This is a genomic window from Thiomonas sp. X19 (assembly GCF_900089495.1).
Lineage (GTDB): Bacteria > Pseudomonadota > Gammaproteobacteria > Burkholderiales > Burkholderiaceae_C > Thiomonas_A.
The window spans coordinates 3,059,494-3,171,061 of the sequence record NZ_LT605203.1 but is presented as its reverse complement, the minus strand read 5'-3'; the positions used below and the strand labels follow the sequence as shown (position 1 = coordinate 3,171,061).

Sequence of the window (111,568 nt, the reverse complement as noted above, 5' to 3'; positions counted from 1 at the left end):
CTTGGGCATCGAGATCGAGGAATCGCCACGAGGCGCCGACGGCATACGCCACGCCAGGGCACGCTTGCCCGATGGTTTTCAACTGGAATTCGACAACGAGAAACTGGCCCGTATCTACCACGCCGCATGGCGGCGTGGTGAAGGTCGCCGTCATAGCAGCAGCCGGATCATCATCGGCATCGCCCTGCCGACGCGCGCGGCCGTGGATCAACGCTACGCCGAACTCACTGCGGCCGGATACGCAAGCCGGCAATGTCCCTTCGATGCCTTCTGGGGCCAGCGTTATGCCATCGTCACCGACCCAGACGGCCATGATGTCGGGTTGATGAGCCCACTGGATGAGACGCGCCGGACCTGGCCGCCGGTCGCATCGCCAGACTCCTGAGCATGGCCCGTCAGCGTGCACGCTGATGGCCCCAATCAAACCCATCCCACAGAGCACAATGCCATGAGCCATGCCTGTCTGAACTTCTACACCAACACGATGCCGCGCGGGCGCATCGTGCGCTGGATGCTCGAAGAGCTTGGCCTTTGTTTTCTGGAGATCGGCGAATGATTTCCCACTGGTTCATCACTGCCGGTGCATTGCTTCAACTTCTTGCCGCTGCACTAGACAAGACCTTCGTGATGCATGAATTCGACCATCCAACGACGGTTGTGATTTCGCCGTGGCATCCCCCTCATCCCCAAATACGAACCTGGGAAGTCAGCCGCGCCATTAGCGTGACGAGCATGGCGGCCCTTCGCCAAGAGATCCATGATGGCGTCCCGTCCGGAGTCAACTATGTTGTCTTGGACATCGAGCGGTGGCCGTTGACGCCTGTGGACGAGCAGTTGCACCCCGCCAAAACCGTGCGCGAAGCCGCGCGCATCGCGCACTCGCACGGTCTACGACTGATTGCCGCTCCCGCCACAGATCTGATCTGGGGTCTGCATCCCGCCGAGGCAAAGCGTGAGGGACAATTCCGAGCGTTCATCCATGCAGGACTTGCTCGCCGAATGGCCCCCTTTGCCGACTGGTATGTCATTCAAGCCGAGCGTGCCGAGGGAAGCCCGGTCATCTATCGCCAGTTCGTGAATGCCGTCAGTCGGCAGGTCCATGAAATCAGTCCGCGTACCGTTGTGCTGGGTGAGGTCGAAACGAACCATGCAGAACATCGGGTCGCTGCATCGCTGCTCCTGCATGACATCGAGGCCACCTGCTCGCGCGTCGACGGCTACTGGCTCGGAATCCCGCAACAGGGGCTCTATTGCACCGATTGCGGCCAGGCCAGGCCCAATGTTGCCTTGTCACTCTTGCGCGGGCTGCCTCGAAGTTGCAATCTGCCGCCATAGGCTGAATGCAAAGTTCAATCGTTCATCAAGAACCGGTTTGCTGCAACATTTGCAGCAAACCCACGGCCACCCCTGGTTGTGGCGTTCCACAATTGGGGCAATACGGACCGTCGGCGGGGATATTGAGCCAGTAGCCGTCGACCACGTTCCGAGTCGCCTGCACATCCGCATACAGCTCTTGTGCCGTGACCTGCTGGCCATTGGGATTGGTACTCAATCCTGCCAGCACCATGACCTTGGGGTTCGCCAGCCGCGCTGCCTGCGCCGCGGCCGTGACAAAGGCGGCGTAGGTGGCCTCATTCATCTCCGAGCCCTGAGCCTGAATCTCGAAAACATCCGCATCCTGCGCCGCGGCTGGAATGCCCAGTGTCAGATAGGACGCATACTTGTCGCTGGATCCGGGACTGAGCACATTGACCAGATCCGTGGCGGGCGTAGCGATCAGTTCCAGTCCGGATTGATGCACCAATGCTGCGGCAGCCGTAGTGCTCGCCACAGGGTTTTGCTGCTCAATGGGCGGCGAGAACGACCAATCCTCCAAATCATAGACGATATCTTTGATCGAAGGGGACAACCCACTGCCCAGTGCCTGACTGATCCCGGCCAGGCTCGTCTCGGTGACGACTTGGTTGACCGTCCAGTTGCTGGCCCAACTGGGCAAGGGTTGGCCGATGATGAAGTTTTGTGGTTGATCGAAGACTTGCGTGGCGAGGGACTGCGCGTCAATCTGCTGCAACTGATCCAAGGCGCCGGTGTTGATCATCCAGACCAGGGGGCCGGACCCACCCGATGGACTTGACGCCCCAAGGGGCGGCGGATTGGGCGTTGCCCCGCCACCGCCACAAGCCGTCAGCAAGGTCGTCAGCCCGAATGCGGCCCAGAATCTCAGTTTGCATCGCAGTCTAGGTTCCATCCGTGTTCTCCGGAGGGGGCGGCATCGCGCTCATGGCTGGCCAATGTGGGAGCTGGCGATAACGCGATATCCGTGGCGTTTGATGACGTCGGTTTCGGGCAAATGTCAGCAAACGTGAATGGTGCGTGTCTGGCTAGACATTTCGAGTTGCACACTTGAATGGACCGTTTCCGAGAAGGATTGAATCGAGAACGCACCCAGAGCGGAGCGTCATCTCGTATCCGTATCCGTATCCAGACTTGATCGTTCAGCCGCTCTCGGCTGAGTTTCAAGAACGCCAGAGGCTGCTCGTGTCACTGGGTCGAGGAAGCCCTCAGGCCTTGCGAGCCGCCAGCATTTCTCGGTGCAGGATGGCATCGATGCGTGCCGTAATCTGTTGTTTGATGGGCCTGTAGAACCGTCCACGCACGACATCGTTCCACTGCGCCGCAGTGAGCACAGGGCTGTCGCTGGTGTCGATCTCGCTGTTGGGCCCGGCTGCCAGCGCCTTGAGCCTGGCATGCTGCGCCGGTCAAGATCGGCAGAGTCTTCAGCGTGTGGCTCACGGTTTTGCGCTTCATCGTGTTGCCTTTCGGTGCGGTCGGCGCGACGTGCCGAGATGGTGCGGATGATCTCAATGGGGTGGCCGTTCTCATCGGCCTTGCGCACGGTGTGCGTCACGCTATATCGTCATGTTGTCACTTTCGAGCACTCAAGCCGGGGACTGGCGGCGTGCGTGGGTGACGGCGAGCATGTCGATGCTGGTGGCCGTCACGCGGTAGAACACGATGTAGGTCGGGTGGACGACCATCTCCCGCGGCTGTGCAAACCAGTCGATGATCTTGTACAGGGGGATGCTCGGGTAGCGCCTCGGTGAGCTGGGTGATGCGCTCCAGCGGCCTTCCGGCAACAATCAGGGCGCACTCGCCGATGTCATCGATGACCTGGTGCAAGTTACAACGCCTCTTGCTCGGTAGAGTCGAACTCGGACACGGACACGATGATCAGACCAACCTACGCCATCGCAGAGACTGAAGGCTCAGCCCCTGGCCCCGGCTTCCAGTCCATGTCGCGCGCGTTGATCGGCTCGGCGCACTGATCACACACCAAAACCGGCTGTGACACCTTGCCGCAGGGCCTGTGCATCAACACCAACGGTGGTCCCTTGTCCTCGTCCAGCCAGCGGTCACCCCAGCGCATGAGCAGCACGATAGCTGGGTACAAGTCGACCCCCTTTTCCGTCAGCCCGTATTCGAAGCGCGGAGGACGCTCCAGATATTGATGCCTCTGTAGCAGGCCGTTGGCGACCAGCTTTTTGAGACGGTCGGTCAGGATGTTGGGCGCGGCCGCCAGGGTGGTCTGGAATTGATCGAAGCGGCGCACGCCAAAAAACGCTTCCCGCAGGATCAGGAAGGTCCAGGCGTCGCCAACCTGCGACAGCACCCGCTCGATCGAATCCACCCGCGGGCGTCGCTGCGCGACCGGGACCTCGGGGCGTGATCCGGTTGATTTCTTTTTATTAACTTGCATTTTGATAGCGTCTGTGTAACTATTCATTCGATTGTGACTGGTTGTGCGCCCAGGTGCAAGCCCGTCGCTGCAACACATCCCGAACTCAAGGAGCAAGCGGATGAGCAACGATCTGATCATTGAACAAAACGGTGACGCCATGCTGCTGACGCTGAACCGTCCACAGCGGCGCAATGCGCTGTCCATGTCCTTGTCCGCTGAACTGGTCGGCGCCTTCGAAAAAGCGCGCGACGCCACCGACATCAACTATCTGATCATCAAAGGCGCGGGGGAGCACTTCTGCGCCGGCGACGACATCACCGAAATGCCCAAATGGGGCAATGCCAATGACGTCATGCGCCGCGTGCGCTACTACCAGCACATGGCGAACACGCTGGAGGAGTTGGACAAGATCACCATCGCAGCGGTCGACGGCATGGCCGTTGGCGGCGGCTTGGAGATCACCATGGCCTGCGATTTCGTCATTGCCACTGAGCGGGCTCTCTGGGGCATGCCGGAAGTGGATGTGGGCATTACCCCGGGCTGGGGTGGCACCACGCGCATGGCGCGCCTGATCGGTCGGCGCATGACCAAGGAGATCAACCTGATCGGCGCCTTGCACGGTGCGCGCCGCGCCGTGGATCTCACCCTGTGGAACCGGATCGTGCCGATCGGCGCGCTCGATGCGGAAGTGAATCATCTGTTGGAGGTATTCCGGGTGAAGAATCACCAGGCCGTGAGACAACTGAAATTCATCATCAATCGGGGAGTGGAGTGCGATTTGTACACCGCGCAGGGCTTCGAGGCGCTGTCGGGCGCGCTCTCCGGCGCGGTCAACGGCGCTTGGCAGGTGCCGGATGCGGATCAGGGCAACGGCGTCGTCGATTTCGCCAGCAAGAAGGGCAAGTGGGATCAACGGCGGCCGCTGGCGCGCAATTTCTGGGTCGACTGACCATCAATGCAAACACACCCACGGGAATAACAATGAGCCATTGGACAACGGCCGACATGCCGGATCTGAAGAACAAGCTGGCGGTTGTCACCGGCGCCAACAGCGGCTTGGGGTTTCACACGGCGCTCGAACTGGCGCGCAACGGGGCGCAGGTGGTGCTGGCTTGCCGGGGACGCGAGAAAGCCGAGTCTGCAATGAACGCGATCAAGGTTGCAGTACCCGGTGCGCAGCTCGAGTTCATGGCGCTCGACCTCGCCAATCTCGATTCCATCGCTGCATTTGCGAAGGCTTTCAAAACCAGGCATCAGAAGCTGGATATTCTGCACAACAATGCCGGCGTGATGGCGTTGCCGCTGGTGCGGACCAAGCAAGGCTTCGAGATGCAGATCGGCACCAATCATCTTGGCCATTTTGCTCTTACCGGCCTGCTGCTGGATGTATTGCTGGTGGCCTCTGCCGCCCGCGTGGTCAGCACAGCGAGCCTTGCACACAACTGGACGCGCAGCATGGACTTCGGTGACCTGAACTGGGAGCGCAAGCGCTACAAGAAGTGGGACGCCTATGGCAAGAGCAAGCTGGCGAACCTGCTGTTTACCTACGAGCTGCAGCGGCGCCTGAGCAAGGCGGGGGCCCGGGCGATCAGCGTTGCCGCGCATCCGGGTTACGCCGCCACCAATTTGCAATTTGCCGGCCCGGCGATGGAGCAATCCGCGCTCGGCCGCTTGTTCATGCAGATCGGCAATGCGCTGCTGGCGCAATCCGCCGAAATGGGTGCGTTGCCCCAGCTCTACGCAGCCAGCATGCCGGATGTGCGCGGCGGCGAATACTACGGTCCGGGCCGCATGGGCGGGAATCGCGGCGACCCCAAGAAGGTGGGCTCCAACCAAGCCTCGCGCAATGAAGACTCCGCGCGCCGCCTATGGGCGCTGTCCGAAAAGCTGACCGGCGTGCGCTATCTGAGCGAGTGATCCTTCAACTTGGGAACTGGTGTCGTCGCCTGTGGTAGATTTGATTGGTCTGCCCCGAGCGGGCAGTCGTCAGCGGCCGGTCGGGGGGTCGGACTGTGTCACTCGGTCCGTATGGGCGCTATCAGGCCGTTGAAATACTGGCGCGTCGCGCCGGGATCGGCGACGATGTCAGGCAACGACGACCATCGGTGAGAGAGAAAGCATGCGAGGAGCCGACGGCACCAACGAGGCGCTGTTCAGCACGGTGAAGTTGGAGGAATTTGTTCCTCAGAGCCATCCGCTGCGCCCGATCCGCAAGTGGATGAACGATGCGCTGTCGAAGATGGGCACGAAGTTCTCGGCGATGGTCGAGGCCGACGTGAAGGAGGGTCGGCCGAGCATCGCGCCGGAGAAGCTGATGCGGGCGATGCTGCTGCAGGTGCTCTACAGCGTGCGTAGCGAGCGGCAACTCGTCGAGCAGATCTCCTACAACCTGCTGTTTCGCTGGTTCGTCGGTCTGTCGATCGAAGACACGGTGTGGAACCACTCGGTGTTCAGCAAGAACCGCGACCGGCTCATCGAGTTCGACGCCGTCACGGATTTGTTCAACACGACGGTGGAGATGGCCCAGCGACGCGGGCTGCTGTCGGGCGAACACTTCAGCGTCGACGGCACGCTCATCCACGCCTGGGCCGGGCAAAAGAGCATTCGGCGCAAGGACCGGCAGCAGCCCACACCCCTTCAAACTGCGCAAGAGTGCGCGCTGCGACCGGAACCCCAGGCCCGAGTAGGATACCGATGTTCGCCACAATGCCGATCCCATCGGGGCAGGCGAGACACGACAGCCTGACACACCCTTGATTGACGCAATTACGGCCACGGGTATCCATACTTGCTGTGATACGTGTCGGCACGGAACAAACTGGAAAATCAATAATGCGACCCATTCGTTTCGCCGTGATCGCTACCGCATGCACCTTCTCCCTTATGCCCTTCGCATATGCACACTCCTTCCCGAAGATCGAGGTGCCGCCAATGAACGGCACAGTGAAGAGCGTACCGACACAAGTTGCAATCACCTTCACTGAGGAACTCAATGCGCATTTCAGTGGAATCAGGGTGGAGAACTCGAAAGGCCAGCGTGTTGATACCGGTGCCGGCCACCTCGCCGCGAATCATCTGCTGTTCACTGTCGCGCTGAAGCCGATCGGGCCTGGCACCTATACGGTGCTGTGGCACGCCCTGTCGGACGACGGACATAAGACACACGGAGAATATCGTTTCACCGTCGCGCCCTAAAAATGACTGAGGGCGAGTTGACTCGCGGCATCGCGCGCGGGCTACATCTGGCAGGTTCTCTTTCGATTTTTGGTGCGGCTCTGTTCCGGGCCGTCATTGCGCCACCCGTCCTGGATCTAGTTGATGCTGCCGCTGTGCGACTCGTGAACCGCGGTATCGCCCGTGTGGTTCGGTCGAGTCTGCTGGTGGCGTTGATCGCCGGCGCGCTCTGGCTGCTGCTGGAGGCCGTTTATATCGGCGGCTCCAGCAATCTCGAGGCCGTGTTCGGCTTCGTCTGGCCCGTCTTACGGGAGACGAATTTCGGACGGCTGTTGGTGCTGCGCTGCGGGCTGATTGTGCTGGCGGTGCTGGTCTTTGGTGATGGTGCGGGGCAGCGCCGGATGGGCATAGCTGCGCTGCTGGCCGGTGCGGCAGCGGCAACTGAATCCGCACTGGATCACGGCGCGGCAATGCCCGGTAGCCTCGGCATATTTCTGTGGGGGAGCACCGCGATCCACATCGTTGCCGCTGGTGCGTGGCTCGGTGCTCTGATGCCGCTCTATTGCGTTGTCGACGCCGTGCCGCCCGCAGCGGCACAGGATGCTTTGCGCCGGTTCTCGCCGCTGGGTGTGCTTTGCGTGTCGGCAATCGCTCTTACCGCGCTGGTGCAGGGCGTCGTGCTGGTCGGCGGGCTCAATGGGCTGTTGTTCACCAACTACGGTCAAGTTGTTTTAGTGAAAATTTTGTTGTTTTGTTTGCTGTTGTGCTTGGCTGGGATCAATCGTTATTGCTTGACGCCACGCCTTACCGGGCCGGACGCAGCGATGACGCAACAGCACCTCCGAATCAGCATCGCGGTCGAAATAGCGACTGGGCTTGCGGTGCTGCTGGCCGCCGGCATCCTGATGAATCTCATGCCGGGAATGGATCGGCAGTCGATGGGGAGTGGTTGATCGGGGTGCCGGCGTCCGCATAGGGGTTCGACGGACCACCAAGCCTGAACGTATCAGGCGCTTCAGGCCGCCCGTGTGGATGTCACACAACTGTCCCAAAGGTAAGCAGGCCAGATCGTTGTGAAGGTGCTTCTGGCCAAACTGAGGCAGGGTATGAAAAACCCGCCGAAGCGGGTTGATTCATCAATATTCATGAGAAAAGTTTGCGTTATCGAAAGATGCGCTCTATCTCAACTTGTTTAGAAACGATAGTTAACACCGATGAGTAGCGTATCCAAACTTGTTCCAAGACCACCTGAATTGGGTACAAATTGGTATTCGGTGCGTATGCTCATCGCCGGTGTCAAGCTATAGGACAACCCCAAACCAAGCAGGGGGTCGGTTCCGCTTGCGTTGTGCCTGCCAGTCGGGCTCTCGGTCCAATGTGCCAGGCCCAATCGCCCAAGGAGATGAATATGGTTTGTAAGTTGATAACGACCGAGGCCACTCACACTCCACATCGTCATTTCATAGCCCATCAATGATTCGTAGCCCGCCTCCAATCCTAACGATTGATTCAAATCATAACCGGCCGTAAACCCGAAATCAGATGAATTTCCATATCCAGAGGTTGTCGTTTTTGCAATGTTTGCCCCGAAATTAAACCCAGTACTTGCGTTGGCCAATGGGGCGGCTAAAATCGTCGCAACAGATATTGCCATCATAACTAACTTCGTCGATTTCATCAATTGCATTCCATTCAGATTGAAGAATATTAATCCCCACGCAAATCCGAAGAACGTTAGCGCGCATGCTCATTTCGCGTGAGATGTTGATTTCAAAGCGTCACGGAAAATAAACTGAAATATTACGCGTTCATTCACGCCATTTCCATGACGCCAAGATGACGATTTCGTCATCTGCGATACTGTTGTTGGCAGCAGAACAGGTATCGCAGCACGTTTGGGTGGCTATCGATCGACATCAAGCGTAGGCATCTTCCTTGGACTGGAGCACAAAAACCGCTTGCGTTTGCGTGCGTAGGTCAGATCCCAGAAAGTCTGGCGTAGCGCCCTCGTTTGAGCCAGCATTTGCGGCTCAAGCGAGGTGCGTTGGCCTGGTTCCCGGATCCACATTTGTGTTTTTGCCTACAGCCCGACATGTTGCTGCGTCAAGCGCGCGAGGCCTGGGCGTTGCGGCCAGTGCCCAACGTTTCGCGAGCACCATTGGCCTAGCTGGCGCACAACGCTGGCTGCGCACCGGATGCCCATGGAAGGCACTGCCCAAGGAGCGCTTTGGCAGTGCCAACGCCGTGCACCAGCGCTTCCTCGATTGGGAGCGTGCAGGGGTCTTTGCATCGTTGTGGAAGGCTGGGCTGGCCGAGTATGACGCGATGGAGGGCATCGCCTGGCGCTGGCAGAGCATCGATGGGGCCATGTTCAAAGCGCCCCTGGCGCAAGAGGCTGTGGGTCCCAACCCCACGGACCGGGGGAAAAAAGGGCAGCAAGCGTCACCTTCTGGTGGACGGGCATGGCGTCCCCTTGTCCCTCATCGTCACCGGGGCCAACGCCCTTGACGTCGCCCAGCTCGATGCCGTGCTGCAGTCCATGATGGTCAAGCGCAAGAGGCCCGCGCGCAGGCGCCACAAGCACCTGTGTGCGGATGCCGGCTATCGCGTCAGACCTGCGCATGCCACCATCATTTCGCATGGCTACATCCCCCACGTGGTGAGTCGCCGCCAGGAGGCCGACACGAAGAAGCGCAGCCCAACCAAGAAGGCACGCCGATGGGTCGTCGAGGTTTGTCATAGCGGGTTCAACCGCTTCCGTAAATTGCTCGTGCGTTACGAAAAACTTGAGCGCAGCTTCCTCGCCCTGAACCATCTCGCTGCTGCCATCATCGCCTTTCGCAAGGTGCCGCTGAAGGTCAATATTATTTACGGATCCCAGGTGGAGCAATCGGGATGGATCAGCACGGCTGGGGGCAGGTTCAGGCTCACGACAAGCTTCAACCCCTGCGCGTCCCAAGCTTGAAGCTGGGTCAGGGCCTGGTGCAATCCATCCCGAAAGAGGCGCACAAGCTCCGTCGCGCCGAATCCGGGCAGGAACTCCGCGGGACTGGCCAGCGTGCCGTCCTCCAGCCGCAGGCGCGCCAGGGCCTCGACCAGATCGGGTTTGCCGCAGCGCAAATCCACCACCGGCTGGTAGTGCAGCTCCAGAGCCCCGCGATACAGGCGATCCCGCAGCGCATGCCGGCGTTCGGCGGAGATCGGCGCGAATCGCTGTTCCCGCGAGGTCTCATGTTGCCGCTCGCTCACCAGCAGGCCCAGGGCCGCCAGAAACGTTCGCGCCGAGGGGGTCTCGAACACGCCGGGGTAGCGGCCAAACAGGATCAGCACGGCGAACACATGGCCCTGCGCATCCTTCAGCGGGACTGCCGCGCTGCTGCGGATGCCGGCGGCCTGGGCGGCGTCATGCAGATCGGCCACGGCGGGGTTGCCGGCATAGCTGGTCGTCGTCTCGATTGTTTCGCTGCGCCAGGCACGCAAGTAGGCGAGTTGCTGGGCGTGCGTGCCAGGATCGGTCACCCGCGGCATCAGGTGGCGCTGGTCGATGGCCTGCAAATAGGGCTCGAACCCCCCGGCGGTGTATTCGAAGACGAACTGTCCACCGCTATCGGGCCGCCCGAGTTCGACATATTTTTACGCAACCTGTTGATTCACCGATGTTTTGGCGATGGAAATTGGCACTACAGGGCGGTGTCGAAGGGTTCTTTGGCCGGGATGTTGAGTTGAAGTTGGTCAAACAAGGCGAGCTGCTCGGAGCTCAGTTCAGTCAGCCCGCTGGCAGCGCCCTGGCCGGCGATGCGGACCTGGTGAAGCTGGATGTGGCGAGCGATCTCGAGCGCGCGCTCCGGGGAGTAAGGGCTGCCGGCGGTCTTGAGTTGCATGCGCAGCACGCGATACAGCACCAGCGCCATGAAGCAGATCAGGGCGTGGGCCCGAATGCGGTCGGGCAGGCGGTGAAACACCGGGGCGATCTCGATCTCGGATTTGAGCACCCGGAACCCCCGCTCGATGTCGGCCAGCGATTTGTAGCGCGCGATCACCTCCGCGGGGTCGAGGTCTCGGGTATTGGTCACCAGCAGCAGCTTGCCGTCATGGAGTTCGGCCCGCGCAAGCGCCGCCTCGTCCACGGTGTAGGCGAACCGATCCGATTGCAGATCCACCTTGATGATCGACCCAAGGTGCGCATCGCTGACGGCGCGAAACAGCCACGCCTTGGCGCCCGAGTCACTCAGACGCCGCCCCTTGAAGGCGGCGCCGGCGTCCTGGGCGTCGAGCTTGCCGGCTCGTTGCTGGGCCTCTTGCACAATGGCCTCGATGGTCTGACGCCGCTTGGCGCTTTGCTGCACCAGCGTCCAGGCCATTGAAGCCGCGCTGGCCCGCAGCGCAACCGCTGTGTGCATTGCGGCAAACCGCATGGGTCGATGGAGCATCTGTGCATTGGACGGCAGGAGTAGGAGCGGGCCCCGGTCGTGGTCTGTGTGCCTTGTGCCTGGTCGTTGCAGGTGGCGGTGTCGCTTGCTCTGGCCAACATTCCCAATGGGACCACGCAGGATGAGTTGGATGAGGTCTATGAGGCCCATCCGCTGTTGGCGGATGGCATCCCATCCGCGGCATCTGCGCTGAGGCTCCTGTTGCGCGGCATGCGGCTGTTTGGCACCGACTGCGGCCTCGCGGCGCTTGCAACAGCGGCCGCAGGACTTGCGCCAGCGGGACTGGCAGGTGTTGGCGCAGGTGTTGGACCCGGCTCTGGGTCTGCTGGAGGCCAGCCCGGCGCGCATCCTGGCCAGCGTGCGCCGGTTGCAGGCGCTGGGCTTGCTGGTGGCGGGAACAAGGGCAGGGTGGCGGTTGACCTGGCGGCTGGATCCGGGGTTGGAGGTGGGGCTGACGGTGCGGCGCTTTCGGCGTCACCACATCATCTTTATGCGGCTGTGGGCTCAGGCGGTGGTGGAGCCACCCTTGCGCGATCCGCTCACGCGTGATTTGCTCAATGGGATGAATGACATCGAGCGCGCGCTGACGGGGGTCTTGCGTAAGCGGCTGGCGAACCCATCTTTTCAATGAGTCGGGGCTGAGTGAAGCTTGGGTTTTTTCGGAGACTCCATGCGAACAGACAAACTCAGTGAGGAGCGGATTCGCGAGATTCTGGCACCTTGTCGATGAACTCAAGGCCAGCGGGTGTGAGCGCCGAGGTTTTTGCCCACAGCCAAGGCATCAGCTACGGTTAGATTCGCGGCTGGCTGTCGCACGCACCGCGCTGGCGAGCCCAACTCGCTGGCCTGGCCCAGCCACCACGGCGCAGCGCCTTCGTGCGTGCCCAATGCAGCCCGCTCCCGGCGGCGGCGGCGGGCGGAAGTCCCCACCCAGGACGCGCCCGCATCACCTGCGAGGTTGCCCAACGCCGCGCCCAGATCGACTGGCCCGTGGCTCATGCGGCTGAGTGCGCGCAGTGGCTGCGTGCCTGGCTGGGGTGAGCCATGCTGCGGATTGAGGCCATCTGGCTGGCCGTGGGCAGCAGTGATCTGCGCGGCGGCATGGACAGCCTGCTGGGGCTGGTCATTGCCCGGTTTGGATCGGCCCAGCCGCACCACGCCTATGTGTTTGCCAACCGCCGCGCCACGCGGCTGAAGGTGCTGGTGTACGACGGGGCGGGGATCTGGCTATGCACGCGCCGACTGCAAGAAGGCCGGTTTGCCTGGCCGCAAGACGACCGGGGTGACCTGCACCTGAGTGAGCAGCAATGGAACTGGCTGGCCGCCGGTCTGCCCTGGCAGCGCATGAGCGCGCACGCCATAGCCGGTGCCATTGCCGTGGTGTAGCCCCCAAGCGCTTGTCGATCGGGACAACTCCCGATTCTCGCGCGTGCGCGCGAGAGAGAGAGAGGAGAGAGAATTGGCCTATGCTCGACGCTCTCGATTGCGACCGACTCCAGGCCCTGGGCGACGATCCGGCCGCGCAGTACGCGCGATCCATCATTGAGCAGTTCAGTGTCGAGATTGCGCATCAGCGTGCCAAGCTCCAATTCCAATCGACCAAGATTGCAGCGCTGAGCTTCGAGTTGGCGCGCCTCAAGCAATGGCGCTTCGGCCAGTCCAGCGAGAGCCTGGGCGCCCCATGCTTCACCGCGCGGCATCATCATCTGCATAAGGATTCCTGCGCATTCCGCTGCCGCGATGATGCCGATGGCCTGCTGTTGCGCAGCAGCGAGGGCCAGCCTTTTCTCTGTCTGAACGGCACACAAGTTCAGTCCGCCGGACTGCAGGCACTCCTTCACGAGGCCCCCGCTTTGCGCCAAGCCGGTGTCGAGCGGATACGGCTCTCCCCTTGCAGCCAGGGGTTTATCGAGGTGATCGAGCACTTCGAAGCCGTTTACAACCAGGGAGCTACGGCCGAAGATGCTCTGGTCAGCTTGCGCGCCCTGAGCTTGCCTGGCAGCCTGATCAATGGTTATGTCCATCATCAGCCCGGCATGTTGTTCGAACCGAACAGCCTTTGAGCCTGGAGCGCGCTGCCAAGTTCAATCTCGCGAAGGAACCCGTGATGACGCCAAGCCCTCGGAGAATCGCAGCGATCCCGGACGCCCCGCCATCTCGCGCATTCTTGTCCTGACTGTGGGCGGCGTCAACTATCCTGGCCGGCGCCACCTCGGGTGTTTGACGTCGAAGCGCTGGTCAGGCCAGGGATGAAGGATACGGGGCCGCGGTAGCCAGTCCGCAGCAAGTTTGGTCATCCGCTCCCAGGTCATCCGTCCTTCTGGCTTCGTCGCCGGAGCGTACGCCGCCATAGGTCTGTGACGTGGTAGCGGAAGGCCCCTATCGCCCGTGAGTTGGTAGGCACTGCGTGGTACGCGAAGTAGCCTTGCACCACCGACCGAAGCCACCTCCCTTGTGAGGGAATGGGGCCGTGCATGCGCCGACGCAACTGCGCTTTGATCTCCTGAAGCGTGGCCCTCATGCGGTCGCCCCGACTCTTGCGCTGGAGCTGGAAAGCTCCGCGCTGGGACTTGCCGCAAATGAAGATGAACCCCAGGAAGGTGAACGTCTCTGGCTTGCCAAGCCCGTGCCGCTCTCGATTCGGTGCCGCAAAGCGGCCGAACTCCAGCAGCCGGGTCTTGTCTCCGTGCAACTCGAGCGCGAACTGCGCGAACCTCTCGCGCATCGCATCCCAGAAGCGCCTCGCATCGGCTTCAAGTTCGAAGCCCGCCACGATGTCGTCGGCATAACGCACGACGATCATCTTGCCGGTGGCCTCTCGCCGGCGCCACTGTGCAGCCCAGAGATCGAAGACATCGTGCAGAAAGACGTTAGCAAGCAGCGGGGATACCACTGCCCCTTGCGGGGTGCCTGTCTCGCTGACGCTCCACGTCCCGTCCTTCATTACGCCCGCCTTGAGCCATTTGCGCACAAGGCGGATGACGCGCGCATCTCCGATGCGATGTTCCAGGAATCGAACCAGCCAAGACGGGTCGATCTTGTCGAAGTCGCTCCGAATGTCGGCATCCAGAATCCAGTTCACACGCGCAGCGCGAATCCCAACTGCCAAGGCATCAAGGGCATCGTGCTGACTGCGGCCGGGCCGGAACCCATACGAGAATCCGAGGAAGTCTTCTTCGTAGATCGCCGTGAGTACCGTGACCACCGCTCGCTGGACGATTTTGTCTTCCATGGCGGTGACCCCCAGTGGTCGCTGCTTGCCATCAGCCTTCGGAATGAACCGTCGCCTGACGGGCTGCGCCCGGTACGTGCCACCATGGACTCGGCGGTGAAGACCTCGAAGGTCATCTCCTCGAGATTGGCCTCGTAGTCCTGCCACGTCGCGCCGTCCACTCCGGGTGCGGCCCAGCGCTTGAGCGCCAGGAATGCATCCGTCAGTAAATCGACTGTGACATGGTGCAGCACCGCCGTGAATCTCTCCTTCTTCCGCTGCTTCGCAGCGCGGCGTACACGGTCCAGTCCCTGTGACACACTACCGCGGCTCTGCGTCCGTCGCGTGTGTGAGTGGCCCGTGTTCCCCTCGGCCCCCGCCCTTGGCTCCGCCCACTCCGCCGCCGGTCGCCCGGCCTTGTTCGCAGGCTTCGTCGCTACTATGGCGAGGTCTGATTTCTCCCATCTGTTCATCATCGGCTTCGGCTCCTCGCCTTCCCGATGCGGGCCGCCGGCTGGTACAGCCGCCGCCGGTCAGACTGGAGATCTCCCGGTTCCCGCGCATGGAGCGTGCGCACATGCCAGGGTCTGCGACAACGCTGGGTCATCCGAGCGCTTGCGATGGCGTGCTCGAATGTATAGCCTTCCGCAACTTGAACAGCGTTGGCACCCGGGATATCAACTCTGTCGTGGCTCAATGGCTGGCCTATGCGTTCCCCTGCCGACGCTTCGCAGGCATCCTCGCGGGTGCCTGCGCACGGCTCGGGGCCGATGTGGTTCGCTATGCCTTCATCGCGGTGGACTTGCACCACTTACTCCATGCCGGTCTCCCGGCGCACTCAAGATAGTTGACGCCGGCCAATTTTGAATAAGGCACTCCAGAATTGAGTAGGCGGTACTGCCACTTCTGTTCGCGGCATGATGCAGTGTCATTTCTTGATCCGGAGCAAGGCAGAAACAGAGACCCCATCTAAACTGGTAAACTAAATACCTACATAGGGTAGTCAGCCCATGACCACTATTGAAGCCACTGGTTGCTCGCTACTTCTCGATGTGCAGCATTCGAAGGTGATGCCCGCGCCGCTATGGCGCAGTGCAAGCGCCAACGCCAAGGCAGCCATCTTCAAAGCAGGAAACATAGCCGAACACATCTCCACGCTCAGCGAGGGCGAGTCGCTGTATAACCGTGGTGAACCCATGGGGGGGCTCTATGTCTTGATGCGCGGGGTCATTCTGGTGTCGCTCAAACAAGATCGCAAAAAAACCAAATCACGCAAGGTTATGGATCTTGCAATGGAAGGCGACGTGCTCGGGGCTGCTGGATATGCAGAAGGGGTGCACACGGCGGACGCGCTTGCAATGCGCAGTTGTACAGCGAGCTTGATCATGCCTCAGGCATGGGCGAGGACAGTAGAACGCGACAGCAGTCTACCGACACTGGCCATGCTGGCAGGCTCTGAGTTAAGCCGCGCTTTGCGCCACAACATGCGTCTGCGGCTAGGCGCTATGGCCCGTTTGGCGGACTTCATCCTGCAGATAGACGAAAAACGGGGGTTGGACGCGCCGGGGGCAGGCCTGTCACTGCCATTGAGCAAAAGAGACTTGGCCAACTATCTGGATTTGTGGCCAGAGACCCTAAGTCGGACTTTCAAAAAAATGGAAGCGTTGGGGTGCTTCCGGCGCGTGGGGCGCACGCATTTGTATGAACTTGACTCGCTGGGTTTGCGTGAAATCCGCGCCACGTCTAGGTGCCGGCAGGCCTAATGACATAGGACGATCACGAGCCGGCATTACGAGCCCGAGTTGCCTCGCCAACAAAGATCCTGAACGCCGTGCGTTTCTACAAGGCAAAGAGCATGGACGGCGTCAATCAGGATGGCCGGCGGACAAGATGATGATTGTCGCGCCCCATAGAGCCGGACAAAAGGCATATTCATTCGGCGCCGCATGCTTTTGATGCCATGCTGGCATTGGCAAATTCGCATTTCTTGCCTGACTGACCTTGTTTGCGGCACGCCCCCAGAAGTGGCTCGCAAATCTGAACAAGTCTTCTCCTGGCGAGCTACGCCTACACGCTGATTATCAACCTACGTCGGCTGGCCCTGCAAGGCACCGAACTGCCGGGCGCTTGCGCCGCCACCATTCGCATCCGCCTGCTCAAGATCGGCGCCGCTGTCGTGCGCAACACGCGTCGCGTGCGCCTGCTGCTGGCCTCCAGCCATCCGCTCAAGCACGTCTTCCTCGGCGCCGCTCGCGCGCTGGCCCCCTGAGTATCCCAAAGTGCTGTCCCCGGCGCGCTGAACTACAACGGGGGCAAGGGGGTGGTGGTGCGCGCACAGTGGCTCATCCACCACCGCCAGCACCTCCAGAGCCGACCCCCGCCCGCATTCACTGGCCTCAGTGCCCAAAGCCGCCCATGCCATGGAATTCATGAAATATTCAGGCTAGCGCCGACGGCCCGAAAGAAACTGTGACGGTAGGCGCAGGTAGGCCTCCCGGGTTCAACAGTTAGCGGCGCACACTACTGTCCGGTTAAAAGTTGAACAGAATCAATTGGTTGGGGTCTGGAGGCAGTTCGGTTCGAGGCCCATCGGGCTGCAAGGCGCATGAAACCTCGGTTTTCTCGAAGATTAAGACCGACAGAATCTGTAGACATGTGTAGAGCGAGGCATTGAGTTGAAGCTCCTTTTTGACGATGGCGATGAGCACGTAGGTGGCGATGGCGCACCACACCTGCGTCTTCACCGCGTTCTCGCTGGTACCCAGAAAATGTTTGATGCGCAGGTGCTGCTTGATCCACTTGAAGAACAGCTCGACCTGCCAGCGGCTCTTGTACAGCGCAGCGATCGTCAAGGCCGGCAGCGCCGTGTTGTTGGTCAGGAAAACCAGCGTCTTGCCCGACTCGGCGTCCTTGAATCGAATGCGTCGCAGATGCTCGGGATACTTCTTGGCCGAGTAGTAGCCGTTGAGCATCACGCGTTGGTCGCAGATCACACTCGTGGCGCGGTCCACGGTCGCCGAGTACACGCGCCGTACATCCATGGGCGACTTGGCGCGCGTGACGAAGAAGGCTCCCGCCTGATGCAGCGTGTACAGCCGAGCGAAGTCCACATAGCCGCGATCCATCACATAGAAGGCCCCGGCCTCCAAGCTGAGCATGTCCAGCACATTCACGTCGTGCAGCTTGCCGTCGCTGATGTGGATAAAGGCGGGGATCGCGCCGCGCAGGTCCAGCAGCGTGTGCAACTTGATGGCGGCCTTGGTGGGACGAAACGGGGCCCAGTCGAACAGGCTCAGGCACAGATCGATGGTGCTGGAGTCCAGCGCATAGACCGTGTTGTCCAAGTCGACCCCGAGCGAATCGTTCGCGTAGAGCTTGCGCGCACGCCGGATCAGCACGGCAGCCAGATCGGCCCAGATGCGCCAGTCGCGCAATTCGTTGGCATCGGCCAGGGTCGAGCGCTTGACTGCCGAGCGAAAGCCCATCGCGTACAGCTTGGCCGCGTTGGCCGACAGGCTGGCCTCGATGTCGCGCAGGCTCTCGCGCCATGTCAGTTGCGCGAAGGCCATCGCACGGAACTGCTCGGCGCACGACAGTGTGCGTGCACCCGCGTTGCCCGAGTAGCGATGCACGATGCGCGCGAAGCTCGTCCAGGGCACAAACTCCATGACCTGGGAGAAAAGGGTCTTGCCTGCGTTCACGCGCACTCCTCGGGGTTGTCAACCCCGGGAAGCTACGTAATTCTTGGAAGTCGAAGTTCAAATCGGCACCAAACAAAATCAGCCTGCAGTCCGCGCCAATGCTTGATCGCAGGTTCGGCACATGTCGTTTAACCGGACAGTAGTGAGCGGCGCAAATGATTGATTTCTCATGTGTGAGGATCGAATCGCTCCACTACAAGAGGGTCAGTTGAGTGTTGAGTGTGGGTTTCTTGATGGTGAGTGCCGACAAGATGTCGGCGTGCTCCTGCTGGATCGTGGACAGGCCCGCGGCGGGTTGCGCGGCACCCAGCGTGACCTGGTGATGTTGAATGCGGCGCAGCTTGTCCAAGGCGCGCTCGGGGGAAAGGCGGGTGGCGCTGGCCTGCAGTCGCGTGCGCATGACGCGGTACAGGATCAGGGCCATGAAGCAGATGGCGGCATGGGCACGAATACGCTCAGGCAAGCGGTGGAACATCGGGCCGATCTCGATCTCCGACTTGAGGGCCCGAAAGCCCCGCTCGATGTCGGCCAGAGACTTGTAGCGCCCGACGACATCGGCGGGGGTCAGATCGGGCACATTCGTCACCAGCAGCAACTTGCCATCCATCAGCCGGGCGTGCTGCAAAGCACGATCATTGATGGCGTAGGTGAACCGTTCGCTCCTGAGGTCGACCTGCACGATGCGCGCCAAATGGGCCTCGCAGACCGCGTGATAGAACCGTGCCCGGGCGCCGCCGTCGGACAACTGCCGACCCCGCTTGCGTGTTCCGGCGTCCTGGGCGTCAAGCTTGCCGGCCCACTGTGCGGCCTGGCGCTCCAGGTCTGCCATGCGCGCATCGCGCTTGGCCGTCGCCTCCAGGGCCGCTTGCGGATCATGCGCCATGACCAGGCGCAGCCCACTCCACGTCACCTCGCCCAGCACCTCGTCCTGCGCCTGAACACACTGCATCGCATGAAACGGCTCCAGCCGTTCGACGAACTCGGCATACCGCCGGCCCGGCACGGCCAGGATGAATTCCAGCTTGCCGCCACTGGGCAAACGCAAGGCTTGCAGCTCGGCGAGGTTGTCGATGGACAGCAGGCCGCGATCGGCCACGGCAATGACGCGCCGGATGGGAAAGCGCGCCAGGACGCGCTCGATGACCGCCTTGAGCGTGGTGACCTCGGCGGTGTTGCCCTCGAACACCTCGTGGTCCAGCGGCAGACCCTCGGCGGTTTGCACCACGCCGAGCATGACCTGACGGGCAACGAGGCCGTCCTTGGACATGCCGAAGTGGCGCACCTCGCCGTCCTGCTGCGACAGCCCCTCGGCCCGGATGGTGGTCATGTCGTAGAACACCACGGCCAGATCCTGGTCCACAAGAGGGCGCAGCAAAGCCGACAGGACGGCATCGACCTCGACCTTGTGATCCATCAGCGCATCCATGGCGCGCAACAGATGGTGGTGATCCACCGCCTGCAGCCGCATGCCTGGCAACGTCACCGTCTGCAGCCAGCGCAGGACGCCGAGCTTGGATTGGGGATCGCACAGCCGGTTGAGCACCATGATGCGGATGAGCGCCTCCACGTCCAGGCTGCCGCGCGTGCGACGAAACACCTGCCGCAAACGATCAAAGCCGAGTGATGTCCACAACTGGCTGAGCGCCCAAACATCGCCGAAGTCGCGTGCGGGCTCGAATTGCAGCGTGGGGATTGAAGGCGCCGCGGCGGGCGCTTCCCCGGTGAGGCGCTGCAGTCCGCTGATCACCGACTGCAGGTCGGTGCCAAGTTGGTCGAGTCGGCCCAGGGTGGCCACTGTGCGCTGCTTGGGGCGGCCGCCCTCGTCGCGGTACGCCTCGACGAGTTGGACGTAGTGGTTGGGGCCTGAGCGGGTGAGTTTGACGAACACGCCATTACTCTAAGCTAAGACATCACCAATGTAAAGGAAAGACGCATGCACGAAATCGTGCCATTACACGAAACCCCAAGAAGTGCACGCTAACTGATTGATCGCATTGAGCGGTCGCCCGCTTTTACGCCCGGAACCGTTGAACTCGGGAGGCCTGCACCTCATGCGTCGACGGGCACACGCGGGTCGAAGTGGCACCAAGTTGTTAAGTTGGCAACCTGACACCTGAATCCGTGACTTCCGATAATCCATCGACTTGAAAGCTGATTGTGACGGCCCGATTTTCCCGATTTCCCGCAGGTTCACGGTTCGAGCGCCGTGTCGAAGGGGGCTGTGGGGCTGTGCGCGAACGATCGGCCCCCTTGATCGGTCATTTCGGGTGGGTTGCGCGCAGCCGTTCCCCCGCTGAGCCCTTGTGGCCAGCGTCTTGGGGTGCTGGGAAAGCTTGGACTGCGTCTTCAGCCGCTGGCGGCGAACTGCGCATGCAGATCGCAAAAGGCACGGGCTGCCTTGTCGTTGGCGCCCAGTCCCAACCACAGCCGCCCGCCATGGTTGATCACGCGTGCTGCGCGGATGACAAGTTCCTGGATCACAGTCTTCAGACGCCGTCGCCTGGCCGCATGGCGCACCGGTGCATGCGGCCCCAGCAGCCCTTGCTGCCCCATGAGGCGCAGCACGTTCATCGTCAGGGCCGCAAGCTGGCAGACAAGATCGTTCGTGTCGAACTTCCCCGAGGGCAGTCGCTCCAGATCCATGTCGGTTTTGAATTCCGCATGGAACTGCTCGTGCGTAGCGTGCCCGGCGTACAGGTCGATGATCGCCTCGGCGCTGATGGCCTTGGGCAAGCTTGTCGTCCAGCCCTCCAAGATGATCTCGGGGACCAAAAACTGCTGGCCACGGGCATCGACGGTGCGCTCCGTGATGCGCACAATGCGGCGCAGGCGATGGGCGATGCCTTCGACCTGCACGGCCACCTCCCAAACCGCCACGCGCTTGCCTGCGCGCGGATGCTGCCACAACAAACCCCCTTCCAGTTCCTGCCGTCGCAAGACCTCCAGAGGATCGGTCTTGCGGGGATTCCACTTGATCAGAACATCGACCCGGGGCAGTCCTGGCCTGTTGCAGCGCTGCATGTCGGCCATCAAGGCGGCCGAGCAAAACCCCGCATCCATGCGCACGAGAATCGGCGCCTTGGGGCCTGCGGTCGACAGGCGCTGCGCCATGGGCACGGCCGTCTCGAGGTTGTAGGTCGTCTCCGAAGCCGAGTGCTGCGCGCCCGGACGTAGGGCGAACTCCAGGCAAAACCCATGCGTGCCCAGGTAGGCCGCCAGCGGGCAGTAGCCATCGACCCCCGCGTAGGTGCGGCTCACCCCATCCTTGGCTGTGCCCGAGTTGTCCATCGCGAAGGTGTCGATGTCCAGCGGCACATGACCGCAAGGCAAAAGACCATAGTCCGGTTGGCTCTTGCGCAGCAGCGCTTCAATCGCCTGGGAGGTGAAGTCAAACCACAGGGCGGCCTGCGCATCCAGGCGCTGGCGCAGGGTGGGCGAGGACGGCACACCCACCAGACCCAGCGCCTCCTGGAAGAAACGATCGCCTCGAAAGCCTTCGATGGCATCGAAGTCGCTCTTGCTCTGCGCGAGCAAGCCAACATAGCTGCGCATCAGTGTGCTGGGCGGCAGTCCGCCGCGGCAAGGCCACTGGGCATCCAGGCGTTTGAACAGAGGATCGAGGCGCTTGAGGTGATGACCGACAAGGGCCAGACCGGCCACCGGCGTCAGGTCATAGTCGAGTTGCTTGACGCGAAATCCAAACCCCATGCCATACCCCGGAACGTTCACCCGCTGGGTGAGAAGACAAAGGGGTCATTTTATCGAATAAACCATTATGCATCAACAACTTATGAAAATTCCGCATGCCCGAGCTCACGGATTTAGGTGACATTTAAAGATTGATCTGTTTCTTGATACGCATCAAGTGTTGACGCGCCGATCGAACATAGCCAAGGATTGGACTGGTATATTGAATGCCTATTCAGCAGCCTGAACAAGACTCGCTTTGAGGTTGACGCTGGTTACTGGTGTTGTCGGATGGGGGATTGTATGCGTCACGGCGTTGGTGCATGCGACGATCGGATCGGAAGCGTGGGAGACAATTGGCACGATATTTCACTAGGCCATGAAATATTGGTGCCGACGCAAAGTTGGAAAACATGATTGGGAGTCATGGATGATCAACCTATATGCAGGCTTGTTAGCAATGGTAGGAATTTGTTCGTTCCGGCACATTTTCACACTTACTACCTTCTTGGGCTGCTGCCGATGTTGATCGGTTATTACTACCACGCGCTCGGCTCTGCCTCGGAAAAATGCGGCATGTGGGGGCTATCGCTGCTGATCGGGGGCAGTTTTTATTTTCTCGCCATGTTCTTCATCGCGGGTTCATTGCAGGTGCCAAGACGATATTCCGATTACAACGCGATTCCACTCAAAACGGTTCGTGCCATCGGCCAAGATACAGCCACTCTTGGGGCCATTTTCGCGGTGCTGATTCTGGTCGCAGTGGGCCTATTCTTGGCAGCTTTCATCCGCAAAGATCGAGCGGCCAACGCATCGGCGCCTCATTAGCGACATCGGATTCATTTTCACGGGTCAACTCCTTTAACAACTTCGTTCATCAAGATGGAAACTACATACACCAAAGATCCTGGCTTCTGGCGAGCGGGCGCGATCAGCGCGACATCGGTGATGCTCGTCATCCTGGCCTTCCTAAGCGTCAACAGCCTCGCCGACATTTCAGCCGGCGGGGGGCATGTTCCCCTATATACCGTGATCAACCACAAAATTTCTTATCAATATGACCCAAGCGTGGATCACGACGTCCCCGTGATCGGCAAGGAGCAGCTTCTGTTTGGTAAACGCTACGACGAGGTGCAGGCGAAAGCTCTGCTCAGGCAAGGAAAATTGGTGATTCAATCACGGGCCTGCATTGATTGCCATACTTTCCTGGGGAATGGCGCCTATTACGGCCCCGACCTCACCAAGGCGTGGCTGGATCCAGCCTGGGAGGCCCAATGGATGCCGATGACCCAAAGCAGCACGAAGCAGGAGGCGATGGTCAAGTTTCTGATGCATCCGGAGCTTTATCCGACCTGGAGTCGCCAAATGCCCAATCTGCAAATCAGTCAAAGCGGTGCCGAGGCAGTTGTTGCCTATCTCAAATGGCTCTCGGCGATCAACACCAATGGATTCCCAGCCAATTTCGGCCATGAACCCCAGCAATGACAGGAACAAACATGTATCTCTCTCAGAAACTGGCCATCAAATACCTCATTGCGGCTTTCACCCTGTTCGGGGTCATGATCGTCGCCGGCCTGCTCGCCGCTGCCTATTATATTCAGCCCTCACTTCTGTTTGACACCCTCAATTTCAACACGGCAAAAATCCTGCATATCGACACCCTCGTCGTCTGGAACCTGATGGGTTTCTTCGGCGCCGTGTACTGGTTTTTGCCGGAGGAAGTCGAACGCGAGGTCGTGGGAATCAAGTTTGCCAACCTCATGTTTTATGTCTTTTTGCTGGCGTTCGCGATCGTTGCCGGTGTTTTCATCTTCGTCCAGTACGGCAAGGGAGATGAATTCAGCCTCTGGTTCATCAACCAGGGCCGAAAATACGTGGAAGCACCTCGCTGGGCGGCCCTGGGAATCTTGGCCATCGTCGCCACATTCATGTTCAACATCATTGCAACGGCGATCAAAGCCCGCAAAATGACGGGAATTCTCGGCGTGTTGATCGTCGACCTGATTCCGCTATTCGTGCTTTATCTCGACGCCTTTCCGGCAACCACCAACATGTCCAAAGACATGTACTGGTGGTGGTGGCTCGTGCATCTCTGGGTGGAGGCGACGTGGGAAGTCCTGATTGCCTGCATCATGGCCTGGGCGTTGATGCGCCTATTGAACACCCCGCGTCGGATCGTCGAAACATGGCTCTACGTGACCATCGCCTTGGTCATGGGCTCGGGCATCCTCGGGCTCGGCCATCACTATTACTGGATCGGCACGCCGAAATACTGGTTCGACCTCGGCGGCTTCTTTTCCGCGCTGGAACCGCTGCCTTTGATCGGGATGGTCGTCCACTCCGTCTATGACGCCGGGGTGCACCGCATGGAGTGCAAGAACCGGCCAGCGCTTTATTGGATGTTTGCTGAAGCGTTTGGTAATTTCTTCGGCGCCGGTGTGTTCGGCTTCATGATGACCTTGCCGCAAATTAATTTGTTTACACATGGCACGCAATGGACCGTATCGCACGGGCATTTCGCATGGTGGGGAGCTTATGTTTGCGGCCTGATTTCGATTTTTTACGTGGTCCTGGCGCAAATGCGCGGAGCAAAGCGGGTGAACGGTCCCCTCTGGAAATGGGCATTCGCCTTGCTGAACATCGGCATGATCGGCATGGTTGGGGGTTTGCTGATTGCTGGCATGGCGCAGGCGTTCTATGAAAGGGCGCTGGGAGGCTCAACGATGCAGGCCTTCATCAACGCGCAGAGTAGTTCATGGTTTGTCGAGGGAATGTACGTGCGCCTAGGTTTCGGCATCCTGTTCGCCATTGGCTATTTGCTTCTGATCTACGATCTGGCGATGGTCGGAAAACGAGCAGACACGGAATCGACCGCTGAGGACGCGGTACCCAACAGATTGGCTAGCGCCGGATCGTGAACGCGGAAACGGTGCTGCCGACCGCCGTTTTACTCGGCCTGTTTGTGATTTTTGCAGGCTTCTATGCGCTGTTTTATGCGGCCGGGAGGATGCGGGGAAATGCACTATTCATAGCGGCCGGCTATCTGTGTTACGCCAGCCAGATCGTCACGGTCGTGCTGTTGTGGTCCAGCACCCCACTGGGCTTTCCATGGAAAATCTTGATGGCAGGAACGGCGGCGGTCTGCAGCTTCATTCCTAAACTATCTTGGCGTTATATCCGATCGCTTCATGAAATTTGAGAGGGATAAAGAGATGCGAGTTTTGTCTAACCTCATCTGTACTGCCATCGGGCTTTGGCTTTCGTATGCTGCGGTGCTCGATATTTCCGGGCTACAGAGTTCGGCCTGGGTCGCTTATGTCGCTGGAGTCGTCGTACTCGGATTGAGTTTCTGGACGCGAACGCGTGATTTCGCGCGCTGGCCCGGAATGACGAATATCGTCGCCGCCATCGTGGCGATCCTCGGTGTTGCACTGTTCCATGGCGGCTTTCTGAATAACACGGTGGCGTTCTGGGCCATCTTCTTCTCGGGCAACGTCATTTCCGTTCTTGCTTTGTGGGCTGCAATTTATCGCGGCGGCGTTGTGTCGCGACCCCACTCTGGCGTGGCAACTCAGGAGATAAAAAGCCTGTAATCCCGTGGAATCTTGCTGTGCTGATGCATCTTCTGTCGTGATCTGAGTAAGTCAGAAGATTGCATTATCCTTGCGTTCAACTCAGTCCTGAATCCGTGAGCTCGGGCATGCGGAATTTTCATAAGTTGTTGATGCATAATGGTTTATTCGATAAAATGATCCCTTTGTCTTCTCACCCAGCGGGTGAACGTTCCGGGGTATGGCATGGGGTTTGGATTTCGCATCAAGCAACTCGACTATGACCTGACGCCGGTGGCCGGTCTGGCCCTTGTCGGTCATCACCTCAAGCGCCTCGATCCTCTGTTCAAACGCCTGGATGCCCAGTGGCCTTGCCGCGGCGGACAGTCGAAGAACACCCAGGCGTGTGCACCCCGCCCCGCGCGCGAAATCTCCAGCGCGACGGGCACACCGAGTTGATCGCACGATTGCGCAAAGGCACAGACGTCCTCGCGCCACTCCGCTTCGTCGAAATCCACCGCCAGGAAGCCACAGGTGCCATCCTCCAGCAGGGGATAGACACCGATGGCGTGTTTGCCCGCCAGGTGGTCGTCGATCACCGCAGCCGACAGCGGCAGCAGCCGACGATGACTGCAGTCGCTGCAGGGGATGCGCGGCTTCTCGCAGACCTTGGCACGCCATTCGTTGGCGCAAGCTGGCGCATAGCCCGTCTTGCCCGAGCGCTTGCTCTCCCGGCGTACCGGGTAGACATCGCTGCGGCCACGGAACCGCCGGCGAAACAGCGCCACCTTCGCGGCCGTGGCCAGTCCCGATGCGTGCGGCTCCGCGCTGGGCGGTGTAGGTGGAGGTGCGGGTGCAGGGGCTGATACAGGCGCAGGTGGAGAGAGTTCGGCGCAGGCGGTGCGCGCCAGGCGATGCCATGCTGCTCCAGCAAGGCCACCAACCGGGCATTCTCCGCCGGCAAGGCCGACGCCGATTGGGGCTCGGGCCCGAGGGTTCGCTCGACGATTGGCGACTCTACTCTACTTCCTGCGACCCCACCTCCAGCAGATCCACCTTCCGGCACTTCACGGACGCTCCGACGGTTTCGCCGCGCGTTCAGCCCGGCGCACGCGCACCGTCCCATCCTCCCCGACCTCCCAAGCCAAGGCATCCCCCGCCTCGACCCCCAGGGCCTTGAGGACCTCGGGCGGAACCACGATCCTGCGGCGCTGGTTCTTCCGCTGCGTCCGCTCCGCCAGGCGCATCACGAACAACAAGCTCCCCAAGGTGCACACAATGGCCACCACCGCAGTGGCATACACCCCCGTCATGAACGACATCATCCGTCTCCCTCAGGTTTGATCCGCAAGTTGGATGTCCGCAAGTTGGACGCCCTGGGGCTGCAGGGCGGGGGATGCGGCCGTGCGGGCGTTGTCGTCCTCTGCCCCGGCCACCTCAGCCACCCCGGCCACTCCAGTCACCTCAGCCGCCCGCAACGCCGCCGCACAAGCCGGGTTGAGCCACAGCACCTCGGTGCGCGCCACCAGCCTGCGCCCCAGGTTGTGCGCCCGCGTCGCCAGCTCCACCCGCTCCCAGTCGGCATACAGGCGGTCATACAAGGGCGAGGCATAGCCCGACAGCAGCACCATGGCCTGCGCCGCATGCAGCCGCTCGGCGAGCCCGGCATGCTCGGCATCGTTCATCTCATCGGCATAGCCCCCCAGCCCCCGGGCTTCACGCACATAAGGCGGGTCAGCGTAGATCAAGGTCTGCGCCCCGTCATGGCGGGCGATGACCTCCAGCGCCTCGCGGTTCTCGATCACCACGCCGGCCAGACGCTGCGTGAACGCCGCAATCTGCAGCGGCCACTGCGCCCAGAGCTGGGCATAGTGCACCCCCGCCTGCGACACCCTGGTGTTCAACGTCGAATAGTGCCGCCGCCCCCCGGTCGCCGTATCCTGCCCCAGGCCGAACCAGGATCGCACCAGCAGCCGCCGGGCGCGTTCCACGGGATCCTGCGCCACGTCGAAGGCCAGCATCAACTCCTCCCGGGCATAGGGCGTCAGCACACAGACCTCCTGCAGCCGTGCGGCCAGCGCCGGGTCGCGCAACACCCGGAACAGGTTCACCACCTCGCTGTGGATGTCGTTGTACACCTCCTGCACCGCGCGCGGCTTGCGCAGCAGGATGGACCCACCGCCCCCATAGGGCTCGACATAGACCCGGTGCGGCGGGCAGTGGCGCAGGATGAAGGGGGCGATGCGCCACTTCGAGCCGAAGAAGCGCAACACCGGCCTGGACAGCGGCCGGGGCGAACGCGAGGGACGTGAGCAACGCGTCATGACGCCACTCCGGAGGCATCCTCCGCCCCGACCCCGTCCTCCGTCCCGACCACGGCATCCGGGCTGAACACCAGGTGGCGGCGCCAGGCGTGCCGGCTATCCACCCGGGCGGCAAACCCCCGTCGCCGCAGAAACTGGATGAAGAAGCTGAAGTCATCCGGCGAGCCGAACACCGCCCCCAGGATGCTAGGTGCGGGCCCACCATGGCCACAGCGTCGGCGCAGCGTGCGGCAGGGCACGCCATAGTCGCCGGCCAGCTCCAGGAATTGCCGGGCGGTGGGGCTCAGGGTTTGGGGATCAACGACCATGGGTCATCCTTGGACAAAGGGGATCGAACAACAGCGTCAACAGCCGTCAAGCCTGCGGCAGGAAGGCCGCGTCGGCGGCGCTGCTGGCGGGACGGGTGGGGCGATGCGCCCACCCAGGAGATTGTGCAGACCCCCGGCCACTGCCGCCCCGGGTCGCCCCTGCTGTCTGAAAACCAGGAACGGGATCCACGTCGCCACCAACATCTCCATCGGGGCCTCCTCGAATGCCCACCGGGGCATCGCCAGAACCATCATCCCGCACCGAAGCGGTTTCGCAAGTCGGCAAGACGGGCTTGCCGACTGTCGATCCGCGTCAGGCGCGGGCCACCCAGAGGGTCTTGCCGCTGACGCGGCAGAGCGGGCGGATGCGCCCCTCGCGTTCGAGCTTGACGCCGAGTGTCGCACTGATGGGCAGACGCTGGTGCGCGGCGATCAAGGTGTAGCGCCGGCCGGCGTGGTGGGACTCTTCGAGCGTCGCGCCTTGGGTGACGAGCTGGACGAGCAGGGGGTAGAGGCGTTCTTCGCGCATGGGAATCTCCTGAAGGCGTTGGACATTGCGGACGCACGAAGGCTGTGCGTGGCTCCAAGCGTGGGACCGCAGGGGGCGGTCGGTTCAGGATCGGCGCGGGTGAGAAGGGCCTTTTAAACGTGAAGATGGACGTGAAGACGCTCGAATCTTACCGGCGTTTGCGGTGTGCGCAAGTCGACGAACACGGTTCAGCATGGATCCTGCCCACCGGGTTGCCACATTGCCGCGTCGGGCAACTCGATTCGCCTGAAATTGTTTCGGATAGTCGGTCAATTAATTTTCAATTGGACGCTGATCAATCTACAATCAGCCGACATGCAAGCCTCCGAATATCATCCCCGTTTTGTCCAGCCCCGCTTGATCGAGGCCTTGCGCGATACGCCTGTTGCTCTCATCCATGGGCCGCGGCAGTGCGGCAAGACCACGCTGGCGCGTGCCGTCGGGGCGCAGCACGGCTATGCCTACATCAGCTTTGACGATGACGTGCAGCGCGCTGCGGCCCAAACCGATCCAGTCGGTTTCGTGGCGGATTTGCCCGACAGGGTCATTCTCGACGAAGTGCAGCGCGTGCCCCTGCTGTTCACCACCCTCAAGGCCGCCGTTGATCGCGATCGCCGCCCCGGGCGATTCATCCTGACCGGCTCGGCGAATGTCCTGCTGTTGCCCAAGCTGGCCGATTCGCTGGCCGGGCGCATGGAGATCCTGCGGCTGCATCCGCTGGCGCAGGCCGAGTTGGCGGCGGTGCCGACGGACTTGCTGGCCGCCTTGTTCAGCGCCAGCTTCCCACCCCGGGCGCACGTCCGACCCCCCACCCAACCCCCCACCCAACCCCATATCCAACCCCACGCCAGGCTGGGCAAGGGGCTGGCCGAACGGGTGGCCGCTGGAGGTTTCCCCGCTGCGCTTGCGCGTGGCACCTCACGGCGTCGCACCGCCTGGTACCGCGACTATGTCGAGACCCTGGTGCAACGCGATGTGCGCGACCTGGCACGCATCGCCGCGCTGGACGCCTTGCCCCGTCTGATGGCCATGGCCGCGGGACAAACGGCGCGTCTGCTCAACGTCACCGACCTCGCCGCGCCGTTCCAGCTCAGCCGCCCGACCATCCGCGAGTATGTGTCCTTGCTGCAGCGCATCTTCCTGTTGGAAGAACTGCCCCCCTGGCACAGCAACCGCCTGAGCCGTCTGATCAAGACTCCCAAACTGCACCTGGGCGACACGGGTCTGGCCTGTGCCCTGCTCGGTGTCGACGCCCAGGGCTTGTGGGACGATCGTCGACTGTTCGGACAATTGCTCGAAACCTTCGTTTACCAGGAGTTGCGCCGCCAGGCCAGTTGGGCCGGGGAGCGCAGCGCCTTCTTTCACTTCCGCGACAAGGACGGCGTCGAAGTCGACATCGTCGTCGAGCAAGGACAGAAGCTCGTCGGTCTCGAGGTCAAGGCCGCATCGACGGTGACGGCAGCCGATTTCAAGGGTTTGCGCAAACTCCAGGACGCCGTTGGCGCACGCTTGATTGCGGGCGTGGTGCTGTATGACGGCGAGGCCGTTCTGCCCTTCGGGCCCGGCCTGCATGCCCTGCCGATCAGCGTCTTGTGGGAGGCGGTAGGGCCCGGTTGACCACCAGGGCCGAAGCCTCTCTGACAGCACGCCCTCACACAAACCCCATGGTTCCAGCTCCCACCCCACCCGGCTTGAAGCCGCATTCCGTTCGCAGCGCGATGACGAAGTCCTGCGCGCTGCGCAGGGGCTGCAATCGATGCCGCCGCGCCACCGTGGCGAAGTCCCCCGGCGTCAGCGACGCCAGCGCCCGAAGGTCTTGCCGCAGCCCTTCTTCCGGCACCCCAAGTCCCAGGGCCGCGCAATGACTGCCCAGCAAAGCCCAGGCCTGCTCCGGCCGCAAGGCCCGGAACTGCAGCTTCAGATCAAAGCGCCGCAGCGCCGCCGGGTCCAGCCCCTCCAGGCGATTCGTCGTGGCGATGAACACGCCGGGGAAGCTCTCCATCTGCGTCAACAGCTCGTTCACCAACGTCACCTCCCAGGCCTGCGCCGCGCCGCGCCGATCCTGCAGCAGTCCATCGAGCTCATCGATCAGCAGCACCGCCCCATCCGCCTGCGCTTGACGAAACGCCCGCGCCACCAGCCGTTCACTCGCCCCCAGCCACTTGGCGAGCAGGTCCGACGCCCGCCAGAGCTGCAGCGGCAGCCCCAGTTGCTCCGCCAGCCAGCGCGCGTACGCTGACTTGCCCGTGCCGGGCAGGCCGTAGAGGCACAGCCTGACGCCCCCGGTGTTGGAGGCGTGGGCGATGCCCCGGGCAATGGCCTGCAAATCCACGTCGGCATGGACCAGCCGCGGATCGTAGGTGCAAGGCAAACGCTGGGGATCGCAGGCCATGACGGCAGTGTGGCCCTGGGCCCGCAGGGTGTGATTGACCAGGGCGAGCAAAGCCGCATCGCGTTGCGCGGGATCCAGCCCTGCGCCGACCTGCCGCACCACATCCGCCGCCCGCGTCAGCACGGCTGGCGCCAGCACCGCGCTGGCCGCCAGGGCCGCCAAGGTCTCGGCCCCCACCAGCGCTCCCACACTGGCCCGGGCGATGGAGTCGCGCACCTGTCGTGGCGGCACCGGCAACTCCAGCACCAGATCGAAACGCCGGATCAGCGCGGCGTCCATCTCCTCCACGGCGTTCGTCACCCAGAAGGTGGGCACCGGGTTGGTCTCCAGCGCCCGGTGGATCCAGCCCTTGCGGTGCTTGCCCGGGTTGGGACTGTGCAGGGCGAACAAGCCCGTGACATCGCCCTCGGTCTGGCTGGTGAACACATCCTCGATCTCGTCGAACAGGATCAGCGCCCGGCGCTGCGCCAGGAAACGCTGCGCCGCCCGCCAGGCCCGCAGCCGCTGCTCCCCGCCGATCGGATCGCCGTCCTCGTCCGCCGTGCTCACCTCCAGCAGCTCGCAATCCAGGGCCGCGGCCAGCGTGCGGCACAGTTCGGTCTTGCCCGTTCCGGGCGAAGCAGTCACATACTGCCCGCGAACAGCTCGTCGAGCTGGCTCGCATCAACTATCCGTTCCATCCCCGGACGGGTCATGAAGTTGAGGTGCTCGGCCGAGTCAGGCATGGAACCGAAGACTTCCTGATTGTCCGTCAGCCCGACGGCACGAGGGCGCATCTACCGCAGTGGATGACACTACCTGCGGCCGGCGATGTGCCCACGCACTGGCCTCCGCGGATGTTGCTGCGCTGCCTGCTTGCGCTGCGAGGCGAACTCGACGCAGTCCTATGTTCATCGACCATTTCCCAGGCACACGGAGGCGTCGATGAAGCCAACCCCGCCGCGAGCGATCCCGCTCGTGCAAGCCGACCTGTTCGACGCCGCAACGGCGCCAGCACCACTGACGCGATTGCAGCAGCGTCACGACGACCTCGTCGAACTGCTGAGCCAACTCCTGTGGCAGGTGGCAAGTCAGTCCGACGTCGTTGAACACATGGAGGATGACGATGAACAAGATCAACCCTGAGCACTTGGCGCGTGGCGCCTACGTGTACGTGCGCCAGTCCACAGCCGATCAGTTGCGCCACAACCATGAGAGTCGCCGGCGCCAATACGCCCTGGCCGATCGGGCACGCGCGCTCGGTTGGACCGAGGTCGTGGTCATCGACGACGACCTCGGTGTGTCCGCCGGCGGCGTCGCACGGCCAGGCTTTGAGCGACTGCTGGCGGCGATCTGCAGCGGCCAGGTCGGCGCCGTGGTGTCCATTGAGGCATCGCGCCTGGCACGCAACGGTCGCGACTGGCACACGCTGCTGGAATTCTGCGCACTGGTGGGCAGCCTCATCGTCGACGAAGACGGCATTTATGATCCACGCAGCGTCAACGACCGGTTGCTGCTGGGCATGAAGGGCACGATGTCGGAGATGGAGTTGTCCCTCCTTCGCCAACGATCCGTCGAAGCCCTCAAGCTCAAGGCGGCGCGGGGTGATCTGCACACGACGGTGGCGATCGGCTATGTGCGCAGCGAGGGCGACCGGATTGAACGCGACGCCGATCTGCGCATCCGCGAAGCGATCGCGGCCGTGTTCCGTCGATTCGCACAGGCCGGCAGCGTGCGCCAGGCGCTGCTGTGGTTCCGACAAGAGCGCATTGATCTGCCCTCGGCGGTCTACGAGAACGGCCGGCGCTGCGTGATCTGGCGTCTGCCGGTCTATAACGCGGTGCTCAAGATTCTCACCAATCCCGTCTATGCCGGCGCCTATGCGTTTGGCCGCACCGAGACACGCGTCCGGATCGAAGCCGGCCGCAAGCGCGTCGTGCACGGCCATCGTCGTGCCCAGGAGCACTGGCAGGTCTTGATCCAGGAGCACCACGAGGGGTACATTGATTGGCCGACCTATGAGCACAACCAGCGCGTGATCGCCGACAACACCAACATGCGCGGCAGCATGGCGCGCGGCGCACCCCGGCGCGGAGAGGCATTGCTGGCCGGGTTGCTGCGATGCGCGCACTGTGGTCGCAAGCTGCACGTCGCCTACAGCGGCAGCGACGGCACCATCGCCCGCTATCACTGCAAGGGGGCCGCGATCAATCATGGCGCGGTGCCTGGATGCATTTCTTTCGGCTCGCTGCGCGTGGACGAGGCCGTCTCCGGCGAAGTGCTGAGCGTGCTGCTGCCGCTTGGGGTGCAGGCCGCACTGCGTGCCATCGAGCACCATGCCAACGATGAGCACGCGACGCGGCGCCAGCTCGAACTCGCGTTGGAGCAGGCGCGCTTTGAGGCGGCGCGTGCGCAGCGGCAGTTCGACGCCGTTGACCCCGGCAATCGACTGGTGGCCGCCGAACTTGAGCGGCGCTGGAACGAGCGCCTNCCCCGGGTTTTGAGGAGGCTCCAACCTTTGAGAAGATGGAGCCATGAACAAGACGAACAAGTTTTCCCCCGAAGTGCGCGAGCGCGCGGTACGCATGGTCCAGGAGCACCGAGGCGAGTACCCCTCGCTGTGGGCCGCAGTCGAATCCATGGCCCCCAAGATTGGCTGCGTGCCACAGACGCTGCTCGAATGGGTCAAGCGCGAGGAAGTCGATACAGGCCAGCGCGACGGCCTGACGAGCAGCGAGCGTGAACGCCTCAAACAACTCGAGCGCGAGAACAAGGAATTGCGCCGGGCCAATGACATCCTCAAAGCGGCGAGTGCTTTTTGACCTTGCCCGCGAAAAACGTATCCCTTGCTGAGTGATTCAATCCAAGCAAGGAGAATATAGAAATGACGAAGACGATAAGGCGGGCGCGGTACACGCTGGAGTTCAAGCAGGAGGCGGTGCGCCTGGTCGAAGGCGGCCAGAGCATCGCGGCGGCGGCGCGCACGCTGGGCGTGGTGGACCAGACGCTGTTCAACTGGGTCAAGGCCCACCGGCAGGGCAAGCTTACCGGTGCCGACAGCAAGGTCGTGAGCGCCGAGCAGATGGAGATCAGCCGGCTGCGGGCCGAGCTGGCGCGCGTGAAGATGGAGCGCGACATCCTGGGAAAAGCGACGGCGTACTTCGCCAAGGCAGCGAAGTGAAGTACGCCTTCATCCAACGTCACCGCCGTGTGTGGCCGATCTCGGTGCAGTGCCGGGTGCTTGGTGTCAGCGTGGCCGGCTACCACGAGCACTTCGCTCGCCGTGCCAACGCTGCCCAGCGTCGCCACCTGAGCGACGATGCGCTGCTGGTGCACATCTTGGCCATTCATGCCGAGACGCGCGGCGGCTACGGCTGGCCACGCACGTGGAAGGAACTGCTGGCCAGGGGCATCCGGGTGGGCAAGCAGCGGGTTCAGAAACTCATGCAACGGCATGGCATACGCGCCAAGGGCAAGCGCCGCTTCAAGGTCACGACAGACAGCAACCATGACCTGCCGATCGCACCCAACCTGCTCGACCGACAATTCAACGTGGCCGAGCCCGACAAGGTCTGGGCGGGCGACATCACGTACATCGCCACCGACGAAGGGTGGCTGTTCCTGGCCGTGGTCATCGACTTGTTCAGTCGTCAAGTCATCGGCTGGAGCCTGCGCCAGGACATGACGCGCGACATCGTCATCGACGCCTTGCGCATGGCGTGGTTCAAGCGCCATCCGAGCAAGCAGGCCGGGCTGATCTTCCATAGCGACCGCGGCAGCCAATACGCTGCCAAGGACTACCGTGATGCGCTGACCGAATACGGCATCACCGCGTCGATGAGCCGTCGCGGCAACTGTTGGGACAACGCCTGCAGCGAGACGCTGTTCGGCTCGTTGAAGGTAGAGCGGCTACACGGGCAACGCTTCAAGACCCGGCGCCAGGCCATGGACGAAGTCGTCGCCTGGATGCTCTGGTACAACCGCACCCGACTGCACTCGACGCTGGCCTATGTCAGCCCGATGCGGTTCGAAGAAAACTGGCTCGCCAACCAACCCCGGCACGCCAGTGCATGAGTCGGCTATGGGATACGGATTCCAGGGGCAAGGTCAGTCTCGGTGGCTTCGGCTGTCTCGGTGGCTTGGGGTGCATCCAGGCTCAGGCCGAAGGCCAGGACCACGTGGTGGTCGTAGCGGCTGGGCAGCCACATCGCCAGCCCCAGCGCTGTGCCCAGCACCCAGATCAGCGCAAGACACCCGTCTGCCGGCCGGTGGGCCAGGATCCAGCCCACACTCCACGCCAGACCCCAAGCCAGTCCCGGCAGCAGCGCCACCGTTGCCCAGGCCCAGCGCCGGGCGCGCTGCCAGTGCCGCAGGGTCTCGCCTCCCAGGGCTTGGGGCTGCAGCCGCGCCAGCGTGGCGTCCAGGGGTAGCGCCTGCAGGTCCTGGCCGCTGACCCGGAAGATGGACTTGAGCCAGGCATCGCCTCGGCCGAGGTGCAGGATGCCGCGGCCGTAGAGCGCGGCCAGGGCGAAGGCCAGCAGCAGGAATGTCTGGCTCATTGCCGCTGAACGGCAAGCCAGGGCGGCACTGCCCAGGGCGGCGGCCAGGATCAGCCAGGGGGCGAACAGGGTGGCAAGCCCCAGCGCGGCGGCCAGACGCAGGCCGGCCATGCGACGTGCGCCCTGGGGGGATTGGCCACGGCGTGCGAAGCGGCGTTGCAGCCCCAGGCGGATGCGGTGGCCGGCCGGCGAATCGGTCCAGAACAGCACGAGCAGGATGTCGCGCAGGGCGGCCAGGCGGCTGCATCGCGGCGATGGGGGTGGGGAGGGGGCTGGGGATGAGGCTTGGGGGGTGGGGTGAGGGGTGGGGCGGGTTGGCATCGTGGGCTCTCCGGGATGGGGATGCCAACCATCTCAGCACAGGACAGAGCGGATGCAAGTCGACGCACGCCGACGTCAGCGGGGGCGGGAAACGGAGTGAGCTTGCCCCCGGAAACCGGATCCCTTGCTGAATGGTTGAGTACAGGCAAGGAGAACGGAAGTGATGAAGGCAACGAGGGCGCGCTACACGCTGGAGTTCAAGCTGGAGGCAGTGCGGTTGGTCAAGGGCGGACAAAGCCTGTCAGCGACGGCAAAGATTCTTGGCATTGCCGAGCAGACGCTGCACAACTGGGTCAAAGCCGATCGTGACGGTCGACTCATCGGAGCTGGCAGCAAGCCCGTGAGCCCGGAGCAGATGGAGATTGCGCGGCTGCGTGCGGAGCTGGCGCGGGTGAAGATGGAGCGCGACATCCTGGGAAAAGCGACGGCGTACTTCGCGAAGGAGCGGGGGTGAAGTACGCCGGGATCGAACGACACCGCCACTGCTGGTCGGTGTCGCTGGCCTGCGAGGTTCTGTGTGTGAGCCCCAGCGGCTACCACGAGCACCGCGTGCGTTCGACACGCCCGCGGCGCGGCATCAGCAATGATGCGCTGCTGGTTCACATACGGGCCATTCACGCCGAGTCCCGCGGCGAGTATGGCTGGCCCAGGATCTGGAAGGAATTGCTGGCACGCGGCATTCGCGTGGGCAAGGAGCGTGTGCGCAAGCTCATGAGCCTGCACGGCATCCGGGCCCGAGGCAAGCGCAAGTTCAAGGCGACGACCGACAGCCATCACAAGTTGCCGGTGGCGCCCAACCTGCTGGATCGATAGTTCCAGCCGCAGGCGCCCAACGCGGTGTGGACCAGCGACATCACGTACGTGGCCACCGACGAAGGCTGGCTGTATCTGGCGGTGGTCCTCGATCTGTTCAGCCGTCAGGTGGTCGGCTGGTCGATGAAGCCGCACATGAAGCGCGACCTGGTGATCGATGCATTGCACATGGCCTGGTTCCGGCGCCGTCCGCAGGCTGGGCTGATCTTCCATTCGGATCGCGGCAACCAGTACTGCAGCGCCGACTTCCAGAAGGCCCTGGGCAGCTATGACATGCTCAGCTCGATGAGCCGCAAAGGCAATTGCTGGGACAATGCTCCGACGGAAAGTCTGTGGGGGTCGCTCAAGGTCGGAAGGCTGCACGGCCAGCGCTTCAAGACCCGACGCGACGCCATGGACGAAATCGTCGACTGGCTGAACTTCTACAACCACCGGCGACTTCACTCATCCCTGGGCTACGTCAGCCCGATGCAGTTCGAAAGGGCTTGGCTTGCCGCCCAGGATAGGCAAGCCGCATAACGGTCTCAGCTATGGGATCCGGAAATCGCGGGCAAGGTCAGCAGACTTGTGCCGCATCACCCCGTGCCACTGGATCCACATCGAAACCCTGCGCCTATTGACAAGAGCGACCATATCAGTGTCCTGAGTTAGAAATTGGTCATCACCGGCAGCGGTGTCTGGACTGGTCAACGGCGGCCGAAATGGGTGGTCAGTGAAGCCGGAATCCGCACCCGCATCGGGTCGGGACGTATTCCTGCCTATGCGAACCGTTTGGCGATGTCCTCTGCAGATTCTCGGTAATAGCGGTTGACCAGAATGCGAATATCCTTATGCCCACTGATGCGAGACAACACCTGCACGGGTACTTTGCGCGACATGTGTGTCAGGGCCGTTGCACGGCTGTCGTGGAAGTCCAGATGCTTGAGCATCAGCCGATCGCGCACTTTTCGGAATAATGCATCACGGTCTGCGTCATCAATGGTGAAGATTCGTTCTTGCACTGCGAAGGGCTTCAGGAGCCGTACGGCAGGCGAGAGCAGGGGTACGCGTCGCGGCTTGCCGGTGTATCGCTGCGTCTTATGCTCGACAACTGCGACGCGCCTCCCAACGTCCAGCGTGCGCGCGCCGAGTTGCAACACTTCACCGCTACGCATTCCAGTACGCAAGGCGACATGAAAGGCGAAGATTGCTTCTTGCGTTGCATTCTGAGGTTTGCGCCCAGGACGGTAGCCAACATTGTCGAACATCGCGCGAATGTTCCGCCAGCCCCATACCGATTCACGCTCAGGGCTGTCGGCTGGGATTTCAAGGCCATCGAACGGTTTGGTGTCAAGCCAGCGCCATTCCAGACGCGCTTTGTTGATTGCCGCGCGCAGCCAGGTGATGTCACGATGCACGGTCCCGCTCTTGACCTCACTTAGACGCTTGTCGCGCCAGACCGCTAAATCCGGTGTATCCAGGTTCTGCAGGAGTTTGTCGGCGAGTTCTGGGAAGTCACGCAAGAACGCGTTGATCCGGTTTGTTTCGGTGCGACTTGTCTCTTTCTTGGGGGTGACCTCGTCGCGGTAGCGCTCCAGGAGATCGCGCAGCGTACGGGTTGAGGCAGGGGTCTTTGGCGGCGCGCGAAACTCAGCCTCGGCCTTGTCCGCCCAGGCCTTGGCTTCGCGCTGCGTTCTGAACACGCGCGTTGCCCGCTTGCCCTTGACGAACACTTGGGCGCGCCATCCATCCCCGTGCTTGCCGATGCTTGCCATGCGTAACTCCGTGCGTAGATTCTGAGTAGCGGAGCGTAGCAAACCTGTGCACAGGGGGCACAAAGTAAAACAGGCCACGGACGGCCTGTTGTTCATAAGCTATTGATTTTTATATAAATGTGCATTGGTTGTCGTACACTGCACATTTACGGTCTATCTATATGGTGCCCAGAAGAGGACTCGAACCTCCACGCCTCGCAGCGCTAGTACCTGAAACTAGTGCGTCTACCAATTCCGCCATCTGGGCAAGCGTCGAATCTTAGCAGGAAATTCAAGGCTGTCCAGTATGCTGCGCAAGCAATGAACATTGTGCAGCGAGCCTCACGGCTCCGGCGCAGCAACAACAAAAGGAATCTGACAGTGATTGTCGAAGGCATTGTTCAAGGCCATCGCGACGGCTATGGCCTCGTGGTTTCGGAGCAGGGTGCGCAGGATGTTTATCTGGCGCCGCAGCAAATGCGCTCGGTCATGCATCTCGACCGGGTGCGGGTGAAGATCGTGCGGCAGGACAAACGCGGCCGGCCCGAAGGGCAGGTGATCGAAATTCTCGAGCGTTCACGTCGGCCGGTGATCGGGCGGCTGTTGCACGAAAACGGCATTTGGCTGTTGGCCCCGGAGGATAAGCGCTATGCGCAAGACATCCTGATTCCGGCCAGCAGCATCGGCGCTGCCAAGGTGGGGCAGGTGGTGAGTGTCGAGATTTCCGAGCCGGCTTCACCCTATAGCCAACCCATGGGCAAGGTGACCGAGGTGCTTGGCGCCTTGCACGATCCCGGCATGGAAATTGAAATCGCGGTGCGCAAGTATGGCGTGCCGCATCGCTTCAGCGCCGAGACGGAGAAGCAGGCCGCGGCCTTGCCCGGGCATGTGCGCGAGAAGGATCGCGAAGGCCGCTACGACCTCACCGACGTGCCGCTGGTGACCATCGATGGCGAGGATGCGCGCGACTTCGACGATGCGGTCTACAGCGAACCGGTCCGCATCGGCCGCGAAGACGGCTTTCGCCTCATCGTCGCCATCGCCGACGTGTCGCACTACGTGAAGCCGGGGGATCCGCTCGATTTCGACGCGCTGGACCGCGCCACCTCCGTGTACTTCCCGCGCCGCGTCATCCCGATGCTGCCGGAGAAACTGTCCAACGGCCTGTGCTCGCTCAACCCCAAGGTCGAGCGGCTGTGCATGGTGAGCGACATGCTCATCAACAGCCAGGGCGAACTCAAGGCTTACCAGTTCTATCCGGCCGTGATGCGCTCGCAGGCGCGCTTCACCTATACCGAAGTGGCGGCGATTCTGGAGAACACGCGCGGGCCGGAGGCCCAGGCGAATGCCGCGCTGGTGCCGCATCTGCTGCACCTGTACGACGTGTATACCGCCTTGCTCAAGGCGCGTCGCCTGCGTGGCGCGATCGACCTCGAAGTGCCGGAAACCCAGATCGTGTGCGATGCCAGCGGGCGCATCGAGAAAATCGCGCTGCGCACCCGCAATGAGGCGCACCGGCTGATCGAAGAGTGCATGTTGGCGGCCAACGTCAGCGCGGCCGATTTTCTGGAGCGCAACAAGCACCCCGGCCTCTACCGCGTGCACGAAGGGCCGACGCCCGAGAAGCTCGCGCTGCTGCGCAGTTTTCTCAAGACCCTGGGCATTGCCGCGCATATCGGCGACGACCCGGAACCCTCCGACTACCAGCAGCTCTCGGATGCCGCACGCGACCGTCCGGATGCCGCGCAGATCAACGCGCTCATGCTGCGCTCCATGCAGCAAGCCATTTACACGCCGCACAACAGCGGGCATTTCGGTCTGGCCTACACCGCCTATGCCCACTTCACCAGTCCCATCCGGCGTTACCCCGACCTGCTCACGCACCGCGCCATCAAGGCCATTCTGGCCGGCGGCAAGTACAAGCTGCAACCGCCCGAAAGCCTGGTGTTGTCGCTGCCCAGCGTGCAGTCCAAATCCAAGGCGGCGCAGGCGAAGCTCAAGGCGGGCGAGGATGTCGTGCCCAAGCGCACCAAGACCTCATCGGCCGACGTCATGGTGTGGGAGGCCGTGGGCCAGCATTGCTCGGCCAACGAGCGTCGGGCCGACGAGGCCACGCGCGACGTGGAGAGCTGGCTCAAGTGCTGGTATATGCGCGACAAGCTCGGCGAGGAATTCGTCGGCGCCATCACCGCGGTCACCAGCTTCGGGATTTTCGTGCAGCTCACCAGCCTGTTCGTCGAGGGGTTGATTCACATTTCCGAGCTCGGCGCCGAGTATTTTCGTTTCGACGAAGCCCGCAACGAGCTGCGCGGCGAGCGTACCGGCAAGCGCTACGGCCTGGGCGACCGCGTGCTGGTGCAGGTCAGCCGCGTCGATCTGGATGGCCGCAAGATCGACTTCCGCATGGTGGCCGATCCCCTGCATCCGGCCGGCGCCCCCAGCACTGCCAACGGTTCGGGCTCACGCCGCCGAGGCCGCCTCGAAGCCATGCTCGCACCGCTGGATACGCCCATGGACGACAGCGACAGCAGCTTGTTCGTGCCCCATGCGGCCATGGAGCTTGCGCCCTCTTCATCCAAGCGCAAGCGCGGCGGCGGGGCGATGCAAAGCCAGTCGGCGCCTGCCGACGAGTCGGCGACGAGGAAAGCACCCAAGGCCAAGTCGGCAGCGGCATCGAAGGGGCAGGGCGCGACAGCCGGCAAGCCAGCGGGCCGCAAGGCTTCTGCGGCAGGAAAGCCATCTCCAGCCAAGAAGCGCAGCCGCACGAACTGAGATCAGCGCACCGTCGAGCGCTGCCGCCAGGGCGCTACGAGCGGTGCCCCGCGCGATCCATGGCGTCGGGCAGGGTTCCGGCGCGCAAGCCCTGGCCTTCTTCCCGGGCGAGGTCGGCACCGGCGCCATGGAGCCATACGGCAGCGCGCGCGGCGGCAATCGCTGCATTCGGGTTCCTGGCGGGTGCGATGCAGGCGGCGAGCGTGCCGGTGAGCACGTCGCCGCTGCCGGCCGTGGCCAGCAGGCCATTGCCGCTGGGGTTGATCCACGTGGCGCCGTCCGGCGTGGTCATCACGCTGCCCGCGCCTTTGAGCACGCAGTGCGCCCGGCTCTGGGCAGCCAGGGTTCGCGCGGCGCTCAGGCGATCGGCCTGCACCCGGGCGGTATCCCACTGCAGCAAACCCGCAGCTTCACGGGGATGCGGGGTCAGCCAGGTTGGGGCGCGGCGTTGTTGCAGCGCCTGCCAAAGCAGTCCGTCACGGGCCTGGCCTGCCAGCAAGTTGAGCCCGTCGGCATCGATGACCAAGGGCTGATCGAGCGCCAGCAACGCTTGCAGGATCGACAAGGCCTCGGCAGACATGCCCGCGCCCGGGCCGAAAACCACGCAGCATCGGCCTTCCCGCGTGGGCGCATTGCGAACCATCTCCAGCAGGGCCTGCGGTTTGCGCAGCATCAGCTCAGGCCGGGCGGCGTCGAACGATGGCGCTTGCGGGTCGAGCAGGGCGGCGAACACGCGCCCCGCACCCAAGGCCAGGGCGGCGCCGGCGGCAAGCAGGGCGGCACCGGCCATGCCTGCCGCGCCGCCGAAGATGTGCACGTCACCGCGCTCGCCTTTGTGCGCCGCCGATCCGGGCTGCGGCAATGCCGCGATGGCATCGGCCGCGCCGAGCAGCATGGCGGTGGCATCGGGTTTAGGGGTGAGAGCCCCCAGGCCGCTGCCTTGCAGCAGCCGCCCCCCGAGGGGGTCAAGAAAACTTGGGGCGGCCCGGCGTTTTCTTGAGATGGCGCTGTCGCCCAGATCGCCCCATGCGTCCAGATCGTCCAGCCAGAGCTCACCACAGGCGTGGGCGTCGGGTCCGGTCAGCAGGCCTGGCTTGAGGCCAAGCAGGGTGAGCGTGACTTCGACGCGAACCATCTCTCCTGGCGCCGTGCCGGTGTCGCTCGCCAAGCCGGAGGGCAGATCCACCGCCAGGACCGGTGCCGGGTGCTGCGCCAATGCGGCCATGGCAGCGGCCATCTCGCCTTCGGGCGCACGGTTGAGACCGATGCCGAGCAAGGCGTCGATGATGAGATCGGCCCCTTGCCATGCCCATGTTGCAGCGTCTTGCGTCCACGGCAACGGTTGCAAGCCTGCGTCGCGAGCCAGTTGCAAGGCCCAGAGCCAGTCGGCCGGCCGTGTCGTACGTTGCCAGTCGGCGGGCGCGCCGCAAGCCACCATCCACACCGAAACCTGCAAGCCATGTCGCGCCAGGGCTGCGGCCGCGACCAGGCCGTCGCCGCCGTTGTTGCCGGGTCCGCACAGCATGGCCACCTGGCGCGCATGGGGGAAGCGGGCGCGCGCGAGGCGGGCAATGGCATCCCCCGCGCGTTGCATCAAGCAGTGCGGCGGCAAACCGGATGCTGCATCGTGTTCGATGCGTCGCAGCGCGGCTGTGTCCCAGACCGGCAGGGAGCCGCACTGTTGCAAACCCGTCATGCGATGCATCATGGTGTTCGGACCTCACATCAAGCCGAGGGCGCCGGCTGCTGCGCCACCGAGCAAAAGCCAGAGTGGGTTGATACGTGTCCATAGATTCAGAGCGACCACCACGGCAACGATGCATCCTTCCAGGAAGGCATGAACGTTTTGCGCCGCCAGCAGCCAGCCCGAAGACAGCAGCAGACCCACGGTGATGGGTGCGAGGCCATCGTGGATCGCCTGGATCCAGCGGTGTTCGGGGTTGCTGCTGCTGTAGCGAAAATAGGCCAGGGTGATGAGCGTGGACGGCAGGATCAGGCCGATGGCGCCAGCCAGCGCACCGATCAGCCCGGCCACATGCCACCCCAGCAGCGCGGCGAACAAAATCATGTTCGGCCCCGGCGAGGCCTGGCCCAGCGCCAGTGCCGCATTGAACTGCCCGTCGGTCACCCAATGCTGCGCGTCCACCAGATAGCGATGCATATCGGGCAGGAGCCCGATGGCCCCGCCGATCGACAGCAGCGACCACAGCATGAAGTGGCCGAACAGCCCGGGTAGGGCAGTCAGATTCAGGGTCGCGAACGTCATGGCGCCCGCCGCCCAAAGCGTGCGAGCAGCACGGCCAACGGTCCCAGCGCCAGCATGACGCCAAGCAACTGCCAGCGCAGCAGCCCCACGCTGACGAATGCCGCGGCAGCCCATAGTGGCGCTGTGCGCGCAAGCCGCAGCACCGGCGCCAGGCGTAGCGCCATGGCAATGACCAGCCCGGCTGTGACCACCTCCATGCCACGCAGCGCGTTGTGCACCAAGGGGACGGTCGCCCAGGTGGAGTAGCCGACGGCGATGAACAGCACGATGGCCAGGGGCGCCGCCAACATGCCTGCCAGCGCCGCAAGCGCTCCGCGCCAGCCGAAGCTGCGTTGGCCCACCATCAGCGCCAGGTTGATGAGATTGGGCCCCGGCAGCACCTGACTGATGGACAGCAGGTTGACGAACTCCTGCCGGCTGAGCCACTGCTTCTCGTCCACCAGCACGCGCTGGGCGAATGGCAGCACACCGCCGAAGCCGGAAAGGGTCAGGCGGTTGAAGGACCAGAACAAATCGCGCAGATCTTGCGGCGCGTGGCGTTCCATGGGCGGTGAGATAGTGGTGTTCATGGGTTCGAGCGGTGATCACAGAACTGAACTTGCCAGGCTTGACGCGCCGCTCAGGCGCATTGAACCGTTGGATTTCAGAATATGCGATTTTGATTTCATTATGCGGAAAGACCATGCTGCGCAGCAAGAGTTTTGTGTTCAGAATCACGAATTGTCATTCCACATCGCAATAAAATGATCGCAAGATATTGATTAATAATGAATAAAAAAATAGTCTTGTATAAGATACAACTCTATGGTGCGGCGCACATGAGATGTAAGCTTGCCGCATCCTTTCTTCCCACTTCCGGAGATCGTCTCATGGCAACGCGCGAGCAGCAAATTCAGCAACTTCAGCAAGACTGGTCCACCAACCCTCGCTGGGCCGGCATCCAGCGTGGGTACTCCGCCGCCGAGGTGGTGAAGCTGCGCGGCTCGGTCATGGTCGATCACACCCTGGCCAAACGCGGTGCCCATCGCCTGTGGAAAGACATGCACGGCGAGCCTTTCGTCAACGCCCTGGGCGCGCTCACCGGCAATCAGGCGATGCAGCAGGTCAAGGCCGGGCTCAAGGCCATTTACCTGTCGGGCTGGCAAGTCGCTGGCGATGCCAACCTCGCCGGCGAGATGTATCCCGACCAGTCGCTTTACCCCGCCAACTCCGTGCCCAGCGTGGTCAAGCGCATCAACAACACCCTCACCCGCGCCGACCAGATTCAGTGGATGGAAGGCAAGAGCCCGGGCGACGAGGGCTTCATCGACTACTTCGCCCCCATCGTGGCCGATGCCGAAGCCGGCTTCGGCGGCGTGCTCAATGCTTTCGAACTGATGAAGTCCATGATCGAAGCCGGCGCCGCGGGCGTGCATTTCGAAGACCAGCTCGCCTCGGTGAAAAAGTGCGGCCACATGGGTGGCAAGGTGCTGGTGCCGACGCGTGAAGCCGTGGCCAAGTTGATTGCCGCGCGCTTGGCCGCGGACGTCATGGGTGTGCCCACGGTGTTGGTGGCCCGCACCGATGCCGAGGCTGCCGACCTCGTCACCGCCGACGTGGACGACAACGACAAGCCGTTCTGCACCGGCGAACGCACCGTGGAGGGCTTCTACCGCACCAAGCCCGGCCTGCAGCAAGCCATTTCGCGCGGCCTGGCCTATGCGCCTTATGCCGATCTGGTGTGGTGCGAAACCGGCAAGCCCGATCTGGCCTACGCCAAGGCTTTCGCTGACGCCATTCACGCCAAGTTCCCCGGCAAGATGCTGGCCTACAACTGTTCGCCCTCGTTCAACTGGAAGAAGAACCTCGACGACGCCACCATCGCCAAGTTTCAGAAAGAACTCGGCGCCATGGGCTACAAGTTCCAGTTCATCACCCTGGCCGGTTTCCACGCGCTGAACTACTCCATGTTCAACCTGGCCTACGGCTACGCCCGCAACCAGATGAGCGCCTTCGTGGAAATGCAGGAGGCCGAATTCGCCGCTGCCGACAAGGGCTTCACCGCCGTGAAGCACCAGCGCGAAGTCGGAACCGGCTACTTCGACGCCGTGACCACCACCATCGAAAACGAATCGTCCACCGCTGCCCTCAAAGGTTCGACCGAGGACGAACAGTTCTTCGACAAGAAAGCGGCTTGAAGCCACGACACAGGAGAGCGGGCTCAGTCCGCCGAGGAGGCAAGGCCACCGCGAGGTGGCCGTTTTTTTGGGCGCCTGAAGCGCGTTGACCATGCTGACCGGGCGCGAATCTCAATCCCGAAACCGCAGCGCCTCGACGATCACACCCAGGGCTCGTGAGGATTGCCGGCGGCTCGCATCGTAGAGGTGGTAGCCGGCGAAGGCCGGGCACCAGCCCTCCAGAACACGTTGCAGTCGGGCCGCCGCGAGATGGTCCAGCGCCAAGTCTTCAGGCAGGTAGGCCAGGCCGCCGGCACCGGTCAGCGCTGCACGCAGCATCGGCGTGCTCCTGTTGAACACCCACTGACCCTGCGGGGTGTGCGGCGCTGGGTGCCGCGCGAAGTGGTCGGGCGTGCCCACCACGGCCATGCGCAGGTCCGGTCCGATGCGCACGGCGATCATGTCCTTCTCCACCAGTTCGCCCAGCCGTACTCGGCATCGAAGCCCTGAGCCACGATGTCGGTTAGGCCGTAGTCCTCCGAGATTTCGATCTGGATGTCCGGATAGTCGGGTAGCACCGTCGACAGCCTGGGCCAGAGCACGGTATTGGCGGCGTGCCCGGCGGCGGTGATGCGGATGGTGCCTGCGGGGGCTTATCGTGCAGTTCGCGCAAGGCCAGCAATTCAGCGTCGATTTCGGCAAATCCCGGCCCCAAGGTCCGCATCAGGCGCTCGCCCGCCTCGGTGGGCGAGACGCTGCGGGTGGTGCGCGTCAGCAGTCGCAGCCCCAGCCGGGTCTCCAGCCCGCGCACCGTATGGCTCAGCGCCGACGGGGAAACCCCGAGTTCGCTGCCGCTCGGATGAAGCTGCGCTCCCGCGCTACGGCGAGGAAGGCCAAAAGAGAATTCAGGTCTTCGCGTGCCATTGATGAACTCCACTCATAAGCTCATGCAGATAGTGCCATCCAGTCGGGTCATTCTTGGCTGTCTACAGTGTCGCTATCGACAAGCGAGGGGCGCATTACTCGTCTCCCATCGGTCGCGGCAGTCCGTTTTTTTCAACCCATTTCAGGAGCACGCACATGCAAAAACGCACACTTGGCAACACGAATCTGGAAGTCTCGGCCCTGGGGCTGGGCTGCATGGGGCTGAGCCATGGCTACGGACCTGCCACCGGCAGGCAGGAGGCGATCGCGCTGATCCGCGCAGCCGTCGAGCGCGGCGTCACGTTGTTCGACACCGCCGAGGTCTATGGCCCGCACACCAACGAGGAACTGGTCGGAGAGGCGCTCGCGCCTCTCCGGGGCCAGGTGGCGATCGCCACCAAATTCGGGATCGCGATCAGTCCCGACAAACAGCAAATCGTCGATAGCCGGCCCGAGCACATCCGGCAAAGCGTCGAGGGTTCGCTCAAGCGCCTCAAGTTCGAGGTCATCGATCTGTACTACCAGCACCGGGTCGATCCGGACGTTCCGATCGAAGACGTTGCCGGCACGGTGAAGGACCTGATCCGGCAAGGCAAGATCCGGCACTTCGGCCTTTCCGAAGCGGGCGTGCAGACCATTCGTCGCGCCCACGCTGTCCAGCCGGTGACTGCCGTGCAGAGCGAGTACTCGCTGTGGTGGCGACGGCCGGAAGAGGAACTGCTGCCGACGCTCGAGGAACTCGGCATCGGCTTCGTGCCCTTCAGTCCCCTGGGCAGGGGGTTTCTGACCGGCACGATCGACGCCACCACCCGTTTCGACAGCACGGATTTCCGCAGCAGCGTGCCGCGTTTCACGCCCGATGCGCTCCAGGCCAACCAGGCGCTGGTGGATCTGCTACGTGCGATCGCGCAGCGCCTGAACGCCACCCCGGCGCAGATCGCGCTGGCCTGGCTGCTGGCGCAAAAGCCCTGGATCGTGCCCATTCCGGGTACGAGCAAGCTGCACCGCCTGGACGAGAATCTGGGTGCCGCCACGCTGGAACTCAGCGCGGCGGAGCTGCGCGAGATCACCACCGCGGCCGCGGCCATTCCCATCCAAGGCGCGCGCTATCCAGAAGTGCTGGAGCGGCGCACCGGTCTGTGAGCGGCTACCACGACATTTCGGAGCAAACACCATGAGCAACAACATCACGGGAAAAGTCGTCGTCATCACCGGCGCCAGTAGTGGGCTGGGCGAGGCGGCGGCCCGGCATCTTTGCGCGCAAGGCGCAAGTGTCGTGCTTGGCGCGCGGCGCGTCGATCGCATCGTTTCCCTGGCCGACGAACTCACGCGGGCCGGGGGCAAGGCCCTTGCCGTCGCGACGGATGTCACCCGCCCCGACCAGGTCCAGCGCCTGGTCGACATGGCGGTGCAGACCTACGGACGCATCGACGTACTGATCAACAACGCCGGGCTGATGCCACACTCGCCGCTGGAGCGCCGCAAGATCGACGAGTGGGACCGGATGATCGACGTGAACATCAAGGGCGTGCTCTACGGCATTGCCGCAGCGCTGCCGCATATGCAGCGGCAACAGTCCGGTCACATCATCAACGTCTCCTCGGTGGCTGGCCACAAGGTGCGGCCCGGTAGCGCGGTGTACGCGGCGACCAAGAGCGCCGTGCTGATGTTGTCAGAAGGGCTGCGCCAGGAGGTCAAGCCCTACAACATCCGCACCACGGTGATCTCGCCGGGGGCGGTGGCGACGGAGCTGCCCGATAGCATCACCGAGCCGGACGTGGCCAAGAGCATCCAGCAGTTTTACGCGGCGTATGCCATCTCTGCCGACTCTTTCGCGCGGGCCGTAGCCTTCGCCATCGGCCAGCCGGAGGATGTGGACATCAACGAGATTTTGTTCCGCCCCACGCGGCAGGAACTGTGAGCGCTTGCGCGCAAAAGGAGCACATCATGCCCGTTCAACGCAGCGGCTCTCGCCCCTTCGTACCAGGGTCGGAATAGTTAGTTCACTGACGGTGCCGCGCTCACCAGGGCGATGACCCACATCGCCATTCAGAGCAGCTCGACGGCAAGACAGCTGGGTTCATGGACCATATCGGCGCGGAGCAGCGAGGACGGCGTCAGGAGCGCAGGGCGGGCGCCACCCCAACCCGCAAGTTGCTGCGCAGGGAAAGGCTCTTGGACCGGGAGTGTGAGGCGCAAGCCTGGCCAGGGGCCGCCCTGCGGCGTCACCCGCCGTGTTTGCTGCCGTGGCGCATGATGCGGGCTTTTTCCCGGTCCCAGTCGCGCTTGGCTTCGGTGTCGCGCTTGTCGTGCAGTTTCTTGCCGCGGCCCAGGGCGAAGTCGAGTTTGATGCGGGCGTTTTTGTAATGCAGGTTCAGCGGCACCAGGGTGTAGCCGCGCTGCTCCACCTTGCCGATGAGGCGACGAATTTCGTCTTTGTGCAGCAGCAGCTTGCGGGTGCGGCTGGCATCGGGGCGCACATGGGTTGAAGCACTTTGCAAGGCGGTGACATTCATGCCCACCAGGAACATTTCGCCGTCACGAATGAGCACATAGCCGTCGAGCAACTGGGCGCGGCCGGCGCGGATGGCCTTCACCTCCCAGCCTTCCAGCACCAAACCAGCCTCGAAGCGGTCTTCGAGGAAATAGTTGAAAGCGGCTTTCCGGTTTTCGGCGATGCTCATGATGCGTTGTCGCGGCGCTTGGCCGCTTTTTTACAATCGCCCATTTTAAGAACTCTCCCCATGGCCGTCGTTCACAAGTCCGTTCTGATCTGGTACAGCGCAAGCCAAATGTACGGTCTGGTGACAGATGTGGCCTCGTATCCGCAATTCCTTCCCTGGTGCGGTGGGACGGAGGTGCACGAGGCCACGCCCGAGCGGATGCGCGCCACCATTCGCATCGATTTCAAGGGGGTGAGGCAGAGTTTCACCACCGTGAACACCCAGGTCCCAGGGCGTGAGATTCATCTGCGGCTGGTGGAAGGGCCGTTTTCCGATTTGCAGGGCCACTGGCGTTTCACCCCGCTGGAGGGTGACAAGGCCTGCAAGATCGACTTCGAACTGCATTATCACTTCTCCAGCAGGCTGGTGGAAGCCGTGATTGGCCCGGTGTTCGGCCATATCGCCAAGACCTTTGTCGATTCCTTCGTGCAACGCGCCGAAAAGATCTATGGCTGAACAGCAGGCGGCATCCGCTCCCGGCCTCATCGAGGTCCAGGTCTGCTGGATCCCCGCTTGCGGCGCGGCCCAGTTGCGCACGGTTCGGCTCGCCCCCGGCGCAAGTCTGGGTGATGCGGTGAGCCGCAGCGGGCTGGACTTGCCCGACAGCAGTTGGCGCGACCCGAGCGGCCACCTGCGCCTGGCCGTATTCGGTGTGCTCAAACCGGCCGGCGCCTTGGCCCAGCCGGGCGATCGCATCGACATCACCCGGCCCTTGACGGTGGACCCGAAAGATGCACGACGTGCCCGGGCGCGCAAGGCGGCCGCGCAGCGACGCGCCCGGCGCGGCTAGGGCTGCTCGCACTGGTTCTGGAGCTGTCACATCGGCGAGAAGGCCAGCGCCTGGGATCAAAGCTGTGGAGGCGGCAGGACATCGGCCGGGTCGCGCTGCAGCCAGATGCGCAACATCAAACCGCCGCCCTTGGCGTTGCTGATCTCCAGCCGGCCCGCCATGCGGGTGATGGTGCGATCGACGATGGCCAGGCCCAGCCCGGTGCCCTTCGCGGCGGTGCGCGCTTCGTTGCCGCGGAAAAACGGCCGGGTGAGCAGGGGCAGGTGGTCGGCGGTGACGCCAGGGCCGTGGTCGCGCACGCTCAGGCAGACCTCGTTGCTGCGCTTGCTGATGCCGATGTCCAGCTCCACCCGGTTGCTGCCGGGCGTGCGGCCGTAGCGCCTGGCATTCTCGATCAGGTTCACGATGATGCGCTGCAATTCCAGCGGGTCGGCCAGGGCCTGGGCCTCGGCGTTACTCGGCATGCGGATGCGCAAATCGGCATCCTTGCTGTAGTCCGCCACGATCTTGGTCACCAGGTCGGGCAGGTCCACGCTTTCACGCACCGGGCTGGCGGTGCGCGCGTACTCCATGAATTTGCTGATGATGGAGTCGGCCTGCTCGATGTCGGCGATGATGTCCTGCCGTGCCTGCGGGTCGGGCACGCTCAGTTCGGCCTCGAGGCGCAGGCGGGCGAGCGGGGTGCGGATATCGTGGGAAATGCCGGCCAGCATCAAGGCCCGATCCTGGTCGATTTCCTGCAGCGCGCGCGCCATGCGGTTGAAGCCGCGGTTGACTTCACGGATTTCCTGCGTGCCCGAGGTTTCGTTCAGCTGTTGCGAAAAATCGCCTTCGCGCACCATGGCCGTGGCGATGCTCAAGTCGCGCAACGGGCGATTGATGAAACGGGCGATGATGGCTGCACCGATCATCGCCAGCAACGTCGCCAGTACGCCCCAGATGATCCAGGCCTCGCCCAGCGAGGGGTCGATGCGCGAGCGGTCCAGCAGCAACCAATAGTCGCTGCGCTCGATGCGAAAACCAATCCACAGCCCGGAGCGGCCATTCACCACGTCGGCGAAATCCAGCTTTTCATGCAGACGCTGGTCGACCGAAGCCGTCAGGCGGCGGGTGAAATCCGTGTGCGCCATCGGCGTCCACTGGTCGCTGGCTTCGCGCGGGTAGATGTAGATGTCTTCGCGCTTGACCAACTCGTCGAGCAAGGCCGTGCGGTATTCGGGTGCCGCATGCACCAGGGCGATGCGGGTGAGGTCGATGAGGCTGGTGATCTGGCGCGAGGTCTGTTCCACCTGTGGCCCGAGCTGCAGCACGCGAAAGCTCTGGAACCACCCCGCCAGACTGGCCAGCACCAGCAGCACGATGAGGAAAAACGTGCGCCAGTAGAGCCGGCCCGACAGCCCGCCGAACACGCGCCGCGCCAGGCTGGGCTTGGCCAGGGTGGCGGGGGCTGGATCGAACGGGGGTTTGGGCGGTTGCGCGGGCGCGTCGGCGCTCATGAGGAATATCTGCAAGGCAACGAAGCGCCGAACCCGAGTTTGCTTGACGCCCCCGCGGGGAGTCCGCATGCGGACCGTCGGGGGCTCACAGCGGCGTCAGCGCCGGTCAAGCAGGACTGGCGGAATTCAGGCGTCCTTGGTGTCGGGCACGAACACATAGCCCACGCCCCACACGGTCTGGATGTAGCGCGGGTGAGCGGGGTCGATCTCGACGATTTTGCGCAGGCGCGAGATGGCGACGTCCAGGCTGCGGTCGAAGGCTTCGTAGTCGCGCCCACGGGCCAGTTCGGCCAGGCGGTCGCGCGACAGCGGTTGGCGCGGGTGGCGCACCAGCGCTTTGAGCATGGCGAACTCGCCGGTGGTCAGGCTGATGAGTTCGCCCTCGCGCGACAGTTCGCGCCGGGCGAGGTCGAGGCTGAACGGGCCGAACAGCACGGTTTCATCGTCGCGCGCCGGGGCACCGGGCAACTCGGGGTTGGGCTGGCGGCGCAGCACGGCGCTGATGCGGGCGAGCAGTTCGCGCGGGTTGAAGGGCTTGGGCAGGTAGTCGTCGGCGCCCACTTCGAGGCCGATGATGCGGTCCACATCTTCACCTTTGGCGGTGAGCATGATGATGGGGGTGAAATCCTTCGACGAGCGCATGCGCTTGCAGACGGTGAGGCCGTCTTCGCCGGGCAGCATGAGGTCGAGCACGATGAGGTCGAAGCGCTCTTTCACCATCACCCGCGACATGGCCTTGGCGTCTTCGGCGACGAACACCTCGTAGTTTTCCTGGGCCAGATAGCGTCGCAGCAGGTCGCGGATGCGGGCATCGTCGTCGACCACGAGGATCTTCTTGGGTTTGTCTTGTTGCATGGCGGGAGGGTCAGTGGGTTGGAATGCGGTGCCCGTTGGGACGGCGTGGCGCCCGGAATCGGTGACGGCCTTGTTATGGCGTCAAATGTAACTGCGTTGCTCGCTGGTCGACAAGTTTCCCGGCCCGTGCATGAACTGCAGCGACGCCAGGTGGGCGTACAGGCCGCCACGCGCCATCAGTTCGGCATGGTTGCCGATGTCGACGATGCGGCCGCGCTCGAGCACCACGATGCGGTCGGCCCGCTGCACCGTGGCCAGGCGGTGGGCGATGACGATGGTGGTGCGGCCCTGCATGGCCCGTTCCAGCGCAGCCTGCACGGCGCGTTCGCTTTGCGCGTCGAGGGCGCTGGTGGCCTCGTCCAACAGCAGCAGCGGGGCGTTTTTCAGGATGGCGCGGGCGATGCTCAAGCGCTGGCGCTGGCCGCCCGAAAGCCGCACGCCGCGCTCGCCCAGATAGGTGTTGTAGCCCTGCGGCAATTCGCGGATGAAGCCGTCGGCCTGCGCCGCGCGCGCGGCTTCCATCACCTCGTGCTCGCTGGCCTCGGGCCGGCCGTAACGGATGTTGTCGAGCGCGCTGGCGGAAAAAATCACCGCGTCCTGCGGCACCAGGCCGATGCGCTCACGCAGCGCTGCAAGTTCGGCATGGTCCACGCGCACGCCGTCCACGCTCACCGCGCCATGCTGCACGTCGTAAAAGCGCAGCAGCAGTTGCAGCACCGTGGTCTTGCCGGCGCCGCTGGGGCCGACCAGGGCCACGGTCTCACCCGGCTCCACCAGCAGCGAAAAATCGTCCAGCGCCGGCTGTTCCGGGCGCGAAGGGTAGGTGAAGCGCACATGGGCGAACTGCACGGTGGAGCCACCCTGCGGCGCCGGCAGCGCCTGCGGCTGGGGCGGATTGGCCACTGGCGAGCGCTCGGCCAGCAGTTCCATCAGCCGCTCGGTGGCGCCGGCGGCGCGCAGCAAGTCGCCGAACACCTCCGACAGCGAGGCGGCGGAGCCCGCCACCAGGCCGATGTAGAGCACCGTCTGCCCCAGGGTGCCGGCGCTCATGCGGCCTTCGACCACGGCCACCGTGCCCAGGTACAAGCCGTAGATGAGTGCGCCGAACAGGGCGACGATGACAAAGGCGGTGAGCAGCGCGCGCATGCGGCTGCGCCGCACCGCGGTGCTGAAGGCGTCTTCCGCGGCCTGGCTGAAGCGGCGCGATTCGTCCGGTTCGCGCCCATAGCTCTGCACGGTGGGAATGGCGTTGAGCACCTCGGCGGCGATGGCGCTGGAATCGGCGATGCGGTCCTGGCTGGCGCGCGACAGGCGGCGCACGCGGCGGCCGATGGTGACGGCGGGGAACACCACCAGCAAGATGACGGCCACCACGCTCAGCATCAAGCGCGGGCTGGTGGCGATCAGCATGGTCATGCCGCCGAGGAACACCACGCTGTTGCGCAGACCCATCGACAGGCTGGAGCCGACCACGGTCTGCACCAGCGTGGTGTCGGTGGTCAGGCGCGACAGCACCTCGCCGGTTTGCGTGTGCTCGAAGAACTGCGGCGATTGCGTCAGCACATGGCCGTAGACCCGGCTGCGCAAATCCGCCGTGACGCGCTCGCCCAGCCAGCTCACCATGTAGTAGCGCGCCGCCGAGAACATGCCGAGCAGCACCGCCAGGCCGAACAGCGCGACGAAATGGATGCCGAGGCCGCCGCGGCTGGCGTTGGTCGAGGGGTGCAGCAGGCCGCCGTCGATCAGCCAGCGCAAGGCCAGTGGAAAGCTCAGGGTGCTGCCGGCGGCCAGCAGCAGAAACACCAGGGCCAGGGCGATGCGGCCGCGATAAGGCCGCAGGAAAGGGAGCAACTGCCGCAGCGGGCCCATGCTGCGTTGGCCAGCTTGCGCCGGCATGTCCGCCAGGATGCTCGTGGGAGTGTCAGCCATGCATCATCCTGGTCCGAGAGGCGCTGCGCAGCAGGCTGACGGCATGGTGCTTGGTGCAAGGCGCGGCCTTGCGCCGACGAGCAGCCTTGGTCCTCAAACCTGCACCTGGCCGAACGCCTTGTAGGTGCGGCTCATCCAGATTTTGACCCGCTGGCGCTCCATCAGCCCGAGACCGTTGCCCGAAGGGTCGGGCAGGTTCACGGCGGCCCAGAAGCTGGTGTTGTGGGCGTCGATCTTCTGAATGGTCGTGTCCTGCAGGTGGCGCAGGCCGATGACGCGGACGCCGAGGTCTTCGGCACGCGTTTTCAGGCCCGAGGCATCGAGAATGTCGAAGCGGTCGCCGCGCACTTCATTGAGCACCAGCACCAGTTGCATGCGCCCGCCGAACTGGCCGAGCAGGGCGCGCAGCAGGTCCACCGAATCGCGCCCCGAGTCCATCACATGCCAATAGACGATGGACATGCCCAGATCTTCGCGCAGATCCAGCAGGCCGGAATCCTCGATCCAGCGCACCAGGAACTGGTGGGTCTGCGCGGCGAGGTCCACCAGGATGCGCCGGTCCGGCTGCTCCATCGCGGCATCGACGATGCGGTCCAGGCTCTCGTAGCGGTCGATGATGACCGGCGAGGCGTAATCGGCATAAAAACGCAGCAACGCGCCGTGGGACTTGTCGGTGTCGAAACCGATGAAGGGCAGATGGTGGTCAATCATGTACTGGGCGAGCAGGCGCGACACCAGCGATTTGCCGACGCCACCTTTTTCGCCGCCGATGAAATGCAGCTTGCTCATGTCGGCCTCTCGTCTCGATGGGTGTGGGAACGGTACGAACCTTGCCGTGGTTGAACGCGGCAGTTTGCGCAATTCAGCGCTGCAGCAGCCAATTTGACACCTTGTTGCAGTGCATGATGCGAGACTAGCCTAGCACGCAGAGCGCGATTTTGGCCTTGGCGAAACCCGTCGGCAAGCGCCATTTCCCCCGGCCTGCGCACGCTGGCGGCGGCTGCGTATAGTGGCGTGATGACCGCACGCGATCCCATCCAGCCGACTCCACCCCTGGCCGCCCTCCACATCGAGGGTGCGCGGCAGAACAACCTGAAAAACCTCGATCTGCGCATTCCGCTGGGGCAGATCGTCGTCGTCACCGGGGTCTCGGGCTCGGGCAAGAGTTCGCTGGTGTTCGACACGGTGTATGCCGAAGGCCAGCGGCGCTATGTCGAAACCTTCTCGCCCTACGCCCGCCAGTTCCTCGACCGCATGGACCGGCCGCAGGTGGATCGCATCGACGGCATCCTGCCTGCCATCGCCATCGACCAGACCAACCCGGTGCGCACCTCGCGCTCCACCGTGGGGACCATGACCGAGCTGGCTGACCACCTCAAGCTGCTGTTCGCGCGCTCCAGCCGGCTGCATTGCCGCCGGTGCGGCGCTGAGGTGCGGCGCGAAACCCCGGCCGGCATCGCCGCCGATCTGCTGGAGCGCGCCGCCCAAGCCGGTGATCCGCGCCTGGTGCTCACCTTCCCCGTCCCCATTCCCGCTGGCTTGCCGGAAGACACCGTGCTGCAGGGGCTCGCGGCGCAGGGCTACACCCGTGTGCATCAGCGCGATGGCGACGTGCTGCATGTGGTGCAGGACCGCTTCCGCGCTGCCAACGTCGAAACGGCGCGGCTGATGGAGGCCGTGGAGGCCGCGCTGCGCCTAGGACAAGGGCGCATGGCGGTGTGGCCGGCGGCCGAGATTGACCCGGCCGTCGCCGACGCCCCCAAGGAAACGCCGGGCCGCTCCCAAGTTTCCTTGACCCCCTCGGGGGGCGAAGTCCGCGAGCGGACTTCCGGGGACACGCAGCAGCTTTGGCGTTACTCCTCCGACCTGCATTGCGCGCATTGCGACATCGCCTACCGCGACGCCAGTCCTGGCCTGTTCAGCTTCAACTCGCCGGTCGGCGCTTGCGAGACCTGTCGCGGTTTCGGCCGCACCCTCGGGCTGGACTGGGGATTGGTGATTCCGGACGGGCGCAAGAGCCTGAAGCAGGGTGCCGTCAAGCCCTGGCAGACCGCCAGCTTCAAGGATGCGCAAAAAGACCTGGAGCGCCACGCCCCGGCCGCCGGCGTGCGGCTGGACGCGCCCTGGGCCGAACTCACCGCCGACGAGCGCCATTGGGTGCTGGAAGGCGACCCCGACTGGAAAGGCAGCTGGACCAAGCAGTATTTCGGCGTGCGGCGGTTTTTCGAGTGGCTGGAAACCCGCACCTACAAGATGCACGTGCGCGTGCTGCTGTCCAAATACCGCAGCAGCAGCCCATGCCCCGCCTGCGGCGGCGCGCGGCTCAAGCTCGACGGCCTGCTCTGGCGCGTGGGCAGCCGGGGGGAAGCCGACGCGGCCCTGGCTGGCCGGCCACGTTTTCGGCCACAGGGCGTGAACTGGACCGACACGGTTGCGGCGCAGCTCCCCGGCCTGTGCCTGCACGACGTGATGCAGTTGCCGGTGGAGCGCGCCCATGCCTTTTTCGTCGCGATGGAGCACGACCCCGGCGCCGATGCCGCGACGCGACTGCTGCTCGACGAAATTCGCGCCCGGCTGCGTTACCTGCTGGACGTGGGCCTGGGCTATCTCACGCTCGACCGGCAGTCGCGCACGCTCTCGGGCGGCGAAGTGCAGCGCATCAACCTCACCACCGCGCTGGGCACCTCGCTGACGCAAACCCTGTTCGTGCTCGACGAGCCCTCCATCGGCCTGCACCCGCGCGACCTGCACCGGCTCAACGCCGTGATGCAGGACTTGAAGCTGGCCGGCAATTCCCTGCTGGTGGTCGAACACGACCCGCAGGTGATGCTCGCCGCCGACCATCTGCTGGAGCTCGGCCCCGGTGCTGGCGAGCATGGCGGCCAAGTCGTGTATCAGGGCGATCTCGCCGGCTTGCGCGCCGCCGCCACGCTGACGGGCGCCTATCTGCGCGGCGAGCAACGGGTGCAGCCCGACCGCGCGCCGCGCCGCATCGCGGTGGACGCCGCCGGCCGGCTCATCGCGCCGCGCCTCATTCTGGAAGGCGCGCGTGAGCACAACCTGCGCGGCATCACCGCCGAATTTCCGCTGCGGGCGCTGGTCAGCGTCACCGGGGTGTCGGGTTGCGGCAAGTCCACCCTGATGGGCGACGTGCTCTTTCCCGCCTTGGCCCGCGCACTGGGCAAGACCGCGCCCGAACCCGGCGCGCACGACCGCCTGCTGGGCGCCGAGCAGGTGGCCGACGTGGTGCTGGTCGATCAGTCCTCCATGGGCAAGACGGCGCGTTCCAACCCGGTGAGTTTCGTCGGCGCGTTCGACGCGCTGCGCAAACGCTTCGCCTCGTTGCCCGAGGCGCAGCGGCGCGGCTACAGCGCCGGCACCTTCAGCTTCAACAGCGGCGACGGCCGTTGCCCCACGTGTGGCGGCTCGGGCTTCGAGCATGTGGAAATGCAGTTCCTCTCCGACGTGTACTTGCGCTGCGCCGACTGCGACGGCCGCCGCTTTCGCGCCGAAGTGCTGGAGGTCAAGCTCGATCTGCCCGACGGCCGCAGCCTGAGCGTGGCCGACGTGCTGGAACTCACCGTGGCCGAGGCCCTGGCCGCCTTCGCCAAGGAGCGCGACCTGATGCCGGGCCTGAAGGCGCTGCAGTCGGTGGGCCTGGATTACCTGCGCCTGGGCCAGCCCACGCCCACGCTCTCGGGCGGCGAGGCGCAACGCCTCAAGCTCGCCGCATTTCTGGCCGAGGCGCGCAAGACGGCCGGGCGCGGCGCGCGCAAGGGCAGCCTGTTCCTGCTCGACGAGCCCACCACCGGGCTGCATTTCGACGACATCGCCAAGCTGCTGCGCGCCCTGCACGAACTGGTGGACACCGGCCACACCGTGGTGCTGATCGAGCACAACCTGGACGTGATCGCCGCCAGCGACTGGGTCATCGACCTCGGCCCCGAAGGTGGCGATGCCGGCGGGCAGATCGTCGTCGCCGGCCTGCCGGCGGTGGTCGAGGGCTGTGCGGCATCGCACACCGGGCGGGCGCTGGCGGCGTATCGCGGGCAGGTGGGTGCGGGTGTGCGGCACGGCCTCCTCCCCACCCCGGCCCGCCCCACCAGTGGGGAGGGGGAGCTGTACGCGCTGGCACAGCCCTACGCCAGCAACGACGCCGAAATCTTGCAAGCCGCCGAGGAGCCCGGCGCCTATCTCGCCCAGGCGGTGCGGCGCGGGCGCGAGGGCTACATCGCCATCCGCCATGCGCGCGAGCACAACCTGCAAAACATCGATGTGGATCTGCCGCGCGGCAGCATGACGGTGATCACCGGAGTGTCCGGCTCGGGCAAGAGTTCCCTGGCCTTCGACGTGCTGTTCAGCGAGGGCCAGCGCCGCTATCTGGAGTCGATCAACGCCTATGCGCGGCAGTTCGTGCAGCCGCCGCCACGGCCGGATGTGGATGCCATCTTCGGCATTCCGCCCACCGTCGCCATCGCCCAGCGCACCAGTCGCGGCGGGCGCAAGAGCACGGTGGGCACGTTGACCGAAACCCACCCCTTCCTGCGCCTGATCTACACCAAGCTCGGCACGCAATATTGCCCCGACTGCCAGGTGCCCATCGCGCCGCAAAGCGAGGAGGCCATCGTCGCGCAACTGCTGCGCGAGCTGCGCGGCCAGACCGTGGGCGTGATGGCGCCGCTGGTGGTGCAGCGCAAGGGCGTGTACACGGAGCTCGCGCAATGGGCGGCCAAGCGCGGCCATAGCCATTTGTGGGTGGACGGCGCCTTCCTGCCGACCGACCCCTGGCCTCGGCCCGACCGCTTTCGCGAACACGACATCGCCCTGCCGCTGGGCGAACTGACCCTGCTGCCCGAACACGAGGCAGCCCTGCGCGCCCTGGTGCGCGAGGCGGTGCAGCTCGGCAAGGGCGTGGTGCAGGTGGTGTGGCCGCTGGACAAGCTGCGTGCCGCGATGGCGGCGGGCGACGTGATTGGCGCCCATGCCGGGCTGGACCTGCGCCAGTTCAGCACCCGCCGCGCCTGCCCCTCATGCGCGCGCAGCTTTCCCGAACTGGACCCGCGCCAGTTCTCCTACAACTCGTCCGCGGGCTGGTGCCCAGGCTGTTTCGGCACTGGCGTGCGGTTGCCACGTTTCGACGCTGAACAGACCGGCGAAGAGCGCACCTGGCGTGACGACGGCGACGCCCAGCCCTGCCCGCAATGCCTGGGGGCGCGGCTCAACCCGGTGTCGCTGGCGGTGCGCTTTCGCGATCAGTCCATCGCCCAGATCTCGGCACTGGCGGTGGATGCCGCGCACTGCTGGTTCGATGCGCTGCAGCTCGATGCGCGCGAGCAGGCCGTGGGCCGCGACATGCTGAGCGAGATTCGCACCCGGCTGCAATTCCTGCAGCGTGTCGGCCTCGGCTATCTCGGGTTGGACCGCGCCGCGCCAACGCTCTCGGGCGGCGAGGCGCAGCGCATTCGCCTGGCGGCGCAGCTCGGCAGCAATCTGCGTGGTGTGGCCTATGTGCTCGACGAGCCCACCATCGGCCTGCATCCGCGCGATAACCGCCGCCTGCTCGACGCGCTGGACGAACTGCGTGCGCGCGGCAACACCCTGGTGGTGGTGGAGCACGACGAAGACGCCATCCGCCGCGCCGACACCATTCTTGACATCGGCCCAGGCGCCGGCAGCCTGGGCGGGCGGGTGGTGGCGCAAGGCACGCTTTCCGAGCTGATGCGCCATCCGGATTCGCTCACCGCGCGCTACCTGCGCGAGCCGCTGCGCCACCCGCTGGTGCCGCGTCCCGCGACCCACGCCGACACCCCGGCGCTGGAAGTGCGCGGCGCGCAGCTGCACAACCTGCGCGACATCGACGTCCGTTTTCCTCTGGCGCGGCTCAGCGTCGTCACCGGGGTTTCGGGTTCGGGCAAATCGAGCCTGGCGCGCGGCGTGTTGTACGCCAGCGCCCAATCGCTGCTGGCCGGTGAGGGCGTTCCGGTGGGTTGCAAGGCGCTGCTCTGGATGAACACCATCGAGCGCGTGCTGGAGGTGGACCAAACGCCCATCGGCAAAACCCCGCGCTCCTGCCCCGCCACCTATGTGGGCATCTGGGACGACATCCGCAAGCTGTTTGCCGACACCCTGGAGGCGCGCATGCGCGGCTTCAACGCCGGGCGCTTTTCCTTCAACACCGGCCCCGGACGCTGCCCGACCTGCGAGGGCCAGGGAGCCATTCGCGTGGAAATGAACTTCCTGCCGGATGTCATTCAGCCTTGCGAGGACTGCAACGGCCTGCGCTTCAACGCCGAGACCCTGAGCGTGAAGCTGCGCGGCAAATCGGCCGGCGAGGTGCTGCAGCTGAGCGTGGCTGCGGCGCTGGAGTTTTTCGCCGCGCACCCGCGCATCACCCGCGCCTTGCAGCTGCTGCACGATGTCGGCCTCGGTTATCTGCGCCTGGGCCAGCCCAGTCCGCAACTCTCGGGCGGCGAGGCGCAGCGCCTGAAGCTCGTGACCGAACTCGCCACCGCCGCCTTGCGCCCCACGCTGTATGTGCTGGATGAACCCACGGTGGGCCTGCACATGGCCGATGTCGACAAGCTCATCCGCGTGCTGCTGCGCCTGGCCGACGCCGGCCATACCGTGGTGGTGGTGGAGCACAACCTGGACGTGATGGCATCGAGCGACTGGATCATCGACCTCGGCCCCGAAGGCGGCGCCGGTGGTGGCGCACTGGTGCATGCCGGACCGCCGCGCGACTATGCCGATGGTGGTGCCAACGCGGCCAAGGGCCACACCGCGCAGGCGCTGGGTACCTTCGTGCGCGAACGCGCACACCCTGAGCATGCCGCGCACAACCCGCCGCAGGCTCAGCCCGCCGGGGCGTAGAGCCGCACCGCGTTGCCGCCCTGGGCCTTCGCCAGGTACATGGCCTGGTCGGCCTGGCGCCGCAAGGTGTCGGCGGTTTGGCCGTGGTTGGGGAACAGGGCCACGCCGATGGAGGCGTAGGCCATTTCGGTCAACCCGGTGGTGTCGAACGCTGCTTGCAGCCGCGCCAGCAGAGCCTGGGCGCGGTGCCCGGCGGCCTCGGGCTGGACGCCGGTGAGCAGGACCGCGAACTCATCCCCACCCATGCGCCCGGCGATGTCGCCCGGCGTGAGAAACGCCAGCAGCTCCCGCCCCACGGTCTGCAGCAGGCGGTCGCCCTGGGCATGGCCGTGGCGGTCGTTCACCTGCTTGAAACGGTCGAGGTCGATGAACAGCAGCGCGGCGGTCTGCTCGCGCTCGCTCAGCCCGGCGATGCGTGCGGGCAACTGCTCCAGGAACATGCGCCGGTTGTACAGGCCGGTGAGTCCGTCGCGTTCGGCCAGTTCGCGCATGCGGCGCTCGGCGGCGCGGCGGGCGCGGATGTCGCGCACCAGGGTCATGCGCAGCATCTCGCCGTCGAATTCGACATTGCTGCTGACGAGTTCCACCGGGATGTCGTAGCCCTCCCGGTGCAGCAGCGTGACTTCGTAGGGGCTGTTCTCGACCTTGCTGTGGAATTTGCCGATCACGATGTCACGGTAATCGGGGCTGACGAAGTCAATGGCGCGCAGGCCGATGATGTCTTGACCGACATAGCCCATCAGCCGCGCCAGGGCCGGATTCATGTCGACGATCACACCGTCGCGCTGGAACACGATGCCCTCCGTGCTGGCGTCCATGAAGCGGTGCAGGCGCGCCGCGGCCTCGTGCGCCATGCGTGCCATGGCGCGAAAGCGCGTGACCTCATGCATCACCATGCACAACTCCAGCACGGCGCCGCCGGGCGTGTAGGGCAACAGGCTGACGTCGAAGTCGCGTACGCTGCCAACAGCGTCACGAAGGCTCAGTTCGAACAATTGTTCCTGTCGATCTTCCAGCGCGTCGTGCATGAACGGCTCGATCTGGGCCACGCATTCCGGCGCGAAAATCCGCGACAAATGCCGCCCCACCAGGGCATCTTCCTGCATGCCGAACAAGCTGGCGAAGGCCGCGTTGGCGTCCATGCAGGCATGGGTCCCGGCACTGAAACAGGCCAGCGAGGTCGAGCCGTTTTTGGCCATGAAGCCTGCGCGCGCGCGGTTTGCAGCACTGCAGGGTTGCCTGCCATGGTTCGAAGATTCCCGAGGGTCTGTCATGCTTCTCGCTCCCAGAGGGTCGGGAGATGAGTGATCTCCGATGCCTGCACCCCTATTCTGGAAGTCGGGACGCGAGGTTGAGAGCCCGGGCATGTCACTGAATCGATGATCTCGTGACAAATTCCACGAATTGTGGATTTGTCTGCGACCATGCCATGGACGCGCAGGCTGCGATGGGTGCCGGGCCCGGCTTGTGCTTCAGGATCGAAGCAAGGGCTGCAGGGCCTGTTCGGTGGCGTCCGCGGCGCAACAGTCCACCACCAGCCGGTGGGGCATGCTGCGCAGCCAGGTGAGTTGGCGCTTGGCCAGCTGCCGGGTGGCGGCGATGGCTTGCGCGGCGAAGGTGGCGGCGTCGATCTCGCCGTCCAGATGCGCCCAGGCCTGGCGGTAGCCGACGGCGCGCATGGACGGCAGCGTGGCATGCAGGTCGCCGCGGGCGCGCAGGCTGCGCACCTCGTCGAGAAAACCAGCGGCGAGCATGGCGTCGAAGCGCCGGGCGATGCGGGCATGCAACTCCGCGCGGTTGGACGGCTCCAGCGCCAGCACCCGCAGCGGCACGTCCGGCGCGCTGGGCGGCTCGGCGAAATGGGCCGACAAGGGCTTGCCACTGAGCTGCCAGACCTCCAGCGCGCGCTGAATGCGCTGGGCGTCGCCGGGCTCGAGGCGGGCGGCGGTGGCAGGGTCCACCCGTGCCAGTTCGGCATGCATGGCGGGCCAGCCGCGCTCGTGCGCGTCGCGCCCGATGCCGGCGCGCACGCTGGCGTCGGCCTGGGGCAACGTGTTGAGGCCCTGTTGCAAGGCAAGCAGGTAAAGCAAGGTGCCGCCGACCAGCACCGGCTCGCGTCCACGTTGGCGGATGGCGTCGATCAGGGCCGCAGCGTCGGCAGCAAAGGCTGCGGCGCTGTAGCTTTCGCTCGGCTCGCGGATGTCCAGCAGGTGATGCGGCACTTGCGCCCGTTCGGCCGCCGTGGGCTTGGCGGTGCCGATGTCCATGCCGCGATACACCAGCGCCGAATCCATGCTGATGATCTCGATCGGCCGCAACGCCGCCAAGGCCAGGGCGACGGCGGTCTTGCCCGACGCGGTGGGGCCGGTGATGGCCCAGACCGGGGCGCGCTCGGGCTTGTGCGGCATGGCTGGTGACAAGGCGCGTGAAGGGACGACAATGCCGGTCAATGATGGTCAGCGCCCGCGCAGGAACAAGGCGTCGAGCTCGTCCAGGCTCACCTGGCGCCAGGTCGGACGGCCGTGGTTGCACTGGTCGGAGCGCTCGGTGGCCTCCATATCGCGCAACAGGGCGTTCATTTCGCCCAGGGTGAGCTGGCGATTGGCGCGCACCGCGCCGTGGCAGGCCATGGTGGAGAGTAGGGCGTTGCGGCGTTGTTCCAGCGTCTGGCTGGTGCCGAATTCCGCCAGTTCGGCCAGCACCGCACGCGCCAGCCGCACCGGATCGGCCCGTCCCAGCAGGCCCGGCAGGCTGCGTACCGCGAGGCTGGCGGGGCCGCTCGCGGCGAGGTCGAAGCCCAGGGCCTGGAGGGTTTCGGCATGGTCTTCCACCGCGCCCAATTCCTGCGGGCTGGCGGCGAAGCCGGCAGGAATGAGCAAGGGCTGCGTGGGCAGGCTGCGCTGATCCCATGCGGCCTTGAGCCGTTCGTACACCACGCGCTCGTGCGCCGCGTGCATGTCGACAATCACCAGCCCCTGGCTGTTTTGCGCCAGGATGTAGATGCCGTGCAACTGGGCAATGGCCTGGCCGAGAGGCTGGCTTGGCGCCGCAGTGTCTGCGTTGCGATCCAGGCGCTCGTTCGGCCAGGGATTGGGGGTGGCGGAATCCGCCACATGCCCGGCCTGGCTCGGCCCCAGTGGCGCATACGCTTGCAGCATGGAGGCCAGGGGCAGGGCGCTTTGGCGCAGCATGCTGGGCGGACCGAACGCGAACGGTGGGTTCGGCCGCGAACCGGGGCGCGCAGGCGAAGACAGGCCGTCGGCTGTATGCCCGCCAGCGCCCGTGTCCGCCCGCCCGGACAGGGCTGGCGCCAGCGCCTGCTGCACCGCATGCAGCACCGCCTGGTGCACGGCCTGGGATTCGCGGAAGCGCACCTCGCTCTTGGCCGGGTGCACGTTCACGTCCACGCGCTCGGGTGGCAGCCCGATCAGCAAGGCGTATTGCGGCTGCAGCGCGCCGTGCAGCACGTCGGCATAGGCGGCGCGCACGCCATGGGCCAACACCCGGTCGCGCACCCAGCGGTGGTTGACGAAAAGCTGCTGCACTTCGGCCCGCGCCCGCGCGGCCGTGGGCCGGCAGACGAGGCCATGCACCGCCAGCGGGCCAATCCGGGCCTGCACCGGCAGGGCGTGTTCGGCGAAGGCCTTGCCCAGCACATCGGCCAGGCGCTGCAAGCCGGCGGGGCTGAAGTCGGCGGCGTATTGCAGGCTGGCGCGGCCGTCCTGCCACAGGCTGAAGGCGACATGGGGATGGGCCATCGCCGCGCGCTTGAACACCTCCACGCACCAGCCGGTTTCGGTCGGTGGCGACTTGAGAAAGCGTCTCCGCGCGGGAATGTCGTGGAACAGGCGCTTGACCGTGACCACCGTGCCCTGGGCTGCGGCAGCCGGCGTCAGGGCGCCGATGCGGCCGGCTGCAGCGCTGATGCTCGCGCCCGGCTGGCCAGCGCGGCGGCTGACGATCTCCACCTCGGCCACGGCCGCCATGGCAGCCAGGGCTTCGCCGCGAAAGCCCAGGCTCTGGGCGCGTTCCAGATCGTCCAGCGTGGCGATTTTGCTGGTGGCATGGCGCGCCAGCGCCAGCGCGAGTTCATCGGGCGGAATGCCGCAGCCATCGTCTTCCACGCTCAGCAGATCGAGCCCGCCTTGTGCCAGCCGCACGATGATGCGGCTGCTGCCAGCGTCCAGCGCGTTGTCCAGCAGTTCGCGCAGCGCGGCGGCCGGCCGCTCGACCACTTCGCCAGCGGCAATCTGGGAGATCAGGGTGTCGGGCAGGGGGCGGATGGGGGCCGATTCACGCGCGTCGCGCGCGGCCGAATCCGCATGCAGCTGGGGGGATTCGACCGAGGCAACCATCATCGGATCAGTATACTCAGCCGGTTTTTTTCGAGCTGCCACCGGCATCTCCAACGGCTCGGTCTCGGCTCAGTCAGGGCTCGCACAATCCGGCATTTCAGGCATTCCACCTTCGGCCCGCATTCCATGGACCCCTCCAGCATCGTCAACATCATCCTGCACTTCGACGTGCAACTCGCCCAGTTCATCCAAGCCTATGGGCCCTGGGTGTACGGTGTGCTGTTTGCCATCGTGTTCGTCGAAACCGGGCTGGTGGTCATGCCGTTTTTGCCGGGCGATTCGATGTTGTTCATCGTCGGCGCGTTTTCCGCCGCGGGGTCGCTCAACGGCCCGCTGGCCTTCGGCCTGCTGTGGGCGGCAGCGGTGCTGGGCAATATTTCCAACTACTTCATCGGCCGCGCCATCGGCCACCGCGTGTTCACCTGGAAAGACAGCCGCTGGTTCAACCGCAAGGCTTTCGACCGTGCCCACGCGTTCTACGAGCGCTATGGCGGCATCACCATCGTCGCCACGCGCTTCGTCCCGTTTTTGCGCACCTTCGCGCCTTTCGTCGCCGGCGTGGCCGAGATGTCCTACCCCAAATTCCTCGTCTACAACATCGGCGGCGGCGGGCTGTGGGTGGGTTCGTTGATGGCGGCCGGCCATCTGTTCGGCAACATCCCGTGGATCAAACACAACCTGGGTTTGCTCACGCTCGGCATCATCGTGCTGTCGCTGCTGCCGGTGGGCTTGGGCTGGTGGAAGGCGCGGCGGGCCAGCGTCGCCTAAGCCGCGACGGCTGCCTGTCCCCGCGTGCGCCAGCCATGCGCCAGCAGCAAGAGCGCTGCGGCGGCGAAGCCGAGTTCGTCCGTCAACGGAACGGCCGACACCAGCAGCGCTGCCGCGGCAAACGCCGCCAGCCGCTCCGGCAAGGTGAGGGTGGCGCGCAGATAGCCCACCGCCACGCCGCCCCACAGCACGATGGCCAGCACGGCCTTGCTGAGCACGTAGAGCACGCCGGCCCAGGTCCAGGCGCCCTGCAGCATGAGTTGCGGGTCGTACACCGCCATATAGGGCACGACGAAACCAGCCAGCGCGATCTGCGTCGCCTTGAAGCCGATGCGCATGGGCGGGGCCTTGGCGATGGAGGCGGCGGCAAACGCGGCCAGGGCCACCGGCGGCGTCAGGTCGGCCATGATGCCGAAATAAAACACGAACATATGGCTGACGATCAGCGGCACCCCGAGCTTGAGCAAAGCCGGCGCGGCGATGGAACTGGTGATGATGTAGTTGGGAATGGTGGGAATGCCCATGCCCAGCACTAGGCACACCAGCATGGTCAGCACCAGCGAGGCCAGCAGGCTGTGCGAGCCGATATCCACGATGAAGCCGGCGAAGCTGGTGGCCGCGCCCGTGAGGGTGAGCACGCCGATGATGACGCCGACGATGGCGCAGGCAATGCCCACCGGCAAGGCTTGGCGGGCGCCGTCGATCAGGCTGTTGCGCAAGGCGCGCAGGGTGCTGTGCCCGCCTTTCACCATCAGATTGACGGCCACCAGCAGGGTGATCACGCCCAGCACCGGTACGATGCCGAACTCGAGGAAAGCCGCAGCCCCCAGGCCGCAGCCGAACCAGAACACCATGCGGAATGCCGTGTGCGAAATACGCGCGGCAATGGCCGCGCCCAGCAACAAGATGGCGGTGAGCGACAGGCCCATCATGCCGGCGAACATGGGTGTGAAACCGTGAAACAGCATCCACACCAGCGCCGCCAGCGGCAGCGCGAGATGCCAGTTTTCTTTCAGCGCTGTCCAAGGGTTGGGGCATTCGTCGGCCGACAGGCCCATGAGCTTTTTGCGCCCGGCCTCCAGATGCACCATCCAGAACGCGGTGAAGTAATACAGCAAGGCCGGAATCACCGCAGCCTTGACGATGTCGGCATAGGGCACGTTCAGCGTCTCGGCCATGATGAAGGCCACCGCGCCCATCACCGGCGGCATGATCTGCCCGCCCATGCTGGCGGTGGCTTCCACGGCGCCGGCGAACACCGGGGTGTAGCCGAAGCGCGTCATCAGCGGAATTGCAATCCCGCTGAGACCCGCATGTTTGCTGACTTTTCCGCTTCTGCGTACCCCATTAATGGGAATCCAGTGGGAATCGGGAGCAATGAGATGGCTTATATCGAGAAGCGAAAAAATGGGTGGTGCGCACAGGTCCGGCGGCAGGGTTTGCCGTCGATCAGCCGCACCTTTGATCTGAAGGCCGCTGCCGAGGCCTGGGCTCGTGAAATCGAGCGCGAAGCGCAACGCGGCAATCTCGCCGTGTTTCGGGACGATGCCGGGAAGGTCACGATTGCCGATGCTGTCCGCAGCTACAGAACGGCGGTGCTGCCAAGGCTGAGGTCAAACAGTGCACCTCAATACCTGCGCGCCGTTGAGGCTCGGTTCGGCGCGTACTTTATCAGCGCCGTGCGCGGCATCGATGTTGCGTCGTGGCGCGACGATCTGCTCAAATCCGGCCTTGGCAGCCAATCTGTCATCCACCACCTGGGCATGCTGTCGGCGGTCTTTTCCTACGCGGAAAAGGAACTGTCGATTGCCCTGCCCGCTGGCAACCCTGTCCGCGCCATCAACAAACCAGAGTTGCCACCGAGCCGAGAGCGGCGCCTGGTGGGTGCCGAGTACGAGTACCTGCTGCGGGCTGCCGACGCCAAGCGCAACCGCTACTCCGTGGGGCTGCGGCAAGTCATCATTTTTGCTGTCGAGACCGCTGCCCGCGCAAGTGAAATCTTGTCCTTGAACTGGTCTGACGTTGACATCGCAAAAAGCATTTGTCGCGTCCGTGGCGTCAAGCGCCGTAAGACAAAAAATGGCGACACGTTCCGCGTCGTCGCGTTGTCGCCCGCAGCGGTTGCCGCTCTGCAAAGTCTCCCCCGGCGCATTGATGGCAAGGTCTTTACTTGGAAAACGCCGTGCAGTATGGAGACCGTCTGGACCAACTGCAAAGCCCGCGCTCTGCGCATTTACAACGCTGACTGCGCAGCGCAGGCCGTCAAGCCAGATCCAGCCTTCATGCATGATTTGCATTTCCACGACCTGCGCCACGAGGCCACATCCCGCCTGTTTGAGAAGAACCTGGGCATCATGGAAGTGGCGAGCATGACGGGGCACAAAAGCCTGGCCATGCTCAAGCGGTACACACACATCGATGCAGAGCGTTTGGCCCTGAAGTTGGGCTAAACCAACTTCCTGGGCCGCCCCCGGCGCTTGGGCTGTGGCGCTGCCTCGATCTGCAGCGCCAGGGCTGGCGTTGGCACAATGGCCCTGGCCTTGGCCCACTCGAGGATTTGCTCCGGGCTGTACAGGGCCCTCCCGCCAATTCTTATGCAGGGCACGCCGCCTGCGCACCCGGTGGCGCGGTCGCGGTCCAGGGTGGCCTTGGACACGCCAAGGATTTTTGCCGCTTCTTTGGTGTTGACCAGCCGTGGGATTTCGTTGTTGGTGCTCATGGGTTTCTCCTGTCCATGGGCAGCTACACACCGGCGGAAAAGTGATGACCCCTGATAATCCGATCATGCAAAACGCAATCCAATCCATCCTCGCGGCCGAAGCCGCGGTCATCCAAAACATCCCCCTGGACAATCCTTTCGAGCCTGCTGTCCAGTGTTTTCTTGCTTCGGCCCGCGCCGGGGGCAAAGTGGTTGTCTCCGGCGTCGGCAAAGCGGGCGGCATCGGGGCGAAGATCGCGACCACGCTGTGCTCGGTCGGCGTGCCATCGATCTTCCTGCACCCTCTGGAGGCCCAGCACGGCGACCTGGGCGTGCTCGGCATCCATGACTGCCTGCTGCTTATCTCGAACTCGGGCAAAACGCGGGAGGTCGTTGAGCTTGTGCATCTGGCCAGGCAGTTGCATCCCGATGTGCGGATTGTCACGATCACGGGCAAGAGCGACTCGGAGCTTGCCGCGTGTTCTGACCTGGTGCTGTGGACGGGAGACCCTGCCGAGGTCTGCCCGCTGGGCCTGGCGCCCACGACATCAACGACGGTGATGTCTGTAATTGGCGATGTACTCGCGGTGCTGGCCGTCCAACTCAGTGGCTTCACGCGCCAGGACTACGCGCTGCGGCACCATGCTGGGTACTTGGGCGCGGTGGCGAAGCTGGGATAATCGCGCATGGCGACTTCTGAGCAATCCATCCAGGCCGCGCTTGAACGCGGCCGCGCGCTTGACCTGGTGCAGCCCAGGGCGGTTGCGGTCCACGTGGACACGCGCAGGCAGCGGCCTGACGGTGGTCAGAACATGTCGAGCTGCCGGGCGCTTGGCTCTGATTCTTTGGCTCGTGCATTCGGCGCCATTTCAGGCTCGTTGCCAGCAGTCCTCACAGCTTCAGCCAGTGGCTCCCCGACCTTATACCTGTTCACGATCCAGAACTGCGCGGTGGCGCACCCTTCACGGCCGCGTACGGCGTCAACAAGCGTGGGGTCTGCGGTCATGGCGCGGTCGCGGATGGGCTCCGCCCAGACGCACTGCGGCACGGTGCCAGTAAGCGGGGCAAGCCCACGCGCCGCGGCTGCGGCAACGGCCGCGATGTACTCGTTGCCGTGCTTCTCCATGCGGCGCGCTGCTTTCTGTTCGGCCGTGAGTTTCTTGGCCATGATCTCCGCCCCTTGCTTATACGCTCTTGACCATCTCGGCGCGCATCCGGCGGAACTCGGCACGGAACTTGGCGGGGCTTTGCAGGAAGTCGACGGCCTCGGCCATGTCCTCGCCAAACTTCCTCACAAACTCGCCGTCCGCGATGTCGCGCTGGAGCTTCTGCATGACTTGGCGGGAGCCAACGTGCGCACGAGCAACGCGCTTCAGAAGTTCGAGCCGCACCGATTCCAGCGGCTGGGTGCGGCTGTGCGTGTAGCGGTGAGCTTCGCACCAGGCACGATTGTCCAGGTTGATCGCCTCGATCAGAGTGCGGGAAGTGTATTGTTGGTATTTCTGCTTGACCGCCGCAGTGATGATGGCGCTCAAGGCTCGCTCACTGCCATCCGCCTGGATGCCGGCACGGGCCAGAAGTCGTTTGGTCGTTGCTTTCAAGGTGATGCTCCTGAGGTTTCGGGTTGACAGGGCATCGCGAATGTCGATGCCCTGGCGTGATACGCACGTGAGGAAATTGCGGTGGATTCCAATAAAGAAATTTATATATTGGAAAACACCGCAATTCTTTTGGGCTGAAGTGGGTGGGCCAAAGGCCCACTTGGCCCGAGTCTTTTTTCAAGGATCTCCGGAAAACCTTGTGGGAACGCGGCGCAGCGACAGACCGCTCCTGTGGCAAAGCTGGGTTAGTTCTTCAAGCCGCCTTGCGGTGCCGCTCGCCGCGCGGCGCAGGCTTGGCTGGCGCCACCTCCCGCAGCATCGCCTCGCGCAGGATGGCGTTGATCTTGGTCTGGTAGCCCCGCCCCTTGGATTTGAGCCACAGCAGCACGTCCGAGTCCACGCGCACCGTGGTCGGCGTCTTGGTGGGCTTGTAGAACGGGTTGCGCACCGCGTTCTTCCAGAACGCATCCCCCAGCGCCGGGATGTCGCTGACATCGATACCGCTGTCAGGCTTCGCCGCCAGGGCCTCCAGTTCCTTGCGCTGCCTGGCGGTCAGGGGCGGCAGCTTGGCCAGGTCCACGGCATGTTTAACCATTTTGCTCATAGTCTTTCCTTTCCTTCGGGTCGGCGCGCCGGGCCGAGATGATGCGGATGATCTCGGTGCCATCGTCCTCGTTGCGCACGGTGTGCGCCACCACGAGCAACACATAGCCCTCCACCACGCCGATGGTGATCCACCTTGGCTCACCGCCTTCGATGCGATCCTGATTGGACGATGCGAGCGGATCGGCAAACACGCGCATGGCCGTCTCGAAGCTCACCCCATGCTTGCGCAGGTTGGCCAGCGCCTTGGCGGAGTCCCATTCGAATTTGGTGAGCATATAAATATGTTAGTACAAATTTGCGTGCTTTCAATCCTCGCCCGGAAGCATGATCGTGATGACCGGCTCGCCTGCGTCGCCAGGGCCGACCTGCAGCTTGAGCGTGGCCAGGCGGGGACGAACGCCCCGGCCTTCGCGGGGAATGCGCAGGACTTGAAACAAGATCGGGTCGCGGCCATCGTGCCCGCGCCGCAGTCCTGCGCGGATCGCGCGCGATGCCATCCACACGGCATCCCAAAGCCTGCCGCTCTCGCTCTGCCAGCACGCCCCGCCACCCTTGCGCTTGTCGTCGGCGTCGGTCCAGGCGCAGGCGTCGCTCCATACGGCGCTGGTGATGGCCACAGGCCAGACGATGCCAGCCTCTCTTGCCGTGCCGCTGACGTCGATCAGCATGCCGTCCTCGATGGCCTGGGCGCGGGTGTAGATGTGGATGGGCTCGCCGAACAAGTCGGCGGCCGTGGTGCCGGTTGGGGTTGCAGTGGTCATAGCTGGTGCTCCTGATGGTGTGCGTGTGGATCAGTAGATGCGGACAAAGAGAGCCTTGCGCATCGGCTTACTGTCGTCGTATCCGAAATACGCTTTCAGGCCGTGTCCGATGTCGCGCACATCGCCGACGGTCACGGGCTCATGTGGCAGGTTGAACCAGCGCAGAACCTCGTCGATGTCGTGCGCTTCGAGGGCTTGAGGAGTGATGAAGAACTCGCCGCTCAGGTAGTGCTTGCGCCGGGTGGCTTCCGGGATTTGCACATCTGCTGCTTGGTGAGCCTCGCCGTTGCTTGTGGGGTGTAGGGGATCGTTCATGTCATCTTCTCCTGCTGGTTGAAATCTGCTGTTCGGAGCCGCCTCATGGGGCGAGCCTGCAAGCCGGTGCCGCAGGCATGGCGCGTGCAGCGGACATGACAGAGCGCAGGGCTGGCGTGGCAGATGCCTGAGCGCCAAGGCGCCGCAGGTCGGGGCGGCTTCGGATGGCAGATTGGCAGGGGCTGGAACGAGCCCCGGCATGCGTGCGCAGCGCGCATGAAAAAGCCCGCGCGGGGCGGGCTGGGAAGTGGCTGTAGTGGCCTGCTTAAAACATGCCGATGCCATCAATCTTTCTTGTCTTCGCGCCGGACAGGGGTTTGCAGTTCGCGCACGATCATCCGTGCACCGTCCTTCGCCAGAAAAAAGGCCTCGGTCTCGCCCGTCGCCGGGTCGGGCTCAACAGCCGCCCGCTCCCCGGTGCTCGGGTCCAGGCCGCAGCTTTCGGCCCAGAAACCGAGCCTTTGTTCGGCATCTGGATACTGGTGCGCCGCTGTCGGCACGCCGTCGGCGTGGTCGGCGAGCATCGCGCCGAGTTCCCAGAGTTCGGCTTGTGCCAGGACCGTCCAAAGATCGGCCAGGCTCCAGCCAGACAGCGCCTGCAGGCAGGCATCGACATTGATTTGTTGGCTCATGATTTCGCTCCTGTGGGTTTGTAGTTCGGGCCAAACATCGCCCAGATCAGCGGGTCGCGCCGGGGCGCAAGCTCCGGCACTGGGCGTGACTTCGGCTTGGTCTTGAGCAACACGGCGTTGCGATAAAGTTTATTTTTGGTGTTCATGCTGTTTCCTGTTTGCAGGGCCGCGCTGTGCCGCCCTTGACCTGTTACGCAGCGCCGGAAATTAGTAAAGAACCTCATGCGTGCGCGGGGTGTAGATGATCGCCATGCCTTCGGTGTAAATCACCTGGGCGTGCTGCTGCGAGGTGATGTGGCGCGCCCACACTGTGGGCACGTCCGCCAGCGTGTTGTACCGCTCGGTCTGCCGCACCAGCGGCCCGTTGGCCGCTGTGTACACCAGATGCAGAACGGCAATCACGGCCGCTGCTCTGTGGCTGGCATCGGCAGAACGCGAGCGATCTGGCCGTAGCCGCCGACGACCTCCACGCGCTCGCCGACTGTGAGCGGCACGTCGGCGGCCTGAGTAACGGCGAAGTCCCCGCCGCCGTCCATCTTTACCGTAACCTGCACACCAGACTGCTTGTAGGCCCCGCTGGTGGCTGCCTCTCCACCAAGCCCACCCGCAATGGCGCCAAGCACGGCCGCGACTTTGGAGCCGTTGCCATTGCCGATCCGCGACCCGACATAGCCCCCGGTCAGCGCCCCGAGCAGGCCGCCAGGAGCGGTCGCCGAATCTGGCGCGTCAATGGTCACGCGTTGCACGGCGAGGACCGTGCCGAACATGACCTGTTGGGGTTGCTGCGCCTGGCCCGGGGTGTAGGTCAGGGCGCTGGACGATGGAGCCCCGCCGAACATAGGCGGGACACCTGCGCACCCGGCCAGCGCCGCGGCCAGGAGGGCCGGGATGATGAGTTTGTTCATTTGCGATGCTCCAGTTGACCGGGCCTCATGGCCCGTGCTTTGGTACGGGGGCTTGGAAAATCAGCGGCCGTGTGCATGCCCAGCGGGCAAGAAAAAGCCCGCCGGAGCGGGCCTGGTGCTGCTAAACGATTTTGCAGCCGTTCAGCCTGGCGTATCTCGCCAGATAATCGTTGGCTTCAGCGGGCTTGGTGGTGCTGCAGACAACCCGGCCGGACCCCCAGAAGCCGCCATGCCCGCCGCGAGGGCCGAGCGGGTCCTCGCCGACGACAATTTTGAAGGTGAGCCAGCGGCGGCACCAGAAACCAGACCTGGTCATGGTCGGGCAGACATGCAGCGCGACCTTCTGGCCGGTGGCTTCGGGGGTGGGGGTGATTTGAGTTTCCATGATGTCCTTTCGATGCGAAGGTTGGGCGGGACGGCGATTGCCGCCCCTGCATGGGTACGCGGCCCTGGAAATATCGCCGTCTATAGACCAAGGTCGAATTCGCGCCCAGGCTCAGCCTGTGCAGCCTCGCGCTCCTGCAGCATTTCGTGCTCTTTGCCGATGACGTAATCAACGGCCTTGGCTGCGTCGTCCGCCGCTTTGAAAAACTCGTCCTTATCGTCACTCGCCGCACCAATCCAGATTTGGAGATAGGCAGCATGCTGCTCATCACGCAATCTGGTGATGCCCGTCTCCATCGCCGCGAAAATACTGAAAAATTCGGCGCGCAATTCTTCCTTGGCATAGCCCTCACTGCCGAACTCATGGCCGCCTGTGATGCCGTCGCGGCTCAGCCGGTGCTCTGCGCCGGTCGCGTGCCCGATTTCGTGCAGAACGGTCGCCTGGTAGCCCCCCACATCTTTGAAGGCGTTGGCAGGGGGCGTGACCACGCTGTCGGTGCTGTGCAGGTAAAACGCCGCGCTCCCGGTCTCGAATTTCAGGCCGTCGCGCGCCATCGCGTCCTTGATGGATTGGAACCGATCTTCCGGTTCGATCTTGTTCGTCAGCGCTGGCAGCGGCTCAAGTTTCAAGCCATTGCACTGCGCGACGTTGAAGAGGGTGAAGACCTTGCTGTAAGCCAGGTTCAACTCCTGCGCGGCCTGCGCCCATGGGTACATTTTGCCCTTGTGTTCGGCCTGCAAAGTGTGTTTGGGAACCTCGCGGCCCGTGTCCAAGGTGGCGCTCGGGCCGTCCACAGCGCGAACCTGCACCCGCGTTTCGCCCTCTTTCACCTGCACCTCGGGCCGCTGCCAAAACTCGGCGTATTCCCAGCGCTCTGCCAGCACGCCCCGCTCGCCTTTGGCCACTGAGCCGCCCAAGTCTTGCGCCTGTTTGAAGGTCGCGAAACGCGGGTCGGCGTAGCCCTTTTCAAGCATTTCGATGGCCAGAATCAGCCGATTCATGCCCTGGTATTCCTCGCCTGAAATCGCGTTTTGTGGGCTGATTCCGGCGGTCCAGGGCCGCTCCCACGGGAGCGGCTTGCCGCTTTCGATCGCATCGATGACCTTGTCGGTGAACTCTTGCCGGAAGTCCGGTTTTGCTTCATTCATGGGTTCGCTCCGTCGCTCAGGTTTTTTGAGCGAGCGCGAGCTGGTTGCAGGCCTTCTCCAGCCCGGCGATCAGACGCAGCCGCGCCTCCAGAACTTCGGGGTTCTCGCCGTCGGCGATCCCGGCCAGGCCCTCGATCACGAGCCTTTTGATCCGGGCGTCGCGCTCGGCCTCCACCCCCAGCAGGGAGCGGATATCGTCGGGCTCGGCGCCCAGCCCTAACAGCTTCACCCCCCGGCGGCTGAAGGCGTCGGGCATCATCTCGGTCAACGGCAACACGCCGCGCAGTCCCTCATGACGCGCCACTTTTGCGAGCTGGATGATGGTTTGAATCATCTGGTCTTCTTTCATGATGTTCTCCTGGGTTTGGTTTGGGTGGTTGGTGGTTCAGGCTGCGCGCTGCGATGGCTGGTGCAGCAGCCAGTCATCCAGCTCTGCCTGCTCGCGCCGGCGCTGCGTTGCGAACGCTGTGGCGCGGCGCTTGGATACCAATTGCTCCAGCGCCTTCACGCGCTGGCGTGTGGCGGTCCACGCCTTGGTCTGCTCGTCGAGCATGGATTGCAGGCGGTTGACCTCGGTGCGCTGCATGCTGGCAGTCGTTTTCAGCGTGTCAATGAAATCGCGCATGGCTTGCGCCTCACCCCATGCCACGCTGCAGCCCATGGCGTGCTGGCGCTGTTGATAGTGGATGACGTGAGCCTGCAGATCGTTCAGCAGCTTCAGCGCATGCCTGTACTGCTCCTTTTTTTGGGCCAGCAGGGCGGCTTGCCGTTGCTCAGCTTCGTGCGCTTGTGAAAGCAACTTTTGAATCACACTCACGTTGGTCTTCATGATTTCTCCTTGGCGAGGCGCCGGGCCTCGTCAATCTTTCCAGCCCTGAACGCCGCCGCTACGGCTTTGGCTCGCTTCGATGTGGTCGGTGGCATCAGGCCAGGCCAGAAACCGCCAGGCAGCGCAGGCGCAGCCTTTTTGTCCCGGTGGTTTTTGTTTGTCACTTCGCCCCCGAAGCCGCTGCGGCAGGCAACGAGGCAGGCAGCTTTGGCATCGAGGCCATGAACTTGGTCTGGATGGTCTTGGCCTGTGCAGAGGTCTGCAGGCTGGTGTACGTCGCGACGCCGATGCCGGCGAAGGCGGAAACGCTGAGCATTGCGGCCACGATGCGTGCGGTGATGGAATCCATTTGCTGCTCCTTGAGATTGAGGATTGGTGCGGGTCTTGTGGCCCGTGCATTGGTACGTTGGAGAGGAAAATCAGGCGGCGAGGGCGTTGATGAACTCATCGAAACGATCCATCGGCCTTTCCTCCTGCCCGGGACCGTACACGGCCGCCAGGATTTCGGCCTGCGTGCAGCCGCACAGGCACTGCATGCCGAGCCTGCCTGCTTCGATCGTCACCTCGAGGCTTGCCCCGAGCCCGCCACGGTGCGCCGGGCACTGCATGACGATGGTTGCGCTGTCGATCTTGTCGCGGTTGTCAAGAACCGCGGCCAGGGCCTCGTGGGCGTTATTGGTTTGCATGGTTTTCTCCGGGTCGAATGGTGGCGCTGCTAGCTCAGCGCACGCTGATCGGGGCAAGGACAACGCCGCTGGTCGCGGGGTTGCTGGCGTCCATCATCTGGTTGAGTTCGTGGATGGACAGGCTGATGGCCCCGATGACGAGGAGGCCGCCGACGACTTTGATGAGGGTTGCAATCATTTGAAAATCTCCGTGGGTTGCGGGCCGCGCTTGCTGCCCTTGAACTGCTACGCGCCGCTGGAAATATCTGGCCTGGCTCAGTGTTGGCCAGGCTGGAACTCCGGCGGCAGTCGCTCCCATGTCCTGGGTCCGGTCTGCTAGATGAGGACCGGGCGGGCCGCGCCCATCGCGGCGAACCGCTCCGCCGCGCGCATGGCGGCCTCGAGGCTTTCGTGTCTCACCCTGGGGCGCGGGAACTGGCGCGTGGCGTTGATCCAGGCACGGTCGGCCGGGGCGGTCGCGCGACCTGGCCACCACAGGGCGTAAGTGGTTGCCATGGCTGTTCACCAGCCCATGGACAGGCCGGCGTGGAACAGCGTTGGCGCGCTGCCGTCGCTGATGGCCGCGCCGATGCTCACGAACGCGGGGCGTTTTGAGTCGGTGGACGTCAAGTGGCTGTACTCGATGCCGAGCGCGCCATACCCTGAATAACTGCCAGTTCCGACCGTGATGCTGTTGCCGGTCGGGCCGAACGTGGGCACCTGGGCCAGGGCCGATGCTTGCGCCACGGCCGCACTGGTGTAGGCGTCAGCCTGGGTGAGCACGCCGCTGCCCATGCCTTGCAGAAGTCCTTCCACCTGGCCGAAATTCACCGTGTCGGTCGGCGCGGTGCCAGGGGCGACGTTGGTGATTTGGCGCGGCTGGCTGGCGGTTCCCACACTCACGCTGTTGTCGCGGTTGGCGACACTGCCTGCGCCCAGTGCAACGCTGTTGTTGCCGTTGGCGACGGCCTGATAGCCCAGCGCCACCGAGTTCGCGCCTGCCGCGTTTGCTTGGAAACCCAAGGCTGTGCCAGGGTCGGCATTGGCCCGGGCACCCGTGCCGATGGCGACGGCGCCGATGGTGTTGCTGTCCTGACCGCCGCTCGCGGTGATCGTTGCGCCTGTACCGAGTGCAAGGCTGCCCGCGTATCCAGCATCGGCCCCCGCGCCTGCTGCGAGTGCACCCACGCCTTTGGCCTGGGATTGTGCGCAGGTGAGCGTGTTGCCGTTTTGTTTGCAGATGCCTGCCACGCCATTGAGGACCATCCCAATGACTTGACCTTGCGCGGTTTGCACGGTCCGCAGGGTGATGATCTGCTGGCTGTTGGTCTGCGCGGTGGCCAGGGCCGTGTTGGCGGTGGTGGCCACGGGCGCGATGGTCGCGGTGGTGTAAGCGTTGGCCTGGTTCACGGCTGCCGACTGCGCGGCCAGGACCTGGCCCACGTTGGCGGCATCCGTTGACGCGATGCCCGGGGCGACGTTTTGCACCAAAGTCCCCGCGCCGTTGTTGCTGTTGAGCGTGAGGCTCTTGCCAGAGTTGGTGTATTGGGCACTGTTCTGGCCCAGCACCAAGGCCTGGCTTGCAGTGGTCTGTGCGGCCTGGGTGGCAAGCTGGTTTTGCTGGATCGCTACGCCTTGGATTTGAAGGTTCGTGGTGTTCGCCGACACCTCGCTATTCACCACGCCGATGCTGGTGTTCGCCGCCGCCACGCCATTCAAAGCGTTGTTGGCCAAGACCTGGGCGTAGTTGGCTGTGGTCTGCGCGCCAACGGCGGCGCTCTGTGCAAAGTTGGCCGAACTTTGCGCATTTGCCGCTGCCTGCGTGTTGGTGATGGTCGTGTTGTTGAGGGCGTTCAGCGCGCCGCCCACGTTGTTGTAAACGCTCGGGCCGATGATGTAAGCCGGGGCGGTGATGGTGCCGTTGCTCACACTGGAGCCGCCGCCCAGCACGTTCACGGCCTGCTGTGCAAGCGCGCCGACACCTGCTTGTGCAGTGGCCGCAGCGTTCGCGGCGCCCGCTGCCGTGGTCAGCGCGCCGCCCGCCTCTTGCTGCGCAACCGTGGCGGTGCTCTCGGCTGTTGCGGCATTGGTGATGGCTTGCGATGCCAGTTCCTCGACAGAAAAAAGCTGCGCTCCATTAACGGCGTTGGTGCTGGTCGATGACACCAGCCCAGCAGAGACGTTTGTGATGGCCCGCGTGTTGCCGACGGCACCGACGCTGAACACGTTGCTCTGGCCGCCATCAGTGGATGACGCGCCGATGGCAACAGAGTTGGTGCCCGTGCTGGATGCTCCATACCCCAGCGCCAGGCCGAAGCCGCCGTTGCTTGCTGCCCCGTATCCAAGACTTGTGTTGTCCTGGGTGCCGTTGGTGCCAGCGGCAGCGTAGGCGCCGATGGCAACATTGTTCGGCGAACCAAGACCAGTTCCAGCAGCCGACAAGGTGCCGATGGCAACATTGTTCGAGGCGCCAGCCCACGAGCCGCCGCTGTTGGAGGCCAGGCCGATACTGATATTGCCCGATTGCCCAGTGCCTGCCTGGCCAGCGGTCGAGTTGGTGCCCTCGGAGATGTTGTTGTAAGCGTCCTGCTGCGTGACGTTGCTCGCGGTGACGCTGGCGCCCGTGGCCGTGCCGCCAGTGGCGGCCCACGCCGGGGCGACGAATGCCGCCAGCAGGGCGGCGATGATGGAAACTTTGATCGCGCGCATCGCGTTCTCCTGGTTGTGTTTGGTCGGCCAGGTGCATGGCCCTGGCCTGGGTCTGAATCACGACACCGTGCTGTCGGACGGCTCGCCGCCATTTGGAGTTGGCTGCACCGTCTGCGGGGGTTTTGCGCATGCAGGATTCAAAATGCGCCGCGACTGCCACCGACCCGCTGGGCTTGCCGCTTGTTTGAATACAGACGCCTGGAAATTGGCTAGCGCTGGCGCGCTCCTTTGCGGCCTGCCTGGAGGTTGAAAGCCCAGATCAGCAGGGGCAGTGCCCCGGCCAGCAGCGCGGCGAACGCGATGGTGTAGGCCGCGGCCTCAAGAATGATTTGCATGGCTGGCTCCTTGCGAGATTTGCAACAGTGGGGCTGGGAAGTTGGCAAGCCAGACCGTGCTAAGGCACGCGGCGACCGCAACGATGGCGACGGTTTCTGCGATGGCTTTGCGAGGGTCGATGCCCTCGTCGATCCAAAGCCATGCGGGGATGAGCCCCGCGCTTGCGGCCCACATGCCGATGCTGGGCTGGTAGATGAAGATTGCGACGGCCAGAGCGACGCCAGCAGCGGCCCAGACGGGCAGGCGCTGGCGCTGGGTGGAGCGGGGGCGCGCGTTCATAGCGGTGCCACCAGTTGCAAACCGACGAACCCAGCGCTTGGCCCCATGTTCGGCACGCAAACGATGTTTATCCCCCAGTCTTGCGGGTCGCGCACCTCGATCAGCGCAGCCAGCGCCAACGGGCGCGCTGGCGCCTCGGCGCTGGTGTAGCCAGACACCATGCCTGCTGTAAGGCCAGCGCTCACGCGCCAGGCTGCTGGCAGGGCAAGGTGCAGGGGTGTGTAGGCCGCCAGCAAGTAGGCTGATGTGCGGCTGTAACTGTTCTTGTAGAACCCTGCCGCTGCACCCCAGTTGCGGCTGTACTGATACTCGAAGCCCAGTCCTGGGTTGCTCTGGTTGAGGCTGTCCCGTGCCCATTGGCGCAGGTGATAGCTGGTGGTGCTGATGTCGAGGGACCAGCGGTTCGCGGCGGGCAGTTCCGCAGCGTCCGCAGTGCTGGGGAAGGTCAGATAACCGACGGCGACGATGGCGAGCGCGGCCAGGATGAGAAGCAGGCGCGTGGCGATGGTGATGGCGAGCGCACGCACCCGCGCCTTGCGGCGTTGGCGCTGGTAGGCCTGGGCCTCCTGGATGAACTGGTCGATGGGGATATAGCGTGACGCCATGGCAAGCTCCTTTTTTGTTTGCTTGCTTGGGTACGCAGCCCTGGAAATATCTCGCGCGCAAAAAAGCCCGCACGCGGCGGGCTTGGGTGGGTGGGGCGTTTGTTGGTCAGTAAAGCGTCTCTTCGGTCCAACCTTCGGCGACCAACTTTTTTAGCGTTGCGCGGTTGCCAGGCACGAATTGCACGCCAAAACTTTGTGCTGTCATTGCCAGGCTTGGCAAGGCTTGCAGCTTTTTTTGGCATTTCGCGTCGCACACGGCAGCGACGGCGACTTTGAAGTTGTGGGCCGCAGCGAGGCTCTCCACGTTGCGCGTGTCCAGGGCCAGGCGCAAAAGGCTGTCAGGCCCCGGAGTCACCATCACCACATAGTTCCCGCCGGGCTTGGCTGGTACGGGATCGGACCGCAGCGCGGCAGGGGAGGGCTGCTGTTGTGGCTGCACTTGCGCGGCCTGGTGTTGCTGGCCAAGCGCCGCGCCGATGGCAAGGCCGAAAATTGCCGCAGCCACAGCGGCGATGGTGAAGGTTTTGGCGTTCAGTTTCATGACGATTCCTTTTGGGTTTGCATCTTCCCCGCGCGGCGCAGCGCCTTGCGGGACTTGGTGTGAGACTTGGTGCCGCCGCCGCGCTTGAGCAGCGCGAGGGCGACGTGATTGCGGGGGCGCATGGCGCTAATCTGCGTTCGGATCGGGCAGATCGTCCTCGGGCGGCGCGTCCAGGGCGGCCACGATCTTGGCGAGGGCTGCTGACTGTTTTTCGGACAAAAAAACCTTGTCCTTCCATTTGGCGTAGCGCTCGCCCAACTTCTTGAGAAAGTCCTTCTCCCAGTCCGTGGCCGCGGCCTTCTCGGCCTTGGTCATCCTGGCGACGCGCGCCAGGTTGTGTTTGTCGGCCGCGGTCAACTCGCGTTTGTCTTCGGTTTCGGTGCTCATCTTTTTCTCCTGAAGGTTCGATGTCTTGGTACGTGCGCCTGGAAATTCAGGGGCGCGTCAATCGGCGGATCGTCAGCCAGGTGTTCAGCAACTTGATGCTGACAAAGAGCGATAGCCAGGGCAGGACGTACAGCAGCAAGTTCGCCAGGATCAGCGGCGAAAAGTGGACTTCGCGCTGCGTCCAAAAATCGAACATCGAAGTCTTCTTTGCGTCAGCCAGATACGCGTCGATCTGTGCGGGGGTGGCGGCCTGTGGCTTGCCTTCGACTTCCCAATGAAAATGCGCAGGCTGTGCCCAGATCGGGGCCATTTCGTGGATGACCAGGACACGGGCCAGACCACGAACGCCGGGCTGGAACTGCTCGGCGAAGAAGACGGCGGACAGGCCGTAGATCAGCACAGCCACGGCGGCCAGGGTTGCAAAGTATTTGCGCATGACTGTCACTCCCCAAAATGGGCGCGGTGGTAATCGCGGGTTGACAGGCGCATCTGCTCCCACGCATCCAGGCGGTGGAGGCAGTCGCAAACGAAACTGGTCCAGATCGGACCGATCTTGTGCGGCTCGCCCAGGTGCTGCAGGATCAGCTTTTTGGCAAGCTCGATCCGGTGATGGCCCAGCGCTGGGGCATGGGGGTTTTCAAGCAGCGCATCCGCCAAATCGGCCAGGAGTTCCTGGCCCTCTTCGGCGTCAGGGTTGTAATCGTTGGCGAAGGCTTCGAGGTAATCGAGCATGGCGGCGAATTGTTCGAAATCGTGGGGTTTCATCAGTTTCTCCAGGGGTGGTTTAGGATATTGCGGCTCTGATGAACAGATACTGAGCCATGGAAATATCTCGAGCGAGATTGAAAATGCTGAAGCGGTGGGGTGGCGTTTCACCGCCCCACGCGGCGGGTTCCGCCAGTCAACTGCGTTGGTGCGACGCGGCTGGGCCAAAGGATGTGGTGTTTCACCACCCCCGTTGGCTGATTTCGGCCTCAAAGTGCGTTGGATTGACTTGGGTTACTCGCCCAAGCAGGCGCCATCCTTACTCATGTCGCGCTCAGGCTCGTGGTCGGCGCCCTTGTCCATGTGTTTGGCAGCGTCGGGGTAATCCAGGGTGCTTTCCTTTTGCTGGCTGCGGCCCATCGCCTCGATGACCTGCTTGAGGTCGGCCAGGCGCGGGTCCAAACCGGAGGGATGTTCGTGGCCCTGGATAAGATAAGCGTTGGCATTCAGCCAGGCCCGGCACTCCACAAAACTCGCGCGGTGATCTTCAGCCAAACTCGGCGGCAGCCCCGCTTCTAGCCGCTTTTGCTCCAAACTCTCGGCAAAATCACGCATCTTCCCGGTTGGCGGAGTGTCGTTTCCAATGCTTTGCGCCAGTTTCTCCACCTTCGCCGCGCTGAAAACCCACTGGGTTTCATCCCTAGCGCGGCTTGCCTGCACGTAGGCCGCCTCTCTCGAGGTGTGTTCACTGCCCAAAATAATCGCCTTGTCAACGGTCGCGCCTTGCGCTTTGTGCGTGGTAATGGCGAAACCATGGTTTAGCTCAAGGCTAGATAAATCCGCAGTGAATTCCTGGCTGCCACGGTCCACATGAACCCATGCATGGCCGGTTTCATCGATACCCTTCACTGTGAGAATATCGCCGTTTCTCAGCCCGGTTTCGCTGTCGTTTTTTGTGACCAAAAGGCGGTCACCGATTCCGACATCCAGTTGTTTGGATGCGGTTTCAATTCTCCGCACGTCGGTAATCTCTCCTGCCTCAATCAGCCGCTCCCGGACTGCTTTGTTGATGTCGTTCACAGCAGCATTTGTGCTGGCCAGGCCGATGACTTGATCCGCCCCGACATCCTTGCGTGCTTCGATCAGCTTTTCTGCCACAGCCGCCACCGCGGCCTTGTGCGTGTTTTCAATGGAAACCAAACCACGGTCCATATATCCAGACATAGCTGCCGCTGCATCACCCTTGGACATATTGGACACAGCGCCTTTGTGCCATTCGTCGCGCTGGCGAAAAATCTCTTGCAACCTGGCTGGATCACCATGGGCCTCTGCCAGGGCTGCGAATGTCGCGCCGCTACCCACTGGCTGCAACTGCTTCCAATCTCCAACCGCGATAATCTTGGCATCTGCCGATTCCGCTGCGGTCATCATCGCGGCCATTTTGCGGGAATCGACCATTCCCGCTTCGTCGATCACGATCAGCGATTTTGCGTGCAGGGCGGTTTCGCCGCGCTGAATATCCAGTAACAGGCGGTCCAGCGTTTTAGCTTTAATGCCTGCCGATTCCGATAATCCAGCAGCGGCCTTGCCACTGGGCGCACAGCCGATGACCTGATACCCGGCCCGCTCATAATCCTGGCGGACTTCTGCAAGCAAGGTCGATTTGCCCGTGCCAGCATCACCGACCAAAACCTTAATGCCACCAGCACCCGCGAGATTTTCACGCGCGGCTTGCTGCTCAGGGGATAACTGGAAGCCGCCCTCAGTTGCAGGACGCAATGGAATGGCTTGGTGGGGCTCAGCGACGGCGAGCTTCGCGGCGTTATCGATAATCGAACGCTCGGCGGCGATAATCTCTTGTGTGGAATAACGCGTCTTGCCGTCTTTGCCTGCACCAATATTCACAGCTTCGTCGAATGATTCGCGGGCTAGGTTGTGGGCCTGTTCTGCATCACCCACGCCTTGCGCGGCCTGAAATGCTGCGGTGTAAATATCCTGCTCTCGCGAAACCGATTTATTCGTGTGCGCTTCGCGGAGAATATCGGCCAAGGCTGGTTTATCGAGCGGCGTGATTCTGTCGTGCATTGGCACGTTATCCAAACAGAACTCCTTGCCTGCATCCTGCCATTGCTGGCGTAGTGCTTCAATATCGATATCGCCCTTGGCCTGGCGGGTGGATAATGCGGCGACTGAGCTTGCCGCTGCGCCAGTCATTCCAGCCTCTTTTAATGCCTCCTCGATTTGTACGCGGCGCTTGCTGAACTCGCGCTCGGCATCGGTTGAAACATCGGTCAAGCGGAAACTGGAACCATCGCGTTCCACGGCATAACCAAGTTTCTGCATTTCACTGGCAAGCTCAGCCCGGTATAAAGCGCCAGCGGCCATTTTCCAATCGAAAAAATGCCGACCTTGCAGCGTTCCGACCGTACCATCTTCGCGCACTGCGGCATTAACGACAAACGCATGGGAATGCAATTGCGGATCACGCTCGCGCGAGGTTCCATGCTGGAATACCGCGACGGCAATATCAGCCTCTTCCTCTGCATGGCCTTCTTTGCCACGGCGGGAATACGAGGCTTTGTCCTGGATAAATTCAAGTCCTTTTTCAACGGACTGTGCGTGGGCCTTTTCAATCGCCTCGCGCGTATCCTTATCGGCATTGGCCCAAACCAGAGAAACGGATTTAGGCGCTGAAAATGTGCAATCCCAGCCAGCACGACGGTCTGAATCACCGGCATTTTGGACAAGAGGTTGGCCGTTTGCATCGAAGCCATTACAGAGCGCGCTGAATTGCTCGGGCGTGACCTGGCATGAAACCCCGAGTTGTTCGCACGCGGCGCCAGCCCAGTAACCGACGCCCTCAGCGGCATAATAATCCTCCGTGCTGGCCTCTTTATTCGAAGCCTCGCCCTGCATGTGAATATAGTACGACACCGCTCCTGCGGCGGTTTTGACGGCGATTGAGAGCATTTCAATATTCTCCGGTACGGATTTGTTGGCCAAACTGATACGCGGTTTGCCGGTAGTTTTCGCTGGTGATTTTCTGCGGGCTTTGAATGCCGTCCATCACAGCGCTAATGAGGTTTGCGATTTTCCAGAGCGCGGCGCGAAACTCGGCCTCTGAAACGCCGCCGCCTTGGCCTTCCTTGGCCGTGGCGAGATTATCAAGGGTTTTGCTCATCTGTTGAGATTGCGCCAGCAATGCGGCAATCATCGCGGATTGACGCTGGGTATTATTGATAAGGCCGCGCAGTTTCTCGCTGGCGGTCGCACCAGGCTGGGCAGCGAAAGCGGCTGCTTCGACGTCTGTCAGTCGTGCATGAACGATTTGAGATTTAGTCATGGTCGGGCTTCTCCTATGCTGGAGATACGTTGGCCTGGAAATATCTGCGCGGAATGTCAGCGCGCGCAAAACTGTATACGGGCAAAAAGTCGTTACGGATCAACGAGATAGGCTCGCTGCAAGATAATGTTTGTAGACGGCGTGTATACGGCACCGGGCCTTTGTTTCTGCGGGTCTTGAGCCTTTCTGTGTCACCTTAGGTGGGTCAGGTGTGAGGGGATGGGACTGCGTAGCAGGCACAGACCCGACCCGCCTCTGGGGTTCGGTCGTGGATTATGTCGGTTGCTAGGAGTGGTGCTAGATTGCGCCGGTGGATAACGTGTGCTGGTTATCCATGGGGTAATGCCATGAAGCGGCCCTCTAGCACGCACGTTCATGGCATGAAAAGGCCCGCGTTCAGCGGGCCGTGCCTGGGTTATCAAGCGGCGGGTTTAATCGATGTCATAACCCCCGCCATCATCGAGTTCTGGTTCAGTCTGATTCTTGCCCTCGCGGTTGAAATCCTGTAAGTCGGTCGGACCATAATCGCGCACGAATTCGCGCGCAGGGAGCGGCTCCATATCCCCTCCGTCATTCAGCCATTCAGCCTCAGCATCCCGCGCATGATCCGTTTCCGGCAGGGTATTTTCGGTCGCCATTTCATGCAGGACTTCCAGAGGGATAAACTCCATTGGCTGTTTATCCACGCTTGGCAGATATTCGGGCGGGGTGAGTTCCGGGCCGGAATAGGTGGCGTGATAATGGTAGGATTCGGCGACTTCGCGCGCCTTTTCAGGGTCGCTGGTGATGCCGTCGGTCAGCAAATCAATTTTGTGATCGGCGGTTTCAAAGCCTGGGATATACTGCCCATTGATTTCCAAAACGACGGCACGAGACCCCCAAGTGCCGTCTGCTTTGAGATGATCGCCTTGCCAGATCGACGCGCCATATTCTGCCAGATCGGCAGTCGTCTGGCTCAGGCCCTTGGTTTGATAATCGATGGAACCTTTCAAAAGCTCGGCCTCGTGTTGATCCCGCTGGGCGTGTTTGGCGTCCAGTTCCTGTTGGAATTGAATTTTCGCGGGTTGGTTATTTTCTTCGGGGGTTTGCACTGGACTGTTCATCGTCTACTCCGGTTGGTGGATTCAGCGTGGCGGCATTTGCATGCCGTTCCTTGTTACCCAGCGATGGAAATATCGCCGCGTTCGAACGGCGAGCAAATCTGCTGCATGGGGATGATTGGGATTGAAATGTGTTTGATCGTGGGTTCTCCTGAAATGCGCAAAAACGCTTGACGCGTGGGCAGTCCGGTTAATTGCGACGGCAGAATAACCGGCTGTGTCGTGTATTGATACGATGTGCTCACGCCACTGTCATTTTGAGAGTGCTGCGGCCTGATGATCTCTTGCTGGCCCAGTGCGTCGGAAAAGTATTTTGCTGAATCTGGGTCGGATTGATTGAGAACGACCCAATTGCGCATCACGGACAAAAGCGATTGTGTTTCCTCCTTGCCATAAATGCTCCTGATTTGTGAGATTGACTGCAAGCCGATGACGCCGCAAAGGCCGAATTTGCGGCCTTCGGCCAAAGCGCTTTGAATGCCTTCAATCCGACCCAAGCTCGGCATTTCATCCAAAAAAACCCAGACACGGCGGTCGAGTTTCGGCGGCAGAGATAACAGCGATGTCACGAAACTACCGATCATTGCAGAAAACATGGGCGCCAAAAGGCTCCTATGATCGGCGCGCGCTGGTAGCCAGATAATGCCTTGAGGGCTCTCCAGCCATTTCCTGAACGTGAATTTCTCCCGATCCGATGGCATATACTGCCAGGGGGCTAAAACAGAGCCCAAAATGCCGCGCACGGATGCCAGCATTTTATCCGCGCCTTTTGCACACAGTGCCGCGGCTGGTTTGCCAGCGACAAAATTACCCAGTTCCTGTGCATCGGCCGTTGTTGCCAAGCGCACAAGCTCTTTGATGCTCTCATTTTGTCCATGCAAACGCGCGATAATCGCGCTCAGCAAGCCTTGGGCATAACCACGCCATTCCTCTGCTGACGATGCACTAGCGCCACTGGGGCACAAAACCTTGGCCATGCGGTCATAGTCCCACGGCCCATCGATTTCGCCGAAAATATCCCACTGTCGCGCCCTTTTATCCAGTGGGTTTAGGATAATATCGCCAGGTTTGGCCAGAGAAGACATCACCTCACCGCCCGGGTCGATGATCACGGCGGGCTGATTGCGCGCGCGGACCGCTTTGATCTGGCGGTTGATAATCAACGATTTGCCGCTGCCGATAGAGCCACAAACCAGAAAATGTGTGGGCTCAGCAATGGCTGGAATAAGCGCCTTGCCGATCAGAATATTGGTTTCCTCAGGCGCAACAGACTGAGCGGCTGGCGCGTGCTTGGGCTTCTTGTTGAAAAACATGATTTTCTCCTTATTCGTCGCGTAGATCGTGGATTTGCGCGCCGCGGATGTGCTCCCCTGGGCCGCTGTCCGGCGTTTTGTTCAGCCAACTGTGCAATTTACGTTTGATTTTGAGGAACAGAACGATGAGCCCGGCAAAAAATGAGACGAGAATAAGCGCCGCGACCCCTTGCACAAAACTTTGCTCAAACATATTGAAGACCAGTGCGCCGCAAACGACGGCGAAACCGACAATAATGGCAGGGAAAATAAGATAGACCTCCATCCAGATCGGAATCACGCCTTGATGGTTGCGGTTTGCACGCGCATACGCCGCGGCCCAAAGAAAATAGCTTTTAATCATGATTGACTCCGGTTTGGTTATTTCCAATCTTCGATTTTTGCGCCCCGCACGTGCTTTTCATTTGCACGCTGCCTGGTGCGCCACTTGTGCCAGGCCCATAAAACTATGGCCGACATGCAGATACTGGCGGGTGGAAATATGTAGAGCCAGAGTTCTAGGATTCGCGCAGGGATAAAGCTGGTGTTTGTCCAGATCGTGGCTAGGGGGATGGCTTTGATTTGGGAGAGGGCTGCATTGATCTGGACTTGGCTTGCAGAGGCTGTTACGCCGCCCAGGGTGGCCGTGTACAGGCCGTCCTGGTGCCAGGGCTGTGGGAACAGGGCGTAGACCTTGGCCTGGGCCAGAATCTCTGCCAAAGCCCGCTGCTGGGCTGGGAAGTGGCTGTTTGTGGCGAGGATTAGCAACGCGTAGATCGCCACTGCGCCCAGGATCAGAAAACTGAATAGTTGGCGGCGATTGCTGTGGCGTTGTGCGTATCCCATGACCTGTTCCCCAGCCCCGCGGGGGCGGGGTGTGGAGGGGGTACGGCGCTAGGGAAATTGATGGTGCGCGTTCGCGGCAGATCATCGGTGGAAGGTGGAAGCTGATTGCGCGTGACGCGAAGGGGCGGTTTCACCGCCCCTTCTGGGCAACGTCTTTTTCTTTTGCTTTTCAGAGGCCGCGCCGCGAAGCGGCTAGCGGGCCTCTCTCCCCCATTTCATGGGGGAGCTTTATACGGCCTCGGTTTTCAGAGGGAGAGGCGTAGTCAGGAACACGGGTTGGCGTAGTCAAGAACACGGGTTCCGGGCCGGAATCGATGTTTTTTCGCTCGATGTGTACAAGCTGGCGGTCGATTCCGACGCTCCACTCGTCCGTCGGTAGCTCGGCCAGCGCCTTGCGCAACTGCTGGCGGCGCTCCCTTGCTGTCGCCCCTTTTGCGTCCTCGCCCCAGACGTGCCTTGCGAGCGTACCCAGTCCGATCGGGGGGCAGGTGCCGTACCCTGGGCGCCAGCAGGCGAGCCAGTGGTACAGCACCTGGCCGACTGGCGACAGATTGCGGAAGACCTGCATGCGCACGCGCCCGAACGAGCCCTCGCCGAGCATGGCCCGCGTGAGGCGGTAGTTCAGGGTCACGCTGACCGCGTTGCGGCCTTCCCAGGCGCCGCCTGCAATCAGGTGGGTGAACGCGCCGCGCGCGCCGCTTGTGGCGGTGGTGACGATGCTCGACAAGCGCACGAGGCTGTCCCGGATCATCTGGTGCGCCCGTCCGTCTTCCGGGTCGCGCCCGATCTCCCGGCAAAGGGCCGCCAAGGTCGTTTCCAGGGTGAACGCGTCCTTGTCGGCGGCGGCGTTTGGCTGATTTTTCGGGGAAGTGGCAAGCAGGCCCTCGATGTCCACGCTCTGTTTCAAATCGGCATGCCGGTCCGCGTCGCGCAGGGCCAGCGCCGCGCACGCCAGCAGCACGCCCAGATCCTGCGCGTCGATCTCCGGGCCGTTGAGGATGATCTCGCCACCGTTCCACGACTGACGCAGGTTCTCGATGAAGCCACGCTTCTGGCCTTTCTTCAGCCGGACCGCTGGCTTGACCAGACCAGACAAGCCCAGCGCCATGTCCTGCCGAGCAACACCATGCCTAGCGTCCATCTCCCTGCGCGCCGCGGGAGAGAGTTTAGATTGCGCCATTGCTCCCCCCTTTTTTCTTCTCTGGCTTATCTTCTTTCTTCTCGCAGAGAACCACATTATGAGGCACAAGGCAGCCAGATTTAGGCGGCCGCTTGTACCAGTGAATAATGCTGACTGGGCCCTCATTATTCTTCGTGATTTCTGCTCTGCAATAAAGTTTTTTTTCAGATTCGGGTATTTTGTTCCCGTGTTCGTCGAAACCGTATTCGTTCGAGTGCATATTCCGAACATTCAGAATCCAGCGCGAATCATCGATAATGACTGACGAGCCACGCCCCGACGAATCTTCTAAATTGTCAAACAGGCGCGCAGACTTTGAATTGTGATGCGCAAAATGAATATGCGCTCCCGATGCCATGGCCGCAGTCTCAAGTCGCCTAAAAACCCGTTTTATTTCATTGGACTTATTCTCATCAAGCCCATGTGCCCGCGATAACGTGTCAACGATCACGAGTCGTTGGCCCTCGCATATTTTATAAAACCACTCGGCTCCAAAGTCATTTTCAATCGCGAATTCTTTGCCGAGACCATCATAAATTGTCAGATTCTCCAGCGCGCACTCTTGCGATTTCCAATGCCATGGCTCACCATGGTATTGATAATGATCGATGATATTCCAGAGACGACGATGCAGTTTTTCCGCAGAATCTTCCAGAGTCAAAATGGTGACCTTGTCGCTCGTCATTTCCCCAAGGTTAAGCAAATCACATCCGCCCGCCATGGATAATGCGAGTTGATAAAGGAAAAATGATTTTCCAGATCCACCAGCGCCGATCGTGCCTCCGACGGTCTCTGACACTGGACCATTTTTGAAGAGCAAGTCGACCGGCGCGGGTCGATTTTTAGTCCAGCCAGAGATTTCAACCTTGGATGGAAGCGCAATTGGCATTTGTTCAGGGCGCATAATCATTTCGCGCCCCTTAAATCAAACTTTGCTGTTTGGCGCCGCCGAGCGCCAGCACAACTGAACAAAACACCTTTTCCCCAAGCCTGGTTCGTCCCGGCCTGGCGAGCTTGCCCCTCCACATAAACGTTTTCAGGGTCTCGTCGTCGATTTCAGGGTAATCGTCATGATTAAAAAGTTCAGGGTTTTGACGCAACCATTTGGCCGTTTCAAGCGCCCGCTTAAAATGATTTTGGGCAGTTTTCATACAGCATCCAAGGCGCGCCTGGATGGCCTCGGGCGTGTGGCGCCGGACCCAATCTTCTTCATAATCTGAAAATTCTGCCGCACGCCAACCGGCGATTTCGCCGGCACAGTTTGAATTCAAATCGCCATCATTTAATTCCTCGCTCGATTCCTCGCCATCGCCATCGTCATCTCCTCCCTGGTTCAAATCGCCGTTCAAATCACCTGAAAGATTATCAATCAGGCATTCTCCACCCTCTTTATCAATTGGAGTATCCAGACTGTCTGCAAACCAATCTGCACGCCGTTTTGTCTGTGTCGTAACAAAATACCTGCCCCATGCATTGAAAATATGCAGGTCTGATTGCCCCATACGGCGCGCCCTGTCAATAACTCGTGATTTGAATGAACAGTAAATCCAGAATTCATTCTGGATTTCGTCAGTTTCAAACTGGACTTTGAGTTTGAAAAGCTCGCACCCGATGCTTTTGAATTTCTTCAGCATCAAATCGATGGGCAGGTCAAGGCCGCCACTGATGGCTGCGGCAAGGGGGGTTTGTTTGAATTGGTTGTTCATGACAGTGAATCCTTGGTAGATTCAAGACTGCCATTCGCCCCGACAAAATCAACCGTCCTGTTTGGCCGATAATGTCTTTTTGCGCGCTGTGCTCAGCGTGCAAAACAAATCGTGATTATGAGTCTGGGGCTAGACTAATAATCATGGTGAGAATTGTCCCCAGAATTTGTGCTGAATGACGTGCACAAATCCAGATCGCTGGCGACCAGCCAACGGGATATAAGTTTTGGGGGTGGCCAAGCGCGAAAGCGCCAGGCTGGTTCAGGTGCCGATGCGCGCGAGGCGCATGGTCAAGTTCAAAGTGTGTTTTGAACGCCCAGCCGCCGGCCGGGGTCAATCTTTTTTAATTGCCAGGGTGAGCCCCTGGCAGGGCTGATGTGTGCTGATCAAGTCAGGCTTACCACACCCATATACTACCCATATTTTTCTGTCGGGTGCAACCACTTTCTTTCTATTCTATATAGCCGTTGCTAACCTGCAACATCACCTGTGCACGCCAGTCCTGGCGCAAACATTCTTTTTTGCTGTCAAATCCAAGTGATGTGTGCCAACGTGATGCTTGAAAGTTCCAACACACCATAATTTTCCGTGGACGTCCGCCGAGCCGAGTGATTGCGAGAGATCCTATTCAAATTGCTGCCTTATTTTGAATCAACCCACGTTGACGGGCACCAGTGTCATCGTGTCGTTGCCGAAGATATCGATCACCTTGACGGCCACGGTGTAACGCCCTGGCCTGTCGTAGGTGTGATGGGCCGTGGTCAGTTCTAGCTCGCGGTTCTGGCGGGTGCGAAAGCTTTGCCATTCGTTCTCGAAGATGTAGCCGCCCGTCCAGCGCTCCTCGAACTCTGGCATGGCCAACTCACCTTGCGGTGGTTCAAATCCTGGCAGTGATGCGACTCCGCTGAGACCGGTGCCCACTGGCACCCTGATGACTTCCTTGCGGCTCATGTAGTCGAAATCCACCGCCCAGTAGTCGACCCAGTCCGTCCAGAGCTTGGTCAGGCGCTCTTTTGTGACGATTCCGTCCTTGTTCTTGCTGACCTTGTAGAGTTGCCCCTGTTCGCACATGACTTCGCTCTTGCCCTCTTTCATGGCGGCAATTGCAGCCTCGGCGGCGCCCTGGGTGTAGTAGACCGAGAAATCGGCCAACTCGATCGTGATCGCGAACTTGTTCTTCTTGTCGTAACGCGGCGTGGCCTCGGCGAAGCTGATGTCGTGGAACACCACCTGTCCCTTGTCCACGGCCCGCTTGTCGAAGACTTCGGCGGGAATGTATTTCGGAGCAAGTTCGATGCCCTTGCTGCGTGCCTCTTCCAGTACGGCGGGGAACAGGCCCATTTCGAACTCAAAGGCCAGCACGTCCACGCGTGACGCTCCACGTTTGCGGCATTCGGTAATGACCTCTTCGACGAACAGTCGCCCTACAGGCAGGTTGATCGGGCCAATGACGACCAGTCGCCCATTGCGTGCGCCGTGGAAAAACCCGTCTTGTGCTTGTGCGCCTTCGTTGTCGCCGAAGCCACTGGCCTTGTAGGCACGCAGGATCAACTCGCGGAACTCACTTTCCTTCTGGGCGAGGGCCTGCTCCTTCTGAACCCCCGTTAAACGCCCGCCGACATTCAGATAAGCCTGCCGCTCGTAGCGGCCAAGGTTCAACACCTCAAAGGCACGGAAGTCTTGCTCGGCAGCCTTCTTCTCGCGCTGAACACCAATCAGCCGCTTGCGGGTGGTGTGGATAGCGAACTTGCCAAGGTCGGTGGCGATCCATTTGCGGCCCAGTTTCTCAGCGACCGCTGACGTCGTGCCGGAGCCGCAGAAGAAATCAGCCACGAGGTCACCTTCGTTGCTGCTTGCCTTGATGATGCGTTCGAGGAGCGCTTCAGGCTTCTGAGTCGGATAGTCCAATCGCTCTTTAGCCATCTGGTTCACCGGGAAGATGTCGTCCCAGATGTCGCCAACTCTCGTTCCCTCATTCCCGTCAAAGTAGCGCTTCACATAGGGAACACCGTTCTTTGAGAAAACGATCAAGCCCACCTTCATGCCTTCATCAATTCGATCTTGCGACCAAATCCAGTGCTTTCCGGGCGGTGGATCAAGAACTTGGTCAGCGAACCGGCGTGCAGGGCCAGCACCAGCTTGAGTGAAATTGTCAAGGTTGTATCGTCGGCCAGTCGCCTCTTCCACATGCCGATAGTGTGTGTCCAGCAGCTTCTCGTCCTTGTCGACAAACTGGGCGCTGAACTGCGGTTGTTCAGACCGCGAGTAAATAAATACGCTGTCCTTGATGTTCGAAAAATGGCCGGACTGCCCTTTGGGTGAACGGAGCTTCTTCCACGCTATTTCGGCCAAGAAGTTTCCGAATACTTCGTCCAATGCCAGCCGCATAAATGCACTGACACGCCAATCACAATGCACATAGATTGAGCCGTCTTCTGTCAGCAAATCGCGCATCAAGATCAGGCGTTCATAGATCATCGAGATAAAGCTGTCCGCACCGCGCCCCCATGTGTCACGGTAGGCGATTTGCTCCAGCAGGTTTGCTTCCTTATGGAAGGTCTCGCCGCCAATCTCAATGTCCATGCTGAAATCCGCTCCCACGTCAAAGGGCGGATCGATATAAATCAGCTTGAGGCCGCCCGCGTCTTCGATTTGCTGGCGCAGGGCGCCCGCTTTGAGTGACGAGAGGATCAGCTTGTTGTCACCCCAGATCAGCTTGTTTGTCCAACCCTTCTGCTGGCGGCCACGGCTGTCAAAGAGATCGGCCTGTGTCCTGGTCTCGGTGCGCGGTTCGTCGATGTGTTCCAGCGTTTGGAAGGGCAGAACGGTCGTGCAAACGTCGCGCGTCTTGCCGTTCCAGACCAGCTCGACCTCGCGCTTGTCCTCGAACAAAATGAATCGGTATTTTTCTGGCAGCGCCTTGCCCTGCTGAATCAGCGTGACCAGGTCGCGCTGCTCAGCTTCACTCAGCTCATAGGATTTTTTTTCTTGGCGTGCCATGGTGTCAGAGTTCGTCGTCTTCGGGCAGGTCTATACGGTGCAGGATGGCAACAGCCAGCGCTTTGAAATCACCCCATGCGTCGCGTACTGCTAGGGAGTGGCTTCCGATAGCACCGTCTGCTGCGGTGAGGTGAAAAATGGGTTTTCGTACTTCTTGTGCCATGGGTACCAGGCTGCGGTAGTGTTTCAGCCGTGCGAGGCAATTGCCGTCATTGGCCTTGGCACGTTTGAGACTGGGCTGGCGCAGCACATCTTCCTGGTAGGTGCCAGGTATGCGATCTACCCATTTTTTATAGGCCTTCACAGGCCTGGACAGCCGCTCCATGTGCTGCATCAAGATGTAGCCTTCTGGGTGCATTGCGCCCTTAGGGAGATCGAAATCCGGGGTGGGCCAGTTGTCCACCCGCTTGCGCCAGTCGGCACGCCAGGCAGTCAGTGTGGGCCCGAGGTTGCGCAGGCCTTGTAGTGAAAACAGATCGGCTGCTAAAGGGATTACGACGTGGTCGCTGCCAATGAGTGCCGAGCGGTTGATGGCACCAAGGTTGGGGCCGACGTCGGCCAAGATGATGTCGGCTTTGTGTTTAGTGGCTGCCATTTGCGCCACCTGCCAAAAGGCTGTCAGCAGCCGAAAGGGGCGGTACAGGTTGTTCGAGCCCATGGCGTCCGACCAGGCTCTGGACAGCTCGTCTTCATACCCCGCCAGCGCCAGATCACCCGGGATCAAAAACAAATTGGGGTTGATTTTCTGGGCTACAGGCGCCTGAATATCGCCGACTTTGGTCAGTGGCTGGATGCAGCGATAAATCGTGGCGCCGCCAGGCGCAGGAACATCTGTGTCCCATAGCTGCTCAAGCGCCTCTTCTGCCAGAAAAGCGGAAGTCAGGTTTGCCTGGGGATCGAGGTCGATGGTCACGACTCGTTTGCCCATCTCGGAAAACATCCAAGCCAGGTGAAAGACCAGGGAGGTCTTTCCCACGCCACCCTTATTGTTGAAAAAAGTCAGGACTGGGGTGCTCATGGTGCTATCCGCAGGGTAGCCAGAACCATGGTGGGCTCAATCTGAAACTCCAGCGGAGGGTTGCCGTTTGCCTCCAGCGCGCGCCGAGTTTCAGCGATTCCGAATCCGAAACGCTGGACGAATCCAAGTGTCTTGAGCACCGCTGCCAAGCTCGGGTTGCGATAGTCGCTAACGCCGGGTCTTCCGAAATTCTCTTTGGTCACAGCGCCGAAAGGGCCGCCGGGGTTGGTGATCTCGATACGGTCGTCAAACCAATACACACGGACAGGAGCATTCGTGCCTTCGTAGGTGCGATGCATCACGGCATTGCGAGTCAGTTGTTGCAACGCGGTGAGAGGGTAAGGAGAAGAACGGATCTCGGTGGTGCTGCCAGACGTGAAATTCACCGACACGGCCAACGTTGCCTTGAGTTTGTCGTCTAGCCTGCGCAAGACCATATCGAGCGAGCCGTCCACCTCTTGCTCATCGACCACCGGATCGCCCCACTGGGTGCCTCGTATACGTAAGAACTGCACATAAGCGCACGGGACCCAGGTCCGAGGGCTCTTGCCCAACGTCAACATGCCCACCACGGTTGGCGTGGGATCATCCACCGAGGCGATCATGCCTAGCGAGGCCAGTTGCTCCTCAAAGCTCCGTCCATTTACTTCCAGGACGTCTGGCGCCACCGCCTGGGGCAGGTATTCACTCTCGAAGTAGCTTTGGTTTAGCTCCGTCAGAGTGCTTGTCGCGATGGGGTGGGTGTCGAAGCTGCGGTCTCGGTGGCGCCGCTTTTCGTTCAGCTCCCGCTCGTCTTGCACGCTGGCCTGCCCTCTGCGTGAGCCTGTGCGTATCCAGATGCGGCCATCAAATCGCACTGGCGGCGAATCGGCAGGCCAGACGGTGACCACTGCCATGTCATGGCCTCTCAACATGCGCCGGGCTACGGTCATGGTGGGCGGTGGAATGATCTTGCCGTCTGTCTTGATGTCAGCAAGGGTTTGCAAAAGCTGATCTGTCACGGAGAATGCACCCCCGGTGGGGCTACCGTCGTCCTTAGCGCCGATGAACAGCACCCCGGGTTTCCCGTGATTGGGCAGATCATTCGCGAACGCGCAGATAGCTTGTCGCCCTTTGTCCGGTGCGCTGCCATTCCAGGTTTGCTTGCGCTCGGCACGGTCACTTTCAATGTCGTCCAGCAGCGCGGTGAGTTCCTCATCGGTCAACGGGTTCATCATGGGCTCTCCTGATACTCGGTGAAGCTCGTTGCCAGCGCGGAAAAACTGGCTGGCTTGTGTTGCTCAAAGCCATCTTGATCAACGTAAACAAAACGGTAGATGTGACAGGGGACCTCATCCGCGGCACTGGCAAAGGAGGCATCTACACACCATTGTCGAAGGCGGGCCATTTTCTGCGGCAGATCAATCTCTTCGCGGCCCTTGGTCTCGACGACCCACACCATGCCATCCGTGGTGCGCACGAGGAAATCCGGCGTGTACGTGGACAGTTCGCCGTTGGCTTTGACGTATTCAATCTTGAAACCCACCGCCATGTAGTTCTTGCCGAAGGCCTGCACGTCGGGCGCGGCCTCTAGGAACGCGGCAAAAGCCAGCTCCAGGCCGTCGGCGTTGGCCTCGCCGACGATGCGGTTGAACACCGATTTCGTCGCCTGCACGAAGCCGCGCTGCTCGGTTCGGAACGGCCTGGTGTCGCGCAGCCGGATATGCCCGTCGATGCGCGAGCTGCCGCCTTCATTGATCGTCAGGGCGTTGATCGCGGCGCGGAAGTGATCGAACACCACCTTGCCAACTTCGGATTCGGACAGGTTCCGTAGGATGACTGGATCTTCCAGATCCACGGCGTTGGTGAAGAGGTGGTCGCGGAGGAAGGTTTTGACCTTGGGATAGAGCTGGTCGTAGCCACCGACAAGGCGCAAATCCTTGAGGATCTGCCGGGCGAAAAACGCCACCACGGATCGGTAATCCCCCGGTCCGCTGCCATCCAGTTGCATGGTGTGATCGACCTCGCCTTCGAGCATGGTCTTGAAGACGATCTCGCGCGCTTCCTCTGGAGTGAATGCCTTGATAGGCAGCTTCGGGTTGCCAAAATGTTCTGGTTCCAGCTCGCTCAGGTCTTTGAATTCCCGGTTGAAGCGCCGTGTCAGGCGTGGCACCACGATGTCGAGTTCGTCGATATTCTTGTCAGACGATTCGGTTTCGACTTCGACGACCAAAGAATCCTGCCTTTCACGCCCACCGGAACCGCCCATCGGCACACGATCGAAGGTGACGCCTTCGTTTTGGATGGATTCCACGAATTCCATGAAGGCGGGCGTTCCCATGACCGACACGGTCTCGCGCTGATCGCTGCCGAAATACATACGACGCAGGCCACGCCCGAGAGTCTGCTCCGGCAGGATGTTGCTCTTGGCGGCGTAGGCACGCAGGCCGACGATGACGGTGACGTTGCGCACATCCCAACCTTCCTTGAGCATCAGCACCGAGACAATCGCTTTATAGGGCGATTTCCAGGTATCGATTTCATTGGATTGCTTGCGCAGCAACTCCAGCTCATCCTTGCTTTTGCCTGAGGCTGCTTCGGAAATCTCCCCGTTGTTCTTGGTGTGAATCACCAGCACCGCGCCCTGTAACTCGGGGCAAATCTTCTCCAGGTAGCTGCCCACCTCATCGCAGTTTTTGGTGTCGTCCACCATCACGAACAGGACGGCCTTCTTGCCAAGCTGTTCGTGTTCGGCGTAGCTCTTGCGCCATTCCTCGATGCCGAGCTGCAAGTAGTCGGCATATTTTTCGGTGATGAGCGGGCTCTTGTGTTCGGTGAGCTTGGCGCGGCTGGCCGCATCGGGGAGCACCGGATGCTTGACCACGTTCTGTGCGATGGCCTCGACGAGAGGGTAGTCGCTCACGGTCTGCACGAAGATCGCGCCGTTGTCGTGGCGCGGAGTGGCCGTCACGTCAACCTGTATTGCAAGCTGTAGATCCTTTTGCAGCAGTCGGTGGTGAATGTCCTGGATGCACTGGAACCAGGCTAGGCGGCTGTCGTGAATGTGGTGCGCCTCGTCATTGAACACGGCGAGTTCGTCGATTTCGCGCACGACTTCGCCAAGGTCGATACTGCTGTCGTTCGTTTTGCCGACGGGCCTCGCTCCGAACGGGGCCAGGAAATAGTCGCGCAAATCGTCATCGTCAAGCGAGGGCTCCGGCACGTCGCCGAGATAGACACGGTGAATGTTGGTGAGGAAGATGTTGCCGGTCGGGCGGACGATGCGCACGTCGTCCTGAATGTGCAGGGCAACCTGAAAATCATCGCGCCAGTTGTGCCCTGCATGGCCGTTGTCGGGCAACACCGGATCGTTGAAGAAGATACGTAGCCCGTCGAAGTCGGCGCGCAGGCGGTCAAGCACGATGATGTTCGGCGCGATCAGCAAGAAATTACGAGCTAGTGTCGAATCGACCTCATAGACCTTGTGAAAGTAGCACCACGCGATCAGCAGCGAGAGCACCTTGGTCTTGCCCGCACCTGTGGCCATCTTGACCACGAAGCGCGGCCACTCCTCATCAAACATATTGCTTGACACCGCACCGGAGGCATCGAAACGCAACAGATCGAATTTGTCACGAGCGCCGCGCACGTCATAGAGCCAGATCACGGTCTCGACGGCTTCGCGCTGGGCGAAGTAGTAGCGGAATTGGTTTTGACTGCCGTCTCCTTGCTCGATCAAGTGATCGGTCTCGAACCACCAGGCCAGCAAAGCGCGTGACGTCGCTGATGCGCCAGCGTAATCTGCATCGCGCCAGGCCTTGACCTCTTCGCGTACCTTGGCGACCAGGGGCGGCAAAAGCTTTTCATAGGCGGTACTGCGCAGCTCCTCCGCCGCTGGGAACCAGCGCAGATCCGGGAGCAATACCTCGTATGGGGAGCGTGGGAAATTTGGATGCAGTGCCATAGAACAGCGTTCCTTGTTCTTGTCGTTTTACCAGGGAGCGTTACGCCAATTGGACACTGATGCGGCACTTATAGAACTGCAGCCAGAACGTCTTCGCATCGGCGGCCTCGCTATGGGCGTCTTGCCACTCCTTGGCGAAGGCGGACAAGCGGCTGCGGATTTCGATGCGGGAGAGGCTGGGCATGGGGGCTGTCGGTGGCAACTGGTCGTGCCTCGATTGTCGCCTGACATCACAAACAGCGGCCCTGCAACGCATGCTGATTTGCGTTGTCAAACATTCTTTTTGTCGCAACCTTGTGAGCGCTACGTCAACCCCAGTGGGAATCCAGTGGGAATCCAGTGGGAATTCCGAGTGAAACCGCCTACAATTTTAGCCAACGCTTGCGAATGCCTGCCAACGCAAGCCCTTGAAAGTAAACGGTAAGTTTGTTCGAGCAGGGCGCTGAAACGGCAGCCAATCCGCGTCATCAGCGGAATGGCTGTCCGTTAAAGTCAGACAAGATGTACAAAAACTAGCAGCAAAATCAACAACTTACAGAACAAGCCCACACTAACAATGTGGGCTTTTTTGTGCGTTTTGGGGGGGCGATTCCCCCTGGATTCCCCCTGGATTCCCCTAAAAACACACAAACCCAAACATCACCGCACCCCCTCGATTCCCCCTGATGCCCATTGATTGAGGCGGATAATCTTTTCTAGGAGCTGTCACGACGGAGCCTGTTGCGCGGACTTAGACCGATAAAACAGTCAAGTATTTGGTGGGGGTTGCGCAAGTTCGATTTTGTGGGTAAAGTGTGTCAAATGAACCTGGCCCTGGCACTTTCCGACGCGAACCGGCGCATGCGCATGCGGTCCAGCCCCTGGGCGCTTCTGCCCTTCGTTGTGCTCGTGCCGGTCCTGGCCTTCGGCGGTTGGGGCGGTCTCGTGGCCGTCCTTTGCGTTTTGCCTGTTTTTGGTGCGGCGGCCATTGCCGCCCGGGTTTTGGCTTTCGCAGGCCTTGCCTGGCGCCAGTGGCAGGCCGCCAAAAGTTTGAAGGCATGCCGTCGCGCGGCCCGCGCGGCGGCGGCCACGGCCAGCGCCAAGCGCGCAGCTAGCAAGCTAATCGATTCAGTCATCAGCCTGTCACTCAGCGCAGCCCGCCAAACCGTGCACACCCTGCGGTGGACACCCCCACGCCCGGCGGCACTTGCCGGCGCTGGTCGCGCCCTGGCGTCCCTGAGTCTTACCCCACGCCTTTTGGCTCAGCGCCCCGCCGCCGCCGGTGCCTGCGCGGGCGATTAGCTGACCCCGGTGCGCTGACCTAAGCCAGCCGCCGCACCAGCCGCCAGCGCATCGCGCCGGCGGTATTTTTTGCGCCCGCCATTCGCGACGCACCCCCCCATGGAACAGCGCAAAACCTTGATTTTTCAGAGGTTTTCCCATGGAACTCCCAAAAATTTACCCACTGGCAGAGGTCTGCCAAAAATTCCTGCCCCAGGGCAGAGACACTATAAAAAACCGAGCTCGCCGGCAGCCCGACGGGTCCTACCTTTCGACCCTTGGAGGCGGCCAGGCACTGCGCCTTGTGAAACTTGGCGCAAGATTCGCAGTCACAGAAACCGACCTGATCGAATTTCTGCTCAGCGCCGGGGTTCGGATCGAGGCACCGGCGCCTGCCGCCGACGCCACCCCACAGCGCCGCCGCGCGGGCCGCCCCCGCAAGGCCACCCTGGTGCAAGGGAAAGGGAGTGCAGCGTGAGCGCCCGCACCTCCATGGCCGCAGCCCTGCCACCCCGCGCCAGGCTGGCGCTGGCAATCGCGCGGTCGCACGACAGCGATTGCGCCCCCGCCACCGCCTTCTGCGTCGCGGCGAGGCACCCAGGAGCCAGCGTCGACCGCCTGCAAAAAGCCATCCGCGCCCAAACCCGCCGGGAGCGCGGCCAGCAGGTTTTCACGCCGCCCTGGGCTCGGCCGGCGAGCGGCAGGCCGCTCACCGCGGACCTGGACCGTAGCGCCAGCCTGCCCGAGCCGCACCACCTCGACGACCCTGCCGCTTTGGTCGAACTTTTGGGCTTCATTGAGGCGCTGGGTGCCGACCCGGCCGCGCGCGCGCGGCTGGCGCTGGCCGACGAACAAGACGAGCTGGCCCGCCACCAGGCCGCTCTGGCTGCCAAGGCCTTGGGGCTGACGCAGCGGCGCGTCCAGCAGCTCAAGCGTTTGGCGCTGGATTCCGAGGCCCCACGCGGGCAGTGGACCGAGCTGGTGCGGCGCAGCGCGAGCCGTGCAGCCACCCGCGCCCGCAGAAAAAAGGCGACGCGCGCAAGGCTGCGCCGGCGCGAAGCACCGGGTCAGCTCGGACTTTTTAGGAGCAAGAAATGAGCGCGCGCGCTCTTGCTTGGGCCTTTTTGCAAATCTCACAAGGTCGCGCCGGCACGCCTTCGGGCGCGCTTGTGATTCTGAAGCTGAGCGATCGTGCGGACCCGGAGGGCCGCTGTTGGCCGGGGCACGAGCGGACCGCCGCCGATCTGAACTTGTCCCCGAATTCGGTCAAGGCCGCCGTCAGGCATCTGGTTGGGCAGGGCCTCATCCGCATCGAACGGCAACAAATCGGCGGCCGCGACGGCCCAAACGTTTACCACCTCAACCTCAATTTTGGGGAGGGGGCAAATTCTGCCCCCCGGGGGGCAAAAAGCGACGCACGGGGGGCAAAAAACTCGGGTTTTAGGGGGGCAGAATTTGCCCCCGAATCTAAAGACATAAACAAAAAAAGAGAACCTGAAAAAAGAGAGAGCGCGCGGGCGCGCGCGGGGGGGGCAAATTTTGCTGTTGATGGAAGCGGCATCCACCACAACCAGGCGGACAAGAGGGACCAGCAAACCCTGCAAGCCATCGGCCGACACCCCCCTGAGGCCGTCGCGGCCGCGGCGGCTAGGGCCGCCGCGCGGGACGACCAGGGCCGTGCCTTCCCAAGCGCTGTGCTACGCGAAATTTTGAGAAGCAGCCCTGTCGCCACTGTGGCCAGGGCCGCCACCGAGGTGCAGGTTCCACGCACGACTCTGAGTATGGATTTTTCCACCAAGACATATGCCCGCGAAATGATTTGATGATTTGACGGGTCGGGCGGCGGGCTTATGGGGCGGTGGGCGACCCGTGGACGTTGACATCCAACAAATTTCGCACCCCCATGAATGTAGGTAGGAGGCGCCCACCGCGCACCACCCCATCAACCAGGAGCCCAGCATGACCACCACGATCAACCACCTCGCGCGCAGCATTTATTCGGCCAATTTCCTTCGCTCCAAGGGCGACAAAATCGCCTTGTTCGGAGCGCTCAAAGCCTGCACTTTTGCCAATTTCCACCAGTTTTTTGCATCCAGCAACCTCGATTATCTGAAGGTGTCCACCGAAATCCAGCAAGCCGTTTTCGCTGCAACGCTCGAAATCGCCCGGATCGAGGCCGAGAAACAAAGCCCAAGCAATCCGCGCCATTTTCATATCACCCAAAAGCACAGCGGGCAATATGAAATCGAGTATTGGTCCGATGCCGACCGCGCCTTTATTTGCGAATCGCTCAATGCAAAAGAACGAGCGCTTTTGCATGTGCTGCTCGGCGAATTGAATGACCGCCGCCGCATTAACTCGACCTCGCAAAATCCCGAACCGACCAACCCTACGCAACATTAAACCCGGAGAATCGAACATGGAAAAGAACCTGCGCTTTTGGCTGCCCATGCTGCTGACCATGCAGATTGTGCAAGCCCTATTCATGACCTATTTGCTGTCGCCCACGCCGACGCTTGCGCAATTGAATCACGCGCACGCCGTCATTTTCCATGCAAAGGAATAACCATGCCACAGATCATCGATAACACGCAGTCCAAGATTCATTCAACGCTCTGGCGCATCCGCATGAGTGTTTATCTCATTCTGGGGTTATCTGTTTTATTCGTGCTGGCTTGGGCACTAACGCCGACTGGCAAGTCGGAGCTTTATTATTTTGCGGGCTGGGTTTTGTGTCATATCTCACCGACCTATTTTCTCGACAAGCCGGGATTCATCGGCAACGCGGCACGCTGGTATTTGACGCTGGCGGGCGGCCATTATGACATGACCACGATGCCACTGAAATTCGCGCTTGCAGGTTCATTCGCTGGCCTGTTATTAGCCGTCGCGGTATTCACGCCTTTATTCAAGCGCCACGTAAAACACGATGCATTACCCGAGCAAGAAGCCGTATCCAAACCATGGGGGAAATCATGATTTACATCGAATTGGAGATTACCAGCGAGGGGCTTGCCATGGCAACCGTGGAGCATTACCAACGGCCCGGCGCGTGCGGATATCGCGCCGCGCACGTCCTGCCGCCACACCTGGCCGAGGCATCCAAACAGATCGGGGATTTTCTGCTGGCCGATTATTCCAAGCGCGCGCATTGTCCTGAACTCGGTTATTCATCGGGCGATGGTGAGGATAACAGCGGGGAGGGGGCTGCAGCGTGAGGACACGGGCAGCGGGAGAGCATCGCCCCAAGGTGATGCTCGATAAAGACAGAACGGCGAATTTGGGTCGTCCATGAATGGACTTAATGAGGCACACATGACGCATTGCCGTGCAGGCTCAAGACCCGCAGAAACAAAGGGCCGGGGCGGTAAACCGGCGCGGCGAGAGGTCCTGGGCAGCAAACCGCCAAGACCCGCACAAACATTGGCTTGAAGCGGTAAACCGTCAGGAGCGCGCCTCCGCAAAAATTTCGCTTCATGCTGAATGGTATTGCAACCACTTGGAGAACATGATGAGAACTCGAACCGTGAGTTTCAAAATGACCGATGAGGATTTCAAGTTAATCCAGGCCGCTGCCCGCGATCTGGATTTGAGCCCGGGCCAATACTCAAGATTCAAGGCCCTGCAGGACGCGCGCATCGCCGAGCTTGAAACTAAAATCGACCTGATGAAGGCCGATTTGCAGGAGAGTTTTCGCGCTGATTTGCGCAAATCCCTCGAATACATTAAACAACTGATCAAAGGAGCTTGAGCCATGTTGAACCACATCACTAAAAAGCCGTTTTCCAGCCGCAAGCAATATTACCTCGCGCTGCTTCTGCGCATCTTGTTTATTGCTTCGGCGCCAGCGATTATGGTATCGCATCCGCTTTATCTGCTGGTGCTGTTCGGCGGCATTTTCTCTGTTTTTCAGGGCTGGATTTCATGGCCCGTTTATCAGCCGGTCCAGCCATCCATACACGTTAATCAAGTGCAAAAACCTTGGTAATTCATTCGGAGAACATCATGAATCTCATCATCAAAATCATCCGCATGCTGGTCGTGATCGGCGCCGTGACTGTCATCGGCGGCATTGCGGGTATGTTTATTCATTCGGTCTGGTTTACAACCGCGTTTGTCGCCTGTTATGTCGCTGGCATTTATCTCGCCTGGACGTGGGGCGAGCATAAACCCGCTGCAAGTAACGACAACGGACTGCTTCGCGGCGCGCGCATGTTATCCGCGCCCGACCTGTCGAATCTGGTCATGTCGCGCCACAGCCGGGCCGATCTGCAAATCGGCGGCGTGCCGGTTCCTTGGGATTTTGAAACTCGCGGGTTCTTGTTTTCCGGTGCGCCAGGGACGGGTAAAACAGTAGCGATTACCGCCATGCTGGACGTGATTTATCCGCGTGACGATTCAGGGTTTATCGCCGACCGCAACGGCAGTTATACGGCGCGATATTTCAACCCGGACCGTGACATGATTCTGAATCCGCTCGACGCCCGAGCTGTCGAATGGTCACCGCTGGCTGAAATGCAGCGGGATTATGACGCAGAAACCATCGCGAAATCGCTGATCCCCGACGCCGTGGGTGATGCGGGTGAATGGAACAGGTATGCCCAGGTGATTATGTCGGCCATTCTGCTGCATTGCTGGAAACTCGATCTGCCAAACAGTGAAATCGTGCGCCTGGCGCAGCAGGCGGACATGAAAGAACTGGCGACAGTTTTTGAAGGCCAGGCCGCCATCGGTCTGCTGCAAAACGAGAAAATGTTCGGTTCGATTCGCGGCATTGTTTCGACCTATACCAGCGGCATGAACCGCCTGATTCAAAGCGCTGGACGCGATGCGTTCTCGATTAAAAAGGCTGTGGCAGGCGGGTATGGCGATGGAGAAGCGAAGTTCATTTTCTTCCCTTATCTGGCCGACCAGATGAAGCCGCTGCGCACCATTATTAGCGGCATGGCTGATATTTATGCGGATGCGGTGATGGTGTTGCCGCCGAGTTTTGACCGGCGCGCCTGGCTGATTTTGGATGAGTTTGCCTCGCTGGGTCGGGTTGAATCGATGGAAAACTTTCTGACGAACGCCCGGAAGCACGGGGGGTCGGCGATCCTTGGAATGCAATCGATTAGCCAGGTGCATGCACTTTATGGCCGTGAAAACGCCACTTCAATGTTTTCTTCAATCTCGAATAGCCTGACCTTGAGGGCGCCCGATGCCGAAACGGCCGAGTATCTCTCTAAAGGCTTCGGCGACAAGCAAATCATGCGGGTGATGCAAAGTGGCGGGTCAAGCTCGAACGCCCAGGGCGATAGCAGCTCGTCGAATTGGTCCCAGCAGATCGTGACCGAGCGGCTCGTTCTGCCCGCAGAGATTTCGAGCCTGCCCGACCTCTGCGGGTATGTGAAGTTGTCGGGCGATCTGCCGTGCGCCCCCGTGCGCCTGGCCCTGCCCGCGCACCGCCCGCCCGTGGCCCAGGCCTTCGAGCCCGCCGCCCGTCCCAGCGCCACGGCCGAGCCCCTGGAGCGCGCCAAGGACACCCCAGAGCAGCCCGGCAAGCCGGTGCCATCGCCTGAGGCCCAGCCAGAGCCCGACATGCCGTTTTAACTCCACCATCCCCGTTACTCACAGCCCTGCCGCCGTGCCGGGCATCAGGAGCTTCCATGATTGCCCACATGATTCTCAGCGCCGTCATCCATGGCCTTGTGTATGACCTGATCTTCAAAGCCTTCCGTGGCCTGCCCCTTTCCACCGTCGCCCTGATCGCCATTGTTGGCATCGGCGGCATTTGGCTGCTCGCCAGCGCGGCCCGCCTGTTGCGCCGCCTGTTGCGCCACACCCGCCGCTGAACCCCGTTACTCACACACCACCAGGAGCCAACACCATGATCTCGCGCAGCGCCATCTCCAGCCCCCAGGGCGCCAGCAGTTACTACACCAGCCAGGCCCGGGCCGCCGAGTACTACAGCGGCGAAGCCGTGCCCAGCGCCTGGTCGGGCGCCGCAGCCGCCGCCATGGGCCTGTCTGGCAAGGTAGACCCCCAGGCCCTCACCAACATCCTGCAAGGTCGCGTGATCGAGCGCGACCCGGCCACGGGCGAGGCACGCGAGCGCCAGCTTGGCCGCGTGGTGCACGGCGAGCATCAGCACAGGGCCGGCCAAGATTTCACGATCTCGGCCCCCAAAAGCGTGAGCCTTGAAGCCCTGGTGCATGGCAGGGATGAGGCCCTTCAGGCCCATCGCAACGCCGTGGCCGAAGCCTTGAAGTATCTGGAGGACCACGCGAGCCAGTCGCGCATCAGGGGCGAGTATGTGGCGACCGACGGCCTCGCCATCGCCACCTTTGAGCACGTCTCCACCCGCGCCCAAGACCCGCAACTGCACACCCATGCCTTGATCGCGAACGTCACCTTTCACAATGGGCGGGCCTACAGCCTCTCGAACGAAAAGCTGCTTGAGCACCGCTCGGCGGCCGATGCCGTCTACCACAACACGCTGAGCCGCGAACTCCAAAAAGCCGGCTACCAAATCACACACAACCGCGACGGACACGTCGAAATCGCCGGCTACACCCGCGACCACCTGCGCGACTTCTCCCAGCGCTCCCAGGAGATCGAGCGCGCCCTGGCCGCCCGTGGCCTGACCCGCGACAGCAGCAGCGCCGAGGCCCGCAACATCGCCGCCCTCTCCACCCGCAGCGCCAAGGAGTTGCCGGAGGTGCGGGCGGCGCACATCGACCGCTGGCAAGCCCAGGCTCAAGCCCTTGGCATCAAGGCCGCCCAGCTCGACCCCGGCACCACCCGCGAGACCCTGAGCCAGCAGACACCCCAGGAAGCCGCCAGGCAGGCCGTGGACGCCGCCAAGGCGCATTTGACCGAACGCGAGTTCGTGATGCGCCCCCAGGACCTCTACCAGCAGGCGGCGCGTTTTTCAGCGGGCACCACCACCCAGGCAGCGCTCGAAAAAGAGATCGAGCGGCAGGTGCGCGGTGGCGAGCTCCTGCGCGACGCCTCAGGCCGCCTCACCACCGCCGAAGCCATCGCCTCAGAGAAGCGGATGGACGCCAGCCTGCAGGCCGGCAAGGGGATGCATGAGTCCGTCATGACCCCCCGCGAATTCGACCACGCCCTGCAAGACTTCGAGCAGCGCAAAGGCTTCGTCTTGAGCGACGAGCAACGCGCCGCCGCGCGCATGATCTTGACAGGCGACGATCGTTTCCAGGGGGTGCAGGGCCTGGCCGGCACGGGCAAGACCACCATGCTTGAGCTTGTCCGCGAAGCCGCCGAAGCCAAGGGCTGGAGCATTGTTGGCCACAGTAACGGCAGCGAGCAGGCGGCCAAAATGGAGCAGGAATCCGGCATCCGCAGCACCACGACCGCCGCGCACTTGCTCGAAGAATCCCGCGCCAATCGCGACCGCGAACTGGCCGCCGTGGCCCTGGAAACCCAACGCGCAGACCCGAAATTCAACATCGACCCCTACCTGTATGGCGCGCGCAACTTGCAGGCTCAGGTGAAGCACGTCAGCGACTCCACCGGTAACAGGTATGCGGAAATCAAGGGCCAAACCTACAGCATCGCCGCCCACAGCCGCCTGCAACATCAAGACCCAGGCCTCGGCGAGCGTGAAAGCGTGAACAGCGCCGGCGTGTTTCAGCAAGCCCAGGCGGGCGAGCGTTGGACGAAGGCCGAAGGCATGGGAGCGATGCTCGCGCATGCCCGCATCGACTCCCGCGTGAAGGACGGTCAGCAGGCCGAAGTCCAGCGCATGCAGGCCGTGCTCGCGCCTGCACACAAGCGCGAAATCAGGATCATGGATGAGGCGTCGCAGTCCGGCCAAAAGCAGTTCAACAAGGCTATCAAAACCACCGAACAGGCAGGCGCCAGGACGGTGTTTCTGGGCGATAAAACGCAGCATCAATCAGTCGAGGCGGGGCGAGCGTTCGAGCTCAGTCAGAAGCACCTGCGGCCCGCGGAACTCGGCGAGGCAAGCATTCGCCGGCAGACAACCCAAAACATGAAAGATGCCGTGCACGACGTGCTGCAAAAAAGGTACAACGACGCGATCAAGCGCATCGACGTGCGCGAAATCCGCACGGCACAAGACAAGCTCGGCCCCAGCGCCACGCGCGAAGAAAAGCGCGCTGCCGCGCTCGAAGACAACAAGGCCGTCATCAATCTCATCGCGAAAGAGTACGGCGCGCTCAAGCCCGAAGAGCGCGCCAAAGTCCTTGTGATCACAAGCACGAACGGGGACCGCATCTCCATCAACCAAGCCATTCGCGATGAGCTGAAAGCGCGCGGCGAGCTTGGCAAAGGCGTTGAGCTGAAGACCTTGGAAAAGGTTGACATGACCGAGGTGGAAGCCAAAAGGGCTTCGAGCTATTCGCCCGGCTGGGTGATCCAAACAACCACCAAAACCAAGGCGCTTGACAAAGGGGCTCTGCTTGAAATCGTGAAAGCCGACAGCCGCACCAACACCATCACCGCCCGCGATACGGCAGGTCGCGATCACATCATCGACCCAAACAAAACACAGCTCAAGACCTACACCCCGGAGCGGCGCGAGCTGGGTGCGGGCGACAAGGTGAAATTCACAGACAACCATCGCCTGCAAGTCGCGGGGCGCGATGCTGGCCCGGCCGTCCGAAACGGACAGATCGCGCACGTCGAGGCCGTGAGCGAAAAGACCCTCACCCTGCGGCTCGGCGAGGGCGAAAAGGCCAGGGTCGTCGAAGTCGAGCGCGCCGGCGCGCTCAAGCTTGAACACGCCTATTCCACGACCTCTCAATCTGCCCAAGGCCAAACAGCCAACCCCTGGATGCACCACAACACGGAATCAGGCAAGCACGGCGACCGTGAGACTGGGGTTAACTTCACGCGCGCCGTGAGCGACGCCAAGCTCTTCACGCAAGACATTGAAAAGGCGTCGCGCCAGATGGGCGTCGAGCTGCAAAAGACATCGGCCCATGACGTCCTGCCCACCCAGCCCGCGCGCGGCGAACCCACCCAGCGCAACCCCGACATCAACCCCCAGCCCAGCAAAGACCTGACCCCAGATCGCGCCCCCGAGCGCGAGCGCGAGCATGGGTACTGGTAGGCAGATCAAGGACTTACCGACACCCTGCGGCACACCCTGCGCAACACCCAAGGCAACGAAGCCGCCAGGTTGCTCGGTTGCCCACCGCCACCACCCAGAGCGCGCATTTCGCTTGGCTCTGAATGGCTGTGAGCGCCCGGAATCCCTGGCGCCGAACCCAAAAGGACCAAGCCATGCAACACAAACTCACCCTCACCATCATCGCCTTGACCCTGGCCGCCGCGCTGGGCACTGCCCAGGGCGCCCGTGCCGACACGCTGCCGGCCACACCCGCCGCAGTCGCGTCCACCCCGTCGCGCTGGGCGCTGGACATCAGCACCACCAGCTATCACACCAGGCAGTGGGCGCGCGACAGCCTGAACCAGGACAACCCAGGGCTTGGCTTTGAGTATCACTGCACCTCGAACAGCGGCTTCGCGGCAGGCTTCTACAAAAATCTATTACCTCAACCTAGATTCCAGGGAGGGGGCAAATTTTGCCCCCCGGGGGGCAAAAAGCGACGCACGGGAGGGGGCAAAATTTGCCCCCCGGGGGGCAAAAAGCGACGCACGGGAGGGGGCAAAATTTGCCCCCGAATCTAGAGACATAAACATAAACACAAAAAGAGAACCTAAAAAAAGAGAGCGCGCGCGAGCTGGAGCGTCGAGGAATGAGTTTGTAAAGGAAGAAAAGACAGGCATCCAGCACAAGCCCGGTGACCCTAGAGACCAGCAGGCCATGCAAGCCATCAGCCTTCACCCCCTAGGAGCAATCTCGGCCGCAGTGAAAGCCGCCGCTGCGATCGACGATCGGGGGCGAGCCTTTCCCTCCCAGGTCCTGCGCTATCTGCTGCGCGCCCAACCCCAACCACAACCTGCGGCGCCAGGGGGTGCTGGCGTGCAGGTTCCGCGGACGACCCTGGGCATGGATTTTTCAACCAAGACCTACGCCCGCGAGAAGATTTGATTGCCGGCCCGTGCAGGCACACCCCAAGCCCTGGCCGGTGTTCTGATCCATCCACCCCAATCAATCAGCCCGCCGCGTGCGGGCTTTTTTGACCCCGCGTATTTCGCATGGCTCGGAATGAGGTTGAGCGCCCGGATTCCCGCGCGCCACCCAAAGGACCGCACCATGAACAAGCAAAGCATCCTCGCCCTCACCCTGGCCCTGGCCGCCGCGCTGGGCACTGCCGCCCATGCCGACACGGTGCCTGCCACACCCTCTACCCCCCACCAGGGGGCGTGGGGCCTCGACATTTCGACCACCAGCTACCACACGCGTCAATGGGCGCGTGACAGCCTCAACCAGGACAACCCAGGGCTGGGCATCGAGTACCACTGCACGGCGAACTCGGGGT

Annotated in this window: 112 protein-coding genes, 1 tRNA gene and 13 pseudogenes (2 of these 126 running past the window's edge); 52 read left to right on the top strand and 74 right to left on the bottom strand. The window is 62.4% G+C overall.

Annotation, left to right across the window (positions count from 1 at the left end):
- Positions 1 to 385, top strand: the 3' portion of a protein-coding gene (locus THIX_RS15290; RefSeq protein ID WP_199195311.1) for a VOC family protein. Its footprint begins 41 nt before the window's first position; the window shows 385 of its 426 coding nt (coding positions 42-426); its start codon lies off the left edge, out of view; its stop codon occupies positions 383 to 385.
- A gap of 167 nt (positions 386 to 552) precedes the next feature.
- The gene (locus tag THIX_RS15285; RefSeq protein WP_112486872.1) at positions 553 to 1,335 is read left to right on the top strand and encodes a hypothetical protein; all 783 of its coding nucleotides are present in this window, start codon (positions 553 to 555) and stop codon (positions 1,333 to 1,335) included.
- Positions 1,336 to 1,360: 25 nt separating this feature from the next.
- On the opposite strand, the gene THIX_RS15280 is transcribed toward THIX_RS15285, so the two are convergent.
- The 3 genes from THIX_RS15280 to THIX_RS15270 form a co-directional block, all read right to left on the bottom strand.
- Positions 1,361 to 2,098 (bottom strand): hypothetical protein, encoded by a 738-nt coding sequence (locus tag THIX_RS15280; RefSeq protein WP_112486871.1) that lies wholly within the window; start codon positions 2,096 to 2,098, stop codon positions 1,361 to 1,363.
- Positions 2,099 to 2,939: 841 nt separating this feature from the next.
- Positions 2,940 to 3,140 carry a type II toxin-antitoxin system RelE/ParE family toxin gene (locus THIX_RS23500; RefSeq protein ID WP_050985973.1) on the bottom strand — a complete coding sequence of 67 codons (201 nt, stop codon included), beginning with the start codon at positions 3,138 to 3,140 and terminating at the stop codon, positions 2,940 to 2,942.
- 101 nt (positions 3,141 to 3,241) lie between these two features.
- Positions 3,242 to 3,688, bottom strand: coding sequence for a helix-turn-helix domain-containing protein (locus tag THIX_RS15270; protein ID WP_013106970.1), 447 nt, complete (start codon positions 3,686 to 3,688; stop codon positions 3,242 to 3,244).
- Between the two features lie 169 nt (positions 3,689 to 3,857).
- On the opposite strand from THIX_RS15270, the gene THIX_RS15265 reads away from it, so the two are divergent.
- From THIX_RS15265 to THIX_RS15245, 5 genes and pseudogenes are all read left to right on the top strand, one after another.
- Complete coding sequence (locus tag THIX_RS15265) at positions 3,858 to 4,688, top strand: enoyl-CoA hydratase/isomerase family protein (RefSeq protein WP_112486870.1); 831 nt, start codon at positions 3,858 to 3,860, stop codon at positions 4,686 to 4,688.
- 32 nt (positions 4,689 to 4,720) lie between these two features.
- The gene (locus tag THIX_RS15260; RefSeq protein WP_112486869.1) at positions 4,721 to 5,656 is read left to right on the top strand and encodes an oxidoreductase; all 936 of its coding nucleotides are present in this window, start codon (positions 4,721 to 4,723) and stop codon (positions 5,654 to 5,656) included.
- A 202-nt stretch (positions 5,657 to 5,858) separates the two neighbouring features.
- A pseudogene (locus THIX_RS15255) lies at positions 5,859 to 6,356 on the top strand (transposase); the annotation flags it as partial.
- A gap of 215 nt (positions 6,357 to 6,571) precedes the next feature.
- Entirely contained in the window at positions 6,572 to 6,934 is a 363-nt protein-coding gene (locus tag THIX_RS15250) for a copper resistance protein CopC (RefSeq protein WP_112486868.1), read from the top strand.
- Positions 6,935 to 6,936: 2 nt separating this feature from the next.
- Entirely contained in the window at positions 6,937 to 7,866 is a 930-nt protein-coding gene (locus tag THIX_RS15245) for a CopD family protein (RefSeq protein ID WP_112486867.1), read from the top strand.
- Positions 7,867 to 8,105: 239 nt separating this feature from the next.
- On the opposite strand, the gene THIX_RS15240 is transcribed toward THIX_RS15245, so the two are convergent.
- A complete protein-coding gene (locus tag THIX_RS15240; RefSeq protein WP_158540915.1) occupies positions 8,106 to 8,591 on the bottom strand; it encodes an outer membrane beta-barrel protein in 486 nt (161 codons plus the stop codon).
- A 506-nt stretch (positions 8,592 to 9,097) separates the two neighbouring features.
- On the opposite strand from THIX_RS15240, the pseudogene THIX_RS15235 reads away from it, so the two are divergent.
- A pseudogene (locus THIX_RS15235) lies at positions 9,098 to 9,788 on the top strand (IS5 family transposase); the annotation flags it as partial.
- Here THIX_RS15235 and THIX_RS15230 read toward each other — a convergent pair.
- Both THIX_RS15230 and THIX_RS15225 read right to left on the bottom strand, forming a co-directional pair.
- Positions 9,782 to 10,441 carry an EAL domain-containing protein gene (locus tag THIX_RS15230; RefSeq protein WP_233224756.1) on the bottom strand — a complete coding sequence of 220 codons (660 nt, stop codon included), beginning with the start codon at positions 10,439 to 10,441 and terminating at the stop codon, positions 9,782 to 9,784. The pseudogene THIX_RS15235 and the gene THIX_RS15230 overlap by 7 nt on opposite strands.
- 152 nt (positions 10,442 to 10,593) lie before the next feature.
- A pseudogene (locus tag THIX_RS15225) lies at positions 10,594 to 11,256 on the bottom strand (IS1634 family transposase); the annotation flags it as partial.
- 334 nt (positions 11,257 to 11,590) lie between these two features.
- On the opposite strand from THIX_RS15225, the gene THIX_RS15215 reads away from it, so the two are divergent.
- The 3 genes and pseudogenes from THIX_RS15215 to THIX_RS15200 form a co-directional block, all read left to right on the top strand.
- Positions 11,591 to 11,974 carry a hypothetical protein gene (locus THIX_RS15215; RefSeq protein ID WP_112486864.1) on the top strand — a complete coding sequence of 128 codons (384 nt, stop codon included), beginning with the start codon at positions 11,591 to 11,593 and terminating at the stop codon, positions 11,972 to 11,974.
- 413 nt (positions 11,975 to 12,387) lie between these two features.
- Positions 12,388 to 12,729, top strand: coding sequence for an IS66 family insertion sequence element accessory protein TnpB (tnpB, locus tag THIX_RS15205; RefSeq protein WP_112486863.1), 342 nt, complete (start codon positions 12,388 to 12,390; stop codon positions 12,727 to 12,729).
- A gap of 80 nt (positions 12,730 to 12,809) precedes the next feature.
- Positions 12,810 to 13,016 (top strand): annotated as a pseudogene (locus tag THIX_RS15200) (IS66 family transposase); the annotation flags it as partial.
- A 519-nt stretch (positions 13,017 to 13,535) separates the two neighbouring features.
- On the opposite strand, the pseudogene ltrA reads toward THIX_RS15200, so the two are convergent.
- Positions 13,536 to 15,030 (bottom strand): annotated as a pseudogene (gene ltrA, locus THIX_RS15195) (group II intron reverse transcriptase/maturase).
- A gap of 534 nt (positions 15,031 to 15,564) precedes the next feature.
- Between ltrA and THIX_RS15185 the strand changes: the two are divergent.
- A complete protein-coding gene (locus THIX_RS15185) occupies positions 15,565 to 16,317 on the top strand; it encodes a Crp/Fnr family transcriptional regulator (protein ID WP_112486862.1) in 753 nt (250 codons plus the stop codon).
- A gap of 284 nt (positions 16,318 to 16,601) precedes the next feature.
- Positions 16,602 to 16,823 (top strand): annotated as a pseudogene (locus THIX_RS15180) (transposase); the annotation flags it as partial.
- A 262-nt stretch (positions 16,824 to 17,085) separates the two neighbouring features.
- On the opposite strand, the gene THIX_RS15175 reads toward THIX_RS15180, so the two are convergent.
- From THIX_RS15175 to THIX_RS15165, 3 genes are all read right to left on the bottom strand, one after another.
- Positions 17,086 to 18,255 (bottom strand): IS4 family transposase, encoded by a 1,170-nt coding sequence (locus tag THIX_RS15175; protein WP_112488405.1) that lies wholly within the window; start codon positions 18,253 to 18,255, stop codon positions 17,086 to 17,088.
- Between the two features lie 193 nt (positions 18,256 to 18,448).
- Positions 18,449 to 20,143 carry an IS1634 family transposase gene (locus tag THIX_RS15170; protein ID WP_112486861.1) on the bottom strand — a complete coding sequence of 565 codons (1,695 nt, stop codon included), beginning with the start codon at positions 20,141 to 20,143 and terminating at the stop codon, positions 18,449 to 18,451.
- A gap of 458 nt (positions 20,144 to 20,601) precedes the next feature.
- A complete protein-coding gene (locus tag THIX_RS15165) occupies positions 20,602 to 21,963 on the bottom strand; it encodes an IS1380-like element ISCARN34 family transposase (protein WP_086558171.1) in 1,362 nt (453 codons plus the stop codon).
- A 405-nt stretch (positions 21,964 to 22,368) separates the two neighbouring features.
- Here THIX_RS15165 and THIX_RS15160 point away from each other — a divergent pair, with 405 nt between their 5' ends.
- The 6 genes and pseudogenes from THIX_RS15160 to THIX_RS15140 form a co-directional block, all read left to right on the top strand.
- Positions 22,369 to 22,770, top strand: coding sequence for a cbb3-type cytochrome c oxidase subunit I (locus tag THIX_RS15160; RefSeq protein ID WP_112486860.1), 402 nt, complete (start codon positions 22,369 to 22,371; stop codon positions 22,768 to 22,770).
- A 54-nt stretch (positions 22,771 to 22,824) separates the two neighbouring features.
- A complete protein-coding gene (locus tag THIX_RS15155; protein WP_112486859.1) occupies positions 22,825 to 23,427 on the top strand; it encodes a c-type cytochrome in 603 nt (200 codons plus the stop codon).
- Positions 23,428 to 23,438: 11 nt separating this feature from the next.
- Entirely contained in the window at positions 23,439 to 24,860 is a 1,422-nt protein-coding gene (locus tag THIX_RS15150; RefSeq protein ID WP_199195310.1) for a cbb3-type cytochrome c oxidase subunit I, read from the top strand.
- A complete protein-coding gene (locus THIX_RS23110; protein ID WP_146748575.1) occupies positions 24,857 to 25,141 on the top strand; it encodes a hypothetical protein in 285 nt (94 codons plus the stop codon). The genes THIX_RS15150 and THIX_RS23110 overlap by 4 nt, the downstream gene beginning before the upstream one ends.
- Positions 25,131 to 25,535 carry a hypothetical protein gene (locus tag THIX_RS15145; RefSeq protein ID WP_112486857.1) on the top strand — a complete coding sequence of 135 codons (405 nt, stop codon included), beginning with the start codon at positions 25,131 to 25,133 and terminating at the stop codon, positions 25,533 to 25,535. The genes THIX_RS23110 and THIX_RS15145 overlap by 11 nt, the downstream gene beginning before the upstream one ends.
- Before the next feature lie 204 nt (positions 25,536 to 25,739).
- Positions 25,740 to 25,892: pseudogene (locus tag THIX_RS15140) on the top strand (IS1380 family transposase); the annotation flags it as partial.
- Between the two features lie 44 nt (positions 25,893 to 25,936).
- Here THIX_RS15140 and THIX_RS24945 read toward each other — a convergent pair.
- From THIX_RS24945 to THIX_RS15110, 5 genes and pseudogenes are all read right to left on the bottom strand, one after another.
- Positions 25,937 to 26,281, bottom strand: a pseudogene (locus tag THIX_RS24945) (DEAD/DEAH box helicase); the annotation flags it as partial.
- 279 nt (positions 26,282 to 26,560) lie between these two features.
- The gene (locus THIX_RS15130; RefSeq protein ID WP_233224581.1) at positions 26,561 to 26,815 is read right to left on the bottom strand and encodes an AbrB/MazE/SpoVT family DNA-binding domain-containing protein; all 255 of its coding nucleotides are present in this window, start codon (positions 26,813 to 26,815) and stop codon (positions 26,561 to 26,563) included.
- A gap of 12 nt (positions 26,816 to 26,827) precedes the next feature.
- On the bottom strand, positions 26,828 to 27,817 hold the full coding sequence (locus THIX_RS15125) for a DNA adenine methylase (protein WP_112486855.1): 990 nt from the start codon (positions 27,815 to 27,817) through the stop codon (positions 26,828 to 26,830).
- Positions 27,814 to 28,125, bottom strand: a complete 312-nt coding sequence (locus tag THIX_RS15120) for a hypothetical protein (RefSeq protein WP_112486854.1) — start codon at positions 28,123 to 28,125, stop codon at positions 27,814 to 27,816. Before THIX_RS15120 ends, THIX_RS15125 begins: the two co-directional genes overlap by 4 nt.
- Positions 28,126 to 28,438: 313 nt before the next feature.
- The gene (locus tag THIX_RS15110) at positions 28,439 to 28,654 is read right to left on the bottom strand and encodes a hypothetical protein (RefSeq protein WP_112486852.1); all 216 of its coding nucleotides are present in this window, start codon (positions 28,652 to 28,654) and stop codon (positions 28,439 to 28,441) included.
- 315 nt (positions 28,655 to 28,969) lie between these two features.
- Here THIX_RS15110 and THIX_RS24940 point away from each other — a divergent pair.
- Positions 28,970 to 29,377, top strand: a pseudogene (locus tag THIX_RS24940) (ATP-binding protein); the annotation flags it as partial.
- Between the two features lie 46 nt (positions 29,378 to 29,423).
- On the opposite strand, the gene THIX_RS24935 reads toward THIX_RS24940, so the two are convergent.
- The gene (locus tag THIX_RS24935; RefSeq protein WP_371413009.1) at positions 29,424 to 29,576 is read right to left on the bottom strand and encodes a hypothetical protein; all 153 of its coding nucleotides are present in this window, start codon (positions 29,574 to 29,576) and stop codon (positions 29,424 to 29,426) included.
- On the opposite strand from THIX_RS24935, the gene THIX_RS24930 reads away from it, so the two are divergent.
- On the top strand, positions 29,531 to 30,271 hold the full coding sequence (locus THIX_RS24930) for an ATP-binding protein (RefSeq protein ID WP_371413008.1): 741 nt from the start codon (positions 29,531 to 29,533) through the stop codon (positions 30,269 to 30,271). The genes THIX_RS24935 and THIX_RS24930 overlap by 46 nt on opposite strands.
- Before the next feature lie 34 nt (positions 30,272 to 30,305).
- Here THIX_RS24930 and THIX_RS15100 read toward each other — a convergent pair whose 3' ends face one another.
- Positions 30,306 to 31,673, bottom strand: coding sequence for an ATP-binding protein (locus THIX_RS15100; RefSeq protein WP_112486850.1), 1,368 nt, complete (start codon positions 31,671 to 31,673; stop codon positions 30,306 to 30,308).
- Positions 31,674 to 31,750: 77 nt separating this feature from the next.
- On the opposite strand from THIX_RS15100, the gene THIX_RS24925 reads away from it, so the two are divergent.
- The 4 genes and pseudogenes from THIX_RS24925 (at position 31,751) to THIX_RS15080 (ending at position 35,099) form a co-directional block, all read left to right on the top strand.
- Positions 31,751 to 32,134, top strand: coding sequence for a hypothetical protein (locus THIX_RS24925; RefSeq protein WP_371412929.1), 384 nt, complete (start codon positions 31,751 to 31,753; stop codon positions 32,132 to 32,134).
- 11 nt (positions 32,135 to 32,145) lie between these two features.
- A pseudogene (locus THIX_RS15090) lies at positions 32,146 to 33,267 on the top strand (recombinase family protein); the annotation flags it as partial.
- Between the two features lie 292 nt (positions 33,268 to 33,559).
- Positions 33,560 to 33,844: pseudogene (locus THIX_RS15085) on the top strand (transposase); the annotation flags it as partial.
- Between the two features lie 65 nt (positions 33,845 to 33,909).
- Positions 33,910 to 35,099 (top strand): IS3 family transposase gene (locus THIX_RS15080; protein ID WP_112486216.1). Its coding sequence is split into 2 segments (ribosomal slippage): positions 33,910 to 34,168 and positions 34,168 to 35,099, totalling 1,191 coding nucleotides; the frame shifts between segments, so codons are not numbered across the junction.
- A gap of 5 nt (positions 35,100 to 35,104) precedes the next feature.
- On the opposite strand, the gene THIX_RS15075 is transcribed toward THIX_RS15080, so the two are convergent.
- Positions 35,105 to 35,905 (bottom strand): hypothetical protein, encoded by an 801-nt coding sequence (locus THIX_RS15075; RefSeq protein ID WP_146748505.1) that lies wholly within the window; start codon positions 35,903 to 35,905, stop codon positions 35,105 to 35,107.
- Positions 35,906 to 36,068: 163 nt separating this feature from the next.
- Between THIX_RS15075 and THIX_RS15070 the strand changes: the two are divergent.
- Positions 36,069 to 37,237: pseudogene (locus THIX_RS15070) on the top strand (IS3 family transposase).
- Between the two features lie 239 nt (positions 37,238 to 37,476).
- Here THIX_RS15070 and THIX_RS15065 read toward each other — a convergent pair.
- Both THIX_RS15065 and THIX_RS15060 read right to left on the bottom strand, forming a co-directional pair.
- On the bottom strand, positions 37,477 to 38,472 hold the full coding sequence (locus THIX_RS15065; RefSeq protein ID WP_112486849.1) for a tyrosine-type recombinase/integrase: 996 nt from the start codon (positions 38,470 to 38,472) through the stop codon (positions 37,477 to 37,479).
- A gap of 162 nt (positions 38,473 to 38,634) precedes the next feature.
- Positions 38,635 to 38,719: transfer RNA gene (locus THIX_RS15060), tRNA-Leu, on the bottom strand.
- 113 nt (positions 38,720 to 38,832) lie between these two features.
- Between THIX_RS15060 and rnr the strand changes: the two genes are divergently transcribed.
- Positions 38,833 to 41,223: a ribonuclease R gene (rnr, locus tag THIX_RS15055; protein ID WP_233224580.1), complete on the top strand. Its 2,391-nt coding sequence runs from the start codon at positions 38,833 to 38,835 to the stop codon at positions 41,221 to 41,223.
- Between the two features lie 34 nt (positions 41,224 to 41,257).
- Here rnr and THIX_RS15050 read toward each other — a convergent pair whose 3' ends face one another.
- From THIX_RS15050 to THIX_RS15040, 3 genes are read right to left on the bottom strand one after another with little or no spacing between them, the layout of a single operon-like run.
- Positions 41,258 to 42,931: an NAD(P)H-hydrate dehydratase gene (locus tag THIX_RS15050; protein ID WP_233224579.1), complete on the bottom strand. Its 1,674-nt coding sequence runs from the start codon at positions 42,929 to 42,931 to the stop codon at positions 41,258 to 41,260.
- Positions 42,932 to 42,943: 12 nt separating this feature from the next.
- Positions 42,944 to 43,489, bottom strand: coding sequence for a chromate transporter (locus THIX_RS15045; RefSeq protein ID WP_112486847.1), 546 nt, complete (start codon positions 43,487 to 43,489; stop codon positions 42,944 to 42,946).
- Positions 43,486 to 44,058, bottom strand: coding sequence for a chromate transporter (locus THIX_RS15040; RefSeq protein WP_233224578.1), 573 nt, complete (start codon positions 44,056 to 44,058; stop codon positions 43,486 to 43,488). Before THIX_RS15040 ends, THIX_RS15045 begins: the two co-directional genes overlap by 4 nt.
- Before the next feature lie 300 nt (positions 44,059 to 44,358).
- Between THIX_RS15040 and aceA the strand changes: the two genes are divergently transcribed.
- Entirely contained in the window at positions 44,359 to 45,666 is a 1,308-nt protein-coding gene (gene aceA / locus THIX_RS15030; RefSeq protein WP_112486844.1) for an isocitrate lyase, read from the top strand.
- Between the two features lie 111 nt (positions 45,667 to 45,777).
- Here aceA and THIX_RS15025 read toward each other — a convergent pair.
- A pseudogene (locus THIX_RS15025) lies at positions 45,778 to 46,569 on the bottom strand (LysR family transcriptional regulator).
- A 156-nt stretch (positions 46,570 to 46,725) separates the two neighbouring features.
- Between THIX_RS15025 and THIX_RS15020 the strand changes: the two are divergent.
- Both THIX_RS15020 and THIX_RS15015 read left to right on the top strand, forming a co-directional pair.
- A complete protein-coding gene (locus THIX_RS15020; RefSeq protein WP_112486843.1) occupies positions 46,726 to 47,712 on the top strand; it encodes an aldo/keto reductase in 987 nt (328 codons plus the stop codon).
- Positions 47,713 to 47,743: 31 nt separating this feature from the next.
- Positions 47,744 to 48,490 carry an SDR family oxidoreductase gene (locus THIX_RS15015; RefSeq protein WP_112486842.1) on the top strand — a complete coding sequence of 249 codons (747 nt, stop codon included), beginning with the start codon at positions 47,744 to 47,746 and terminating at the stop codon, positions 48,488 to 48,490.
- 304 nt (positions 48,491 to 48,794) lie between these two features.
- On the opposite strand, the gene smpB is transcribed toward THIX_RS15015, so the two are convergent.
- On the bottom strand, positions 48,795 to 49,253 hold the full coding sequence (gene smpB, locus THIX_RS15010; RefSeq protein WP_112486841.1) for an SsrA-binding protein SmpB: 459 nt from the start codon (positions 49,251 to 49,253) through the stop codon (positions 48,795 to 48,797).
- Positions 49,254 to 49,313: 60 nt separating this feature from the next.
- On the opposite strand from smpB, the gene THIX_RS15005 reads away from it, so the two are divergent.
- Positions 49,314 to 49,748: a type II toxin-antitoxin system RatA family toxin gene (locus tag THIX_RS15005; RefSeq protein WP_112486840.1), complete on the top strand. Its 435-nt coding sequence runs from the start codon at positions 49,314 to 49,316 to the stop codon at positions 49,746 to 49,748.
- Positions 49,741 to 50,082 (top strand): RnfH family protein, encoded by a 342-nt coding sequence (locus tag THIX_RS15000; protein ID WP_112486839.1) that lies wholly within the window; start codon positions 49,741 to 49,743, stop codon positions 50,080 to 50,082. Before THIX_RS15005 ends, THIX_RS15000 begins: the two co-directional genes overlap by 8 nt.
- 56 nt (positions 50,083 to 50,138) lie before the next feature.
- Here THIX_RS15000 and THIX_RS14995 read toward each other — a convergent pair whose 3' ends face one another.
- The 4 genes from THIX_RS14995 to THIX_RS14980 all read right to left on the bottom strand — a co-directional run bounded on the left by THIX_RS14995 (position 50,139) and on the right by THIX_RS14980 (position 55,151).
- Entirely contained in the window at positions 50,139 to 51,578 is a 1,440-nt protein-coding gene (locus THIX_RS14995; protein ID WP_112486838.1) for an ATP-binding protein, read from the bottom strand.
- Positions 51,579 to 51,704: 126 nt separating this feature from the next.
- Complete coding sequence (ompR, locus tag THIX_RS14990; protein ID WP_112486837.1) at positions 51,705 to 52,433, bottom strand: two-component system response regulator OmpR; 729 nt, start codon at positions 52,431 to 52,433, stop codon at positions 51,705 to 51,707.
- 81 nt (positions 52,434 to 52,514) lie between these two features.
- Positions 52,515 to 54,362 carry an ABC transporter transmembrane domain-containing protein gene (locus tag THIX_RS14985; RefSeq protein WP_112486836.1) on the bottom strand — a complete coding sequence of 616 codons (1,848 nt, stop codon included), beginning with the start codon at positions 54,360 to 54,362 and terminating at the stop codon, positions 52,515 to 52,517.
- Positions 54,363 to 54,455: 93 nt separating this feature from the next.
- Positions 54,456 to 55,151: a mobilization protein gene (locus THIX_RS14980; protein ID WP_112486835.1), complete on the bottom strand. Its 696-nt coding sequence runs from the start codon at positions 55,149 to 55,151 to the stop codon at positions 54,456 to 54,458.
- Between the two features lie 228 nt (positions 55,152 to 55,379).
- Here THIX_RS14980 and uvrA point away from each other — a divergent pair, with 228 nt between their 5' ends.
- Entirely contained in the window at positions 55,380 to 61,232 is a 5,853-nt protein-coding gene (gene uvrA, locus THIX_RS14975; protein ID WP_112486834.1) for an excinuclease ABC subunit UvrA, read from the top strand.
- On the opposite strand, the gene THIX_RS14970 is transcribed toward uvrA, so the two are convergent.
- The 3 genes from THIX_RS14970 to mutL all read right to left on the bottom strand — a co-directional run bounded on the left by THIX_RS14970 (position 61,214) and on the right by mutL (position 65,590).
- Positions 61,214 to 62,431: a sensor domain-containing diguanylate cyclase gene (locus THIX_RS14970; RefSeq protein WP_158540913.1), complete on the bottom strand. Its 1,218-nt coding sequence runs from the start codon at positions 62,429 to 62,431 to the stop codon at positions 61,214 to 61,216. The two genes, uvrA and THIX_RS14970, sit on opposite strands and share 19 nt — an antisense overlap.
- 273 nt (positions 62,432 to 62,704) lie before the next feature.
- Positions 62,705 to 63,640, bottom strand: coding sequence for a tRNA (adenosine(37)-N6)-dimethylallyltransferase MiaA (gene miaA / locus THIX_RS14965; RefSeq protein WP_112486832.1), 936 nt, complete (start codon positions 63,638 to 63,640; stop codon positions 62,705 to 62,707).
- Between the two features lie 48 nt (positions 63,641 to 63,688).
- Complete coding sequence (gene mutL, locus THIX_RS14960) at positions 63,689 to 65,590, bottom strand: DNA mismatch repair endonuclease MutL (RefSeq protein WP_233224577.1); 1,902 nt, start codon at positions 65,588 to 65,590, stop codon at positions 63,689 to 63,691.
- Between the two features lie 123 nt (positions 65,591 to 65,713).
- On the opposite strand from mutL, the gene THIX_RS14955 reads away from it, so the two are divergent.
- A complete protein-coding gene (locus tag THIX_RS14955) occupies positions 65,714 to 66,355 on the top strand; it encodes a VTT domain-containing protein (RefSeq protein WP_112486831.1) in 642 nt (213 codons plus the stop codon).
- Here THIX_RS14955 and THIX_RS14950 read toward each other — a convergent pair.
- A complete protein-coding gene (locus THIX_RS14950; protein WP_256360009.1) occupies positions 66,352 to 67,707 on the bottom strand; it encodes a TRAP transporter fused permease subunit in 1,356 nt (451 codons plus the stop codon). The genes THIX_RS14955 and THIX_RS14950 overlap by 4 nt on opposite strands.
- A gap of 30 nt (positions 67,708 to 67,737) precedes the next feature.
- Here THIX_RS14950 and THIX_RS14945 point away from each other — a divergent pair, with 30 nt between their 5' ends.
- Entirely contained in the window at positions 67,738 to 68,805 is a 1,068-nt protein-coding gene (locus THIX_RS14945; RefSeq protein WP_112488402.1) for a tyrosine-type recombinase/integrase, read from the top strand.
- Here the strand turns inward: THIX_RS14945 and THIX_RS14940 are convergent.
- Positions 68,802 to 69,074, bottom strand: a complete 273-nt coding sequence (locus THIX_RS14940) for an AlpA family transcriptional regulator (RefSeq protein WP_112486830.1) — start codon at positions 69,072 to 69,074, stop codon at positions 68,802 to 68,804. The genes THIX_RS14945 and THIX_RS14940 overlap by 4 nt on opposite strands.
- A 65-nt stretch (positions 69,075 to 69,139) precedes the next feature.
- On the opposite strand from THIX_RS14940, the gene THIX_RS14935 reads away from it, so the two are divergent.
- Positions 69,140 to 69,733, top strand: coding sequence for an SIS domain-containing protein (locus THIX_RS14935; RefSeq protein WP_112486829.1), 594 nt, complete (start codon positions 69,140 to 69,142; stop codon positions 69,731 to 69,733).
- A 125-nt stretch (positions 69,734 to 69,858) separates the two neighbouring features.
- Here the strand turns inward: THIX_RS14935 and THIX_RS14930 are convergent, their stop codons facing one another.
- The 40 genes from THIX_RS14930 to THIX_RS23480 all read right to left on the bottom strand — a co-directional run bounded on the left by THIX_RS14930 (position 69,859) and on the right by THIX_RS23480 (position 100,074).
- Positions 69,859 to 70,221 carry a hypothetical protein gene (locus tag THIX_RS14930; protein ID WP_112486828.1) on the bottom strand — a complete coding sequence of 121 codons (363 nt, stop codon included), beginning with the start codon at positions 70,219 to 70,221 and terminating at the stop codon, positions 69,859 to 69,861.
- A 16-nt stretch (positions 70,222 to 70,237) separates the two neighbouring features.
- Complete coding sequence (locus tag THIX_RS14925; protein WP_112486827.1) at positions 70,238 to 70,654, bottom strand: hypothetical protein; 417 nt, start codon at positions 70,652 to 70,654, stop codon at positions 70,238 to 70,240.
- 253 nt (positions 70,655 to 70,907) lie between these two features.
- Entirely contained in the window at positions 70,908 to 71,258 is a 351-nt protein-coding gene (locus THIX_RS14920) for a BrnA antitoxin family protein (protein WP_112486826.1), read from the bottom strand.
- Positions 71,242 to 71,535, bottom strand: coding sequence for a BrnT family toxin (locus THIX_RS14915; protein WP_112486825.1), 294 nt, complete (start codon positions 71,533 to 71,535; stop codon positions 71,242 to 71,244). The genes THIX_RS14920 and THIX_RS14915 overlap by 17 nt, the downstream gene beginning before the upstream one ends.
- Before the next feature lie 30 nt (positions 71,536 to 71,565).
- Complete coding sequence (locus tag THIX_RS14910; RefSeq protein WP_112486824.1) at positions 71,566 to 72,021, bottom strand: DUF6573 family protein; 456 nt, start codon at positions 72,019 to 72,021, stop codon at positions 71,566 to 71,568.
- A 30-nt stretch (positions 72,022 to 72,051) separates the two neighbouring features.
- The gene (locus THIX_RS14905) at positions 72,052 to 72,336 is read right to left on the bottom strand and encodes a hypothetical protein (protein ID WP_112486823.1); all 285 of its coding nucleotides are present in this window, start codon (positions 72,334 to 72,336) and stop codon (positions 72,052 to 72,054) included.
- Positions 72,337 to 72,620: 284 nt separating this feature from the next.
- Positions 72,621 to 72,968 (bottom strand): hypothetical protein, encoded by a 348-nt coding sequence (locus tag THIX_RS14900; RefSeq protein ID WP_112486822.1) that lies wholly within the window; start codon positions 72,966 to 72,968, stop codon positions 72,621 to 72,623.
- Complete coding sequence (locus tag THIX_RS23490; RefSeq protein ID WP_158540912.1) at positions 72,965 to 73,114, bottom strand: hypothetical protein; 150 nt, start codon at positions 73,112 to 73,114, stop codon at positions 72,965 to 72,967. The genes THIX_RS14900 and THIX_RS23490 overlap by 4 nt, the downstream gene beginning before the upstream one ends.
- Positions 73,115 to 73,175: 61 nt before the next feature.
- Positions 73,176 to 73,370 carry a hypothetical protein gene (locus THIX_RS14895; RefSeq protein ID WP_112486821.1) on the bottom strand — a complete coding sequence of 65 codons (195 nt, stop codon included), beginning with the start codon at positions 73,368 to 73,370 and terminating at the stop codon, positions 73,176 to 73,178.
- Positions 73,367 to 73,873, bottom strand: coding sequence for a glycine zipper 2TM domain-containing protein (locus tag THIX_RS14890; protein WP_112486820.1), 507 nt, complete (start codon positions 73,871 to 73,873; stop codon positions 73,367 to 73,369). Before THIX_RS14890 ends, THIX_RS14895 begins: the two co-directional genes overlap by 4 nt.
- A 121-nt stretch (positions 73,874 to 73,994) precedes the next feature.
- The gene (locus THIX_RS14885) at positions 73,995 to 74,258 is read right to left on the bottom strand and encodes a hypothetical protein (RefSeq protein WP_112486819.1); all 264 of its coding nucleotides are present in this window, start codon (positions 74,256 to 74,258) and stop codon (positions 73,995 to 73,997) included.
- A gap of 80 nt (positions 74,259 to 74,338) precedes the next feature.
- Entirely contained in the window at positions 74,339 to 75,406 is a 1,068-nt protein-coding gene (locus THIX_RS14880; RefSeq protein WP_112486818.1) for an ArdC family protein, read from the bottom strand.
- A 16-nt stretch (positions 75,407 to 75,422) separates the two neighbouring features.
- A complete protein-coding gene (locus THIX_RS14875; RefSeq protein WP_112486817.1) occupies positions 75,423 to 75,755 on the bottom strand; it encodes a hypothetical protein in 333 nt (110 codons plus the stop codon).
- Between the two features lie 36 nt (positions 75,756 to 75,791).
- A complete protein-coding gene (locus tag THIX_RS14870) occupies positions 75,792 to 76,235 on the bottom strand; it encodes a flagellar export protein FliJ (RefSeq protein ID WP_112486816.1) in 444 nt (147 codons plus the stop codon).
- Positions 76,236 to 76,395: 160 nt separating this feature from the next.
- Positions 76,396 to 76,584, bottom strand: coding sequence for a hypothetical protein (locus THIX_RS14865; protein WP_112486815.1), 189 nt, complete (start codon positions 76,582 to 76,584; stop codon positions 76,396 to 76,398).
- Between the two features lie 70 nt (positions 76,585 to 76,654).
- On the bottom strand, positions 76,655 to 76,921 hold the full coding sequence (locus THIX_RS14860) for a hypothetical protein (protein ID WP_112486814.1): 267 nt from the start codon (positions 76,919 to 76,921) through the stop codon (positions 76,655 to 76,657).
- Positions 76,922 to 76,955: 34 nt separating this feature from the next.
- Positions 76,956 to 77,099, bottom strand: a complete 144-nt coding sequence (locus THIX_RS23485) for a hypothetical protein (RefSeq protein WP_158540911.1) — start codon at positions 77,097 to 77,099, stop codon at positions 76,956 to 76,958.
- Positions 77,100 to 77,422: 323 nt separating this feature from the next.
- A complete protein-coding gene (locus tag THIX_RS14850) occupies positions 77,423 to 79,609 on the bottom strand; it encodes a hypothetical protein (RefSeq protein WP_112486812.1) in 2,187 nt (728 codons plus the stop codon).
- 209 nt (positions 79,610 to 79,818) lie between these two features.
- A complete protein-coding gene (locus tag THIX_RS24625; RefSeq protein ID WP_256359984.1) occupies positions 79,819 to 79,944 on the bottom strand; it encodes a hypothetical protein in 126 nt (41 codons plus the stop codon).
- Positions 79,928 to 80,224 (bottom strand): hypothetical protein, encoded by a 297-nt coding sequence (locus THIX_RS14845; RefSeq protein ID WP_112486811.1) that lies wholly within the window; start codon positions 80,222 to 80,224, stop codon positions 79,928 to 79,930. The genes THIX_RS24625 and THIX_RS14845 overlap by 17 nt, the downstream gene beginning before the upstream one ends.
- The gene (locus THIX_RS14840) at positions 80,221 to 80,829 is read right to left on the bottom strand and encodes a hypothetical protein (RefSeq protein ID WP_112486810.1); all 609 of its coding nucleotides are present in this window, start codon (positions 80,827 to 80,829) and stop codon (positions 80,221 to 80,223) included. The genes THIX_RS14845 and THIX_RS14840 overlap by 4 nt, the downstream gene beginning before the upstream one ends.
- Before the next feature lie 106 nt (positions 80,830 to 80,935).
- Entirely contained in the window at positions 80,936 to 81,370 is a 435-nt protein-coding gene (locus THIX_RS14835; protein WP_112486809.1) for a hypothetical protein, read from the bottom strand.
- The gene (locus tag THIX_RS24620; RefSeq protein ID WP_256359983.1) at positions 81,367 to 81,492 is read right to left on the bottom strand and encodes a hypothetical protein; all 126 of its coding nucleotides are present in this window, start codon (positions 81,490 to 81,492) and stop codon (positions 81,367 to 81,369) included. The genes THIX_RS14835 and THIX_RS24620 overlap by 4 nt, the downstream gene beginning before the upstream one ends.
- 4 nt (positions 81,493 to 81,496) lie before the next feature.
- Positions 81,497 to 81,757, bottom strand: a complete 261-nt coding sequence (locus THIX_RS14830) for a hypothetical protein (RefSeq protein WP_112486808.1) — start codon at positions 81,755 to 81,757, stop codon at positions 81,497 to 81,499.
- A gap of 46 nt (positions 81,758 to 81,803) precedes the next feature.
- Complete coding sequence (locus THIX_RS14825; RefSeq protein WP_146748574.1) at positions 81,804 to 82,163, bottom strand: hypothetical protein; 360 nt, start codon at positions 82,161 to 82,163, stop codon at positions 81,804 to 81,806.
- Between the two features lie 35 nt (positions 82,164 to 82,198).
- A complete protein-coding gene (locus THIX_RS14820; RefSeq protein ID WP_112486806.1) occupies positions 82,199 to 82,522 on the bottom strand; it encodes a hypothetical protein in 324 nt (107 codons plus the stop codon).
- A gap of 234 nt (positions 82,523 to 82,756) precedes the next feature.
- Positions 82,757 to 85,465 carry a MobF family relaxase gene (gene mobF / locus THIX_RS14815; protein ID WP_146748573.1) on the bottom strand — a complete coding sequence of 903 codons (2,709 nt, stop codon included), beginning with the start codon at positions 85,463 to 85,465 and terminating at the stop codon, positions 82,757 to 82,759.
- On the bottom strand, positions 85,434 to 85,805 hold the full coding sequence (locus tag THIX_RS14810) for a hypothetical protein (RefSeq protein WP_146748572.1): 372 nt from the start codon (positions 85,803 to 85,805) through the stop codon (positions 85,434 to 85,436). The genes mobF (THIX_RS14815) and THIX_RS14810 overlap by 32 nt, the downstream gene beginning before the upstream one ends.
- A gap of 431 nt (positions 85,806 to 86,236) precedes the next feature.
- On the bottom strand, positions 86,237 to 86,908 hold the full coding sequence (locus THIX_RS14805) for a hypothetical protein (protein ID WP_112486803.1): 672 nt from the start codon (positions 86,906 to 86,908) through the stop codon (positions 86,237 to 86,239).
- A gap of 53 nt (positions 86,909 to 86,961) precedes the next feature.
- Entirely contained in the window at positions 86,962 to 88,218 is a 1,257-nt protein-coding gene (locus tag THIX_RS14800; protein ID WP_112486802.1) for a type IV secretion system DNA-binding domain-containing protein, read from the bottom strand.
- Between the two features lie 10 nt (positions 88,219 to 88,228).
- Positions 88,229 to 88,561, bottom strand: a complete 333-nt coding sequence (locus tag THIX_RS14795) for a hypothetical protein (protein WP_112486801.1) — start codon at positions 88,559 to 88,561, stop codon at positions 88,229 to 88,231.
- A 17-nt stretch (positions 88,562 to 88,578) separates the two neighbouring features.
- Positions 88,579 to 89,043, bottom strand: a complete 465-nt coding sequence (locus THIX_RS14790) for a hypothetical protein (RefSeq protein ID WP_112486800.1) — start codon at positions 89,041 to 89,043, stop codon at positions 88,579 to 88,581.
- Positions 89,044 to 89,212: 169 nt separating this feature from the next.
- Complete coding sequence (repC, locus tag THIX_RS14785) at positions 89,213 to 90,151, bottom strand: replication protein C, IncQ-type (RefSeq protein WP_158540910.1); 939 nt, start codon at positions 90,149 to 90,151, stop codon at positions 89,213 to 89,215.
- A gap of 58 nt (positions 90,152 to 90,209) precedes the next feature.
- Complete coding sequence (locus THIX_RS14780; protein ID WP_112486798.1) at positions 90,210 to 91,133, bottom strand: AAA family ATPase; 924 nt, start codon at positions 91,131 to 91,133, stop codon at positions 90,210 to 90,212.
- 10 nt (positions 91,134 to 91,143) lie between these two features.
- Entirely contained in the window at positions 91,144 to 91,929 is a 786-nt protein-coding gene (locus THIX_RS14775) for a hypothetical protein (protein WP_112486797.1), read from the bottom strand.
- 651 nt (positions 91,930 to 92,580) lie between these two features.
- Positions 92,581 to 94,929: a DNA methyltransferase gene (locus THIX_RS14770; RefSeq protein WP_112486796.1), complete on the bottom strand. Its 2,349-nt coding sequence runs from the start codon at positions 94,927 to 94,929 to the stop codon at positions 92,581 to 92,583.
- Positions 94,930 to 94,933: 4 nt separating this feature from the next.
- A complete protein-coding gene (locus THIX_RS14765; protein WP_112486795.1) occupies positions 94,934 to 95,947 on the bottom strand; it encodes a ParA family protein in 1,014 nt (337 codons plus the stop codon).
- Positions 95,944 to 97,161 (bottom strand): ATP-binding protein, encoded by a 1,218-nt coding sequence (locus THIX_RS14760; protein ID WP_112488401.1) that lies wholly within the window; start codon positions 97,159 to 97,161, stop codon positions 95,944 to 95,946. Before THIX_RS14760 ends, THIX_RS14765 begins: the two co-directional genes overlap by 4 nt.
- Positions 97,161 to 99,890: a DEAD/DEAH box helicase gene (locus THIX_RS14755; protein ID WP_112486794.1), complete on the bottom strand. Its 2,730-nt coding sequence runs from the start codon at positions 99,888 to 99,890 to the stop codon at positions 97,161 to 97,163. Before THIX_RS14755 ends, THIX_RS14760 begins: the two co-directional genes overlap by 1 nt.
- 40 nt (positions 99,891 to 99,930) lie before the next feature.
- On the bottom strand, positions 99,931 to 100,074 hold the full coding sequence (locus tag THIX_RS23480; protein WP_158540909.1) for a hypothetical protein: 144 nt from the start codon (positions 100,072 to 100,074) through the stop codon (positions 99,931 to 99,933).
- 581 nt (positions 100,075 to 100,655) lie between these two features.
- On the opposite strand from THIX_RS23480, the gene THIX_RS14750 reads away from it, so the two are divergent.
- From THIX_RS14750 to THIX_RS14695, 16 genes are all read left to right on the top strand, one after another.
- The gene (locus tag THIX_RS14750) at positions 100,656 to 101,171 is read left to right on the top strand and encodes a hypothetical protein (RefSeq protein ID WP_158540908.1); all 516 of its coding nucleotides are present in this window, start codon (positions 100,656 to 100,658) and stop codon (positions 101,169 to 101,171) included.
- 139 nt (positions 101,172 to 101,310) lie between these two features.
- Entirely contained in the window at positions 101,311 to 101,628 is a 318-nt protein-coding gene (locus THIX_RS23475; protein WP_158540907.1) for a hypothetical protein, read from the top strand.
- Positions 101,625 to 102,248 (top strand): hypothetical protein, encoded by a 624-nt coding sequence (locus THIX_RS14745; RefSeq protein ID WP_112486792.1) that lies wholly within the window; start codon positions 101,625 to 101,627, stop codon positions 102,246 to 102,248. The genes THIX_RS23475 and THIX_RS14745 overlap by 4 nt, the downstream gene beginning before the upstream one ends.
- Positions 102,245 to 102,973: a helix-turn-helix domain-containing protein gene (locus THIX_RS14740; protein WP_112486791.1), complete on the top strand. Its 729-nt coding sequence runs from the start codon at positions 102,245 to 102,247 to the stop codon at positions 102,971 to 102,973. The genes THIX_RS14745 and THIX_RS14740 overlap by 4 nt, the downstream gene beginning before the upstream one ends.
- Before the next feature lie 136 nt (positions 102,974 to 103,109).
- Positions 103,110 to 103,553 carry a hypothetical protein gene (locus THIX_RS14735; RefSeq protein ID WP_112486790.1) on the top strand — a complete coding sequence of 148 codons (444 nt, stop codon included), beginning with the start codon at positions 103,110 to 103,112 and terminating at the stop codon, positions 103,551 to 103,553.
- Between the two features lie 16 nt (positions 103,554 to 103,569).
- Positions 103,570 to 103,716 carry a hypothetical protein gene (locus THIX_RS23470; RefSeq protein WP_158540906.1) on the top strand — a complete coding sequence of 49 codons (147 nt, stop codon included), beginning with the start codon at positions 103,570 to 103,572 and terminating at the stop codon, positions 103,714 to 103,716.
- Between the two features lie 2 nt (positions 103,717 to 103,718).
- Complete coding sequence (locus THIX_RS14730; protein ID WP_112486789.1) at positions 103,719 to 104,129, top strand: hypothetical protein; 411 nt, start codon at positions 103,719 to 103,721, stop codon at positions 104,127 to 104,129.
- Positions 104,126 to 104,368 carry a hypothetical protein gene (locus THIX_RS14725; protein WP_112486788.1) on the top strand — a complete coding sequence of 81 codons (243 nt, stop codon included), beginning with the start codon at positions 104,126 to 104,128 and terminating at the stop codon, positions 104,366 to 104,368. Before THIX_RS14730 ends, THIX_RS14725 begins: the two co-directional genes overlap by 4 nt.
- Before the next feature lie 110 nt (positions 104,369 to 104,478).
- On the top strand, positions 104,479 to 104,901 hold the full coding sequence (locus tag THIX_RS23105) for a hypothetical protein (protein ID WP_146748571.1): 423 nt from the start codon (positions 104,479 to 104,481) through the stop codon (positions 104,899 to 104,901).
- A gap of 3 nt (positions 104,902 to 104,904) precedes the next feature.
- Complete coding sequence (locus THIX_RS14715) at positions 104,905 to 105,138, top strand: hypothetical protein (RefSeq protein ID WP_112486786.1); 234 nt, start codon at positions 104,905 to 104,907, stop codon at positions 105,136 to 105,138.
- A 17-nt stretch (positions 105,139 to 105,155) separates the two neighbouring features.
- The gene (locus THIX_RS14710) at positions 105,156 to 106,742 is read left to right on the top strand and encodes a type IV secretion system DNA-binding domain-containing protein (RefSeq protein WP_112486785.1); all 1,587 of its coding nucleotides are present in this window, start codon (positions 105,156 to 105,158) and stop codon (positions 106,740 to 106,742) included.
- A gap of 56 nt (positions 106,743 to 106,798) precedes the next feature.
- Positions 106,799 to 106,984, top strand: coding sequence for a hypothetical protein (locus THIX_RS23100; RefSeq protein WP_146748570.1), 186 nt, complete (start codon positions 106,799 to 106,801; stop codon positions 106,982 to 106,984).
- Positions 106,985 to 107,019: 35 nt separating this feature from the next.
- Entirely contained in the window at positions 107,020 to 110,232 is a 3,213-nt protein-coding gene (mobF, locus tag THIX_RS14705) for a MobF family relaxase (protein ID WP_112486784.1), read from the top strand.
- Between the two features lie 173 nt (positions 110,233 to 110,405).
- Positions 110,406 to 110,813 carry a hypothetical protein gene (locus tag THIX_RS23095; protein WP_146748569.1) on the top strand — a complete coding sequence of 136 codons (408 nt, stop codon included), beginning with the start codon at positions 110,406 to 110,408 and terminating at the stop codon, positions 110,811 to 110,813.
- A gap of 136 nt (positions 110,814 to 110,949) precedes the next feature.
- Entirely contained in the window at positions 110,950 to 111,177 is a 228-nt protein-coding gene (locus THIX_RS14700; RefSeq protein WP_112486783.1) for a hypothetical protein, read from the top strand.
- Positions 111,178 to 111,342: 165 nt separating this feature from the next.
- A protein-coding gene (locus THIX_RS14695) for a hypothetical protein (RefSeq protein WP_112486782.1) crosses the window boundary here: on the top strand, positions 111,343 to 111,568 show its 5' end (the start). The gene runs 290 nt beyond the window's last position; the window shows 226 of its 516 coding nt (coding positions 1-226); its start codon is at positions 111,343 to 111,345; its stop codon lies off the right edge, out of view.

Bases quoted from the DNA above. Each gene is read 5' to 3' on its own strand.
- THIX_RS14840 (WP_112486810.1), bottom strand. From the start codon at position 80,829: ATGGCGTCACGCTATATCCCCATCGACCAGTTCATCCAGGAGGCCCAG.
- THIX_RS14955 (WP_112486831.1), top strand. From the start codon at position 65,714: ATGGACCCCTCCAGCATCGTCAACATCATCCTGCACTTCGACGTGCAA.
- THIX_RS14945 (WP_112488402.1), top strand. From the start codon at position 67,738: ATGGCTTATATCGAGAAGCGAAAAAATGGGTGGTGCGCACAGGTCCGG.
- uvrA (WP_112486834.1), top strand. From the start codon at position 55,380: ATGACCGCACGCGATCCCATCCAGCCGACTCCACCCCTGGCCGCCCTC.
- THIX_RS23480 (WP_158540909.1), bottom strand. From the start codon at position 100,074: ATGCCCAGCCTCTCCCGCATCGAAATCCGCAGCCGCTTGTCCGCCTTC.
- aceA (WP_112486844.1), top strand. From the start codon at position 44,359: ATGGCAACGCGCGAGCAGCAAATTCAGCAACTTCAGCAAGACTGGTCC.
- THIX_RS14830 (WP_112486808.1), bottom strand. From the start codon at position 81,757: ATGAGCACCGAAACCGAAGACAAACGCGAGTTGACCGCGGCCGACAAA.
- THIX_RS14930 (WP_112486828.1), bottom strand. From the start codon at position 70,221: ATGGCCAAGAAACTCACGGCCGAACAGAAAGCAGCGCGCCGCATGGAG.
- THIX_RS15280 (WP_112486871.1), bottom strand. From the start codon at position 2,098: ATGATCAACACCGGCGCCTTGGATCAGTTGCAGCAGATTGACGCGCAG.
- THIX_RS14700 (WP_112486783.1), top strand. From the start codon at position 110,950: ATGCAAGCCATCAGCCTTCACCCCCTAGGAGCAATCTCGGCCGCAGTG.
- THIX_RS23485 (WP_158540911.1), bottom strand. From the start codon at position 77,099: ATGATTGCAACCCTCATCAAAGTCGTCGGCGGCCTCCTCGTCATCGGG.
- THIX_RS15160 (WP_112486860.1), top strand. From the start codon at position 22,369: ATGGATGATCAACCTATATGCAGGCTTGTTAGCAATGGTAGGAATTTG.
- THIX_RS15285 (WP_112486872.1), top strand. From the start codon at position 553: ATGATTTCCCACTGGTTCATCACTGCCGGTGCATTGCTTCAACTTCTT.
- THIX_RS15145 (WP_112486857.1), top strand. From the start codon at position 25,131: ATGAAATTTGAGAGGGATAAAGAGATGCGAGTTTTGTCTAACCTCATC.
- THIX_RS14760 (WP_112488401.1), bottom strand. From the start codon at position 97,161: ATGAACCCGTTGACCGATGAGGAACTCACCGCGCTGCTGGACGACATT.
- THIX_RS15065 (WP_112486849.1), bottom strand. From the start codon at position 38,472: ATGGCAAGCATCGGCAAGCACGGGGATGGATGGCGCGCCCAAGTGTTC.
- THIX_RS14775 (WP_112486797.1), bottom strand. From the start codon at position 91,929: ATGAACAACCAATTCAAACAAACCCCCCTTGCCGCAGCCATCAGTGGC.
- smpB (WP_112486841.1), bottom strand. From the start codon at position 49,253: ATGAGCATCGCCGAAAACCGGAAAGCCGCTTTCAACTATTTCCTCGAA.
- THIX_RS14915 (WP_112486825.1), bottom strand. From the start codon at position 71,535: ATGCTCACCAAATTCGAATGGGACTCCGCCAAGGCGCTGGCCAACCTG.
- THIX_RS14755 (WP_112486794.1), bottom strand. From the start codon at position 99,890: ATGGCACTGCATCCAAATTTCCCACGCTCCCCATACGAGGTATTGCTC.
- THIX_RS14870 (WP_112486816.1), bottom strand. From the start codon at position 76,235: ATGAAGACCAACGTGAGTGTGATTCAAAAGTTGCTTTCACAAGCGCAC.
- THIX_RS15075 (WP_146748505.1), bottom strand. From the start codon at position 35,905: ATGCCAACCCGCCCCACCCCTCACCCCACCCCCCAAGCCTCATCCCCA.
- THIX_RS14935 (WP_112486829.1), top strand. From the start codon at position 69,140: ATGCAAAACGCAATCCAATCCATCCTCGCGGCCGAAGCCGCGGTCATC.
- THIX_RS14980 (WP_112486835.1), bottom strand. From the start codon at position 55,151: ATGAGCAAGCTGCATTTCATCGGCGGCGAAAAAGGTGGCGTCGGCAAA.
- THIX_RS14740 (WP_112486791.1), top strand. From the start codon at position 102,245: ATGAGCGCGCGCGCTCTTGCTTGGGCCTTTTTGCAAATCTCACAAGGT.
- THIX_RS23490 (WP_158540912.1), bottom strand. From the start codon at position 73,114: ATGAACACCAAAAATAAACTTTATCGCAACGCCGTGTTGCTCAAGACC.
- THIX_RS15230 (WP_233224756.1), bottom strand. From the start codon at position 10,441: ATGCCGCGGGTGACCGATCCTGGCACGCACGCCCAGCAACTCGCCTAC.
- THIX_RS14790 (WP_112486800.1), bottom strand. From the start codon at position 89,043: ATGGGATACGCACAACGCCACAGCAATCGCCGCCAACTATTCAGTTTT.
- THIX_RS14800 (WP_112486802.1), bottom strand. From the start codon at position 88,218: ATGTTTTTCAACAAGAAGCCCAAGCACGCGCCAGCCGCTCAGTCTGTT.
- THIX_RS14970 (WP_158540913.1), bottom strand. From the start codon at position 62,431: ATGGCCAAAAACGGCTCGACCTCGCTGGCCTGTTTCAGTGCCGGGACC.
- repC (WP_158540910.1), bottom strand. From the start codon at position 90,151: ATGGCGCTGGGCTTGTCTGGTCTGGTCAAGCCAGCGGTCCGGCTGAAG.
- mobF (WP_112486784.1), top strand. From the start codon at position 107,020: ATGATCTCGCGCAGCGCCATCTCCAGCCCCCAGGGCGCCAGCAGTTAC.
- THIX_RS14835 (WP_112486809.1), bottom strand. From the start codon at position 81,370: ATGAAACTGAACGCCAAAACCTTCACCATCGCCGCTGTGGCTGCGGCA.
- THIX_RS14820 (WP_112486806.1), bottom strand. From the start codon at position 82,522: ATGAAACCCCACGATTTCGAACAATTCGCCGCCATGCTCGATTACCTC.
- THIX_RS14985 (WP_112486836.1), bottom strand. From the start codon at position 54,362: ATGGCTGACACTCCCACGAGCATCCTGGCGGACATGCCGGCGCAAGCT.
- tnpB (WP_112486863.1), top strand. From the start codon at position 12,388: ATGCTGCGGATTGAGGCCATCTGGCTGGCCGTGGGCAGCAGTGATCTG.
- THIX_RS14710 (WP_112486785.1), top strand. From the start codon at position 105,156: ATGAATCTCATCATCAAAATCATCCGCATGCTGGTCGTGATCGGCGCC.
- THIX_RS15040 (WP_233224578.1), bottom strand. From the start codon at position 44,058: ATGAACACCACTATCTCACCGCCCATGGAACGCCACGCGCCGCAAGAT.
- THIX_RS23095 (WP_146748569.1), top strand. From the start codon at position 110,406: ATGCAACACAAACTCACCCTCACCATCATCGCCTTGACCCTGGCCGCC.
- THIX_RS14805 (WP_112486803.1), bottom strand. From the start codon at position 86,908: ATGAACAGTCCAGTGCAAACCCCCGAAGAAAATAACCAACCCGCGAAA.
- THIX_RS15120 (WP_112486854.1), bottom strand. From the start codon at position 28,125: ATGGTCGTTGATCCCCAAACCCTGAGCCCCACCGCCCGGCAATTCCTG.
- THIX_RS14875 (WP_112486817.1), bottom strand. From the start codon at position 75,755: ATGAAAGAAGACCAGATGATTCAAACCATCATCCAGCTCGCAAAAGTG.
- THIX_RS15110 (WP_112486852.1), bottom strand. From the start codon at position 28,654: ATGCGCGAAGAACGCCTCTACCCCCTGCTCGTCCAGCTCGTCACCCAA.
- THIX_RS14850 (WP_112486812.1), bottom strand. From the start codon at position 79,609: ATGCGCGCGATCAAAGTTTCCATCATCGCCGCCCTGCTGGCGGCATTC.
- THIX_RS14715 (WP_112486786.1), top strand. From the start codon at position 104,905: ATGTTGAACCACATCACTAAAAAGCCGTTTTCCAGCCGCAAGCAATAT.
- THIX_RS15125 (WP_112486855.1), bottom strand. From the start codon at position 27,817: ATGACGCGTTGCTCACGTCCCTCGCGTTCGCCCCGGCCGCTGTCCAGG.
- THIX_RS14735 (WP_112486790.1), top strand. From the start codon at position 103,110: ATGACCACCACGATCAACCACCTCGCGCGCAGCATTTATTCGGCCAAT.
- THIX_RS15130 (WP_233224581.1), bottom strand. From the start codon at position 26,815: ATGTCGTTCATGACGGGGGTGTATGCCACTGCGGTGGTGGCCATTGTG.
- THIX_RS15240 (WP_158540915.1), bottom strand. From the start codon at position 8,591: ATGAAATCGACGAAGTTAGTTATGATGGCAATATCTGTTGCGACGATT.
- THIX_RS14920 (WP_112486826.1), bottom strand. From the start codon at position 71,258: ATGAGCAAAATGGTTAAACATGCCGTGGACCTGGCCAAGCTGCCGCCC.
- THIX_RS14865 (WP_112486815.1), bottom strand. From the start codon at position 76,584: ATGGATTCCATCACCGCACGCATCGTGGCCGCAATGCTCAGCGTTTCC.
- THIX_RS14885 (WP_112486819.1), bottom strand. From the start codon at position 74,258: ATGGAAACTCAAATCACCCCCACCCCCGAAGCCACCGGCCAGAAGGTC.
- THIX_RS24620 (WP_256359983.1), bottom strand. From the start codon at position 81,492: ATGCGCCCCCGCAATCACGTCGCCCTCGCGCTGCTCAAGCGCGGCGGC.
- THIX_RS15150 (WP_199195310.1), top strand. From the start codon at position 23,439: ATGTATCTCTCTCAGAAACTGGCCATCAAATACCTCATTGCGGCTTTC.
- THIX_RS23470 (WP_158540906.1), top strand. From the start codon at position 103,570: ATGGAAAAGAACCTGCGCTTTTGGCTGCCCATGCTGCTGACCATGCAG.
- THIX_RS15265 (WP_112486870.1), top strand. From the start codon at position 3,858: ATGAGCAACGATCTGATCATTGAACAAAACGGTGACGCCATGCTGCTG.
- THIX_RS14860 (WP_112486814.1), bottom strand. From the start codon at position 76,921: ATGCAAACCAATAACGCCCACGAGGCCCTGGCCGCGGTTCTTGACAAC.
- THIX_RS14765 (WP_112486795.1), bottom strand. From the start codon at position 95,947: ATGAGCACCCCAGTCCTGACTTTTTTCAACAATAAGGGTGGCGTGGGA.
- THIX_RS14880 (WP_112486818.1), bottom strand. From the start codon at position 75,406: ATGAATGAAGCAAAACCGGACTTCCGGCAAGAGTTCACCGACAAGGTC.
- THIX_RS14725 (WP_112486788.1), top strand. From the start codon at position 104,126: ATGATTTACATCGAATTGGAGATTACCAGCGAGGGGCTTGCCATGGCA.
- THIX_RS14900 (WP_112486822.1), bottom strand. From the start codon at position 72,968: ATGAGCCAACAAATCAATGTCGATGCCTGCCTGCAGGCGCTGTCTGGC.
- THIX_RS23100 (WP_146748570.1), top strand. From the start codon at position 106,799: ATGATTGCCCACATGATTCTCAGCGCCGTCATCCATGGCCTTGTGTAT.
- THIX_RS15015 (WP_112486842.1), top strand. From the start codon at position 47,744: ATGAGCAACAACATCACGGGAAAAGTCGTCGTCATCACCGGCGCCAGT.
- THIX_RS14810 (WP_146748572.1), bottom strand. From the start codon at position 85,805: ATGACTAAATCTCAAATCGTTCATGCACGACTGACAGACGTCGAAGCA.
- THIX_RS15000 (WP_112486839.1), top strand. From the start codon at position 49,741: ATGGCTGAACAGCAGGCGGCATCCGCTCCCGGCCTCATCGAGGTCCAG.
- THIX_RS14795 (WP_112486801.1), bottom strand. From the start codon at position 88,561: ATGATTAAAAGCTATTTTCTTTGGGCCGCGGCGTATGCGCGTGCAAAC.
- THIX_RS23475 (WP_158540907.1), top strand. From the start codon at position 101,311: ATGGAACTCCCAAAAATTTACCCACTGGCAGAGGTCTGCCAAAAATTC.
- THIX_RS15045 (WP_112486847.1), bottom strand. From the start codon at position 43,489: ATGACGTTCGCGACCCTGAATCTGACTGCCCTACCCGGGCTGTTCGGC.
- THIX_RS15250 (WP_112486868.1), top strand. From the start codon at position 6,572: ATGCGACCCATTCGTTTCGCCGTGATCGCTACCGCATGCACCTTCTCC.
- THIX_RS15050 (WP_233224579.1), bottom strand. From the start codon at position 42,931: ATGATGCATCGCATGACGGGTTTGCAACAGTGCGGCTCCCTGCCGGTC.
- THIX_RS15005 (WP_112486840.1), top strand. From the start codon at position 49,314: ATGGCCGTCGTTCACAAGTCCGTTCTGATCTGGTACAGCGCAAGCCAA.
- THIX_RS14780 (WP_112486798.1), bottom strand. From the start codon at position 91,133: ATGATTATGCGCCCTGAACAAATGCCAATTGCGCTTCCATCCAAGGTT.
- THIX_RS24625 (WP_256359984.1), bottom strand. From the start codon at position 79,944: ATGCAAATCATTCTTGAGGCCGCGGCCTACACCATCGCGTTCGCCGCG.
- mutL (WP_233224577.1), bottom strand. From the start codon at position 65,590: ATGATGGTTGCCTCGGTCGAATCCCCCCAGCTGCATGCGGATTCGGCC.
- THIX_RS14905 (WP_112486823.1), bottom strand. From the start codon at position 72,336: ATGAACGATCCCCTACACCCCACAAGCAACGGCGAGGCTCACCAAGCA.
- THIX_RS14890 (WP_112486820.1), bottom strand. From the start codon at position 73,873: ATGAACAAACTCATCATCCCGGCCCTCCTGGCCGCGGCGCTGGCCGGG.
- THIX_RS15260 (WP_112486869.1), top strand. From the start codon at position 4,721: ATGAGCCATTGGACAACGGCCGACATGCCGGATCTGAAGAACAAGCTG.
- THIX_RS14845 (WP_112486811.1), bottom strand. From the start codon at position 80,224: ATGAACGCGCGCCCCCGCTCCACCCAGCGCCAGCGCCTGCCCGTCTGG.
- THIX_RS14770 (WP_112486796.1), bottom strand. From the start codon at position 94,929: ATGGCACGCCAAGAAAAAAAATCCTATGAGCTGAGTGAAGCTGAGCAG.
- THIX_RS14940 (WP_112486830.1), bottom strand. From the start codon at position 69,074: ATGAGCACCAACAACGAAATCCCACGGCTGGTCAACACCAAAGAAGCG.
- THIX_RS15245 (WP_112486867.1), top strand. From the start codon at position 6,937: ATGACTGAGGGCGAGTTGACTCGCGGCATCGCGCGCGGGCTACATCTG.
- THIX_RS15020 (WP_112486843.1), top strand. From the start codon at position 46,726: ATGCAAAAACGCACACTTGGCAACACGAATCTGGAAGTCTCGGCCCTG.
- THIX_RS14995 (WP_112486838.1), bottom strand. From the start codon at position 51,578: ATGAGCGCCGACGCGCCCGCGCAACCGCCCAAACCCCCGTTCGATCCA.
- ompR (WP_112486837.1), bottom strand. From the start codon at position 52,433: ATGCAACAAGACAAACCCAAGAAGATCCTCGTGGTCGACGACGATGCC.
- THIX_RS15165 (WP_086558171.1), bottom strand. From the start codon at position 21,963: ATGGGGTTTGGATTTCGCGTCAAGCAACTCGACTATGACCTGACGCCG.
- THIX_RS14910 (WP_112486824.1), bottom strand. From the start codon at position 72,021: ATGACCACTGCAACCCCAACCGGCACCACGGCCGCCGACTTGTTCGGC.
- THIX_RS14730 (WP_112486789.1), top strand. From the start codon at position 103,719: ATGCCACAGATCATCGATAACACGCAGTCCAAGATTCATTCAACGCTC.
- THIX_RS15185 (WP_112486862.1), top strand. From the start codon at position 15,565: ATGACCACTATTGAAGCCACTGGTTGCTCGCTACTTCTCGATGTGCAG.
- miaA (WP_112486832.1), bottom strand. From the start codon at position 63,640: ATGCCGCACAAGCCCGAGCGCGCCCCGGTCTGGGCCATCACCGGCCCC.
- THIX_RS15155 (WP_112486859.1), top strand. From the start codon at position 22,825: ATGGAAACTACATACACCAAAGATCCTGGCTTCTGGCGAGCGGGCGCG.